The organism is Haloferula rosea, from assembly GCF_016595525.1.
GTDB lineage: Bacteria > Verrucomicrobiota > Verrucomicrobiia > Verrucomicrobiales > Akkermansiaceae > Haloferula > Haloferula rosea.
Genome location: NZ_JAENII010000016.1, coordinates 1 through 85,923, shown reverse-complemented (window position 1 = coordinate 85,923; position 85,923 = coordinate 1). Strand labels below are relative to the sequence as shown.

Below are 85,923 nucleotides of genomic sequence, written 5' to 3'. Positions count from 1 at the left end.
GCATGATGCTCCACAGTTTCCATATCACGGCCACTTTCTCGCGGCCGCGATAGTTGATGCGGTTCAGGCCTTTGGCATGTCTTAGATTGGCAAAGGCGGGTTGCTTCCCATCCGGTTGCCATATCTCTCGCGTGCTTCGGGGTGTCCACCTTGTCCCGCATGGCCTGGCAGTGAGGACGGCTACTTCCCGCGCAGATCGAGGCATTTCATCTCGCGTTCGTCGCGGATGAGGAGTCGTCCTTTCGAGATGACGAGGGGTGCCCAGCGTTTGAGGTCGCGGCGGCGGTGATTGAATGGGTTGGCTTCGGCGAGCTGGTGGTATCCCTCGGGGTCGGGTTTCACGAGGTAGAGTTTTCCGAAGTAGCTGTCGCGGATGATCAGTTTGCCATCGGCGAGAATCATCGAGCCCCGGCCGAACATCGGCTCTGCTCCCGAGTTCCATCGTTTTTCGCCAGAGGTCGTGATGCAGTGGAGGCCGAGCTCGGGCCAGACCTTCTTGTTCTTGAGCGTGGAGTTCTCGTGGGTGAGGAAGTAGATGTGGCCGTCGTGCACGATCGGTGGGCAGATGTGGGCGCCCCATTTCGAGGTTCTTCTGGATGTCGGTTTCTGGTCGCCGTTGAACTTCACCAACTGGGATCCTGCTTCGTAGCCGGCGGTCAGGAAGAGGGTTTGGTCGTCGACGACGACGGGAGCGGGAATGGGCAGGTTGAAGGGGAAGTCCTGGTATCGCCAGAGCACCTTGCCGGTCTTCGGGTCCAGACCGGCCACGCTCGGGGTGTCGTTGCCACTGGGTTTCTCGGGAGTTTTGTTGGAGATGTAGAGGATCTGGTCGCGGCCCTGGAATTCGCGGATGAGTGGCGAGGACAGGCTGCCGAAGAGGCCACCGGCCTTCCACACGAGCTTGCCGGTGTTGATCTCGAGCGCGACCACTGAGGCGTCCTTGGCATTGGTGGCGATGATGACGAGGTCCTCGTGGATCTGGGGATGAACGGCGTAGCCGAAGTGGAGGGGATCGGCGCCGAACTCCTTCACGACATCGACGGTCCACAGGAGGGACAGGTCGCTGCGTTTCCATGCTGCGACGATGCCCATGGGGCCGGTGGCGAAGACATGGGTATCGGTCACGGTCGGGACTCCGCGCGAGCCGGGGAAATTGACGCGGCCGGGGGATTCGACGGCGGCTTCCTGGAGGACCTTGCCGGTTTCGAAGTCGAGGACCCGGAGCACGTCCTTTTCGCTGTCGACGCGATCCATGAAATAGACTTTGCCGTCGACCACGGCGGGTCCGCCGTGACCGGGTTCGACTTCGATGCTCCAGATTTCGGGCGGGCCATCGGCGGGCCAGCTGTCGGCGAGGGGGGTGGGGTCCGGCGAGATGGAGTTCTTGTCCGGGCCGAGGTAATGGGGCCAGTCCGACGGATTGGCGAAGGTGGGCAGGATGGAGGCCGCCGCGAGGCAGAGCGCGAGGGTCCTCGATGCAGGGGTGTGCCATTTCATGGATGTCAATGCGTCGGGATTGCGAGGTGTCTTTCAATCCCGCAGCAGGCTTGATGCGGATTTCCAGTCGGATGACAGGATTCGGGGGTCCGTGCCCGCTGACTTTGGCGAATCGAGGGTTCAGGGCCTCTGCGGCCTAAGTATTTAAGGTTGTCAGATTACCCAATCCTCCTAAATTCCTCTGCCCCGCCCGTCTTGGGTCGGGTTCATTCTCCTCCCTTGTCTCAGATGTTGGTTCCTGCTCATCCTGCCTCGTTCGCTGCATGTTGTTTGTCGCTTTTCCTCCCGACGTGGGCGGTCGCGAGCACGGCAAGCCTTGATTTTGATTCGCTGCAGCATGGTGAGGAGGTGACCAACCAGTTTTTTTCGAGTGCGGGGGTTACGATCTCGGGGGTCGATGACGACAACGCGGGCAACAGCCTGCCGATTGTGGCATTCGACACGGAGATCCCGCAGCCGAATCCCGGCACGCCTACGACTTCGGATCCCGATCTCCAGCGCTTGGGGCTCAACGGGCAGGATTCGGTCCGTGGTTGGAATGGGGGGAACCTCGGTAGCGACTACATCGTGGGCAATGCCCTGATCGTGCAGGAGAACAACAACCAGAATGCCCAGGGCATCTTCACCGACCCTGATGACCGGGCGGCAGGGGGAATCATCGTGATCGATATCGATGCGACCAACTACGACTACCGCTACGTCCAGACCTTGCTTGTGGACTTCGAGGAGACCGGCGTGCCCTTGTTCCGGTTCACGGACATCAACAGCAACGTGGCGACCTACTCTCCGAGTTTGGAGTTCGACACTCCTGACAACAATTTCCTCTATTACACGCCGATCATTGATACCGAGTCGCTGGGGCTCGACTCGAGGCTTTCGAGAATCGAGTTTGAATTCACCAATGCCAGTGGTGCGATCGGTCTGCTGGCCCTGAGTGATGATGCGAGTTTCAACGGCTTCATTCCCGAGCCGTCCTCGGCCCTGTTGATGGTCATGGGGGGACTGGTGGCATTCCGGCGCCGTCGCGATTGAACGGCCGGATTCCGCGGTATGAGGCGCGTGGAGCAGGCGCTTGTTGAGCGGGTCCGGACCGAGCGTCGACAGCCGTTCCGGCGAGGCGGGTTGCTGGATTTCACGTCGGTTCGCCTCACGCAGGATTCCACCGGAGCCCCTTCTTCGGGCGAACTTGTCACCGGGGCATGACCACTTTTGGTGGCACTGGGCGGCCGGATTCGGTATGAAGGCGGGATGATTGCTCCCCCCATTCATGCTTTCGGTTGGTGTGCGCTTCTGATGGTCAGCCCCGTCATTGGACAACTTGAACTGACCTGGAATCTCGATGTTCCGGTCTCAAGTGTCAGTGGTGCTTCGCTCGGTGACCTCGATGGAGATGGTGACCTGGATGCCTGTTTGTCGAATTCCGCCGCCTCCGGCCAGTTGCTCATCAACGATGGGTCCGGAGTCTTCACCCGCAGTGAGATCGGGCCGGAGCTGCCCAGTGGCGGCGCCTCCGCATTCGGAGATGTCGATGGGGATGGCGACGATGATCTGATCTACGCGGCCTACTTCGATCCCTGCAAACTCTACCTGAACGACGGCTACGGTAATCTAACGGACTCGGGGCAGGAGATCGGGCTGTCGACGATTCGTGGGCAGATCATCCTGACGGATCTGGACGGGGATACGGACCTCGACCTGGTGCTGCCTTCGGACAGCAGCAGTCATCGAAACGAAATCTGGCTCAATGATGGAAGCGGGGTGTTTACCGACACCGGGCAGAACCTGGGCGAACTCTTCACGATCTGTGCCGCGGTCGGGGATCTGAATGGAGACACTTATCCGGACCTGATCATGGGCAACAACGGAGCCAACACGGTCTGGCTGAACGACGGCAATGCGGTCTTCACCCAAGGGACGAACCTGCCATTTTCGGCGACGACATTCGGCCTGGAGATTGCCGATCTGGATGGCGATCTCGACCTCGATGTCTTCGTCGCCAATGGCAGCATCTCGGGTCAGGTGAACCATGTGCATCTCAATGACGGGACCGGGGTGTTCACCAATCTGGCGCAGCCGAATTTCAGTGGGGACTACCACACCTCGGTGGTGGTCGCGAACTTTGATGGCGATACCGATCTGGACGTGTTGGTCTCGCGCAACCGCGGTCAGACGAACCAGATCTGGCTCAATGACGGATCGGGGGTGTTCTCGCTTTCGGCCATTCCCGCCGGGGATGGAGGGTCGTTCGGGATCGGGAGAGGCGATGTGGATGGCGACCTCGATGAGGACTACCTTCTCGCTTCCGACTCGATTTCTCCCCGGGTGTTGTTCCGCAAACCGGTGGCCATGGGTGGCCCGCTGGTGCCGTCTCCGCAGGAGCTTTCCGGCACGCAGGCGACGAGTGCCGCGTTCGCCGATCTGGATGGGGACACGGATCTTGATGTCGCGCTCTCGAACATCGCGGGCACGATTACTTTCCTCCTCAATGATGGAAACGGTGAGTTCGATGATCCGGGAGTGGTACTTCCCAACCCCGTGGGGAACAATGCGGACTCGATCCAGATCGGGGACCTGGACGGCGTCAACGGCCCCGACCTTGTCATCTATGCAACGACCTACACGGGTGCTGCGGACAAGCGAGACCGGATCTGGCTGAACGACGGGTCCGGTGGATTCACCGAGTCGGCTCAGGTGCTCGACAGTCATTCGGGAGGCAGCCTGAAGTTGGCGGACGTCGATGGGGTCAATGGGCTCGACATCATCGTGACCAACAACACCGGGTTCGGCTTCGACGGACAGAACAGCATCTATTTCAATGATGGCTCGGGAAACTTCACCCGAGTGGATGCTCTGGGCACCGGGAATCAGACGCATTTCGTGGTCTTCGACGTCGATGGCGACCTGGATCCGGACATCTACGTGGGGGGAAACAACGAGGACGACAAACTCTGGCTCAACAACGGTTCCGGAGTCTTCAGCGATTCGGGTCAAGCGGTGGGAACGGGATCCACCCGGGCGGTGGTCGCCGCGGATTTCAACGGTGATACCTACGTCGATGTTTTCTGCGCGAACGGCACTGGAGGCAATCGGTTGTGGCTGAACGATGTCAATGGAACCCTGACCGACTCGGGGGCGTCCATCGGTCCGAGTTTCGTCCAAACGGCATCCGCCTATGACTACGATGATGATGGCGACCTCGATCTCTGGCTCGGCTATGGGGGGCTGGGTCCGCAGCAGGACACCCTCATGATCAACGATGGGTCCGGATCATTTTCGTTCGGTCCGAACTACGCGGATGTGCCGACGCGGCGGATTCTGGTGGCCGACTTCACGGGGGACGGCACGGAGGATGCGTTTGTGGCCAGCGGGCAGGGGACGCACCAGCTGTGGGCTGCGGACGTCTCGCCGGTGGCGGCCTGGGCGGCGACCTTTGGGTTGCTGGACGAGGACACCTGGCCACTGGCGGACCCCGACGGCGACGGGCTGAAGAATTTCGAGGAGATGGCCTTCAATCTGAATCCGAACGTGGCGGATGCCGGTGTGTTGTCGGACGGAGCGATTGCGGGCGAGCCGCGGATTTTCGTGCAGCAGCCGAACCCGACGACGCGGCGTTTCCGGGCGATCACGATGCGTCGCAAGGCAGCCCCATTCCTGAAATACCGGCTCAAGACTTCGGCGATCGTCGGAGGATTCGTCGAGCCCGGCGGGGTGACCACCTCGGTGACGAACATCAACGCTGACTATGATCGGGTGATCTACACCTTCATTCCGGCCTCGACGATTCCCCGGAACTTCGCGGTCTTCGAAGTCACCTACGACCCGTGACCGGGCAGTCCGTGAACTTTGTCCAGTGGTCGATGATGATTGTGGGAGCGCTGCTGGTGGTGTTCCTCGTCGTCGGGGTGGTCGCGGTGTTGTCTGGTGCGGGCTTTTGATGCGAGCCCATCGTGCAGGTCCCAACCCAGCCGCGGAACGATGGAGAAGAAGTGGCTTTCAAGATCCCTGTGGGGGCTGGGCGCAGCCGATGTTTTGTTCGCGTTGAACACAATCAAGGTTTAGGCCCTTTGTATGAACTCGATGTTTCGGCAGATCCTCCGGTCCCTTTGGGAAGGCCTGTGGTTCGTGCCGGGGCTGATCACGATGGCTTCGTTGGTGGTGGCCCTGGTGATGACGGGTTTGGCCGGCATGGAGTGGTACTCGCCGGATACGGAGCTGGTATTTGATCCGGCTGCTGCAGGCGGGGTGATGACCGCGCTTGCCGCCGGGTCGATCACGGTGGCTGCGGTGGTTTTCTCGATCACGATGGTGGTGCTTTCCTCGGCTTCGGCGCAGTTCGGTCCACGTCTGTTGCCGAACTTCATGCGCAAGACGGGGTCGAAACTGGCGATCGGGGGGTTCGTCGGATCCTTTGCCTATCAGATTGTCGTCGCGGCAGCGCTGGCGACGGGTCGGCACGTGCCGGATGCGGCGGTCTGGTTCGGGGTGATCGGTGGTCTGGCGGCCTTCGTGATTCTGCTGGCATTCATCCACATGGTGTCCCGATTCATCCAGGTTCCCTACATCATCCAGGAGGTCACGTCCGACCTGCATGAGGCATTCGACAGCTTCTGCATGAGCTGCCCGAACTCCCGGGTTGGCGAGACGGTGGCTTCGCCGGTGGACCTGCGGAAAGTCGGGGAGATCCGCTCGAAAGCGGAAGGTTATGTCCAGCTGATCGATACCGATTGCCTGCTTGAGTTTGCCAAGTCGAAGGATCTGCTGATCCGCTGTGAGCACCGCGCTGGAGACTTCGTGTATGAGGGGGACGTTCTGGTGTCGCTGCACGCGACCAGTGATCTGTCGGACGAGTTGCCGACGGGAGCCTTTGCGTTGGGAAGCGAGCGAACCGCGCAGCAGGATGTGGAGTTCGCCATCCGGCAGTTGGTGGAGATCGCCGCGAAGGCGCTGTCTCCGGGAATCAACGACCCCTACACGGCGATCAATGTCATCGAGAGGCTGGGTGGTGCCGTGTCGAGGATCGTTTCCTCCCACCTGCATGCCGGATTGTGGTACGATGAGCATGGTAGATTGCGTCTCGTGATCCCCACGCCGGATTCGATGGGGCTTCTGGACGCGGCGTATCACCCGCTGCGGCAGCATGCGCGTGGAAACGAGTCGGTGATGATCGCCCTGGTGGAGAGTTATCTCCGGCTGGCGGGATGCGATCCGCACCCGGACTTCGCGGTGGCACTGCGGCATCATGCGAAACTGATTGCCGAGGACCTCGAGATGGTGGAGATGAATCCAAAGGACCGCAGCGACTTCCAGGAGCGGCATCAGAAGATCCTCGATCTGCTTGAGCGCGATTGACCCAAGGGGGTGCTGACCGCCGCGTGTGCGGCGGAGGGATGGTGCGGTGCATGCGGGGCGGGCAGGGGACCAGACAAAGGTGGTGCTTCGTCTCGCTTTCATGAATGAACCATGAAAACGATACCTACATTTTCGAACCCCGGCATGCTGTCACTGTGCGCATGCCTTGCCCTGCCCGCGCTGGCCCAGCAGCCTGAGCGAAGTGATCGCGCTCCGGCGGTGGACGTCGAGATCCGCGAGATCAAACCGGGTGATGCACCCGCGCGTCGCGGTGGCGACCGACCGAATCTGGATCGTGTGCCCGATGAGGTCCGCGAGATGATCCGCCCGATGCTGCGCCAGATGCAGGAGGCGACCCGCGAGGAAACCCGCGATGCTGTCCGGCCCCAGTGGCGGATCGGTCTTGGAGCGGGGGCGGTTGAGCCGGTGCTTCGCAAGCATCTCGATCTTCCCAAGGAGGGGGGACTGCAGGTGACCGAGGTCATGCCGGGGAGTCCTGCGGCGAAGGCCGGAATCAAGCCCGGTGACATCTTGCTGGGAGCCGGGGACCGCAAGACTGTGAGTAGCTTGGATGAACTCAAGGAGGCGGTGCAGGCTTCAGGCCGAGCTGGTCAACCCCTCTCCCTCCGGCTCATTCAGGCGGGTAAGCGGAAAGAGGTGAAGGTGACTCCGGACGGTCCACCCGCGATGCGGGAGCAGGCTCGTGAGCGGCAGATGGGCCATCCGGGCGCTGCGGGTGATGCTGCGCCGCGCATCATGATGGAGATGAACCGCCGCTTTGAGCGGATGGAGGCACAGCTGCGCCAGATGCGACAGCAGATTGAACGCCAGCAACGGGTGATCGAGGAGCTGCGCCGGTCGAACGAGCGTGCCCGCGGTAATCGGACGCCACAGGCCGAGACGGATCGCCGATAGATCGGATCCGCTGCGGGATCGACGATTCCATCCGATGGGGAGTGCGCTTCCCATCGGATTTTTTGTGTCCGTGAGGGTGGCGTGTGGTCCGGCCGCGGTGGATTACAGATTGGTGGGATTTTTCTCCTATCCTGATGGCGTGGTTCCCGATGGACTGGCAGGCATCATGACTTGGCTCCTACGACTTCTTGCGATCGCCGCTGCCTTCCTGCTCACCGCCTGCTATCAGGAAGAGCGGACCTACACGCTCAATCCCGACGGTTCCGGCAAGGTCGTGTTTGAGTTCACCATGCCTCTCGATGCGGCGATTTCCTTCGGGAATGACGACAGGAAAATGCCTGAAGAGAAGCTCAAGGATGCGGCACGTGACATTCTGGAGGAGTCGGAGGGGGTCAGTGCCTGGGCGGATGTTTCGTTTGAACTGACGGACGACGAGAAGATCGATTTCAAGGGCACGGCGTACTTCAACGATCTGAACCAGCTGAAGCTCAAGATGGGATCCGTCTCGTCGAGCTTGCTGACTCCCGGGCTCACCCGCGACGGGGATGTGGTGACCCTCACTTGCTCGCAGAGCCAAGATGAGGAGGGCGATGAGGACGAGCAAAAGAAGGGCAAGGAGTGGGACAAGATGACTGCGGAGGAGCAGGAGGCGGAGGTGGCCAAGGCCAAGCAGCAACTGCTGCAGATGAAGGCGATGGCTGCCGGGATGATGGGTGACATGACTTCGAAGGCGACGTTTCATCTTCCTCGGAAACCGAGCAAGAATCAGAACTTCGAGGCACTCTCGGAGACCTCGTATGCGGTTGAGACAAGCGGCGCCAAGATGATGGCGGCCTTTGACAAGCTGATCGAAGATGAGGAGCTGCTGCGCTCGGCGGCGGGGAATGGTCTGGAGATGCAGGGAGACCCTCCGGAAGAGATTTTTGAGGCGATGTTCGGACGTCCGGGGAATCCGACACTCACCTTCTCGGGAGCGGGGGAAGCGGCATTCGACTACAAGTCGGAGGTGAAGGCGGCACAGGAAGCGGCCCCGGCGATGCTGGAGAAGCTCGGTCTGAAGATCATCCCTCCGGCGCCGATTTCGGGTGAAGGGAAATTTGAATCGCTGCGCCTTGCGGGGCTCAGGATTGTGACGCCGAGTCCGGACAACAACGTGCGCCCGTTCAATTGGTCGGAGGGCATCAGCCTTGCCTTCATCGCAAAGCTGCCGGGTGCGGTGATCAGTGCCGATGATGGGAAGGTCACCACATTCACTCTCGAGAATGGCCAGAACCTCCTGCCCAAGAAGGACTGGGATCGGGAGATTCGCTCAGTGGACCTGAGTGAGGATGGTGCGACGGTTGGCTTCGAAGTCAGTTCGGACCAGCTGCCCGATGCGGGAGTGAGCATGATCAAGGAGCTCGCGGGCGAGTTGGTTTTCATGGCGGCTGAGGGATCGGAGCGCACGGATCTCGGCTTCAAGAAGTTGGCTGTGGATGAAGCTGGTGAACATTTTGGAGCCAAGATCGAGAAGCTGGGGGATCACAGCTTTCATGAGGACAAGAAAGAGGTCTCCATCCGTTTCGAGTTCAAGCGCAGCATGGTCAAGGACGTCCACTTCATCGATGCCGATGGGCTACGCCTGGAGAGCCAGCGCAATGGACACTTCTGGTCCGGCGATGGTGGAACGATGACTTTCACGGTCGACAAGGCCCTGGATGAGGCATGCCGCGTTGAGGTCGAGACCTTCACCGGCATCACCAAGCATGTGATTCCTTTCAAGGTGGAGAACATCCCGCTGATGCCATTGCCTTCGGACGGGGAGTAGTCGGTCGGGGTTGTCCGGTTGGGAAAGGTGGATATTTGCACGATGCATCGTGCAGATGTCCGTCTGAGGTCGGCAGTGGAGTGGGAAAATGCACGGAAACACCAGCCTTCCGGGCTGGCATGCATCGGGCTGGAGAAGGGGGAACCATGATTGCGTTCCATGCGGACGATGCGAAGTGGCATCGAAAGCGTGTGGACGGGATTCTTCCACTCCTGAATACCATGAAATTGATCCACTCGACTCCAACCGTGCTCAGCCTGCTTGCCTGCGCTGGCGCAAGCTCCCTTTTCGCTGATACCTATCCCGCTGGGAAAGATGCGGTTCCTGCTGGCCAAGATGCCGTGCCGGTGGGTCAGGACGCCGTGCCGGTGGGTCAGGGTGATGCCCCGGCTGGTCAGGATGCCGTCCCGGCCGGTGCTGGTGATGCGCCTGCTGGTCAGGACGCGGTGCCCGTCGGGCAGGAAAGTGCTCCTGCCGGGCAGGATGCAAAGCCTCTGCAGCCAGTGCGCCGAAGCCCTGCCGACACTTCCGTTGACCCGCAGGCCGAGCTCACCGAAGGAGTCTTTGCGGACCGTTGGGAAGCGGCGCATGGTCGACTCGTGGATGCGGTCAGCGAGCGCACCGAGGCATCTCTGATCAAGGACCAGCTTGACGCCACCAAGGCGTGGTCCGAAGCCGCGTTGAAGGATGCACATGGCAACAGGCCCGACGACCTTTTCACCTCCTCATGGTGGGGTGGTGTCGAGCAGCCGATGGCTTACTCGAAGACACGACCCGCCGAGGATTGGTGGGGTTCGCTGACGTGGGGCGAGTTGACCAGCGAGCTCGGTAAGGGTGCCGTGCCTCCCTTCGCCTACCTTCCCGGCCTGAATCTCACGATGGCGGATGAGATGATGAACCTTTACGGGAAAGCGGTGGCGACCCTGAACGATTATCGTTGGTCGGCGGGCGAGCTCGCCGATGCCGAACCCGACCCGCTTGTCGGCCGTGAAGCGGCGTGGTTCCCGCTCGGCACGTATGTCCTGTCACCGGACACCGGTGAGCACCGTGGGCCCCAGGCCATTCAGCTCGCGCTCGAGAAAAGCGGAACGATCTCCGGAACTTACACCAACTGGCCGCAAGGCCGGGTGCACCCCGTTCGCGGGAACGTCGATCAGGAGACATGGCGTGCGGCATTCAGGATTGAGGGGAACACCCCTGTGGTCGTTGATACCGGGCTCTACAACCTGGGATTACCGAGAACCCGGGTGCTGGTTCATCTTCCCGATGGAAAGACCGAGTCGTGGCTCTTGATCCGGATGGAAGATCCTTCCGCGGATACGACGGAATGATCGGTCTCTGGAGAATCGGTCGCCGGGCCTCCTGCTTGTGCGAACGAAGCTCTAACGCCTCCCGACCGTTGGCAACTGGTCTGCGCGGCTGACGGATACCGCCTTGAAGTGCGTGGCGAGGGTCGTCACGCCGGCGACCTCAAGCTTCAGGTTCTTCTTGGAAAACTCCGTCTTCCCGCCGCTGTTCACCAGCATGTCGGCCCGGCCGAGCAGGCGAAGTCTGCCCGAGCTTTTCGCGGAGTCCCGCAAGTAGGCTTCAAGGTCGGCACGCTTGAGCTTGCTGTCGAAGGTCGCGACGTAGGTGCGCGACACGGTGTGGTCCTTGCCGGTGATTGGGAAGGTGATGCTGGCGCCACCGACCGTGCCCAGCGAGGCCCAGTTGCCGTCGGGCAGGACAATGTCGAGGGAAAAGGATGGATCGTTGAGGACGACTTCCTTCACGCCCGAATTGCGAAGTGTGAGCGTAATGCGCTTCGTTCCATCGGCAGCGCAGTGGAGTGCATCGATGCTTTCGAGCTGGATCCTCTTCTCGATGCCGAAGGGTTTGGCAAGCAGGCGGACGGCGGTGTCGTGAATGCGGACCTGCGCATGGCTGGCGTGCATCAGGATGAGGCCGAGGCCGAAGATGGGGAGGAATGAAGGCATGAGCTGATCGGAACAGTTGGTCGTTGCTGGAGAAACGCAAGATCAAGCGCGCGACAAGATCGACATCATGCCAAAGGGTGGCGCCGGGGAGAAGCGTTTAGAATCTGTCGGCAAATGGAGGGTGAGGATTCGTCTGCTTGGGCTATGCTATTCGGATCCGCCCCACACGATGGCCCGGCGCGGATCGATCAGGGTTGGCCAAGTGGGGCTATCTGGGTCAAATCAAACGCGCATCATGAATCTTCAACTCAGCGGCAAGACCGCATTCGTCACGGGATCGACCAAAGGAATCGGCAAGAGCATCGCAGTCGCTCTGCTCGGCGAGGGCGCCCGGGTGATTGTCAATGGCCGGAGCAAAACCGAAACGCTGGTGGACGAGCTGTCAGAGCGGGGTGAGGTTTTTGCGGTGGAAGGGGATCTGGCGGTGGCCGACGACTGCGAGCGGATCTGCAAGGAGATCGATGCGCTGGGTGGACTGGACATCCTGGTGAACAACATGGGGATTTTCGAACCCAAGCCCTTCGTGGAGATTGGCGACGAGGAATGGAGGAGGTTTTTCGAGGCCAACGTCATGAGTACGGTGCGGCTTTCCCGCCATTTTTTCCCGAAGCTGATGGAGAAGGATTTCGGACGGATCATCAATGTGGCGAGCGAGGCGGGCATCCGTGGACTTGAAAGCATGATCCACTATTCCATGACCAAGGGTGCCCAGGTGGTGATTGGTCGGGGCATGGCGAACCTGACCAAGGGATCAGGCAAGGACATCACGGTGAACTCGGTCCTTCCGGGGCCGACCATGACCGAAGGGGTGCAGGAGTGGTTGGCCGACAGTGCGGAGGTGGAGGGAAAGACCGAGGATGAGTTCGTCGCCGACTTCTTCCGCGAGACCGAGCCGGATTCCCTGCTCCAGCGCTTCATCCGACCAGAGGAGATCTCCAGCGTGGTCACCTTTCTCTGCTCACCGCTTGCCTCGGCGGTCAATGGCGCGAGCATCCGTGCCGAGGGTGGCATGATCAAATCGATCGTCTAACGGAACGGAGGAACGGCATCCGGCATGCCTCGCTGCTTGCGGGGTGTGCGGCAGCCTGTTGGACTTCCTCCATGTTCGGCTTCATTGCCTCACCCTGTGCCCGCTGCACGGAATCCGTCTTTCCTGCCTGGCGTGGTTCGTTCTGCGGGCTCGCCCGCTGTCTCGGGCGTGAGTATGGGAATGCCGCGCGGATGCTGGTCAATCGGGACGCCACTTTCCTTGCCCTCGTGGGCATGTCGCTCGACCGCGCGGAACCCCGCTGGCAGGCGGCCACCTGCTGCAATCCCTTTGCCGCGCCCTTTCCGGTCAGCGACGACCACCCGGCGGTGCAGCACGCGGCCGCGGTCTCCATCTGTGGCTTGGCGGCGAAGCTTGATGACGATACCCGCGACGAAGGTCCTGCGCGCCGGGTCGCGTCGAGGCTGGGTGGATGGTTCACCGGACCGGCCGTCGACCGGGCGGTGGGCTGGTTGAATTCCTCATCGTTTCCAACCCAGACCGTGCTGGACCGTCTCGGGTCGCAGGAGGAATATGAGATGCAGTGCCCGGAGCGCGCGGATGCGCCGACGGCGGAGGCTTTCGGGCGGATCACCGGCCACCTTGCCATGCTTCTCGAGCTCCCTCACGAGCATCAAAGGCTGCATGCGTTGGGCTCCTCGTTGGGCTCGCTGGTCTATTGGCGGGACGCGTGGGATGACCGAGAGGCTGACCGGCGGCGGGGTCGGTTCAATCCCTTCGACCAGCTCGACTCCGGGACGATCCGCTCCCGGATCCAATCGGCGTGGAACGGATTTCGGGATCACCTCGGCAGCTTGTCACTGCAGCGGCATCAGCTCTTGTTTCCCAGCCTGCTGGATACGACCGCTCAGTGTCACGGCTCGTTCTTGGAGCTCAGCCCCGGAGGGGGCAAGAAGCGCAGACGCAAGAAGCGGGACAGCTGTTGGGATCACTGCGATTGCTGTCACGGTTGTGGAGATTGCTGTGACTGCGGGTCCTCGTGCGGACGGAGCGGGGGCAAGTCGAGTGGCTGTGCCGACGCCTGCTGCGACACCGGCCCGGGCGATTCCGGGTGCTGCGATTGCTGCCCGTGTGACGGTTGCTCTTGCAACTGACCCGCAGGTGATTTCCTCCGGTCCACTGGGAGAAGCATCGCGCGTCACGATGATGGATGTGGGAATCGAGAGCTGTAGGAGGCGCGACAAGGCCCTCTGAGCCAGCAGGGGAATCAGTGCAGACAGCCCATGTAAATGCGGGTCTTCTTCACGTATCCGGTGGGAGCCCACTTCTTGAACTGCTGCGTCTGCTTCAGGGCGGCGTCACGGGTTTCATGGATGCCGGCGACGACGATGTAGAAGCCGGGCTTGAACCCCTCGTAGCCATCCGAGCGCTCCACGGAGAGGTAGGGTGTTTCCTTCTCGGATCCTTCCAAAATTGTGGTGTGGTAGCGGCGGGCGACATAGCCACCACGGAAGATCTCGTCGTCATAGTCGTCCGGATAGATCAGCCCGCGCTTCTTGTCATGGACCCTGCCTTCCATGGAAAATGGGATCTTTGTGGCCTTGGAGATCTTTTCCGCATCCTCCCGCGCCGCATCGAAGGACTTGTAGACGGATAGAATCGCGACGTGTCGTTCCGTCTCCTGATCCTCCTGGGCCATGACGTGACCGACCGATGTCGTCACCACCGCCGCCACCATCCAGAGCATCCGCAGTGCACGGGTGATGACGCAGTGGATCGGGTCGGCAGAGGAAGTTGCATGCATTCACAAGATCTAGCAGGACCTGGCTTCGCCGGTAAAGGGAATACAAAAGGATGGCGGAGCATGCGGCTGCGCAAACGGGATGCCTCTTCCGAGAAGGACCCTTTGCCAAGCGGGCGAAAGCAGCGAAAGTGTCGGCTCCCCCGGTCCGTAATACGTTGACCTCACCACAGAAATTGGGGTGGATCCATTCGCCAGAGCCAACTTGTCATGTCATCCGACTCATCAGCCACTTCAGCTCCCAGGACCTGTCGACTCATCTACAAGAGTCAGACATCGTGGGATCTCCTGTCGAACGAGAGCTTGCTTGAACTGGCCGAATCCAGTGCGGTCAGGAACGGAGAGGATGACATCACCGGCCTGCTCGTTCTGTCCGGCGAGGCGTTTCTTCAAGTGCTGGAGGGACCGGTGGATCCAGTCAACGACCTCTATCTGAAAATTTCCAGGGACACCCGGCACGGGAGCCTCAGGTTGTTGACTTACGAACCGATCACCGAGCGGCTGTTCAAGGACTGGGCGATGCATGTCGTGGATCTGCATGACCTTCCCCTGGCCCAGCGCGAGTTCCTGGCCGGCAAGTATCCATCCGGGGAGGATTCCATCGCCATCCCTGATGACGACCGTCTGGCGCTGTCCCTGTTGCTCGACGCCCGGCAGATCACGCTTTCAGAAACCGATCGCGGGGGTGGTTAGGGCCGATCGGGTCGTGGACCGGAGATCTTGTGGCGCCACTCGCGACGGCGAATGCACCTCAGCTCGATTTGGCCAGCGGATCGGCCACCTGATTCCTAAGTTGGGCGGCGGCCTGTTGGCCTGGTCTTACTCATCTTCGCACGCTGCGTTTTCGGATAGGCCTCCAGCAATCGCTCGAATCCTGCATCTCCGAGTCGGTAGCTGAGGGTCTCGCTCATCGCCATGATCTCGCTCAGCTTGAACCACCTCGGAAGGTCCTTCACGGCAGCGTCGATCTCAGGAAGACGCTCGAAGAAACAAACGGCGACACAAGTGAGCAAATCATCCTCTGCCGTTGCCCCCCGTGGTTGTCGGCATGACCAATCGGCATACTCGTAAATCGATCGGATATCGGCCTCCGTGTAGGGATACTCGTAGGCGCGCTTGAAGACATCCCGGAGGTTCGTCCAAAGGCTGTAGGGGCTGTCGACATATTCGAATACTTCTTCACGTTCACCGAACCGGCGACGTGCTTCGACCAACCATGCAGGAGCGATGTTTCCAGAGAGGGTCAAAGGTTCGTTGCTGCGACTTGAGTGAGCATTGTCATTCGCCGTGTTCCGCGTCGGTATCACCCTTGGGGCCATTGGTTCACCGAACACCAAGCTTGAGGCTCTGTGCGTTGACCGTCGCGATTCCCTCCCGCGCAATTAATACGATCTCGTAAGAACGCTCGGTGGAACCGAGGTGGCCCACCATCGTTTGGCTGGGCCAAATCTGTAGGTCGCCGGGTCCATCCGGAGCACTCACCAGGGTCATGTCCAGCGCCAAACGGTTCTTGTCGTCAAGGATCCCAATGACAATGAAATGCTCGTCAAAGTCGATCTCAGGGGCATCTCCGCTGCGATTCAGAGCAGACCAGAGCCTCTGCCATTCTGATTTCTCTTCGATGATCGCGACGCCGGAAGCCGGGCCCGTATCATGTCGCCCTGATGGGGCATGGCCTCGCCATCTTGCGTCAATTCCGATTTCTCTGTCGTGCGCAGTGGCTGCGTGCCGTGTTGATTCATTCCTGATCGCATCGGTTTCCGTGCGGTGATCTGATAGCTTCGCATCCGAGTGTTGCTGATCATCGCTTCCGGAAGCTTTGGGTGGTCTGGCCACCGAGAGTGTGCTCGACATGGCCAGCACCAAGGCAGCCATGAGCAAGACGCAGCCTGTGGCGTTCCACAGAAGTTGTTTATTCCGCACAGCCATTTCTTGCACGAGGTCGATGGTGAGGCGTTCCCGGTAACTGCACCGGAGAGTCTGGGGATAGCCAAACAGCTTTCGAAGCTGGCAGCAAGAAGGTAGCCGAACGCTGCGGGGGCACGTCTTTGACCACTTGTTCCGGCATTTGATCCGACTTTTCGATGACTTGAACCGATCGCAAACCGTAGGCTACTCCGACATCCGCTCCACCCACTTCATGAGTTCGTAGAAATGCAAAATGTAGGCTGGCCCGAAAGTCGAGATCAGACAGGTGAGCACAAAGCATGTTCGGGATGTCCGGCGCCACCTATCCATTTTCGAGCACTTGTGCCATGCCCACGCAGCCAAGGCGATCCAAATCGGGATCTGCACAAAGAACAGCAGCTCCAGCAAACCAACGAGTAGAGCATCGAACCAAGAGATGGACATCGGTGGATGATGCGCAGTGCTTCCGCCGATCGTATCAATGATCGAGCCATAAAGAATCGAATACGTGGTGAGCGGCGCAATGACTGCCCCAAGGGCGAACCAAACCGCTGCGCGGTTCCGTCTCTCAGGAGGTTCAGGATGGCGCGGAGGATTCAATGTTTTTCCGAATGCCCTTGGCGACGCCGTTAGGAACAAGGACGTGGATGGAGGGTGATGACAAATTCAGAGACGGGGCAATGACTCAACTTCACGGTGGGCCGAAGGTAGCATCCGATCCGGTTGTTCGGCATCGAGGATTCTTTCAAGGGCGGTTCGAACAGGGTATCCGGTTCTCCTTTGTTTGGAGCTTGAGAGAGAGCTCATCGTTCTGGCAAGCGATTTGAAGGAGATGAGTCGGTATATCAGGGAGTTGGAGCGGCGGCGGGGAGAAGACTGGATTCGTGTGGTCCAAGGGAAGGGTGGAGTGAGGGAAGGGTGGAGTGAGGGCGGGTGAGCTGCAGCGGCTTGGAAAGCCGCGCTCCCTATTGGCTGGCAACCCTCAGTCCCTGACCCCTTGGTAGGGAATCGACGGACGACGCGGGTGCACGGAAGGGGTGATCAGGAGTGATCTGGGTCGCTCCATTGTGCCGGTGGCGAATCGGGTGCGATCCGGGGCGCGGTTGGGTCGTCGGATTCGCTCGCGGAGGTTTCGGGGGCGGGGTCGCTGCCTGGCTTGCCGAGATCTCCGACGCCGGGAGTGTTGCCGTGGCCGCCGATGGCGTGACCGGTCATCTCGGCAATCTCATCGCGTTCGCCAAGCTTGATTTCTGAGGGCTTGCCTCCCCCTTGCAGGGAGTCGCCCCCGCGTTCGGGGCTTCGTTGAATGGAGAATGTGGGTTCGTACATGGTGTTTGTGGTTGGAGTGTTCGATGCTTTCAATGGATCCCAGTCGCATGGTGCGACAGGGAAAACCCGCGCCCGAATGGGGCGCGGGTCATTGCCTGAGTTCCTGACGGATTCAGGGATCACTCGAGGCGGAGCTCACCTTATTTGTCGGTGAGAACGGTATCGATCATGTGGATCACGCCATTCGAAGTCACGATGTCGGTGATGATCACCTTGGCATCGTCGACCATCACGGCGGCGTCGGTAACCTTGACGTCGATTTTGGTGCTGGCTGACGTGTTGAGGGTGCCGGTGCTGACATCGGCGGCCATCGCTTTGCCATCGACCACGTGGCCAAGCAGGCAGCTACGGAGCGTGGCATGATTGTCTTCGTCCTGAAGCATCTCGAGCTTCTCTTCACCGAGCTTCTCGAAGGCCTTGTTGGTGGGTGCGAAGATGGTGTAGGGGCCCGGCTGGTTCAGCTGCTCTTCAAGATCGGCATCGTCAATCAGATCGGAGAGGGTCTCCAGGGACTCGATGTCATCGATCACGTCGACGAGCTTCTCGTCAGAGTAATCCTGTTGAATGAAGATCACCTTGCCGGCGGCATCCTTTACGGCGTTCGTAGTATCTTCAGCGACTCCTTTGACGGTGTCGACGGCATCTTCAGCAACCTCGGAAAGGTTGACGGGGTCGGTGACGGGCTCCTGGTTGACGAGCTCTTCACCGGAGTTTCCCGGTTTGGGCGTGGCATTGACGGCACTCAGTGGAAGAATGGCGAGTGCGGCGGCGGTGGCGATGATGTCGTTTTTGGTCATGTGTTTCATGGTTGTGTTTTGGTGTGTTGCCGGTCCAAGCGGTGGATGCCGGCAGGTATCCTTATCGCAGTGACCATGCCTGCGCCGGGAATGTGGGGTGAATCTTCGTCAAACGCTTGATATGCAGGGTTTCCGGGGTGTCTGATGGATTTTCGACGGGCGGTGGGGACGGCGGGTTCCTTGCAAAATCCGAGACGCTTGTTGCAGTCTGCACAATCCGGCGTGGCGAGGTGGGGGGTGCGGTTTGTGCGAAGCAGGGAGTGATCAGTGGGAAGGAGAGGGCGGGCCTTTGGGCTGAAGAGTTGGAGAACCGCGAAAGGGGCGGGAAATGAGAGCTCCGCATGCTCTGTTGGTTTTGAGTGGAAAGTAAAAAGTAGAAGGTAGAAAGTGGGAGGAGCCTCCGCTTGCTCCGGGGATGCGCGATGGCGTCACGCGTTCCGGGTTTGGCTCCCTATTCTCTGGCATCGCTTGGCCCCTGACCCCTCAATCCCTGACCCCTTGGATCGGAGTGGGTTGGTGGGTTCGATTCATGGATGGAGTCGTGTGGTCCACGCTTGCTCTGAGGTTGGGTGGTTTGTGAGTGGAAAGGGGGAGGCGGTTTGTTGGGGCAGGTGCAGTTTTCATTGCGGTCGGGGGATGAGGACTGGCAACTTGTGGGGTTCTGCGCTTGGGTTCGGGAATGTGGATGAGGCTTTCATGCATCGCGTTTGTTGGGTTCCTGGTCGCGGCCTGTGCGAGTGTGGCTGGCGAAGGGGGTGCGGATTTCAACGGTCGTGTTCTGGCCTCGATTCAGCGGATGCCGACAGGTGGCGGCTACGACGGGAGTGATGCGACGAAGAACCTGCTGCCGGGTGCTTGTCGGCTGGTGGATGACAAGATCGAGGTGAACGCGGGGCGGGCGAAGCCGAGTTTTTGTTCCGGTGCGACGTATCTGCTGCTTCTTGATGCGCTTGGTTCCGGGTCCAGGGCGCTGCTGCCTGTGACGGACCATCAGGATGGGCATGGTGTCTTTGGCCGATGGAACTCGAATGGGCCGGGTGCCGCGAAGTTGGTCGCGGATCTGAAGGCGGGGAGGAATTTCACTTCATGGGAGGAAGCGAAGCCGGGGGATTTCCTCAAGATCTGGTGGACCGACGAGATTGGTGGTCGGGAACGGGGGCATCTGGTGGTCTATCTCGGGCACGACCCCGACCGGGTGCGTTTCTGGTCGAGCAATCAACCGGGGGGCTACGGGACGAAGTCGGTGCCCCGTGCGGACTGTCGGCGCGTGCTGTTCACTCGGATCACGCGGCCGGAGCGATTTGCGTCTGCGGGGCGTCTCCCTGCCGTGGATCCATGGCTTTCCCGGATGCTCCGGGAGGACTTCACGTGGAATGAGGTGGTGGCGAAATGCCAGGTGGTCGAGTGAGCGCCGGCTTCACGGGAAGCGCCATGCGGTCAGGTGCTTGAGGTCCTTGATCAGGATCACATCTCCGAGGAGGGCGGGAGCGGTCCAGGTCCGGTCTTCGGCGACCTGATAGGTTTTGACGACGTCGTACTGGTCTCCGGTGGACTTGAGGATGCGGCACTGACCGTCGTCGGTGAGGGCGAGGATGTGTCCGGGCAGGGAGAGGAACTGGGCGTTTTCCCCCATCCTCGGATCGCCTTTCCAGATGACTTCTCCGCTTTCGGCATCGAGGCAGAAGAACTGCCCGGTCTTGAAATGGGAGAAGCCGTAGACGCGGCCGTCCTGGACGATGGGACTGCTCATGTCGAGGGATGCCTCGCGGTGTTTCCAGGTCTCCTTGACCTGCCATTCAGCGCCCGTGCGTTGGACCTTCACGGCGAACATGCCGCGGTTCTCGGCTCCGACGATGAAGGTGTCCTCATGGCGCGCGGGTGTGGGAGTGTTCTGATTGTTTCCGCGGTGGGGGAATGAGTGCTTCCACAGCAGCCCGCCATCCTCGAGGGAGATTCCGTAGAGGCCGGAGTGGTTGAGTTCCACCAACTGTCGAACGCCATCGATGGTCTCGATGCGGGGTGACGAGTAGCAGTTGGCTTCTTCGTCGCGGACCCAGATGTCTTTCCCCGTGCGGGTGTCGATGCAGAAGAGGGCGCCATCTTCACAGCTGCCGGTGTGGACGTAGAGTCGACCGTCGTCGACGATGGGGGAGGTGGCGGTGCCCCAGTATGGGTGGGCGACCTCGAAGCGCTCGCGGAAGTCGCGTTTCCAGAGCAGCTCGCCGTCATCCGCCGACCACGCTGCGAGCAGACCGGTGATGCTGAGGGAGAAGACGCGTCCGTCGGCGTAGGTGGGGGTGGACTTGGGTCCCAGTCCGTGGCGTTCGCCGCCGCGGCCGGCTTTGAATGAGATCGGGACGGATTGCTGCCAAATGGATTTCCCGGTGGCGCGCTCGAGGCAGAGCATGACTTCTTTGTCGTCGATTCTGGCGTGCTGGAAGATGCGGTCGCCGATCACGAGTGGCGTGGAGTATCCTTCGCCGACCTCGACGCGCCAGACCTGCTGGAGTGTGTCGGGCCAGGTGGGTGGGAGCTTGGATTCCTGCGCGCGTGCATCCCGGTCGGGCCCGAGCCAGCCGGTCCATGCGGGTTCGCCGGGGGCAGCCGTGGAGAGTGCGGTGGCCATTCCAGCGGAGATCAGGACGAGGCGTGGGAATCCAGTTTTCATATGATGAATGTGGAATCTAATGGGCGATGAAGAATCCGCAAGGGGACATGGTTCGAGCGTTTCGGTTCACGGTCAGGGTGAGATTTCGATTTCTGAGCGAATAGATTCGGTGTAGGTGGCGTCACAGCAAGTGCGCTATGAAATGGATTCCTCTGTGTTGGATTGCCCTGACTGCGGTGGCCTTGGCGGGCCCCGAGTCCGTGTCTGAGCTTCGTCGGCAAGTGGAGGAGCAGGAGCGGCAGATCAAGCAACTGGAAGTGGAGAACTCGAGGCTGCGCTACATGCTCACCGAGGCGCGCTACGACAGTGTGGATCCACTTTACGGGACGAAGGTGTCGGGCCGTCCGGCGGGTGAGGTGGTCGCGGAGTCCCCAAGCCAGCGGCATCATGTCGTGGCCGCGGGCGAAACGCTCTCCAAGATCGCGAAGGAGCGGCGGGCCGACTTCCGGCAATTGGCTGAGCTGAATGGCCTTTCCGAGCCGTTCATCATCCTTCCGGGTCAGCGTCTGAAACTTCCGGATGAGGTGATGAAAGACGAGGAAGCGCCGGCGGTGATGGTGGAAGCCACGCCGAAGTCCAACCAGAGCCACACGGTGAGCGGGGGTGAGAACCTGTATCGGATTTCGCTGCGCTACGGGGTGTCGCTGGACGAGCTGATGGCCGCCAATCCGTCGATCGACCCGCGCAAGCTTCGGATCGGCCAGAAGGTCGAGGTTCCGCGCTCCGGACCGATGCTTGCCGGCGGCAGATAGTGCGGTGGGGGAGCGGGTGAATGATGCGGGACCTGCGGGTGTCCGATCGGGGTCGCTCAGTTGAATCCTTTCAGGAAGTCGATGGCGGGCTGGTCGGTTTCCTCGACCATGGTGTAGCCGCGCTGCAGGAGGCGTTCCTCGATGTCGGGAAGGTGGGCGGCGCCCCATGGGATGTGGACTTCGTCGTAGCCCGGCATTTCCTGATCCATGACCGCCATCAGGTGATCGTTCCGGCTTTTCAGGAGACCGACCATGAACAGGTCGTGCACGTCGAGGGCGGTGACCCCATCGGGCATGGTGAACATCTCGAAGAGTTCGGCTTCATCGATGAAGGTGAGGAGTTTGACGAGGAGGTCCTGATGTTTCTGGGGCAGGTCCGAGATGTCGCTATCGGCATTCAGATAGGTCATGCCTGGAGGAACGATCGGGGCGGCTGCTTCGCTGGATTCGCGTGGGCTTCCTTGGGGCTCGAGGCCAAGCTTGGCGGCGAGCTTGGCATAAGTCTGCCCGGTTCGGAATGACTCGGGGAGGATCTCGTCGCGATCCGAGACTCCTTCCGTCAGGACCAGGTGGCGCTCGGAAGGTGGGGGTGACTGCCGGTAGGCGAGCGTCTGGTAGAACGATGGATCCGCGATATGGACCATGCCGGTGAGACGCACCCTTGAGTCTCCTTTCTCGAAGATGCGTTCCTTCAGGCTGACTCCCTTGATTGATAGGTCGACGTAGGTCCCGGCGAAGTTGTCCAAGCCCTGGAGCACCCCGAGGCCCACGGGGACCAACGAGACCACGCCGAAGATCAGCCAGAAGGCCAGCATGATGAAGAAGTGCTTGAGCTGGAACCATGGTCGCGCGGCGATGCCCGGCCAACTCTTCAGCGAGCCGAAGAGGTAGCCGGCTGCGAGCACGAAGATGAGTGAGCTGATGATCTGGGCCGCCGGGGTATTCCCGATGAGATGGTTCAGGGGCCAGCCGAATCCGACCCGCAGGGTGACGAGGATGGAAGCGGCGATGACGATGCGCTTCGGAAACGCCGAGGTGATGACGGCCGCAAACAGCCAGACACTCACGAACAGGGCGAGGAGGACGCTGCTTGCCGAGCTCTGCAGCAGCATGTCGACCGGGAAGCGCAGGTCGGCCACCAAGGTCCAGGTGGCCAACAACAGGAAAAGGATGGACGTGATCAGGTTCACGGTCCGTGACCGGGTGCGGTCGGCGGGCAGCGGGGGTGGTTCACTCATTGGATCGGTCAAAGAATTCGTGGAGGCGCTGGCCACCTTGCTGAGGCACATTCGGCGGGACCCGGTGGAGGCGCCATTCAAAAATCAGCTGCGGATTCCATCGATGGGCGGGGGGAAGTTGATGAGCCGCTGGGGGAGCCCGGCGTCAGTGCACCTGATGGGCGGTGTACCAGTATCGGGTGGCTGAAAGTGGGCCCAGCTTTTCGTTGGAAAGCTGTTCGGGGAGTTCGATGCCATAGACCCGGTTCGCTCTCGGCTTGTCCTTGAGATGGATGATGAGGGAGTTGCCTTGCTTCTCGACCTTGGCGACGGTTTCAGACGAGCGGTCGACTTTCGGTGACCCGTATCTCGGGCCGTACTGCAGGCTGAAGGATTCGATGCGGTAGTCGTCCGGCTTGAGGACGTCGGTGAGTTCGCCATTGGTTTGGATCTCGAATCCACTGGCAGTGAGCCTGAACTGCTGGACCTGGAGGAAGGGGTGGCCGTTGTAGCGGATCCGGTTGATGCCCTCCTTGCCGGGCCAGCTGAGGTGGGTTTTCCCGACGTAAAGGCTTTTTCCATCCGGCGACCAGACCATGCGGTTGATGCCGCCACCGATTGCCGGGGTGTCGAGGAAGTGCATGATGGCTCCCTGTGGCTGACCGTTGACGGTATCGGGAAGGTAGACCGGCATCCTTGGTTGGTTCATCTCCCCGATGATCAGGGCGCCGGGGTTCTCGATGGGGGCGAAAGATGGGCGAAGGACGCGCATTTCGGTAATCGAGTTTCCGCACTCACCCTGGGGTAGCAGAGCGGCGGCCTTGCGGCGCATGGCATCCAGCGATGCAGGCGGCAGATCGGCGGGCGTGACATCCGGAGGATTCCGGCTCCAAAGGAGGGAGGCCGCGTGACCGTAGAAGGCGCCTTCTTCAATCTTGTGAAGTTTCGAGGCCCCGAGCCAATCCCCCTGGTTGTCCGATACCCATAGTTGGTCGTTCTCGTCCATGAACAGGCCATTGGGGGTTCTGAGGCCGGTGGCATACACCTTGGCCTTCCTCGAGTCGGGCGAGATCTGAAGGATGCATCCCCGGTAGGGCACGCGGGCATACATCCGCGGCACGGCTTGTTTCTTCTCCGTCCAGCTTCCGTGGCTTCCGCCGTAGAGGAACTTGTCCTGAGTGAGGCCGCCGGTGTTGTTCCATTCACCGCGGATGATGGAGCGGACTCCGGAGCCGTTGGAGGCGGTGCCGAGGCTGATGTAGTAGTTTCCTTTGGAGTCCTTGGCCAAACCAAAGGCAAACTCGTGGTAGTTTCCCGAGACGCCCCAGTCGTTGCAGACGACTTGGTGGAGGTCCGCCTTGCCATCCCCATCCTCATCGACGAGCCGGGTCAGCTCCGCCCGCTGGACGACGAGGATGCTTCCATCCTTTTCGGCGTGGATGCCGAGTGGCTCGTGCAGTCCATTGGCAAACTCGGACCAGTGCTGGCTGTCTTCGTCGTAAATGAGGACTTCACCGCGATGAAGGCAGACGGCCAGCTTTCCGTCATGCGTCAGGGTCATGCCGCCGACTTGTGGGTCGACTCCCTGCGGCAGCGGAATGGGTTCGACCGTGTAATGGTCCTGCCAGTCGAAACCGGCAAAGGCCGATGGCGAGCTCGCGAGGAGGGCGATGGAAGTCAGGATGGATTTCATCGGAGGCTCCTATTTCAGTGGGATGGATTGAGTGCCCACCTGAAGGCGGTCGGATGAGAGAATGATGGCATCACGGAATTCCTGATCTCCATCGGAGTAGAGGAAGACCGGCAGTCCGTTCCCATCAATGCGATAGCCGCGATAGACCCTTTCCACCTTGGTCGGGGAGTCGTTGGTGAAGATCGTCTTGCCGACCTTGGCAAGCGAGTTGCCATTGCTCCGCAGGTAGGGCCAGTTGTCGATCTCGCCAAGGGTGACGTAGGCAACACGGCAGCCGACGGTGTCCCAGACGAGGTTGTGTTTCTCCTCGGTGTCGAGGCACACCACGATGGCGGCCGGGCTGGCGTCGGGGACGAAGGTTCTAACAATGCGGGGCCGCTTCGTGGCTTTGAAAGGATCCTCCCTGGGCCGCTTCCGCGGCGGCTTCAGTCCTTTCGTGACTTTCAGGATGTGGGCATGGATCTCGGCCAGCTCGGGTTTCGGAATGTGAGCCATGGATGGCATTTGCGGCATCTCGGGACGCTTCTTTCCCGGGTTGATGCACCACTCGACGAACTCATCCAGTTTCTCCGCGGGATAGGCAGTGCGGATCTCGACGAGTGAAGGTCCGACCTGGACGTCGTTCGGCAGGTGGCACGCCTTGCAGTTGAAGAAGGCCTCGGGCTCCTTCACCTCCTTCGCCGGCAGCTTGGGCGATTCATCTGTCGGGTGGTCCTGCTCTTTGTCGGCACGCAGCGATGAGGCTGACAGCAGGGCGAGCATCAGAGAGACGGGGCGTTTCAAGATCGGCATAGCGAGCATGCGGCCGGATGTCCGCGAGAGCGGGTGGCATACGGCCTGGGGCCGCCCCATCTTGCATGGGCGCGCAAGACCCGTCACCGCTTCCATCGGGAAGAGGCGGCAGATCGCGTTGCCTTGGTTCGTCCGCTGCCGGGCCCGGTTCCCCGGTCCTGGTCTAGCGGTTGAGCTTTGGCGAGACCCAGGCCTTCAGGCCGGGCTGGGCGTGATCGGGTGCGCGGTCTTCCACGACGAGTGGCAGCCGGGAAATCAGCTGGGGATGGAAGGCCGGGCCATGTTCCTTCACGCCCAGTGCGTTCGCCAGATTCTCGGCGAGCTCCTTGTTCCGCGGACTCACGTCATCGTCGGCATATTCGGGTTCGACCTCAAAGAAGAAGATGGGCTTCCCGGTGGAAAGGACTTGGAAGGTTTTCATGCAGGTGTGGGTTTGTTTCTCGCTTCTGTTAGATAGCGGCTCCCATGGAATGAGCCAGATATCACTCCGAGACATAGCCGACTCGGAGCTCCGTTCAATCCTATTCTGGCTGGAGCGGTCCGCTCCGCTCATGGGCGGGGCGCCGATGCGTTACCCGAGCTTCGACAGCACGGCGGAGGCGAGATTGAGGACGAGGAAGAAACCACACATGTCCGTGCAGGTCGTGAGGATGGGTCCCGAAGCAAGTGCGGGATCCACTTTCAGCCGCTTCAGGAAGAGCGGCACCATGCCACCGAGGAGGACCGACAGGATGGTGTTCAGGAACAGCGCGCCGCCGACCACCAGTCCGAGATAGATGTTTCCTTTCCAGACGGCGGCGATCGTTCCGAGCAGGAGGCCGAGGACGAATCCGTTCACGATGCCGAGGATTCCCTCCTTCCAGACGATGCGCAGGAATTCGGTCGGGCGGATCAGGCCGAGTGTGAGTTCGCGGATCGACACCGCGACGGCCTGGTTGCCGGAGCATCCACTCATGTCGGAAACGATGGGCAGGAAGACGGCGAGTGCGATGACGGCTTGGAGCGTGTCTTCGTACATCGCGATCACGCTGGCCGCCACGAGGTTGAGAATGATGTTCGGGCCGAGCCAGGCGAGGCGGCGGCCGCAGCGCGCTACCATCGGCATGGAGCGCAGTTCCTCACCACCGAGGATGCCCTGGGTGTGGAGGAAATCCTCCGTCTGGTGCTCCGAGGTTGCTTCGCGAACGGCCTGCCGGGTGATCACTCCGATCAGTGATCCGTCCTCTTCGACGACCGGAAGGCCGATGTAGTTCTTCTCATCGAAGAGGGTGCGCAGGCTGGAGAAATTGTCGGATGCCTTGACGCAGACCGGGTCGGAGATCATGACCTTGGAGACCGGGGTTTTCCTCGGTGTCAGCACGAGGTCGCGCAGGCGCAGGACGCCGCGGAGTTTCTCACCCTCGCCTGTCACGTAGACATACTGGACATCCATGTCGGCGTAGGACTCGGCGTTCTCCCCGAGGTCGGCGAGGACGTCACCGACCGTCGCGGTTTCAGAAAATGAAGCCAGCCGGGTGCGCATCAGGCCCCCGGCAGTGTCCCACTCATACTCGACCCGGGTGCGGAGTTTCTCGGCTTCGTCCGGGTCATCCAGTTCGGCGAGGACGGCATCGGAGTCCTCCTCGTCCATCTCGCGCAGGAGGTCGGACCCGATCGAGCCGGGGAGCATCTCGACGATGTCGGCGGCGGCCTCGGATGGCAGCTGGTTGAGGATGCTGACGGCCTGGGCTTCGGGCAGGATCTCGAGCATCTCGGCGGCTTCCTGAGGGGGAAGCGAGGAAGTGAGGATGACCTGGGAGCCTTCGGCGAGGTGGGCCATCGCCAGGCGTTGGTCCTCGACACTCAGGTCGGAGAGAAGGGCGGCGGCCCCGGCGTGGTCCTCGGCTTCGAGTTTCTCCGCGAGGATTTCCCATGGGCGCTCATCGACGGGCTGTTCGATTGATTCGACGCTGTCGTCGACGGGGATGTTGACCATGGCGATTCCTACACTTGGTTCGGGGGGAACGCGAAGATTCAATGCTGTGTGTATTCTCCGATCGGCGGTGCCACTTGCCGTCGTGATTCCTTTTGATGGCGAAAGACGTTGTCAGGTGAGTTCATGCTGACGAGCCTTCGTGGTGATGAAGGTCCCAACCTGTTCACGTCGCGGTTTCATGGCTTGCGGCACTCTTGCTGCTGGAGCTGCGGCCAGTCCCGCGGTGGCCGTCGAGGCTGCAAAGGCGAGTCCTGCCCGATTTCGCTACGGGCTGAACATGAGCACGATCCGCGGGCAAGGGTTGGATGCCGCCGGGGAGATCGATGTGGCGATCGAAGCGGGATATGATGCGATCGAGCCGTGGCTGGGAAAGCTCCGGGAGCATGTGGAGCGTGGCGGCAAGCTCGCGGATCTGCGGAAGCGCATCGAGGACGGCGGCCTGACGGTGGAAAGTGCGATCGGTTTCGCGCCGTGGATCGTGGACGATGAGGCGAAGCGTGCCGAGGGTTTCGAGGAAGCGAAGCGGGACATGGATGTGATCGCCCAGCTTGGAGGAACCCGGATTGCGGCGGCACCTGCGGGGGCGCCGCGGGATCGAGGCATCGACCCGATGCGGATTGCCGAGCGCTACCGGCAGCTTCTTGAGCTCGGCGACGAGATGGGCGTGGTCCCGCAGATCGAGATGTGGGGAGGAAACAAGAGCATCGGCCGGGTGAGCACTGCGGTGTTCATCGCCATGGAATCGGGGCACCCGAAGGCGTGCTTCTTGGGAGATGTCTATCACACCTACAAGGGTGGCTCGGCTTTCGAAGCGCTGCTTCAACTGGGGCCGCAGGCCCTGCAGACCTTCCACATGAATGACTATCCGGCGGACCCGCCCCGCGAGACGATCCGCGACGAGCACCGGGTCTATCCGGGTGATGGCATCGCTCCGCTGGACGAGATCCTGCAGGGCTTCCGCCGGGTCGGAGCCAACCCGGTTCTCAACCTCGAGCTCTTCAACCGTTCCTACTGGCAGAAGCCGGCGATCGAGGTGGCCAGAACGGGTCTGGCGAAAATGAAGGCGGCGGTGGCGAAAGCGGGAGTCTGAGAGAACCGAAGATTGGGGTTTCTCTTTCCTCCGTGCGCCACCTTTGCCGTCTGAGACCTACTTCGCGCGCAGGTCGACGCAGATGAGTTTTTCCTGCCCGCGCAGGTAAAGGCGGCCGTTGCTCAGGGCCGGTGGGGTCCAGTATTTGAGGTCGAAGCGCTTGTTGAGATCCGAGCCGAAGACATTGGCTTCCGCGAGAAGTCGGAATCCTTCGGGCGACGGGTCGACGAGTCGCAGCACGCCGTTTTCACCATCCTGAATGATCAACATCCCGTCGGCATGGATCATCCCTCCCCGGCCCATGAAGGGCTCGTTGCCGGTGTTCCACAGTTCCTTACCGTCGAGCGTCCAACAGGTGAGCCCGCCGGTCGCGCGCTTGGACTTCACCTTGTAGTTCGAGTTCTCGTTGGCGAGGAAGTAGAGGTGGTCATCCGCGAGGATGGTTGGATGCACCTGAGACCCCTTTTTCGCGGACCAGAGTTTGCTGAGCTCGTAACCTTTGTCGGTCTTCTCGATCCCCAGCATCATGGAACCGCAGTCGTATCCCCCGGTGGCGAAGATCCGTTTATCGTCGACCTTGGTCACGACGGGGATGGGGATGCGGTTGAAGTAGAGGTCGGTCTGCCAGAGGATCTCGCCATCCGTCGGGCGATAGCTGGTGACCAGGCCTTCCTTGCCGTCCTTGTCGGTGACGGAAACGATGACGACGTGTTTTTCGCCGCCGAACTCCATCACGGTGGGCGAGGAGTGGGAGTCGCCGATGGGGCCACTCTTCCAGATCTCCTCACCGGTCTTCTTGTCGAGCCCGACGATGCCGATCTTTTCTCCGAATGGTGGGACGATGAGCACGTCGCCCTCGACGAGCGCCGGCTGGGCCCATCCCCACTTCGGTGTGGCACCGTCGTAGCGTTCGTCGAGCTTCACGCTCCAAGTCGCCTTGTGGGATTCACGATCGATACGGAAGACGGAGCCGAAGGCATTGATGAAATACACGGCGTCATCTTCGACGGTGGGAACGCTGCGTGAGCCCGGGAAGGGAGGTTCGCCTTCCGCCTCATGTTCGAAGCGCCACTTCTCTTTACCCGTTGCGGCATCGAGGCACAGCAGCAGGTCGGATTCATCGCGCACCCGGTCGACGACATACACTTCGTCGCCCACCACCGCGCAACCGCCGAACCCGACTTCGAGTTCCTTTTCCCACACGACTGGCGGGCCATCGTCAGGGAAAGCCCGCAGCAGGTTGGTTTCGGTGGAAACGCCGTCGCGCGTCGGACCCAGGAAGCGAGGCCAGTCATTCGCAGCGGCGGTGAGCGAAAGGAGGGCGAGGATGGAAAGGAGTCTCATGATGAAAAGCAAACGAAGAGCAAGCGGCGGTGAAAGCAAGGAACTTCGACTCACCGGGGATGACGAGAGGGACAGCTCGTTCTCTGGCAGGCACGCGATCTAACGGGATCTGATGAAGTTCTCCGGCCCGGATTCACGACGATGGAGTTCCTTCGATTTCACCACGTCGCTGCATCAGATTGGCGACTGTCCAGCAGGCTGCGGCCCATGCCGAGCCGACGGCCCAGCCGGCGAGGACATCGGTCGGCCAGTGGACGCCGAGATGGACCCGGCTGACACCTACCGCCAGCGTGGCGACGGTGGCAATGATCAGGATGTAGGCGCGGTGCGAGCGGCGCCGCTGAATGCGCGCAAGGAGGGCTCCGAGCGTGAGATAGGTCACGGCTGCCATCATCGAGTGACCGCTGGGGAAGCTTTTCGTGTAAACATGGGAGCCGTGGGGGACGAGATCGGGGCGGGGCCGGTCGAAGCCGAGTTTGAGCAGGGTGCTGACCACGATTCCGCCACCAATGGCGACGATGAGGAAGGTCATGAGGTGGAACTTTCGGATCAGTGCGAGGTAGCCGACGGCAGCGAGCGATAGGCTGGTGAGGATGGCAGTGCCGCCAAGGCCGGTGATGTCCCGGGTCATTTCATGGACCCATTCCGGACCCCAAGGTTGGCTTGGGTTGTCTGCGGCCCGCATGGCGAGTAGCAGATGGGTGTCCATTGATTGGGTTTCACCTTCCATGACCTGATCCGCAAGCGCGACGAACCCCCACGCGGCGAGCGAGAGCGCCAGAATCATGAGCAGAAGCGGCCGCTCGTTGCGACCGAGGCGGACCATCCAGCGGGTGGATTCGCGCCAGACCGAGTGGGAGAGGGTGGACATCAGTTCGCGGCTGAGGTCAGGGCGTTGAGGGTCGAAAGTCGTTCCGCGATGCGGGTATCGAATTCCGCCATGAATCCGGGCGCCTCCTCCTCGATCGCCCGGGACAGGCGGTCGGGAGCAATCCGATCGTTGCCCTTGAAGAAGCGAAGCAGTCGCCGGTAGGCGTCGCTTGCCGCTTTCAGGTCGAGCCCCTTGGCAACTTCGCGGAAAACCCGCGCCAATTCCTCCGCTCGTTGGCGGGTGAGGGGGCCGGCGTCCGGTGCGATGCCCGGATGGTGGACGAATCGGGCGAGGAAGTAGGTGACCAAGGCCGTCCGCGCGGCGTTCCTGGCCGTCAGCCAGAAGAAGACGCTGCGGAAGATCTTGCGCAAGGGCTTGAAGACGAGCCCGCGGATGGCCCCGCCAATGCGGGAGAAAAGTCCGCGTCCTCCGCCTGCGAGCATCCTTGGAACGCCTCGGTCAAAACGGATCCCGCGCTCGTCGAGGATGCGCTTCACCATGACCCGCCGTTGTCGGTTGATCAGCCATTCATCGACGAAAGGCAGGGGAATCAACTCGAAAGCGCCCGTGCGCGCGCTTGCGATCCGGAATTGGGCCGGCTTTCCCTGACCCGCGTGCTCGGACAGCGTGCTGGAGCGGTTCGCTTTCAAGCTGTGGATGAGATTCTGTTCGAGTGGCAGGCGGATGGACCGTCCGTCCTGAGGCCGAGGCCGCGGGGTGATTTACAGAACGACCAGGAGCGCGTGAATGACGGCGGGAACCCAGAAGAGGAAGACGAGAACGATGTTGAGCACCAGTTGTTTGCCGGCACCGGCCTTGAGGTAGACGGCGAGGGGTGGAAGGAGGATGGAGAGGAGGACGAGAAGTAGTTTGTTCATGGGGATGTCAGTAGGTTCCCCTTCGTTTCGCAAGAAGGATGCCGGGTGAGGCGGTCCGTGGCTGGCAGGCCGCCAATCGCCCTCCCGACCGCTTCCTGATAGGGCCGACCCCACATTCCCGGTGGGGAAAGTGGGGTCGCGCCGAGGGCGGGGAAACCCGCATGGATCGCGCAGAATGCACGGACCCGTATGTGCAAATCGCCAATTTGCAATGGGAGAAGATGGAGCTGGCTCGCGATGAAGCCGACGGCTCCGGGAATCCTGCCCGGGCTGGTTCGAACGATTCGCCGGCCATGCCGATGTCGGGTTTTGGGTTCTCAGGCACGTCCCGTTCGGGTGGCGAAACTAGCCCAATTTCCACATCGACGGATCGCGGGATCTGCGCCATTTTTCCGCCAATGAAATTGATCATGCCGCTTCTTCCGCTCCTGTTTCTGGCCAGCTGCGCCACCAACTCAACCTCTTCCCCTGAGCAACGATTCAAGCAAGCCGACAAGGATGGCAATGGGTCGGTCGAACGCGTCGAGGTGACCAAGTTGATCATCGCCGAGGCCTTCGAGATGTATGACTCCAACAGCGACGGGGTGGTCACCGAGGCCGAGTTCGTCGCCGCAGGCGGAACTGCGGAGAATTTCCGCAAGGTCAATCAATCCGGGAGTGGAAAGGTTACTCTGGCCGAAGCACAGGCCAGCCCGCTGGTATTCAATACCTTCGTCGGCTCCTTCGACGAAGCGGATGCCAACAAGGATGGCAAAGTCACCCTTGCGGAATACCAAAGCTATCTTGAATTGCGGGATGCCGCCGTCCGCTGAGGCAGCCATCGCCGCGACCTCGCCATCCATTTTCGAATTCCCGATCCCACCCTCCATCCATGTCCGGTAAGACCATGAACAAACCGCTTCGATTCCTCATTTCCATCGCCCTCGGCGGTGCCGCCCTATTCCTGAGCTCCTGCACGAACATGAGCACGACCTCCCGTTCGGGCACGGCGTTCTCATTCGACCCACCGGCGAAGAAGCCGACCAACCCTTCCGCAGTGAAGGTGCACATCAGCACCGGTGCGGGTAAACTCTACGTCACGGAAGGAAACAACGTCCTGCTTGCCACGCCCGTAGGCGTCGGAACCAGTGCCACTCCCACCCCGAAGGGCACTCACCGGATCCTTTCCAAGACCCGCCATCGCCGCCGTCAGAGCAATCCGGGAGCCGGCTACCCGATGACCTACTGGATGTCCTTCTACAGGCCTGCGTATGGCATGCACTGGGGTTTCGTGAAGCCCTACCCGTCCACTCACGGTTGTGTGCGCATGCCGCTGAACTCCGCGCGGAAGGTCTTCGACATGGTGCGGGTCGGCACGCCAGTGGTGGTGGCTTCTTCGCAACCTTGGGACAGCACCATCGGAGCCACTCTTCCCCGTCTCGACGACGGACCGCTTCCGAATCCACCGGATTCCTACATGAAGAGCAGCAAGGTCTTTGCGGATCACGAGCAAGGCAAGATGTGGAACTTCAACTGAGCCCGGCTGTCGCTCCATGGCGGTCGTTGACCGCCCCTTGCATGCCGCTCTTCGGAGCGGCATCTTTTATATGGGCCCAGAGGTGCGTCGGAGAGGGTGGGGGGATTCCGAGAGCCTAGCGGATGAAATACCGGAAGATCCTGGAATCATCCGGTGCTTTCCAAAGACGAAGTTGCCGACTCGGAACTGAGGTCCGCAGAGAGCATTGGGTCCCTGACCCTACTCTTCCAGCAGGCACTCGGCCGAGATCAGAAGCACCACGCGGTCTCCGATGGTGGCCCGGCCTTCCAGTGCGGCTTTGCGGATCCTCGGCACCAGCTTGACGATCTCCACCTCGACCTTGACCTCATCTCCGGGGCGGGCGGGGGACTTGAATCGGGCGTTCAGGGAGCGTGCGACAGCTCCCGGTCCGGGAAGCTCGGTGGCAAGAAGGGCGGAAAAGAAGCCGACCAACAGCACCCCGTGGGCGATGACACCGCCAAACCTCGGCTCTGCATAGGCTGGGTCCGTATGCAGGGGATTCTGGTCTCCGGTGACGTCGGCGAAGCCGTTGATCATTTCCGGAGTGATGAGAATGGTGTTGCTGGCTTTCTGGCCGACCGAGAGTTCAGAGAATTTCATGAGTTTCAGGTGGCCGAAGCCAGCGGCCACCCTTGGCTTTGCCATGGAGAATGCAAGCCTGCCTTTGTGTGGAGCCGATGTCGCCCGGGGTCGGTGAGATGGGTTGACGCGCCCGGGCGAGAGGTCAATCTGGCTGGATGCTCAAACCCATCGCAACATCCCTGCCGCTCTTGGCATTCATCGGACTGCTATCTTGCAAGAAGGAGAGCGGGGCAGAGGCTCCGCCGACTGAGCCTGAAGAGCCGGCCGCGGAGGTGGTTCTCACCGACTACACCCCCTTGGAGATTCCCGAAGGTTTCCTCGCGCTCAGTCCGCGCAGCCAGACCGAGGAGGAGATCGACAAGCTGATTGCGGAACAGCTGAAGTTCGTCTCCGTCAGCGGAGGCTTCAATGAGGTGTATGTGCGAATGAGCTACGGACCGGAGCTCAACCTCAACCCCGGGCCGGGTGGGGCGCGACCGACCTACGAAGGCGGCGCGCTGGCCATCGAGGGGGTCGTGCATCTCAAGGATGGCACCACCATCCCGGCGGGTCCTAAGGCGGGCTCAAGTCAGACGTGGCAGGCCGACAAGGGAACCTTCCGCGATTCCCGTGGCCTGAAGATTGATGGGGAAGCCAAGACCCGTGATATCGAAAAGATCGTCGGTGAGGTCACCCTGACCCTGCCGGTCCGTACCCAGTCGATCGAACTGACGAAGGATGGAGCGGCTACGACTGAGATCGCTGATGGGCTCACCCTGCGTCCGAACTGGGAGAATCAGGAGGTGGTTGTCGAGTATGGCGAGAATGAGTACCGCAAGGTGCTCCATGTGGTGGGGATCGATGCAGCCGGCAAGGAGCTGAAGATTGTCGGCCGCGGCGGGCAGCAACGCCTTGATCATCCCGGTGCGGGTCAAACATCCTTCCGCTTCGCGGATACCGGGCCCCTCGAGAGGATCCACGTGTATGCGGCCCCCGCTTTCATCGAGCGGAAGATCCCCTTTGAGATGAAGCCTGAGTGAAATGCGCCTGCCGAGTGACGGGAGGCAGCCAGCATGGGCCTACCGCTCGATGCGGTCATCGACCAGATCCGGTTTGCCGGCTTCCTCCTTCGGAATCCACGATGAGAGTGTTTTGACGACCCCTTGCAGCGCTTCGTCATTCTCGATGCGGGGGATCAGGTTGTCGAACTCATGGGGATCCTTCTGGCGATCGTAGAGTTCCTCACTTCCATCCGCATAGCGCGTGTAGCGGTAGCGGTCGCCGACGATGCTGTGATTGTGGGCGTAAATGGTGGTGATGGCAGGACGATCTTTCTGCGCAGCGGGATTGGCGATCCATGGAATCAGGCTCAGTCCGTCGAGTAGGTTGTCGCTCGGCCGGGCATCCAGCCCGCCGGCTTGGATCAGGGTGGGATAGACATCCAGCAGCTCGGCAGGCCGATTGCATCGGACGCCACGCGGCGTGTCTTCCAGATGTTTGGGAGGCACCACAATGAGCGGCACGCGTGTGGAACGTGTCCACAACGTCTGCTTGGCGATGTGGTTCTTCTCCCCCAAATGCCAGCCGTGATCCGATAGTACGACGATCCACGTATGTTCTGCCATGTCACTTTCGTCGAGAGCATCGATGACTTCACCGAGGGCATCATCCATGGCGGAAGTGCAGGCGAGATAGGCCTGGGTCAGGCTGCGGAGGTTGTCTTCGCTTCTGAGTGACCAATCGGCACATTCCTGAAATGAGACACGGCTGGCGATGCGCTTCGCAATGGCGGGAAGGTCGTCCAGATCGCCTGCGCGTCTGGCTCCAAGCAGGACGTCCTCCTTCTTCGGTGCCTCATCGAACCATTTTCGGGGAGCGAACAAGGGCAGGTGCGGGTTGTAAAAGCCGAGTGCCATGAAGCGGGGCTTGTCCTCCGCTGCGAGAGGCTTGCGGATGTGCTCGGCGGTCCACCTGGCGATCCGCAGGTCGGTGTAGCGCTCCGGGCTTTCCGGGTAGGCGCCGAGGTCCCAGATGCTGTTGGGAGTGATCTTCTTGGGGACGCCGAGTTTCTGCGGTGGAAATGGCCCTTGGTTGGTTTTGAAGCATTCCGTGCCCCCCAGCACCTTGTTCTGACTGGCATGGAGGATCTTCCCGGCAGTGAAAACATGGTAGCCAGCGTCCTCGAAGCGGCGGGTCAACCACGGCAGGTCCTGTCCCGGCACATGCTTCCCATCGGCGTCGTACTTGGGCCCGTTGCCGTAGATGCCTGAAGTCGTGGGCCGCAGGCCGGACATGAAGCTGGTGCGCGATGGTCGACAGATCGGTGCCTGGCAGTGGGCGTTGGTGAACAGCACGCCGCGCTTCGCAAGTCGATCGAGATGGGGTGTGGATGCCTGGGGGTGGCCCTCGCCGGTGAGTTGGCCGCCCTTGGAAGGGGAATCCTTCTCGCTCAGACAACCGACCCAGTCATTGAGGTCGTCGATGGTGATGAGCAGGACATGATCGCGCCGGTCGGCGGCATTGGCGATGATACCGGACAGGACGAGCCAAAGTGGGAGGATGAAGCGGAGCATTTGCTCCCTACCATATTTGATGCCCCATCTGATTCAAATAAATGTGAACCGCAAGTGTGGCAGAGGTGGGATGCTGAAAACTGAGGTTTGACTTCCCAGAATGGCAGTCTGGAGGTGGCACGGTAGTGCGGAGAACTTCACTTTGGAACCGAGCGACTGAAGGTTCAGTCTTCAGTCTTCAGTCTTCAGTCTTCAGTCTTCAGTCTTCGGGCATCGGACCAGTGGATTCCCCGCTGTCGGGTGTTGCATTCTCACCAGCCGCAATCCTCCACAGCGCCTCTCTCATCGCAAGTAATGAAGAGTCATCAATTCCAGTCCACCCCTTGCTGCGCTCCTCCCACTGCTCCTTCATGTCAGAGAGCATCTTGATCTGAGCATCTGTATGAATGGCGAAGCTTCTAGTGAGCAAGTCTGCACTGTTCACGACTGCAATCCAAGATGGTTCCTTGCTTGTCAGCTCCTTCTCGAGCGCTTGAAAAAGCGCATCTGTGACCTCAGTTTTGTCATTCCTCAGTTCGAGGGAAAAGTAGGCCGCCTTCCTCACGGCCGACCGGTCGCTTGAAAGCAAGGCGACGAGAGAGTCTGGATCGTCTGCTGAAGCCAACTCCTTCTTCATCGCGAGGTATTCCTCGATTCGGTTCAAGGTCTCTGATGCCTTGTCGTTGCCAAACTCCGTCCTGGCCTTCGTCAACACTTCGATGGCATCCTCGAATCGACCTGTGACATAGTAGAGTTCTCCAAGATTCGCGAGCAGGTTGCTTTGTAGGGCTCGTTGGGCTGGATCGTTCTTTGCAAGTTCATAACCCTTGTTGTAAACCCCTTCGGCTTGCTTGAAATCGCCATCCACGAAGCAAACCCAGCCGAACGTCGAGAATATCGAATTTTCATCAATCTCGTGGTCGTCCGAAAGGCGCATCGCATACACCTTGCTCAGGGTTTCCTTGCTGGAATCCGTGTTGCCGGCATCATACTCCAGCAAACCCAGGTTGTAGCGCGCCCGATAGTAGTCGGGATGATCACTTATCAAATCCGTCAGCCGCTGCCTGGCTTCGTCAATCCTGCCCTCCAGTCGGTCCGCTCGTGCGACTTCCAATTTCTCGACGGCGTCCTCAGGGATCTCCGGCTGAAACTTGTCCTGTGCCGTTGCCGGAAGCAACAGGACAGAAGTGAGCAAACCTCTGAGCGCTTGCGGGAGCATCCGGTCAGATACCAGCGTCAAGAATTCCACGTTCACTTTCATGATCTCCTGGGGTTTCATTTGGATTCTGCCTCTGCTCCAATCTGTTGATTCGATCTTGGAGCTCCTTTCGTTCTTTCTCCACTTGTTGGAGGGAATACTTGAGTGCTGCGAGAAGACCGGAATCCTGAATGGTGATCACGTGGCCATCCGCCAGCTCGGTGTTGCAGAAGCCATCTGTTTCACTGAAGGCGAGTTCGACTGCTTCGTTGCCTACCGATCGGTGGGACACCTTGATCTCCTCAAGCTTTCCCGGTTTGTGGAGCAGGGCGGAGACACGACCCTTGACCGGTTTTGAACCATCTCCAATCGAGAGCTCGATGATTTTCGCAGTGGAACCCAATACGGCAATGATCAGCGCAAAGATCATGAACCGCTCAATCAATTTCTGACGGTTCCTTTCCTCTTCCCCGACATCCTTGAGGAGGGTGTAAGCGAGATAGGCACATACCGCGGCAAGCCCGATTCCTCCGTATTCGAGGGCAGCGAGAGGATCGAATCCGCCTCCGTCGATATCGGCGGTGAAGAATGACATTCCAGTCACGTTGTCAGCAGAGTGCCTCATGATGATGGGAGTGGGGGTATGAGTGAGATGGTGGATCAATAGGATATGAAGCCACTACGGATTTCCTTCGATATGTAGACTGGACCAGTCGTGATCGTGGGCCTTGAAGAATTTCCGGAACGCTGGGCTTTTCCATCTGCGGCCAAGATACTGGTATCTGCGCCTGACCGATTCGTGGACAAGGTCATCGAGCAGCAGCTTCCTCCAGCGCTTGCCTCTGACCCGGTAGATCCCGGTGGGCTGGGGGTGTTGGGATGCTCCGGGTACATCCTCCAGTGCATCGAGAAGGAAGGACTCAAACCGAAGCCCCCTTGCCGCGGCTTCTTGCGCCATCCACGTCGCTGCAACTTCAGAGAGCCGGTTGTCGTCTTCGTAGCCGCCTCCCACATCACTGTGTACGCCGGCAAACCAAACCTCCTTCAGGTCGATTCCCGGCTTCACATCCCAGCGGGTCACTGGGAAGTCCTTCCGGCATTCGTCGATGGACATGGCGTGTCGGGCACACTGGATGATGCTGCTAGGCGAGGTGTCGTGAAACAGATACTCTTCGTTGTCGAGGAGACCGAAGAAGGTGACAGGGACACCCAGACTCCCTACTGTGTCCCATACTCCCAGAAACTCGATCTCGGGCCGGTCTTTCCAAGCGTAGCGACGTCGCAGTTCGACGGAGGCATGCGCATCGGGGCTGCTGCTCGGTTGACGACGCCTGTAGTGATCATAGGCCGAAGGGATTCGGTCGGCATGTTCCCGCTTGAATATCCCACAATTCCGAATGAATCCGCCAAGTGATCTAACGGTATAGGCGCCACGGCTGAATCCGAAGAAGAAGAGCTGATCGCCGGGTTCGAAATTGTGAACGATGAACCGGTAGCAGTCCATGATGTTCTTATCGATTCCCGCACCCGAGATGCCGCCGCTCATCTTCTTTCGGTCGGCCCCCACACCCCAGTCGTAGAAGACGACCTGATTGGCGCCGTCATTGTCCACAGGTGCGATGGCGCGCGAGAACCGCAGCACGTTTGTCGCTTGTTCGTCGTCGGGCGAGTTCCAAGTCCCGTCAGAACAAATGACAATCCTTTTCATAGGATATCCTATCAAGCAGCATCCAGGCCGCCTGTCGAGGATTTACGAAGACATGACGCAGCGCGTGAGGCGATCCGTTCTTCTACTCACCCTTCGGTCCATGAATTTCCACTAACAGAACAAGTGCTTGAACCCTAGGGTCGAATATGTTGGTTCCATACTGGAACTAACACATACCACGATGATCTACCTCACCCCCGCGCAAATCAACGAATATTACGGCACCCGTATCGGTGGCCTGAAACGAGGACGCTTCAACGCCGAGGACAAGAGCCAGCATTCGGAAACCGGCTTCAAGTATGAGTTCGGATACCACAAGGGCTTCTGTGTCTATGCGATCATCCAGAAAAAATCGGGGAAACGGATCTCACTTGAAGAAGCCGAGGGAATGCGAAGATTGAATGGAAATGGTGAATGGAAGCTCAATACCCCACTAAATCCCGACAAACATGCCGAAAAGCTCAAGGAGCTGTTGGATGACGAGGGTGTGAACCTTGGCTACTTCTATCAACGGACTGAGCAGGACAAGAAGAGTGCCAACTTCATCTGTGTGCATCAGAAGCGTAGACATCAACTGGTCATTTACCACCCGATCTGGAGGCCTGACCTGGATAAGGTCGCTTCAAGTCCGATCTGATGGAGCCTGCCGAGGCTGATGGTCAAACGGGTCGGGTGATGGCGTGGCGTACGGGTTGGCTGAGGACGGGTTCTTCGTTGTGTGCCCCGGGGTGGTTTGTGAGCCTGTAGCGGTTCGGCTTGGTTGGCGCCCGGCATGGAGCATGGTTGGTTCATGAATCCTGCGGAGCAGGATTTCCGGTGAGCAACGAGGGAGCTGGATGGAAATCATGGAGGCACAGACGACTACGACAACGGCTGTGATCACCCTGTGACGGTGACCAAAGGAAAGCCGCGCCCGGAGTGACTCCGGACGCGGCTGGGTTGAGAAGCGAAACCGGGTGGCCGTCCATGGTCGAGACGGGTCCGATATTCTTCAGAGCACCGATCAGTGGGTGGTGGGTCTCATGTCCTTGATCTGTTCTTCCAAGGTGGAAAGACTCCAGTCGCCGGGCGTCTGGCTTGGTGGGTAGTCCTTCATGGTCATGAGGAACTTGGAGGCGACAACCTGCATGGGTGCGAGCAGGTAGACCTTGTCCATGTACCAGTCTTCGTAGGTGTTCGAACCGATCTGAGCCTTCTCGAAGGGGTCCCGACGGAGGTGGTACAGATGCGGCGTGCGGAGCTTGATGAAGGGCTCGCGCCAGATCTGCAGGCGGTTTGCCCGGTTTTCCAGATAGGTGGCTTTCCAGTCATGGACGCGGATGGCGCAGACTTCACCTCCATCGGTGGTGTAGATGAACTCCTTGCGCGGGCAGGCCTTGATGTCGTCGTCGATGGTCTCGAAGGTTCCCGCCTTCTTGAGGTAATCGAGCATGTTGTAGCCATCGATGTAGTTCTTGTAGGTGCGGCCGATGAGGTCGACCCCCTCGCGGAGCTGCTCCTTGATGTCGGGGTTGCCCGCGGCGGCGGCGAAGGTGGGAAGCCAGTCTTCGTGGGAGACGATGCCGTTGACGGTGGCTCCCGCAGGGAACTGGCCGGGCCAGCGGATGTAGCAGGGAACGCGGAAGGCACCTTCCCAGTTGGAGTTCTTCTCACCATGGAAGGGAGTGGTTCCTGCATCCGGCCAGGTGTTGTAGTGCACGCCGTTGTCGGTGGAGTACTGAACGATCGTATTGTCGGCGATGCCGAGTTCATCGATGAGCGCCAGCAGTTCTCCAACGTGCATGTCGTGCTCGACCATTCCGTCGTGGTAGACGTTTCCGGACTTGCCGGCGATGCCGGTGTGCTCGTCCTTGACGTGGGTGCGGAAATGCATGCGGGTGCCGTTCCACCAGCACATCCATGGTTTGCCGGTCTTGTGCTGACGCTGGATGAAGTCCTTGGCGGCGGCGATGGTTTCATCGTCCACGGTTTCCATCCGCTTCCGGGTCAGTGGTCCGGTGTCTTCGATCTTGCCGTCGGCGGTTGACTTGATCACGCCACGGGGGCCGAACTTCTGACGGAAGGTCGAACCGTCGGCGAGCTTCATGTCGGCAGGGTAGTCGCGGTCTTCTGGTTCCTCTTCTGCGTTCAGGTGGTAGAGGTTGCCCATGAATTCATCGAAGCCGTGGTTGGTCGGCAGGTGCTCGTCGCGGTCGCCCTGGTGGTTCTTGCCGAACTGGCCGGTGGCGTAACCCTGGCCCTTGAGGACGGCGGCGAATGTGACGTCGGTCTTCTGCCAACCCTGGGGGGCGGCGGGGAGGCCTACCTTGGTCATACCGGTGCGGACCGGAACGCTGCCATTGAGGAAGGCCGCGCGTCCGGCAGTGCAGGACTGCTGACCGTAATAATCGGTGAAGTAGATGCCTTCGTTCGCGATGCGGTCGATGTTCGGCGTCTTGTAGCCCATCATGCCACGGTTCATGTGGCTGATGTTCCATACGCCGATGTCGTCGCCCCAGATGACGAGAATGTTTGGCTTCTTGTCTTGGGCGGTGGCGGCCGCCGCCAAGGCGACCGAGGCGGCGATCATGAATCGCCGGAGTCTTTGTGTTGGTTTCATGGTTGGTTTGGTTTCAGTTGGGGAAGAGATGTACCGGTTGAGGGAAAATGAGGTGCAAAGTACAAGATCCGGAGACTGGCGTGGCTCCAATTCGAATCAAAGACAATTTTCGGACGATTGGTTCAGTCGAACGGATCTTTCGATTCCTTTGCGGTGACGAGTCGGCCAGATGGGTGGCGGTCGGGATGCCGACTTTGACGGCAAGTGATTCACAACAAGATTGTTGTGAATCGATGGGGGAGCTTTTGGCCGGGTTGTGCGTGAGGAAGGCAAGCTCTTCTTTCCACCCATGCATTCGGGTGCTGTCCCGGGTGGTGCATCGCGAGCTGACACAGGGATTCCCTCATGGACCTGAAACCGGACATCTTTTTGTTAGGACAACTCCTGGCCTGGAGGGTCTGAATCCGGGGCGCAGTGATCGGGAGCATCAAGAAGTGCCCGGGGCGGTCGAACTGAACCGCAATGCCGCTCTTCAGTCCTTCAGACTGTCCTCAAGGAAGGCCCACTGGTCGGCGGCGAGATCGATGACTTTGTCCAGCGCGGTGCCGGCGCCATGGCCAGCGCTTGTGTCGATGCGGATAAGGACCGGTGGCCCGTCCGGCGGCTGACAGGCCTGGAGACGTGCGGCGAACTTGAAACTGTGGGCGGGGACCACGCGGTCGTCATGGTCGGCGGTGGTCACGAGGGTGGCGGGGTAGCGGACGCTGGGCTTCAGGTTGTGATAGGGAGAGATCTTGAGCAGGTTGGCGAACTCCTCGGGGTTCTCCGGATCGCCGTAGTCGCGTTTCCAGGCCCAGCCGATGGTGAACTTGTGGAAGCGCAGCAGGTCCATGACACCGACGGCTGGCAGGCAGGCGCCGAACAGCTCCGGCCGCTGGGTCATGCAGGCACCGACGAGCAGGCCGCCATTGCTTCCACCCTGAATGGCGAGCTTCTTCGGGGATGTGTAGCCGTTTTCGGTCAACCATTCGGCGATCGCGATGAAGTCGTCGTAGCTGTTCTGTTTCTTCAACCGGATGGCGGACTCGTGCCATTCCTTACCGTATTCGCCACCGCCGCGGATGCAGGCGAGCACGAAGACTCCGCCGCGCTCGAGCCAGACGGCACGGCTGACGGAAAAGCCGGGAGTCACGGGGATGTTGAAGCCGCCATAGCCGTAGAGGAGCGTGCGGTGGGAGCCATCGAGCTCGATGCCCTTGCGGTGAACGATGAAGGCCGGCACCTTGGTGCCGTCCTTGCTCGGGATGAATACCTGCTTCGTCACGTAGCCCGAGCCATCGAAGTCGATGTCCGGCTTGCGCCAAAGCTCGCTCTTTCCGGTGGCCAGTTCGTAGCGGTGGATCGCACCGGGGTCGGTGAAGGAGCTGAAGCCGTAGAAGGTATGGGTGTCATCGAGCCGACCGCGGAATCCTCCTGCCGAACCGAGTCCGGGGAGGTCGACGTCGCGGACGTGCTTGCCGTTGAGGTCATGGACGCGGATGACGCTGCGGGCGTCCTTGAGGTAGCTGCAGACGAGGTGACCGCCGACGAGCGAGACTTCGTCCAGGTTCTCGTCGCTCTGGGGAATGATCTCTTCCCAGTGCTCACGGCCCGGGTTCTCGATGTCGATCGCGATGACCCGGTAGCGCGGGGCATCGAGGTTGGTGCGGTAGAAGAATCGACTGCCGACATTCCCAAGGAAGCGGTAGGCGGCATCGGCCTCGTTCAGCAGTTCGACGATGTCCCCATCGGTCTTGTCGCCGAGTTTCTGATAGAATGATCGGTTCTTGGTGGAGGTGCCGTCGGACACATGGATGACAAGGTAGCTGCCGTCATCGGTGACGCCGCCGTAGAATCCCCAGGTGGGATGGTCGACGCGACGGTAGACCAGCCGATCGGCGGATTGAGGGGTGCCGATGCGATGGAACCAGAGCTGATGGTTCTCGTTTCTCCCCGTGAGCTCGGCCTGGTCGTCGGGGGCGTCGTAGCGGCTGTAGTAGAAGCCGGAACCATCCGGCAGCCACGAGATTCCGCTGAACTTCACCCACCGCAGATGATCCTTGAGGTCCTTGCCGGTGGTGACGTCACGGACGCGGATCTCCTTCCAATCGCTACCACCGCGCGAGAGTGCCCAGGCGAGGAGCTTGCCGTCCTTGCTCGGCGTCCAGTCGGCGAGCGAGACCGTACCTTCCTTCGAGAGTGAATTCGGATCGAGCAGCAGTTCGGGTTCACCGCCGAGTGAAGCCGAGGTCATCAGCACGGACTGGTTCTGCAGCCCGGAGTTGTAGGTGAAGAACCAGCGCCCTCCGAACTCGCGTGGGGTGCCGATGCGTTCGAAGTCGAGCAGCCTGGCGGTGCGGTCGTGGATCTCAGCGCGCTGTGGCAGCCCGGAGAGGTAGGCCTGAGTGACCTTGTTCTGGCTTTTCACCCAGGCCTTCGTTTCCTCCGAATGGTCGTCCTCGAGCCAGCGGTAGGGGTCGGCGACTTTGATACCGTGGAGGGTCTCCACGGTTTCATCGATGCGGGTATCGGGGTAGGAAAGGGCGGTGGCGAGGGCAATCAAGGCGGTGGTCATGGACACGGGAGTCTCGCACGGAAACGGGCCGCGTCACGGCTGATGAAGCGGTTTTTCCCAGCGACGGCTTTGTGGGTGAGTTGACGGCTGTCGGTGCGTTGTTGGACCGGGTGGTTGGGGTCGCCTACTGGGATTCCGAGACCACGCGAATCTTATCGAAGAACGACCGTCCGCCTTCGCTCTCCAGACGCACCTTGTAGGCAAAGTTCGCGTCGTCTGGTCCGGTGAAGGTGTCGAAGCTCACCGGGAAGGCGTCGACGAAGGTATTGCCGGGAATGTTGTTTCCGAAGTACTCGATACGCCCCAGCTCGATGCCACTCGTGAGCACCACGGCGGACCGATCATTGCCTGCGGTAAAACCCGAGCGATGACCGATCGCTGCGGTGACCGAGTGGACCCCTTTGTAGGCGATGAAGCTGCCCTTCATTTCGCTGAAGAAGCCCTCCTTGATGCTCAGGTGGTTGTCGCCATCCGCCGCGAATCCAGCGATGTGCTCGAAGGAGGTCGCGGTGAACGGGTCGTCGTCGGGACCCCAGGACGCATTGTTGCTCTGGAAGAAGCCTGCGGGAGTCGTCACGAGGTCGAAGCTCGCATCGTCGATCTGCTGGACGATCTCGGGGTGGAAAACGAGGCGATAGAACTGGCGATCCCCAGTGGCTGGTACGATCAGAGTGACATCTTCGAGACTGGGCGGAATGAGCCCGGAGTTGTTGATGGTGCCCGCCGTCCCTGTCGGTGCCCAGCCATCCGGGTCGAGGGTGGCATTCGATTCCAGGAAGAACCCCGAGGTCGGATCCTTGCTCACGCTCAGCAGCGCGAAACCCGATCCCGGCGTGTGGCTGATCGAATTGATGCCGAAGTCCGGTCGTAGCAGCGCCACGCCATCGACCCAGCCACGGTCCTCGTGATTCGTAACCGAGCCGTCCTTTTGGTAGGTCCAGCGCAGCACGTGCGTGCCGAGTGGGATGTCGATTTCGACGGGTGTCCAGTCGACCAGACCCGAGATCGGCGGCACCACCTCGGTGCCGTCGAGGGTGAAGATCAATCGGTCGAATCCAAGCTCACTACTCACCTTCCAATGGAAGAAGAGCTTCTTCGGCCCCTGCACGGTGGTGGTGAGGGTGGTGCTTTCATTGTCGTCCAGGTCGTCGTGGCTGGTGCTGTCGATGCCACCGTTGCTCTCGTCATAGATGCCGAACCACGGTGCGTCGCCGTAGGTTTCCCAGCGGGCGCTCCAGTGGTCGAGCCCACGTGCGGGGTGGAGTTGTGAAGCGAGAAAGACCCCGGGATCGGAAAGGACGTTGATTTGGTCGATCCAGCCGTTCCCTTCCGCGCCATTCGCAGCGGGGGTGTAGAGGAAGCGTAGCTCCGCAATGCCCGGCGGGATCTCGAGGAAGACCTGCTGCCAAGGAGTTCCTCCGGGGATGGGGTTGATCTTCCGTGGGCCTTCACTCCCGCCCGCGGGAACGAAGGGATCAAGGGGATCCATACGCAGGTCGACGGAGAATTCTCCATCCGCCGAGCCACCGCATTGCCACCAGAAGGATAGCAGGCAAGGTCCGGTTACGGGGTAGCGGATGTCCGCCACATTGGTGTTGCCCGGGAAGCTTCCGGTGGGAATGAAGACGCTACGAATGGACGAGTCATCCGGTTCACCATCCTGCCCGCGGGGGGCGCCATCGGAGGCATCAGCCTGCCACGCGGCTTGCGAAGGGTCGGCGATGACCAGGTCGGAGCTGCTCGTGGGCAGGTTGGCGGCGGTGCGCAGGGTCCCGGGTAGCGGGGTGACGACGAGTGAGTCCACCCGGCCGGCATCGGTTCCGCCATTTGGATTTGACCATGTCCAGCGCACCGGTTGCAGACCTGCGCCCAGCTCGATGCTGTAGCGCCGGAACGCGTTGCCGGTATTGTGGGTGATGAGGCGGGTCAACCCGGGTCCCCATTGCGCAAAAAGGGTGCCATCGCCCGTTTGCACCATCGTGAACTGGACCAGAGCCGGGCCTTCGATGAACGTTTCCATTGCTGAAAACTGCGACCCGCTCACGCCGCCGGCTTTGGCGATGTCACCTGTTGGCACACCGGGTACGACGGTCGGATCAATGGGCTCGATGGTCCACCCTGCTGAAGATGATCCCGGTTCGAGGAAGGCGAAGTCGAAGTTGTCGAGGGCCTCTGCCAGACTGTTGAGGCTGATATTGTCGACGAAACCGGCGTCGTCACCGACGCTCACGGTACTGTCCTTCTCGTAGATCCAGCTGAGAACGTGCTCACCGGCCGGGACGTTATAAGCCACCTGTGTCGTGCCCACTGTGCCCGAAATCGCATCGACCTCCACGGCGTCGTCAAGGAAGCGCAGGAAGTCGAAGCCGCTCTCCGAACTCACCCCCCAGTCGAAGGTCACGGTGACAGGACCCGTGACCGTCGTTTGAAATCCCGCCTTCTGACTGTCGTTGATGTCGAGGCTCACCGCCCGGTCGCCAAAGTTGAAGGACGCATTGTCCTCGAAACCGAACCCGACGTCAGCCGTGGTTGCTTTGATGAAGACCCGTTCCGGAAGGTCCACCGCTTGCGCGACGGAGCCTGTGTCGTCCTCGATGTTGCCTTCCAGCATCAGCGAAAAGACCTGCCTTGGGGTTTCGCCCGGCTGCAGACCAGGTTCGGTGATCTGGCCCTTGTGCTTGATCACCAGTTCATACACCCCGGCTTGCTGAGCGATGAGGTTGCCCGCACCTCCAAGCATTTCCACATTGTCGGTATCGTTGCCTGCGTAGGTTGCGAGATCGGTCGGGCTCGTCGGATCGAGTTCCGGGGCGAGGACGAAGCTGCCGTTCGGGCGACGGATTTCCACATCGAGGTCGTTCACGAGGATCTTGGAACGGTTGTCGATGCCGAATTGCTCGGTACCTTCCGGGTCGGTCCATACCAGCGTGGCCTTCACCGGGCCATCGGCCTGGAACGTCAGCCGAAACTCGGGTTCGTCGGCCGATAGCTCGCCGTCATAAATGTGAAATCCGCCGGGATGGTCCGCGGCCAGATCGATGTGGGCCACTGCCGCCACGGCGTCGATCAATCCCCAACCCGAGGCGTAGTCCGGACCTGTCGATTGCACATCGGTCGCAGTGTGAATCATGAGAGCCTTGAGCGCACTGCTCCGCAGGTAACCATTGGTACGGTTGCGAAAGTGTTCGTGCAGAAGCAGAGCGGTTCCGGTTGCACCGGGTGTGGCCATGCTCGTCCCCGTTTTGACACCCCGATCTTCATCGCCGCTGCTGACAGCCGAAAGCACCTCGTGCCCATTGCCCACGATGTCAGGCTTGATCCGACCATCGTCGGCCGGACCAAAGCTCGAACTGGGCGACATGCTGACAGCCGGAAAGCGGATATCCCCGGTTCCGGGAACGAACAAGACCGCGTCCTGCTGGTTGCCTACCACCATGGCATTCTTGGAAAGCGCGTTGTCGCGAATGGTATCGTATCCACCATCGCCCGCACCGTCGGCCGCGGGGGCTTGCGCATCGGGCCAGGTTCGCTGCACCTCGGTAAAGCCGCCATTGCCATCGGGGACGTTGATGAAGATTGTCGCACCATCCGGCGGAACGTTGCCCCGTTCGTTGCCCGCCGAGAAGAAGGGCAGATAGTAGGGGTTCATCCTGCAGGTGATGTCGCGATCCTCCGCGTTCTCACTGTAGCGACCAAAGTCATCATCTTCGCTGGCGCCAGGAGAACCCGACCAACCCCAGGTCCCCGCGCGTGGCCCGGTCCTTGTGCGGAACCAACCCGCACCGATGCCGTACGAGTGGTTTGATACATAGATCCGCGAAGGCTGATTGGGTGCGGTGGCCCCATTGCTACGCATCTCAGAGTCGTCACCATTCCAGCCAAAAGTGCGCGCCGAGGCCCGCCACGCCATGCCCCGTGTGTCGTCGTTACTTCCGCTGAAGCCATTGCCCAGTATCGTGCCGAGGACGTGCGTGCCGTGGTCCGTAATGTCGTTGGCACTATCAGCGTCGTTGGGGTTGCTGTCGCCATAGACCACCCGCCCCGGGAAGTCATTGAACTCGGTATGGGTCAGCCGCGGTGGCCCCGACTCCCACATCCCCGCGGTCCAACCAAATCCACTCAGGTTGACCGGCCCGCCCGGTGATCCGAATTGGGTGAGTGGCTCGACGTTGTGTGAAATTCGCGCTTCTTCGTTGTCTGTTTCGTAAATGACGGGTTCGCCATTTGCATCGAGGCGCATGATCTCCCAGTCGCCCCCATCGGGCTTTCGTCCCTTCATCTCCCAGCCATTCGCCTTCGCCCACGCCCGTGCTTCCTCTTTTCTGTCCTGTTCCCGTTTGGCGAGCTGTTGGATGGAGCGTTCACGCTGTGCGATTTGGGCGGGGGTGGTCTTCCGCTCGCGTACTCCGCTTGGCAGAAGAGGGCGTGGTTCGGCTGCGGCTGGCGGCTCCGCGGCTCCGGGCCGGGCGTCGATGAATACGGTCGTGTCGTGGGTCCTCGGCTGATCAGGTGCCGATTCCACCATCGGCGGGTCCTGCATTTCTTCTACTGCCACCACCGCTTCAGGCGGGGTGGTCTCTTCCACGGATGCTCCAATGACCTCGCCGTGGGGCCGCTCTTTCTGGCTTGGGTCGCGATCCAACCAAAGGTAGGCTGTCACCAACACCGCGACTCCCGATAAGATCGGAACGAGATTTTTTTGCGATAAGGGGGATTTGCTCATGATTCCGGGTAGCACATAGCCAGCCATATGCTCCGGAAGGAAGGGGAATCCGAGAAATTATGGTTACAGTGCTGCCATGCGACATGGCGAGGAAGGTGAGTCGCGAAGGTAGCCGGTGACTGTCAGGAGTGAGTGACTTTCTGCTTCCAAGGGTCCAAGGGGAAACGTAAACCGACCAAGCTTCCTCGCCTCTATGAAAATCCCCCATTCTCCTTCGCTATCGGTGCTTTTGCTGACAAGTTCCTCTGCTTTTTCCCAAGCGGTCTACAACTACACCGGAATCGAACACAACAACGAGGCATCGCGGTGGAACGTGGCGTCGAACTGGGACGAGGTGGGAAGTCCGGGAGACTTGCTGAATGGGACATCATTCAATGACGACGACGTGCGAATCCGAAACAACCGGGTGTCTAACCACAACGTCAGGCTGCAGGTGGATGCCGGAGAGATTTCCAAGCTGGCGGTTGGTGGGCAGACTGCGACCGGGTCGACCTTGCCGACCGAGTTGCACCTGCGGGAGGACACGGCGGCCCTGAGGGTGGCCGAGTTGGTGACGATCGGCGGGCTCTCGTTCGATGGCGGCAGCGACCTTGCCGGGGCGATCGCGCTGAATCGCGGGAGCTCGACGCTAACCGTGCGCGATGTGGTGAGCGGATCGAACCACGGGGCGAACTTCATTACTGTCACTCCTGACGACCAGACGGCGACGCCGACGGTGTTCATTTCTGGCAACATGGACACCGCCGGGGTGCGGGCCGACGCGACTGATGCTTTTGCAATCGACTACATCGTCAACCGGACCGACGGGTTCGTGCTCAACGGCTCGGCACCGCAGACACTCAACGTCGAGGTCCTGCAAGTGCTGGTCAACGGGAGCCCGTTCGGCAACGCATCCGGTATACCGAACCATGCCGTCACGTATACGCTGGGTGATGGTGATCGGGTGAACGGGTTGTTTTCACAGGTGGCGAAGGTGAACAATAGCTCGCGACACTACGAGGGAACGCTGCGGGTGGTCGGCGGCGCAACTTGTGTCATCCGTGGTGGGGGCGCAATGCAACTCGGAGTGACCGCGAATTCGTCGACGACGAACAACGATACGGCCTCGGCGAAGGGGTCTCTTGAGGTGGGAAACGCTGTTGGGCCTGGTACGGTGATCATCGGAGGACAACTCCAGGTGGGTCGACAGGAGGAAAACAACGGAACCAACACGCAGCTGGCCAGGGGGGCAGTGGTCGTCGACCATCCGGCATCGCGTCTCGCCTGTGACAGTCTCGTTCTGGGCGATGTGGCGGGTGATCCGCTGAATACCAGTGGGCGTTCGGACGGTGTGCTGACGATCGACGATGGAACCGTGACGGTCGGTGTGGCCCAGGTGGATTTCCCCGAGGCGAACATTAACGGGGGGAGCCTATTCATTGCGGGGGCAGCGGTCGATGACACTGACTTCAGTGCGGTTGGGATCGTGAACTTGAACGGCGGCATTCTGCAGGTCACCGGCGGAAACACCGAGGTAGGCCGCGGCGGACAGGGATTCTTCAACATCAACGGTGGACGCTTTGATCAGCTGAGTAGCAATCTTGTGATTGGGCAAAGCACGACGAGCCGGCTTTCCGATGGCACGGTGGTGATGGCGGGAGGCGATGTGAACATCGGCAACTTCGACGGCACCGCGGACTCTGACATCAATATCAATGCCGACGGTGGCACCTTCTTGCAGTTCGCGGGAACCGTGGACGTCGAGAGCGACATCAACATGGCGGAGGACTTCAAGCCGTGCGCCTACCGGATCAGCGGTGGCACGCTGATCGTGGGCGAGAATGTCCTTGCGCGTGGTGGCACCGGTCTGGACGCGCTAGAGGTCAGTGGTGCGGCAGATGTCGTCATTGGTGGAAGGGTGTTCTTCAATAGTACGAACAATCTGTTGAAAATGACCGGAGCCGCCTGCTCGCTGGCGATCCAGGGAATCGGCCAGACCGGTGCCGAAGTGCTCGACCTGGGTAGTGCCACGGCGACTCTCGAGTTTGAGTTCGTGGATGGGTCGGTGTCTCCGGTAAGGGTGGAGGCCGCGGCCGGGAACTTGATCGATCTGCGCAACTGTCAGTTGGCACTCGGCGGCGATCTTCCTGAATCAGGTTCGCACTTGCTGTTGGAGAATGTGAATGGCTGTTATTACCTCGGGAACTTTGCCGGACTCGGGGAGGGGGAAACTGTCGAGCTGGGGGACTATGTGTATGCCATCAGCTATCTCGGTGGGGACGGGGATGACGTCGAACTCACCAAAGTTGGCGACGTCGACTTCGATGGGGATGACATCCCCAAGTGGTATGAGGAAGCGAACGGTCTGAGTGACAACGACGCCGGAGATGCGGCGACCGATCCTGACGGTGACGGAATGGATGCGCTCAGCGAGTACATGTTTGGGACAGCGGAGAATGACCGTGCCAGCACGTTCTTCCTTGAGGTGGCTTCCATCGACGAAACCACCATTACCTTTCGGTTCGGTCCGCGGATGTCCGGCAGGGTTCTGACCTTGCGGGGAATGCCGGGTCTGGCTGGCTATTCGGGCCCTAGCGTGGTCTTCGGTCCCTCAGACCAAAGCATCGCAGTCCAGGAGTTCACTCTTCCCATCACCCACTCCCGGAATTTTTACCGGATCGAAGCCACTCTACCGTAGTCCGCCTCTGGCAATAGGGAACTCGTGGAATCGGGATTCACGGTTCGACGACAAGGCGCACGAGAAATTTGCCATCCTTTCCAGTCTCCGGATCGGTGGCGGGGGAGGTTGGAAACACGGCCGAGCCAACGACGTCGAGTCGGTTGGCGGAGCTGCCGTCGACTTCATGATGAGCGCACCGCGGACTTCTCTGCCTGACCACCACGGACGCCAGATCCCTGTGGACCGGAAAGATCCGAGCCGGGTCTGCGTAGGGAGCGGATGATCCGCATGTGCCTCCTCGCTGTGACATCCATCACGGCCCCGCTTTTCGCCCTGCCACCGGAGACCTACCGGCCGGAGCTCGATTGGTTGATCGATGGTTCGGGATTCAAGGCCCGGGTCGAGCAAGGCGACGGATCGAAGGACGTCACGCTCACGAACGGGTTGGTGCGTCGCGAAGGCATGCTTTGACTGTCAGGAGAGGGTGGCAGTCTGCTTCCAACGATCCATGGTCGGTGTCTTCCTTCTCTTCCCTCTCGTCATCGATGCCGCGCTCTCTGCCGTAGTGCCTGTCGGGACGGAGGCGGAATCTGGCTTCCGTCGAATCTCGATGGATCCCAGCGGTCCCGTTGATGAGACCTGTGGGATGGGAAGAAGGAAAACGCCGGGCCCGAAGAAGCGGGACCGGCGTTGGAATGAGCGGTGTAACCGTTGTGGATCACTCGGTGCCCTCGAGACGACCAAACAGCTGGCCCCCTGCCGACTGGGTTCCATCGCTGATGGTGGCCACGATGTCGATCAGAGCGTCACCGTTGGCGTTCGTGCCTCCGTCCGTTGCCACGAAGCTGACGCTGCCGCTTGGGGTGGACTCGACCAAGGGGTTGGGGGCCCCGATCACACCGGGAACATGAACGCTCAACCACGCCCCGGCCAGGTCCCCGTCATAGGACAGGTTGAGGACCGAAGTGCCGCGTTCTGTAATGGCGAGGCAGCGGAAGGCCATGACCAGGTTGCCGCTGCTATCCTCGCTGACTTCAGGCAGGGAGCCATTGGCATCGTGATCCGGATTGGCCACACCCAGCAGGAAGGCCATGCCGTCCTGCACGCCGTCACCGTTGGTGTCGCCACCGAAGGTCACCGCACCCATGCTGCCGCTGCTCTTCCACTCGTCGAAGGCGGAGACCCCACCACTGACGAGGTCGATCTGGCCGGCCACGCTGGTATCGAGGCTGTAGCTGAAGCCTGCCGGCAGCGTGCCGAGGGTCGGCGTCCCGGTGCGGAAGCCGTTGTATTCGATCAAGCGATAACGCCCGGCCGTCATCCCGCGGTTGACGATGTCGATCACCGCGCCGGTGAGATCGACGTCGCCATCGACCACCAGCTTGGTGGTGTCCCAGTTCGTAGGTCCCGAGTCCGGCAGGCCGAACTCAAGGTGGCCGTTGACGTCGAGACTTCCCGTCGTGGTGAAGCTCTGTCCGTCGTGCATGGCCAGCTTGCCGTGGATCGCGATCAGCGACGCCAACTGCGGGATGGATGCCATCCCGCGCAGCACCACCTCGGTGCCTGGAGCGAGTTGAGTGATCGTGGTGCCCGGCAGGTCGATCACCGCCGGTGCCGTATCACCAAGCACTTCCCAGCGCCCGCCGCTCAGCGTGCCCCCGGCATAGTTGGTGAGCTGGGTGTCGGCGCTCAAGATCTGGAGCGTACCGCCGTTCGCTGCCCGGAACACTCCGGCGTTGGTCTTTGGGTGGGTGTAGAGGCTCAGGCTGCCGACATTCGCCTCCAGCGTGCCCTGGTTGACCAGCGCGCAGATCAGGCGGCTTTCGCCGAGAAGGGTCGTCGCTGCCGTGGTGAGGGTCTGGTCCGGTCCCACCGTCAGGACATCTCCGGGATCCGTCGAGTCGAGGTAGCAGTCGTCGTAAGTATTGAACACCACCTGTCCGCTGCCCAGCAGGCTCACCGGGCCGTCGGCCCGCAGGGTCGCGATGCTGCCACCGTCATCGTTGATTTCGATCCGCCCGTTGTTGGTCACCGTGCCGGACAGGTTCAGGACCCGGCTGGTGCCGATCGTTGCGGTGACGCCGGCTCCGAGGCTGAGGTCTCCGAGCGTGTCGGTGCCGGTGAGCGGGATGATCGCTCCATCACCGTCGATCGCGCCGCCGGTGATTGTGCCATTGTAGAGGTGAAGGATCCCGGCGGCATCGAGGCTGATCACCCCGCCACTGTTGTCCACGCTGGTTCCCTCGACGCGGAGGTTGCCGCCGTCGAGCGTGTGAATCAGGCCGTTGTTGGTCTTCGCATGGCTGTCGAGCTGCAGCCCGCCGCCGTCCACCGTGATCGTGCCCTGGTTGTCGCAGGCCGTCAGGATCCGGCTGTGGCTCGCTCCCGCGAGCGTCGAAGGGTCGGCCACCAGTTCTTGGTCCGGGCCGATCGTCAGCACGTCGGTCGGGTCGGCTGAGTCCAGCCAGTTGTCATCGTTGCTCTCGAGCCGGACCTGGCCGCTGCCGAGCAGGCTCACATCGCCATCAATGTTCAGGTAGGCGATGCTGCTGGAGAGGTCGGTCACATGGATGATGCCATCGTTCTGGACCGTGCCGACCAGGGTCAGCGTCTCACTGCCATCGATCTCGAGATCTCCGTCGAGCGTGATGGTTTCGACGCTGCCATCAAGCATGGCGGTGGAGATCACATGGTAGGTTCCCCGATCCTCGCCCACGCGTGTGGCGGTGAGCGATCCACCACTTACGGTGGCGCTGGAGAGCTCCACCGTGCTCAGGTGATCGGCGAAAAGGGTGGCGCCCCGGTTGTCGATCGTCGTGTTGTAGATCCGGAGGTTTCCGCCATTGATCGCCTCGATCCGGTGGTGGTTGCGTTTCGGGTTGGTCAGCAGCTGCAGGCCTCCACCATCCGCGCGGATCGTGCCGTGGTTGATCGTCTCGGCCACCAACCGGCTCCAATCCACCCGGCTGTCGGTGCTCGTGGTCAGGAGCTGGCTGGATCCGACTGTAAGGACGTGCGCCGGATCCAGTCCCTCGATGTAGTTGTCCTCGGTGGAGTTGAACACCACGCGGCCATCGCCACTGAGCGTCACGTCTCCGTCGAGCCGGAGGTAGGTGATGCCGCTCGCAAGATCGGCGAGGTTGATGACACCCCGGTTCTCGAGGTTGCCGCGCACGGTGAGGGTGTCGCCGGTGCCCAGTTCCATGGTGCTGTCGAAGATCACCGGTGCGGCCGAGGAATCGATGATGTTGCCCGTCGCGCCCACCACCGAGAAGCTGCCGTCTCCGTCGAGGGTTCCGCCTGTTAGGGTGGCATTCTGGATTTCCACCATGCTGCCGGTTTCAGCCGTGATGGTGCCGTTGGTGTTGTCCACCGAGGTATTGTAGATCCTCACCTTGCCTCCGTTCAGGGCGCTGATCTGGCTGTTGTTGGTCTTGAGGTGGGTGTCGAGCTGCAGGCCGCCGCCGTCTGCGTGGATAGTGCCCTCGTTCACCGTCTTCGCGACCAGGCGGCTGTAGATGGGGCTGGTCCCGGCGATTGTGCGCAGGGTCTGGTTGGTGCCGATGGTCAAGAGATCAGCCGGGTCCACCGAGTCGATGAGGTTGTCGTTCGGCGAGTTGAAGACGACCTCGCCGGTGCCCGTCAGAACGACGTCTCCGTCGATTCTCAGGTAGCTGGTCCCCGCGCTCGGATCGGTGATGTTGATGCGACCGGTGTTCTGCACGCCGCCGCGCAGCACCAGAATGCCGTAGCTTCCCAGGTCCGCAGTTCCGCTGAACTGCAGCGGGCTGCCCGACCCGTCGAAGGTCGAAGTGGTGTTGATCACTTCGAAGCTACCGGATCCGTTGAGGACCCCACCCGTGATCGTCGAGGCATTGAGATCCACGATGCTGCCGGGGCCCGCCGTGAGTTGGCCACTGACATTGTTCAATTGAGTCGAGGAGAACCGCAGGGTTCCCCCGTTCGTTGCCTGCATCAGCCCATGGTTGGTTTTCGGATGGGTGTCCAGCGTGAGCCCCCCGGTGTCGGCGCTGATCGTGCCCTGGTTGTCGATGGACGCGATGATCCGGTTGTCCCACGGATCCGCATCGGCGCTGGTTTTCCAGTGCTGGGACGGGCCGATCGTCAGCACGTCGGTCACGTTCGATGAGATGATCCGGTTGTCGTTTTGCGAGTTGAAGATCACCTCACCTGCTCCCAGCACGCTGGCGTTGCCAATGACCTCGATCTCCGAGTAACCGGAGCCGGGATCCTGGATCCAGATGGTGCTCGTGTTGTTGAGGGTCCCCTGAAGCTGCAGCTTGCCATAGCTGTTGATTTCGAGTTTTCCCACGAGGTTCACGGGGAAGGTCGTCCCGTCGAAGATCGAAGGGGTGCCACTGATGTCGAACACCCCGTCGCCATTGAGGACTCCTCCCGTGACCGTCGCACTGTTCAGGTCGATGGTGCTCAGGTCACCGGCGGTGATCGTCCCGAGGGTGTTGTTGATGTTGATCGACTGGACGAGCAGGGTGCCTCCGTTGGTGGCCTGCAGCGTGCCCTGATTGGTCTTCGGGTTGGTATCGAGTCTGAGGAGGCCCTGATCGGCGGTGATCGTTCCGTGGTTGTCGATGGCGGCGATGATCCGGCTGTCGATGTCGGTGTCGGCACTGGTCGTCCACTGTTGCTCCGGACCGATGGTCAGGACGTCGCCGGGGTTCACCGAGATCACCCGGTTGTCATTCGGTCCGTTGAAGATCACCTGCCCGGCACCCTGAAGGTTCACATCCCCGCTGATCTCGATTTCGGAGTATCCGGAGCCGGGATCCTGGAGCCAGATCGTGCTGGCATGGTTGATGCCGCCCTTCATCTGCACCTTTCCATAGCTGTTGACCTCGACGGTGCCATTCACCGCCACGGGATCGCTTGTGCCGTCGAAGACCGACGCCCAACCGGACACGTCGAATGTCCCGGCTCCGTTCAGCGTCCCCCCGGCGAGCGTCATCGCGTCGAAGTCGACGATGCTCCCGGGCCCCGCCGTGATCGTGCCCCCGGCGTTGTTGACCGTCGTCGAGGTGAACAACAGCGTGCCGCCGTTGATCGCCTGCATCGTGCCGTTGTTGGTCTTGGTGTTGTAGAACAGTTTGAGGTCGCCCTGGTCGGCGCTGATCGTGCCTTGGTTGTCGATCGAACATTGAATCCAGCTATCGATCGAGGTGGTGTTGGCCAGCGTGCGGATCACTTGCGCGTTTCCGATGGTCAGCACGTCGGCAGCGTTCACCGAGCTGATCTGGTTATTGAATTCCGACCCGAAGATCACCTCCCCGGTTCCATTCAGGGTCACGTTGCCGTCGATCTTCAGCACCGCTGAGCCAGGGCCCAGGTCGGCGATCGTGATGGTTCCGTTGTTGGTGATCGACTGATGTGCCTCGATCGTCGAGGAGCCGTAGAGCGGCAGGTTGATGCCGGAGGTGATCTCCAGGGTGCCCACCGAGAAATAGCCGTCGACGTCGATCTCCGGCCCGCTGTTGATCAGGACTTCCGCCGTCGGGCTGTTGGGGAAACTTGCCACGTTCCAGTTGCTCGGCTCGACCACGACACCCGACACGCCATTGCAGGAGCCGATCGCCAAATCTTGGCTCCATCGGGTGTTGTTCGGCCAGTAGCTTGCACCGCCGGGATCGCTGCCATTGCAGTCACCGTAGAATCGACCGTCGGCCTTGTGTTCCCAGATGTGGGTCTGGGCGAATGCGCTTCCAAGTGGGAGAAGCGCGCAGAGGGGAATGCGTACGCTTTTCATTGCACTATGCATATTTTGCTATTTCGGGGAACTCCACTTGGCACGAGTTGCCGCAGACTCCGCATATCTTATCAAATATTCACCTTTTCGCCCTTTGCGCCCGATCGCCCCATGCAGCGCGACCGAGAAGGTGCGAACGAACGACTAACAAGCAGCAGTGTTCTCAAGCCGCGCTCACAGCGCGCCATCAATGCCTCTCGCCCAACCAGCGACGCTTGAAGAACGGGACTGGCCCTTCGCGGACCTGCATTGGAGCCAGAACCCTGCGACCCGGAAAGATCCCGGGCGGGTCTGCGTAGGGAGCGGATGATCCGCATGTGCCTCCTCGCTGTGACATCCATCACGGCCCCGCTTTTCGCCCTGCCACCGGAGACCTATCGACCCGAGGTCGATTGGTTGGTCGATGGGTCGGGATTCAAGGCCCGGGTCGAGCAAGGCGACGGATCGAAGGACGTCACGCTTACGAACGGGTTGGTGCGACGAGTGTTCCGCGTCGATCCGGGCTTCGCGACGATTGGCTTCGACAACCTCGCGACCGGGGAGTCGATCATCCGCGCGATCCGTCCGGATGCACGTGTCGTGATCGATGGCCGCGAACACGTGATCGGCGGCATGAAGGGGCAGCCGAACCATGCGTTTTTCACCGACGAGCACCTCGCGGCGATGAGTTTTGATCCCTTGGCCATGCGTCTGGTGGGGATGGAGGAAGGCAAGCCGGTGGCGCGCTTTGCGTGGAAGAAGGTGCGGCACCATGCACCGGATGCCGAATGGCCGACGCCGGGTGTGAGTCTGCGCTTCGACTTCGAGCCCTCGGCGGTAGCGGCCGGTGGCGGCGATGCGAGCGCTGGGAGGGAACTGCTGTGGGAGGATCGGTTTGAGAAGCTGGATCCGGCATGGAAGATCCTTCGATCGTCGGTCGGGGAGCGGGTGGGTTTTGAGAATGAGGGGAAGGCGGGAGAGATTTTTGCTCCAAGCAACGTGCATTGTTTCGCGGAGCGGGCCGTGTCGAAGGATGCCGGCCTGATCGAGGTGCGGATCCATCCTGGAACCGACGATGGGACGAGCTGGGGCCCGGGCATGGCGCTGGTATTCGGGAAGCAGGTCGTGGATGTGAACCTGCGGCCCGGCGATCGTGGCGAGCACGGACCGTTCGAGCTGCGGGTGGGCGGTCGTGAACGGTTGGCGAGTGTGGAGGAGCTCGCCGCGGAGGATGGCGGCCTGTCGGTCGAGCAGGCTTATCGACTGCGGGTGAGGATCGGCGTGGAGAAGCTGCATTGGGAGGTGGCCGTCGATCGGGAAGGGGCGCGTTGGCATTCGTTGTTCGAGGTGGCGCGGGGGAACTGGGGTGAAGTCGTCGCGATGCGGGTCGGCAAGACCGACCGCTCCGGCGGGGCGGGCGACCAGACCGACCTGGGGGGGGAGTGGGGACGCTGCCGCGTGGAGCAGGTGAGCGTCTTCGGCCCGGTCGATCCGTTGAAGTTGCCGGAGCAGGCTGACTCACCGCTGCGGGTTTCGCTTCACTACGAACTCTACGACGGCATTCCGCTGCTGGTGAAATGGCTGACGGTGGAGAACCGAGGTGACCGCGAGATCGAAATAGAGCGCTTCACCGCGGAAACGCTGGCCTTGGTTGAGCACAGCAACCACGTCGAGACACGCGAGGGAGTGCCGCTGCCCCAGCCTCGTGGGCTGCACGTGGAGACTGATATGGCATTCGGCGGTTTCAACCATGAGCAGGCGAACCGACATGCCGTGCACTATCGCCCGGACCCCGAGTTCAAGACGCAGGTGAACTACGCACTCAAGCAACCGTGCCTGCTGGTCGTCGAGCCGACCCGTGGCCCGGCGCAAGCGGTGGAGCCGGGAGCTTCGTTCGAGTCGTTCCGGGTGTTCGAGCTGGCCATGGACAGCACCCAGCGCGAGCGGCGCGCGCTGGCCGTGCGAAAGATGTATCGCACGGTCGCTCCATGGGTGACCTAGAATCCGCTGATGCACCACATGCGCACCGCGGAGCCCGAGTTGGTGCGTAGCGCGATTGACCAGGCGGCGGAGGTCGGGTTCGAAATGGTGATCCTGTCTTTTGGTTCCGGCTTCAACGCGGAAAACAATGATCCCGCTTACCTCGCGCAGTGGAAGGAGATCAACGATCATGCCCGGTCGAAGGGGATCGAGCTCGGCTGCTATTCGCTCTACTCGTCGCGGAGCATCGGCGGCGGGAATTCGATCGTCTCTCCGGAAGGTGAACGGCCGGCCCACGGCAACTGCCCGGCGATCACCAGCGAGTGGGGACAGGAGTATCTGAAGAAACTCTATGGCTTGTTCGAGACAACCGGCTTCACGATCTTCGAACACGACGGACCGTATCCGGGAGATGTGGATGTCACCGCCCGGCCGCCGCTGCAAAAGGGCGTGGACGATTCACGCTGGGTGCACTGGAAGATATGGTCCGATTTCTACAAGTGGCTGCGCGGTCGCGGGGTGTATCTGAACGCCCCGGACTACTACTACTTGTCTGGTAGCAACAAGTGTGGGATGGGTTATCGGGAAACCAACTGGTCGTTGCCCCGTGCGCAGCAGTTGATCCACACCCGACAGAACATCCATGACGGCAGCTGGATGAAAACACCGTCGATGGGATGGATGTTCGTGCCGCTCAGCCATTACCATGGGGGAGGTGCTGCGGCGACGATCGAGCCACTCGACCAGCACATCGATCACTACGAGCGGATGATCCTGAGCAACCTCGCGATGGGAGTGCAAGCATGCTATCGCGGGCCGCGGCTCTTTGATACGCCACGGGTGCGGGACATGATGAAGAAACATGTCGCATGGTTCAAAGCGCACCGCGACATTCTGGAAAGTGACATGATCCACCTGCGGCGTGCCGACGGTCGTGGGCTCGATGGGATGCTCCATGTGAACCCGGGTTTGAAGGAGAAGGCGATGCTGGTGGTTTTCAATCCAACAGAAAAGGATCTGGAAGAGGAGTGGGTGATCCCGCTGCACTACTCCGGGTTGGAAGGGAAAGCGGAGGTTTCGGTGAATGGCGGAGAGTCGATCGAGATTCAGCTCGATGGGATGAAGCGGGGGCGGTTGAAGCTAGAGGTGCCCGCGGGCGGGTTCTTGTGGGCGGCATTCAAAGAGTAGGGCGGAGCGTGGGCCCGTGGCCAACTCGTTCGATTCAGAGTGCAGAGGGTGAGGTCTGTGTCGACCAAACTGTTATGCCCTGAAAGTCGCCGCGGATTGGGTCAGGAACGGCAGTTCCTTCGAATGATTGCAAAATGCCACCGGCCCCATCGCAAGTTCCCTTCGACGATCGGTTCCCTAGAGGATGGTTTCACTCCGACTGCACCCTTGATGCTGTCATTTCGACTGCTTCACGATTGCCATCTGGAGAACATTGCCTATTTAGGGTATTGTGAAGTTGTTTGTTTTACTCCCCCTGCTGACGCTATCGCACCACTTGAACGCCGAAACCATCGTTCCGTTCGAGGAGGATTTTGAGTTCATTGCTCCTGGTGACCCGTATTACACGGGTTGGGATGATGCCAATTGGGAGCCCGGCCTTCCTGGTCCAGCCAGCGATGTGTTTCTCGCCCCGGTCTCGGATGAGTTCGGCCAGGAGTTCGAGTTATACGTCGAGCTTCAGAGCTCCGTGACCATCGCCAATTTCGAGATGGATTTTGGGGTCGATCTGACCACTTCCAACAATACTTTCACGGTCACTGGAAGCACCACAGGGTTTGGCTTCATCAGTGTCAACGGCAACGGCAAAGCAACGCTTGGCACTCTCGATGGCTTTGATTCCGCCACCGGAAATCTCACAGCGCAGTCTCCCGCCTACCTGGTCGACAGTGCATTCACTCCGGGCACCGCCATCCTTGAGTTCCGGAATGCTGATATCCGGATCAACGGAGCTGGGTTCAATCTCTTCGGACCCAATTCCATCGTTCGTGATCAGAACACCGGCCTCAATGCTTTCCGGAATCTGGAACGGAATGAGAGTTTCTTTGTCCTCGATGCCGGTTACACCCTTTCGGTTCCTGGCAATTTCACCAATGCGAACGGTGCCAGTATCTTCCTTGCGGCGAACCCCTCACCGATTGCGCCTGTCTTGAATGTTGCCGGGAACCTCATCAATGACGGGGTCATCCAAATGAATGGCAACACCGTCCTGAATGTCAGCGGCGGCTACAGTGGGACGGGAACCATCGAACTTTCCGGTTCCAACAACCAGATTTCCTGCGCTGGTGCCCTCGCCTTGGGTTCCGTGACCCGAGAGATATCTCCCGAAGAAACGGTGACTTTCCAGTCCGATGTCACCAATACCGGCGATCTCAATGCCCAAGGAAATGGTGGCCTCTATGATATCTCGGGGAGCTTTACCCAGACGGGTGGAAATCTGAATACCGGCATCTCGGAAACCGACACCTTCGTCCTTCGTGCCATGACTCAATTTTACGATGGTGGCGCGAGTGTCACCGGAAACGGGCGACTTGAAACCACCGGGGGCATCACGGCAGCCAATGGTCGAATCTTCCCGGGACTCTCTCCTGGTCGGCTCACCATGACCGGAAACTTCAACTTCCTCGCTCCTTCGATCCTCGGAATCGAGATCGGAGGAAGGAATCCCGGCACGGAATACGATGTGCTCGCTCAATCCACGGGAGATACAGGAATCACCCTCGGAGGCTCTCTGGAACTCACGATCATCGATGACTTCGATTGCGAGCTCACCAACTCGGACACCTTTGAGGTCGTCACCAGTGACCTGCCGATCCAAGGCAGTTTTTCGAACGTGGTGAGTGGAGCACGTCTCGCCACCACCGATGGTCTGGGCAGCTTTCTTGTGAGCTATGGCCCGGGCTCGTCATCTCCGAATACGGTCACCCTCTCGGATTTCGTGGCGAACCCAGTCGCGCAAATTTCGTTCACGGACTGGGCTCTGGCAGAGTCACTCCCTACCGGGAACGATGGCCCCTTTGACGATGCCAACGGCAACGGAATCGCCAATGTCTTCGAATATCTCGGGGGCTCAGCCAGAGGGGTATCCTTGAAGCTCGATGTGAGCCCGACCGACGGATCGATTTCCGCTTCAGCGGGTTTCGCCAAGTTTGCTGACAACGAATTTGCGGTGACGCTCGAGCAATCGACGGATCTCTCCCCATCATCATGGACAGTCGTCGAGAACTTCAACCTATCCGGCACCACCGCCTCAAAGAACATTCGCTCGGTCACCTTGCCGGGCGGAAACCCGCGAGCTTTCCTTCGGCTCAGGATTGACGAGGTTGCGGAGTAACAATGGTCGCTCCGAAACACGGCTAGTTGAATCATCCCTGGGATCCTTTCGGATCCGGGGTCTCAGTTGAAAGGCTCGATCGTATCAGTGCGGCACTCTCGCTGGATCTGGACCACTGCACCTTCGCTCTGAACCAAGGGACCAACGGTGAGGTCGGCTTTGCCAACCGGATGCGAGCCAATGTCAGCGGCAGCCTGTTTTCCGAGAACATCAACGGTTCCGGGCTATCGTTGAACGGTCTTGCGACCCGGCATGCGGATGATCCGGACGGCTACCTCCGGGAATCGATTCTCGAACCAGGCAAGGTGGTGACGCAGGGATTCGAGGCGGCAATGCCGTCGTTCGCAGGAGTGATTCCCGCGCAGGAACTGGAGGATCTGGTGGCCTATCTGAAGCAGCTTCGCTGAGGGGTGATATTTCGGAATGGTCCCGGCCCTGCATGGGTGCGACTGCTTGTGAGCAGGGTGCATTGCCTTCTACGATCTGGGAAAAACCAAGCCAAGATGACCGGCAGGCAGCCGGAGAGCCGGGGTAAGGCAGAATGTTTTCTTCACATGATGACCACCGTGCCGCGTCCGGCTTTCACTCTTGAAAGCTCTTGAAATCAGTCTGGATTTCTCTCATCCGGCATTGACCTCTTTGCTTGCCATCAGAAAAGCGAGGAACGGCTCAGATCGTCGCCGCCCTTGCTCCGTGGGACGGTCCTTGGTCATACTCCCATCTGTCACTCCGTGCATTCGATGTTGGAGTGGATATGACTTCTTTCGCTTGATGAATGCTCTCAGTAAGCTCTCGGTCCTTGGTGTGGCGCTGCTGCCGTTCGTCTCCAGCTTTTGCATGGCAAAAGTGCTGGATGCCATTGAGTTCGGAGACGAACAGAGTGGGGTGGCGCATGGTCTTGAGGCGACCAACAGCCAAGTGATCAGTGGTCGGCAAGGGCTTCCGGCGCAGCAGTTGCTTCCGCCTTCGACCGCAGGATGGAGGGGAGGAAGGCTGAGCTTCCGCATGGCGGTGAATCCGGAAGGGCAGAACTACTTCACCGCCATCTTCTGGGGGGGTGACCATACCGGTGAGCACAGTCGTCTTATGCTCTTCATCGACGGCAAACAGGTCGGCCAGCGGCACCTCGGGGAAGTCGATCAGCTGGACACGATGTACGAGTATCCCCGCTACCCGGGGGGCTTCCTCTATAAGACCCTACCGCTGCCGATGAACATGACGAGGGGGAAGGGTCGGGTCGAATTGGCGATCGAAGCGCAGGGTCCGATCTGGGGTTATGGTGACACCGCCGAACGCTTCCAACGAAACATGACGAAGCCCTCCCGGGGGATCTACGGCGGATTCGTGCATGACCACCCGTGCTTCGAGATTCCCGCTGGCGACGCCACGGGACACGTGGAGGAGACCTTTCCCGTACGCCCGACACCGGGACCGGAGGCCTTCGACAAGGTCAGGGAGCGGCTGAACGGTGAGGTCGACAAGTTGCTGCGCTCGAAGGGAACGATGAGCCATGATGCCATTCGTTTCTTCGCCCGGGCCTGTCTGGAGCCGTGGTGCGACGCTTATCACTCGAAGCCGGTCCTCGAACGCATCGTCGAGGCAATCGATGAACACTACCGGATCTTCGAGGCGGACCCACAGTCCGTGGAGAAGGAGTGGCACGGATATGGGCCGCTCGCCGATGGTGTGCGGGTCCTTGAAGGGCCGCTGAGGGGCTTCCTCAATGAGGAGATCGAAGGCACTGAGGTGACCCGGCGGGAAGGGTGGGCGGAGATGTTCATGGCTTCGCGCGATCGCAAGGTGACCCAGAGACGGGCGTATACGAACCAGTCGATGATCGTCGACATGAACATCTACCGCTGCAACCGGGCGGTGAAGGCGCTGAGCCCGATGGCAGCGTGGCCGGAGGACAAGGCGTTGCGCCTGCTGCATGAGTCCGCTGGTGTCGAACCGTGGAGCGGAAGCTGGGACGCCGACCTCACTCCCTCCTGGAAGCTGGGGAAGGAGCACATGCTTTTCACCGCCCAGGGACTCACCAAGGAGCTCGGCTACGTCGGCCACTACGGTGAGATCGTGATCGGGATGATGCTCGAGGCCTACGACTCAACCCGCCCGAGTCCGGACAGGCCCGGCGATCCGCGACTCAAGGCCCAGTTGATCAAGATGGCTCGGGCGAGGGGAGTGTTCCGCTATCCGCTCCCGGATGCCGACGGCTACCGAAGCATGCATATCGAGACTGTCATCGGCTGGCGGGATTGGTACTATCCCGGGGGGACCACCTACGAGCAAATGGCCACTGAGGCACCGATGGATGTCGCGGCTGCCACGCTCGATCCGGTGCTGGTCGGCTACAGCCAGCAGATGATCGAGGAGAACCAGTTCTTCGCATCGATTGGGAAGCGGGTGAAGTTGCGCGGATGGTCGCCGATGACCCGCCTGCTTGGAGCACAAAGGAGCTATGAGAAGATCAAGGCCCAACCGCCTCAGAAGAACCGGCTGCCGATGGCGTGGGACCAACCCGACTTCGTGTTCGCGGATCCCGAAATTGGCGTGGTGGCACTGAAAAACGGACGGGAGATTCTTTACGTCTCCCTCTATTGGCGCGCCCGTTATGCCATCAACAATCTCGCACGTGTGCATTACCTGACCCCGAGCACCGAACGCGATGCCACGGTGAAGATCGAAACCCGTTTCAAGGACAGCGGGTTGTTTTTCACCCTCCCGGACCAGACGAATGAACCCTTCAGCCGTAGGCACGAAGGCTTCTATCAATCGCAGGGCATGACGCTTGCGGTGGCGGGAGAGAAACAACCGATCGCGAAGGTGCCGGCCGATCAGCTCGACTACTCACCGGGAAAGGAGAACCCGTATGCCGGAAAGGGCGATTTCTACCTCATGCACTATGGCCCCTATGTGATCGCCATGAACTGCACCAGGGATGAGGTTTTTCAGTTCTCCGTGCCGGAGGAGTTCCGCGGAGTGAGGGATCTTGTTTCCGGGAAAACCTCACAGTCTTCGTCGATCGCGATCCGGCCGTGGCAAACAGTGGTGCTTTATCGGAAGCCCTGAGGCTCGGAGCGGTGCGGCCGCCAGCTGTAGCCCCGTGCTTGAAAATGGGCTGCTCCTTCCGGGCTCCTCCACGGACGTGTCTTTCGGGACTGATCTGGAACCCAGTTTGCCAAGTGGCGGACGATCAAGGACGGGAGAGTGGCGCCCGTGAACGCATCATCTGCCGCAGGATCCCAGTCACCGCCGGCGAAGCAGCAATCCCGCCAATCCGAGACATCCGAGCAGTGCGGTTGACGGCTCTGGCACGACCAGAAACTCTGAGGGGCTGAGGGTCGTATTGGTGAGGCGAACTTCATCGACCCAGCCGTCGAGGTTCCGCCGAAAGACGCTGGTGGATCCGGCGAAGTTCCCGGAACCGACGAGAAAGGGTGCGTCGCCATGAAGGACGCTGCCGCCGAGGCCGCCGATCACATCCTCGACCCGTCCATCCACGTACAGGGTGGCGACGGTCCCGCTGAAGGTGAGTGCGACATGGTGCCAGGCATTGTCATTGATTGCAGCATTGCTGGTCAGGGAGATGCCCCCGGTGCTCAGGGCGATGGTGGCACGGACCGCACCGGGCTGCAGGTTCGATCCCGCAGAGGAGGACTGGTCGACACTGATCCCGTAGGAGGAGAGGAACGAACCACTGCTCGTGGATCGAAGCTTGTGGGCGATGTACTGGCTGTTGGGCCCGACCGTGCCGACGGTGTTGGTATACTGGGTGGGGACCCTCACGAAGGCTTCAAGCGTGAAGGTCTGCAGTTCGAATGCCGCGTTGTGGGAAACGGAGACGTAATCAAAATCCGCCGTCGCATTCAGGGCGCTGGATCCCGCGTCATCGCTCGCCGCGACGTTGGAGTCGAAGGCGAGCGCACCGTTGCCCGCGCCGTCGAGGCCATTGCCACTGGAGTCCGTGTAGTCGTTTTCGAAGCGATAGTGGGCTACGGTGCCGCCATGGAGCGACGCGTTGCCTAGCAGGAGGAGGAATATTGCACACCGCATACCCCAGAGAATGAGAAGGAACGAACGGGATGGGTCAATGCCTTAGCGCGACTACGACCCCCGGTCCGATCGACTTCTGGCGACAGCGTGTCCTCAGACCGGCTCCGGAGGAGCTACGGTGAGATAGCCGGATCGATCCTGCCGGATGGCGCCGTCCTTCATCAGCGCGATCACGACGTTCAGGCTGTCAGCGAGTGTGGCGCCCGAGAGATCCGAAATTTCTTCCGGTGTCGGAAATGGATCGCCGGGACGCATGCGCCCGCTCCGCACCGCGGCCTTGGCCGCGAGAACCAGTTCGTCAGTCGTGGCGCGACGTGAGTGCTGAATGCGCCGAAACATCGGGCTCCGATTGATGAAGCCTCGGGTGATGGAGAGTCGCCGTGAGGCGTGGATGAAGCAATGGGTCATGTTCGAGATGTGGTTGATACATGTGGGCTTTTGCTTCGGAGCGAGGATTGCGAAGAATCCCTGACCGCCCTTTGATTTCGGCCGGGAAGAACAATTCGCAAGCGACAATTGATGGAATGGTCTGAGAAAATCACCCACGGATGACTCCCCGGTCGACCGGGACCTCCGGATGGCCCTGTCGGGTCGGGGCCCAAGGAAGATCGAGCAAATGTCTCCGAATGCCGGGGAAACGGGATTCCCTTCCTTGAGAGTTTCGCGAAGGATTCCTGAAGGCCGCAACGGGGGAGCACCGTGTGTCTTCAAGCGTCTTGCCAACTACCCCACCATCAACGCCATGCGCTGCGAAGAGGGACTCTGCATGGCTGCCTTCCTGATGGGTTTGGTCGGAGTTGATCTTCGGGGCCCATGGTTTCTGGAACTGGCCAAACGAGGACGATGGGTTTCCGGTCCGGGTGACTTGAACCCTTGAATTTCGAAAACCGTCCCCTTTGTGGGTCGACTTCACGGGGCAGGATGGGAGACGACAACGCGGAGGAAACGCCGGGAATGATCACCGATGAGTTCGGTATCATCGATGGTGATCGGGGAGTCACTTGAGGACGGGGAAATCGTTCGGACGGAACTCCAGTTACCTGCCGAGAGATCAGCGCTGGCTTCGAGATGGTAGAGGCGTCCCGCTTTGCCCTCGAGGTGGATACGGCAGAAGGCGCTGGGCCCGCTTCCATGCGTGGTGAGATGGATCTTCAGGGAGTCGCTGGCATCGTCCGGATGATGCCCTGCGATCATTTCCTCAAGATCGGTTTGGCCGTCGCCGTCGGAGTCGATGCTGCTCTCGTCGTCTGCATAGGGATTGCGACCGTAAAGGTTCTCGACCTTGTCGAGTGCACCGTCGTTGTCGGAATCGGGATCTTCGAGGTTGAAGAGTCCGTCACCATCCGGGTCGGCGGTGCCTTCGGTGGCGTCGGGAATACCGTCCTGATCCATGTCACCATCGCTGGAGCGGATCCAGTCGATCTCGACCGTGGCGGATGCCTTGTTGATGGGGTCGAAGCGTAGACTGCTGATCGTTTCGTCGTTCCATTCGGAGTGTCCGGCATGGTCGAGGGTGACCAACTGCCAGGTGTCGGAAGGACTATAGCTTTGTGAGATAATTCGTGATTCGCTGAAGTTCGGGGCACCAAGGCGAGCCCAGTAGCACTGGAGGCTACCTGATTTGCTGGAGCGCATCTTGACGTGAATCGCGGGGACGGAGCTGCCGGGGAAGTGGAATCCATCCTGCCAGAAGTAGCCGTCACCACCGGTGGTGACCGTGGTCAGAAATCCGCCGTTTGCCTGAAGGTTTGATAGTTGAGTATTGTGATTGGAGAATCCTTCGAGGTCGGTCTCGAATTCGAAGCCGAGATCGATGGGGTGGTAGGGATCGCGTCCCCGGGCAAGCTCCCAATCATCTCGTTTGTTGTCGCCATCGGAGTCGGTGTCCTCCTCGTTGTTGAGTCCGTCGCCGTCGAGGTCGCCGGGAGGTTCATCGACGTTGAGAATGCCGTCGTTATCGAGGTCGGGGGAAAATGAAACGCTGTAAGGAGCGGAGGACGAGTGGATCAACTCGATCTGGAGCAGCTCGATGGTTTGAGGAAGGGACGACCCGAGGGAACTCCAATCGCTTTCGCGGCAGCGAATGACGAGCCCCACGACTTCGTCGAGCGAACCGGGGGGAGCGATCGATCCGAGGCGGATGTTGTCGCTGTCAGTGGGATCAAAAACACCGATGGAAAACTCGCCTTCACTTTGGTCGACGACGAGGATCTCTGAACGGGGGCCGCTAAACGAAAGGTTCATGGCGTCGTAGTCGGCCCAGATCTGGCGGGGAAAATTCAGTCGATACTCAGCGACTTCATCGAGCCCGTCGCCGTCGCTGGTGACGGTCCACGCGATTCGGTCGTCGGTGGCGTCGAACGGACCAGTGCCCGGGCCAGAGCTGGTGGCGATGACGGGGGAGACGGTCAGTCCATCGGGAGAAGTGGCGGAGCCGCGGTTGTCGACGCCCATCTCGAAGTCGGCAAGGGTCACGCGGTCGGTGCGGCCGGAGGAATTGGCCCCGCCGGAGAATTGGCAGAGGCGGATGCTGGAGCTGCGCGAGCTGAAGTCGTTTCCAAATTGAGGGTTGTAGCCGCCATTGTCGCCGATGAGCTTTACATGGAGGGTGTTGTCGCGGAACCAGAACTTCTCGGTGGTTGATGATTCGAGGTCGCTGAGGCTGGAGGCGGTGGGAAGGGGGGTGGAGAAATTGTTCCGATAGACGTAGGTGTGAGCGGGCATGTTCGGAAAGACCGCGATGAGTTCGTCGCCGTCGTCGACGAAACGGAGATTCACATCGATGCGATTGGCGATTTCCAGATACTGGAAGCGGTAGTTGAGGGGAGAGTTCACGATGACCGCGTTCTGACTGTACCAGTCGTAGGTCTGTTGGTTGTAGGCGGCGGGTCCGTCGGAGCGGTGGGCATAGATGGGCGTGCCGGAATACTGAGGCCACCTGTTGTCGAGGCGGAGGAGGCCGTAGTGTTCGTTAGGGCAGAGCCAGGCCCCCCATTCCGGGACGAGGGTCGCGGAGGCTTCCCGGTTGAAGTCCTCGGTGAGACGACCGGAGTAGTTGTCCGGGATGTCCGGGGTGAGGCGGGTGCCGGGTGTGCCGGTGATGCTGCCATCGCGGTCGATAAGACCGGAACTCCACATGTAGTCCCGCCACGCGGCGGGCGTGAAGTCGACCTTGTTGGCAAAGGAGATGGCGGGGTCGAAGGTGATGCCTTCGGCGAAGTGGACGGTGCTCTTCTGGGCGGCACCGTTGGTTTGGAGGGCGGGGTCGATGTCGTCGAAGCCGGCAAAGTGGACGTTCACGATACCGCAGGGGCCGTCATAGATACTGTGGCCCCGCATCTGGGTGCGGCGGGAGGGAAGCGGGAGTGAGTAGCCGTAGGAGAGTTCGGTAGCCGTCTGGGGATTGCCGATGTTGGCGCTGCGACCGACGATCAGGGAATCGTGGAGGACCTGGTTGTAGGCGAAGAAGGTCGAGCGGCCGTTGTCGGCAAGGGCGCAGTCGTAGAGGTTGATGGAATCGGCGCGGAACCAGAGGCAGCGGTCGCGACACTTGAAGCCGGTGAAATCGCGGATCTCGGGGATGACGATCGGGGAGCCTCCGTTGAATGGATCGCTACGAGGTCTGTAGTGGCCGCTGCTGAGTTCGTGGGTGGTGGCGTCGATGCCGCCGTCGATGGCAAAGCTGGAGAAGCTGTTGGAATGACTCCGGTTTCCCGTGAAGGTCCCCATGGGCATTCTACCGGGTCTCATCGCGGGGCCAGAGTAGCTGCCGACCGGTGCGTCGAGGATCACCATCCAGAAGCCGGATCCTTCGGAACCCGCCGCCGCGTTGTCGATGAAATGGTTGCTGGGGTTCGTGATCCAGAAGGTGGAGGGCAGTTTGACGAAGTCGCCATCGATGGCGAGGTCGTGGGGCCGGACTTCTTCGCCGGGAGTGGGTTTGCGCGTGAGGATGCCGAGGTTGCGGCGGAACATGTTTCCGACTTCGCCTCCGTCCTCGAGAAAGAATCCATGTCCGATGTGATCGTAGCCGACATTCCCTTCGATGAGGGCGTTGTCGGTATTGTGCACCGTGACGACGCGATTGAAGGAACGATGAATGCCACAGTTCTTGAGGTACTGCCCCGCCACATTTCCGGCGTTGTGCCAGTGGAAGGGATAGCGGGCGAGGATGGACTTCTGACCAAGGCGGTAGAGCTCGACACTGTCGAAGTACACTTCGGATCCGGGCATGGCCATGAGGTGTCCTCCGAAGCCGTCGCTTTCTGAAGCAGCATTTCCCTGGATGAGGATGTTGCGGGAAAGCAGTCCGACCTCGGCGCGTTCGTCGAGAGTGTGGAGGTCGGTGCCATCGTCGTAGTGCTGGAGGGTGCCCCAGTGCATGTAGGAAAGGCCACTGCTGAAGTTGATGGTGAGTCCGTCCGGATCCACCGAGGTGATGGTTCGCTTTTCAGCCTGATGAGCATCGAAATCCGTGGATGCGATGATGATCTCGTCGCCGGTGCTCCAGTCCACAGGCTCCTTCAATGTGATGTCGGTTGCTCCGGCTTCGGCGGTGGCACCAAGCTGGGTCCAGCTCAGTTTTTCGATGCCGTGGACGTCTGCTCGGCCTCCCGGCATGATGCCGAAGAACTTCCCGCCCATCGCGCCGACGGATTCGCTGGAGAGCCCCGTGAGGGTGAGGGTGAAGTCCTCGAGATGAGGGCTGGCAGCTGTGCCGCACTGAAAGAGGCCGCCGACCATCACCCAGTCGGAGTCGAGTGTGAGATTCTGGCTGTCGATCAAAAGGGCACCGTTGACCGTGAGACTTCGGACGGTGGAGGTTTGATCGAAGAGAACGAAGGATCCGGCTGGGATGGTGACATCGTCGCCGGGCCCGGGAACGGAGCCACTGATCCATGTGGAAGGACTGGACCAGAGGAGAGGGTTGCCGAGATGTTCCAGCTGGAGGTCATCGATGAAGGCGGTGTTGTCTCCACCCAGGGGATTGAGTCCTTCGAGGCGGATGGTGTGTGGACCACCAGTGACCGTGAAGGTGCTTGTCACCATGTCGGCGTAGTTGGTGTCCTTCGGGGTATGCTGCGAAATCTCCTGTCCGTCGAGGAGGACGCGAAAGGTTTGCCCGGCCTGGTTGACATTGGCGCGTTGGGCTGCCTTCAGGTGGAGGCGGAAGGTGCCCGGCCCGAAGGTGAAGGTTTGTTCGACGAAATTTCCGGTGCCATCCTGAAGAAACAGAACCTGCTGTCCTTCCGGCGCGATCGGGTTGCCGGAAGTGAAAGCGCTGTTGTCCCTGGAGATGCCGGTGGAGCCACTGAAGGACCACGCGGCCCCATCCGGTTGGTACGCGAATGTGCCCGGCGAAAGGGCGGGGAACTCGAATCCGCCTTCGGAAATGCTGCTCAGACTTCCACCACTTGGCTGCGATTCTTGGTCGACTGCGGCCAGCGGCATCGCAGTCACGCCAATGATCACGAAGGTGATTCGATGAAGGGTCATGTGAGGAAGGGGCAGAAATGACGACCTCTGCGCCGTGAAGATAGTCCCAACCCAAACGTAAGAAACGTTTCGTCGTTATCAATGATATTCGCATGGTGGGTGCCGGATAGGGAAGAAGCTGCGTCACGCCGGGAGCACTGGCGGACTTGAGCGTCGGGCCAACGCCGTGTTTGAGGCAGTGACTCCTCCAAATGGAACCGACCCTTCCGTCGGGGTGGAAAGTGGCTGCTCGCCGAGGAAGCGCTGGAAGAAGTGGATGTCGGGGGATCACTGCTGCACCACCCTCATCTCCAGGATCGAACCCGGAAGGATGGAGGCTTCGATGCGCAAACCCATGGCGTCTGCACAAGCCTGCGCCAGAGCGAGACCCAACCCGGAATGTTCGCTTTCCCCACGAACCTGATCCGCCCGCCAGAAGCGATCGAAGAGATGAGGCACGGCCTCTTCATCAAGCTGGCTCGCTGAATTCCGGACGGAGAGGACGGCTTCTTCACTCGCTCGCCCCTCGGATACGACAACTTCGCTGTTCTTGTCCGCGTAGTTGGCAGCGTTGCCCAGCAAGTTACCCAGCAGATGAATCCACCATGCGCGATCCCCCTCGAGGGTTTGCTCCATGGCGGTCTCCACTCGAATGGTCACACCGCGATTCGCCGCGAGGCCGGCATGGTCCGACCAGCACTCTTCAATCAATGGATGAAGTGGAAAGCTCGTGCCGGTTCGCTGCGGGGATTCCCTCTCGATCCGTGCCAGCTGGAGCATCGATTGGACCACGGATTCCATGCGCTCCACAGAGGCCATGATATCCTTCCACGCATCCGGACCGCCCTCGTCCGGCCACTTGACCGCCGTCTCCGCGATCATCTTGGCCTCCGCGATCGGCGTGCGCATCTCGTGCGCTAGATCCGCACTGAATCGCTGCTCGCGAGTGAAACTGGTCTCCATTCTTACCAGCAGCTCGTTGAGCCGCCGCACGATCGGCTGAAGCTCGAGAGGAAGCCCCCGTTCGTCGAAGCGATCACGGAGCGAAGCGACGTCGATTTTCTCCGTTTCGTCGGCGATCCGGCGCAGCGGAGCGAGCCCGTCCTTCACCACGAAGCGTACCCAGAACCACGCCAGGGCGGCACTGCCCAATCCCGTCAGGGCCATCATCCACAAAAGACGAGCCAGCTTTTCGTTCACTTCATCGAGAGGCCTTGCCACGCTGACGAACTGCCCCCCGCGTCCCATCCCGAACTGATGGCTCGTGCACATGGCCCTGGTGCCGTCCTCCAGCGTGATGACCTCGGAGCGTCCTTCATCGATTCTCGGTAGATCGTTGGAAAGGGATGGAGAACGTGAACTTTCATCTCCTGTTGCCTGCCAGATCTGCCAATAGACACCCGGCCCGAGCACTTCCATCAATTGCTGTGCGGACGGCATCGGCGGACCGCCGCGACCCGGGCCGCCGCGACCGGGCCCGCCGCCGCCCCCCATGCTTCCTGTCGATCGGACCTGCCGACAGAGCGTTTGCAGTTCCGATTCCAATCCGGCCATCAGCCCGGCACGATACGACCAGTACACGCTGGCACCCGCGCCAAGCCAAAGCAGGGCGAGGCCCGCGAGGAACCATCCCGTCAAACGTCTGCGGATTGATTTCATGATGGCTCCTCAAACAGATATCCCTGACCGCGCCGGGTGTGGATCAGCGGGGTTCCGCTCCCGGCTGCGCCAAGCTTCCGACGCAGTTGATACACGGTGGCATCCACCACATTGCTCATCGGTGGGGAAAGCTCATCGTAGAGATGGGTTTCCATTTCGGTGCGGCTCATGACCTTCCCGGGTTGAAATGCGAGCACCTCGAGCAGGCGGTATTCCCGTGCTGTTAGGTCAAGCGGGTGCCCACCGCGAGTCGCCCGTTTCCGATCCGTATCCACCTCCAGGTCCCCGACCCTCAAGACGGTGGAAGGATGGTCGAAATGGCGTCGGCACATCACATCCACGCGGGCAAGCAGCTCTTCCAGGGCGAAGGGTTTCCCCAGATAGTCATCCGCCCCGCTCCGCAGTCCGGCCACGCGGTCTTCCACGGTGTTGCGAGCCGTCAGCAAGAGCACCGGGGTGCGGTTCTCTTCCTTGCGGAGGGTTGCCAGCACTTCCAGCCCGTCGAGCTTGGGCAGCATCAGATCCAGCACCACCGCGTCGTAGCTGAACTCCCTCGCCCGCCACAGCCCGTCCTCGCCGTTGTCCGCCTCATCGACGACATACCCGGTGCGGCGCAGTGCTTTCACCACGGCTGCACGGAGTCGGGCGGAATCTTCGACAACGAGAACACGCATAGGTCATTGGATTCCCGCAGTCTCTACGGGCGGCTTCAAGAGGATTTTTGTCACGGGCTGACGGGTGTGGAGGAACGAAGGCGGAAGAAATGGCGACGAGCCAACGGTGACCCAAGGGTGAATGGACTGCTTGTCAGACCGGTGGCGAGTTCATCCCAGGATTCCAAGGTCCCGGAATCCTCGAGGAGAAAGACATCTCCGCCCACCCCCACATCCCAGCTGAGTTCGGTCGCGTCCTCGGAAATGCGGAGCGGTGGAGCCGAGGCAGCCGTCGGCACCAGTGTCACCTGGAAGACCCTGCCGGATGATCCGGTGTTTCCTCCGTTCCCGGCATCCGCCACGAGTCCGCCATGGATGTGGCCGATCACCGTCGGTTCATCCAATTCTGACAGATCTAGTACTTTCCGGGCGATCTGCTTCAGGTTCTCCGCCGGGAAGAACTCCGCATTGGCCCCGAAGCGGATTTCGAGATCATTGCTCGTGATCAGCGGAAACCGTGTTGGAAGCCAGTGTTGGGTGAACGACCCATCCGCCCGCCTCACCACCAACGAGCATTGATTGGTGAACGGCGCCTGGTCATCACGAATGAAGGTGCCCGTTGCCAGATCGCGCTCAAGCACGGTGATTCCCCCGAAGAGCAGGATATGACTTTCACCCGTGACCCGATCGAAGAGGGATGCCTTCGCACAGTGATAGATCTGAAAGGCCTGCTGCAGTGACGCTGGGGCCAGTGGATCATCCATGCTTACCACGCCGCCTGCCTCGATCAGCACAGGCACGGTCCAGACCCCGTTGTCCGGCGTGAAGACCCCCGAAAGCGCCACCACTTTCTCCTCGAACAGCCCGGGACCGACACGCTCTACGATCGGCACCACGTTCAGGTCCCGGCGTCGGTAGGCATCGGCAGGGCCTGTCGGGACCTTCGACCCGGCAGGGATCACCGGCTGGCCGGAGGCATCGAGAGTCATGGTGAAGCGCCTGACTTGTCGCGTGTAAACGCCATTGAAGTTCGGGCGGTAGCGACCGTTGTAGTTCTGGCCGAAAACGAGTTGGTATTCATCTCCGATTTTCTCCAGCGAACCACCGGTGACCTGAAAGTAGGCATCCGCGGTTTGTTTGATGTGATCGCTGGCGAGACTCGTCTCTGTCCCGGCAGCTTGCTTTACCCAGCCCACCAAACCCGGGAGATCGATCGCGCTCAGTGTATCGTAGGTGCGGTGGTCGGCCACAGACCGCTTGTATCCATAGCCACCCACGATCACGAGGGTTTCGCCGTCCTGATGGAACTGGGAGTTCACACAGGAAAGACTGTCGACCTGATCCTGGCTCAAGCCACTGGCAGCCGAAGTCTCCAAGGACTTGTGCCACGATTGATGGGTTGCCGGGTTGATCACCCAGACCTCACGGTTTTCGTAGAGTGGATCGAATGCGTTCATCCCCGTCATGCCGTGCAGGCCATTGGTACGCCCTGCCAGAAGCACCCACTCACCATTCCACTCCGCCGCCGCGACCGAGTGCAAACTGGGTTGAGCTGCTGGTGCGAGCGAGATCTCTTGAATGTCGACCGTGTAGGGAATCGTTCCGCCCACATGAGGCTCATCAAGCGCCGTCGTTTGGTGCTGGCCGAGTGCCGTTCCGACCGAGACAGCAAGGGCGAGGGTGAAAGGAGGCAGGCGGTTTGTCTTCATCGTTTCAGGAGTTGGCTCTTACCGCGGGCCAAACCAGGCATCCACCGGTCCAGCCCATGGGGACTTCGTGTGCCTCCATCCAATCAGCGTGAACATGACGGGATGATGATGGCCCCCTCGATTGGGTCGTGGGATCCAGCGTCCCCGAATGGTCATCGAAGCCAACTTTTTCCCGCCCGTCATCTTGGCGACATCTTCGCCCGGGTAGAAAGAGGCCGAGCTTCAGAAACGCTCATCCACAACCATGAAAACCAAGACACTGATGATTGCCCTGGCGCTGAGCACCGTTGCCTCCGCTGCCGATTCGTCCCAACTCGTCCGCCTCTACGAAGAAGAGGTGCTTGCTCACGACCTCTACGTTGCCCTTGCCGAGAAGCACCCGGACATCCGCCCATTGCAGAACATCCCCCATTCCGAAGCCTACCATCGCGAAGTCATGGCCGAGATCCTCAAGGCCGAAGGGATCGCGATTCCCACCCCCGCCAAGAACCGACGCTTCGTCACCAAGGGCCTCGACAAAACCTACCGCCAGTGGCTGAAGGAAGGCAGCAAGTCGGAGGTCGATGCCTGCCGGGTCGGGGTTCGACTCGAGGACCACGACATCGCCGACCTGAGGCAGGCGCAGACCGCCTTCCCCGAGCACAAGGAGGCTCTCGCCAGCCTTGAAGCCGCCTCTAACAACCACCTGCGGGCATTTCACCGGAACCTCACGAGCCGCGGCGGGGAATACACCGCGGAGGCCCTGCCAGCGGAAGACCTCACCAAGATTCTCAACTCCCCGCAAGAGTGCGGTGGTTGCGATGAAAACTGTGGAAAGGGCGGCCCAGGCAACGCCAAAGCGGGCAAGGGTCAGGGCTGTGGCAAGGGCTGTCAGGGCGGAGCGGCCGGCGCGGGCCGGGGGCAGGGAAACGGGCGGGGAAAAGGTCCGGGTAACGGCCAAGGGCGTCAACGAGGCCAGGGACGGGGTCCCGGAGGCCCGGGCAGAGCGAACCGCTGATCGGTTGCCGATTCCAACCAACAGCGCCTCGCCGGCAGTCCTGCGGCGAGGCGTTTTCCGTCACCCATGGAGCGCTACTCGACCGCGGGCACCTCAATCCGCCATATGCCACGCAGGTCATTGAGCGAGTAGCCCTTCGCCTGATCTTCCGGGTAGAGTGCTTTCAGGACTCCGCGGGTTGCCTCATCCAAATCATCGGCGCCACCGTGGCACTTCAGGCAGACGGGGTTGCTGAGCACGATCGGCAACCTCACCACCGCGGAACCATCATCGCTGTGGACGAGTTGTGGTTTCGGATGGCTCTTCATCGCCTCCATGGCAGCCAGGTCATCGCCGTCGGCTCGCTGCGCCGGGTTGCGGGGCCGGTCGCTCAGCCGAACCATTTTCACGCCGTGTTCAGCGGCGACCTCCGCGGTCAAGCCTTCCGCCATGGAGGAGCAGACCGGGATCGCATGCACCGGACCACCCTCGGCCATCGCCTTTCCGAGTTCCGCCGAAAGGCGTTCGAAAGCTGCCGCTGCCGAAGCCTTCGCCATATGGAGAACCTCGGCGTCGGATCGAACCACCGGAGCTTCCTCCCGCGAACAGGAAGCCAGGAGCACCCCCATCAACAAGCATCTCTTCTTCATCCCCACGAAGCATGACGGCATTGGCGCACCCCGGACAGAAACTTTCCGTCGAAACCCGGGTCGACAAGAAAGTCGGTCACGCCTTCTCAGGGATCAGCCAGCCATGCACGCCCATCGTCTCCGATCCGACCTCATCGAGTGGTGACTGACCCGACCACGGCCCCAGACCTCACCGATTCAGCGCCGATCTCTTGAAGAATCACGATTGCTGGCTTCTAGGAAGGGTCGATTTCGAGTAATCCAGCGACTCACCCACCCCTACAAGCTGCATGATCTTGACCCATTGGGTACGTCCCATCCTGCCCGGATTCCTGGCTCTCGCCATCTTTTCCACCACGACTCGTGCTCAGAACGAGGACACCTCCGACCAGCCCGTCGCCACCAAAAAGATCGGCAAGTCCAAAGGGAAGAACCAAGACGAGAAGGCGGCCACTCTGGAGAACCAACAAGCACCGCTCACAGCCGCGGACTATGGTCAGTGGGAAAAACTCGGGACCCAGAAACTCTCGCCCAACGGCAAATGGCTTGCCTGTGAGATTCGGCGAGTCGATGAAGAACGGTCCCTCCACCTTTACCACCTCAAAGGGAAGAACAAGGAAGCTTCGGCCAGCTACAAGTACGGAGAGAGGCCTGTTTTCTCCAAGGACAGCGCTTGGTTTGCAGTGACGATTGGCAAATCGCCCGCCGAGTTGAAGAAGCTCAAGGAAGCGGGAGACAAGGCCCCTGCTCCTGCCGGGAAGACCATGAAATTGAGACGGCTCAGTGATGGCGAGACCCGTTCACTGGAACACATCGGCGCCTTTTCATTCAGTGCCGACAGCCGCTTCGCGGCCATGGAGGTCGTTCCCGAATCCGAAAGCAAAACCGGCAAGGTCCTCGTCGTCCGCGACCTCGAAACCGGTCATGACACCACCTTTGGCAACGTCGTCCACCATGCTTGGAGTACGGAAGGTGCCCTACTCGCCATGGTGATCGACTCCCCTTCGATCAGCAACGCCCTCCAGGTCTACGACCCTGCTGATGGCAAACTACGAACCTTGGAGACCAGCGAGGAAGAGTACGCCGAACTCCTTTGGCGGAAGGATGCCATGGATCTCGCCGTGATGCGGGAAATGAAGCACGAAGAGAAGGAAGACGTCTCCCATGTCCTCCTCGCGTGGCGACACCTCGACAGACGAAAACCTCTCGCCTTCCGCTACGAGCATGCGAATGAGAAATCGTTTCCCGAGAAGATGTACATCTCAAGAGGTGGGCTGAGTTGGTCCGAAGATGGCAAGGCCCTCTACTGCGAACTCAAGGAATGGGAGAAGCGGCCGGCAACTGAAAAGACAAGCCCTGCCAGTCAGGGAGAGAAAGACAAGGAAGCCGCCGATAAGAAGTCAGCTCCAGAACCCGAGACCAAGAAGAAGGAGGATGCCAAGAAGAAGCCCTCCGGCAAAAAGGGGAAAAAGCAGGCCGCTTCGTCCCCCAAGCCGGCCCAGAAGGAGTCAGCGGCAAAGCCACTCCGGGAGACTCTTGAGAAAGACTCGAACGTTGAAGTCTGGCACTCGAAGGACCTGGAGATCATGCCGCAGCAGAAGAAAAATGCGGCGAAACTCAAGAACCCGGAGCGCTCCGCCGTGTGGTGGTTGGACAAGGGGAAGCTCATTCAAGTCACCAATGAGCTAACCGAGCAGACCAGCATCCTGCGCAGTGGCACGCACGCCACCGGAAGAGACTACACGCCGCACGAACAAGCCGCCATGTTTGGCCCCCGTCTCTATGATCTCTACCTGATCGATACCGCTACCGGGAAACGCAAGTGCATTGAAGAGCAGCTCAAATATCAATTGAGCTCGAGCCCGAATGGTCGCTACCTCCTGTTTCTCAAGGGAGGGCACGTCTGGTCTCATGACGTCAAATTGGGGAAGGCCACCAACCTCACCGAGCATCTTGAAACGTACTTCACCAATCAGGAAGACGACACACTCACCGAACAGAAGCGCCCTTACGGAAATGCCGTCTGGCTCCACGATTCCTCGGCATTTCTCCTGTACGACCGCTTCGACATCTGGAAGCTCACTCCCGACGGATCGAATGCCGTGAAGCTCACCCATGGTGCGGAGGACATGATTCGCCACCGCCTCTCCCAGGCGAGCTTCCACGAGGATGATGAAGGGGCCATCCATCCGAAGAATCAGCTCTACGTCGCCCTGTATGGCGAGAGAACCAAGAAGTCAGGATACGCTCGCATGCGCCTCGACCCGAAGCCCGGGAAGGGTGCCAAACTGGAGCGCCTGCTATGGGAAGACCGCGCCATCAGCAGCCTGACCAGGGCCGAAGAAGCCAATACCTACATCTTCACCAAGGAAGCCAGCGACGTATCGCCCGACTTGTTTGTGAGCAACGGAAATCTGCGCAAGGCCCGGAAACTTACCGATACCAACTCTTTCCAAGGCGACTACCATTGGGGTCACTCGGAATTGGTGGACTTCACCAACAAGAACGGCGTGGCCCTCCAAGGAATGCTCACCTACCCGGCGAACTATCAAGAGGGCAAGCAGTATCCGATGGTCGTCTACATCTATGAGGAGCGCTCGCAGAATCTCCACCGTTACTTCGTGCCCAGCGAGAAGCACCCCTACAACCCAACGGTTTACTCGGCAGAGGGCTATTTCGTGTTCCAGCCCGACATTGTTTACCGTCCGCAGGAGCCGGGAGTTTCCGCCGTCGAATGCGTCGTCCCTGCCGTGAAGGAGGTCATCAAGACCGGCATGATCGACGAGGACCGGATCGGCCTCATTGGCCATTCCTGGGGCGCCTATCAAACCACCTTCATCGTCACCCAAACCGACCTCTTCGCAGCAGGCATCGCCGGCGCTCCCTTGACCAATATGATGAGCATGGCGGCCAGCGTTTACTGGAACAGTGGACAACCCAACGCCCGGATCTTTTCCGAATCGCAAGGACGCATGGACAGGCCCTTCTGGCGCCACGTCGACAACTACGTGCGCAATTCACCCATTCACGGTCTGGATAGCTTGGAAACCCCGCTCCTCATGGCCTTCGGAGACAAGGACGGCGCCGTCGATTGGGGGCAGGGCGTGCAGATGTACAATGCAGCCCGCTGGGCAGGAAAAGACGATGTCGTGATGCTCGTTTACCCCGGTGAAAACCATGGACTGCGCAAGGACGAGAACATGGTCGACTACCACTACCGTGTTCTGGAGTGGTTCGGACATTATCTCAAGGAACAGAAAGCACCCAAGTGGATCACAGAAGGGAAATCCTATCTGGACCGACAAAAGGAGCTCGAGGAGAAGAAGGAAGAAGCGGATCAGAAAAAGACGCCAGCCCAGTCCACAGACGAAGCGAATGCTGCTGATCAAAAGGAAGCCAAACCTTCCAAGCCTAACAAGAAGGACAACCGAAGGCGCCGTAAGAAGGATCTTGAAAAGTGAAGGGAGTCAGTGACAGGGAGCAGCCCAGACTTGCGGACGTTCGTGAAGAGGCTGTCAGGCACGCCCATCGTCTCCGATCCGATCTCATCGAGTTAAGACTGACCCAACCGCGGCCCAAGCCCTCACCGAGGAATGCTTGAAAAACGGGGTCGACCACTGAGTTCCCCCTGAGACGACCGCCGCCGCCAAGCTTCTAATGGTCGAAATATAGGACTACCCCCTCCGACGCGAGAGAGTTTGAAATAACTGCCTCCCGAGGGGGTGATCAATCTCGAAATGCATACTCATAGAAGTAGTCCATCCCCATTTTTGTCTTGTAGTCATCGAGAAGATGATAGGTCCTTTTCCAGATGACGAATTCCTTGTAGACCCAAGACGCTTCAATCCTGATAATTGGTCTCCAGCCTTGCCAGCTAAAGTAGATTTTGATCCTTGGGAGATGAAGCCCCCATGTTTTCTTCCTCACATGTTCGTTGGTCAGACTCTGGAACACCGAGTTGAGAGCCCCGATTGAATAGACGTTGGAATCAGTCACCACCGAACTTTCTTCGAAGTTGCCACAGCCATCAGCGGTGGCCGCGTAATCATTCCCGTTCGTGTATACCATATTTACGTTGTCGAAGTGATTGCCGGTTGTCTGAATCACCGAGTAATGGTTTGGCCAGTTCTGCACCGGAGTTAGGATCGATTCCACGCTTTGACTTTGCAGCATGCCGGTTTGACTATAATAAGGAACAACAGCATAGTGCTTCTTGCCACTGAATAGGCCATCCCTTCTTTCGGCACCTAGTGCGGTCCTCTTGAACACTCTCGGCACCCCCATATCTATCAGAAGATGACTCTTCTGCGCCCTGAACATGGGAGCTGCGTGCCTGCTGCCACTCTGGCTGGCCACCGATAACACTCCGTCGTCAAAGCTGGGAACGATGAATTTGCCTGGCCAAGTCATCAGGGAGCCTTCTTCCAATCCGGGAAATCCGCTCGACAGAGTCAAGGTGGGTTTGTCTCCCTGACCGTAGTAGCGTTCCGCCCACTGCCTTGAATTGCTCGGTGCCAAGTCGATGAGGATTGATCCGAAAAGTGGCCCGAGGTTTTCGATGTTCTGCAAATCTGATTTCAGCCACTGCCTCAGGATCTTTCCTCTCACCGTATTTGGGCCGGGTATTCCTGCATTGGCGGCCAGACCCAAGGCGAATGGAGCCATCGGACTACCCTGATAGGCGGAGTTGAGGCCCACCTGGCCGTCCACCTTTTCGATGATTTCGTAGGCTTTGCCATAGGTCTCTCGTTCCGGACTGGTGGGTCCCCTGCTGGCCTCAGCGATTCCGAACATTGTGCTTGCGACCAAGCCTCCGGTGGAGTGCGTCACAATGATGATTCCGTTCTCTCCGAAACACTTTTTGTCACTCATCCCGGCCTTCCAGACTACGCCCTGATTGGAACCTTGGATCGCCTCGCTGATCTGGGTGAGGACCGCGTGGACGGCGAAGGGCAATCTCTGGTTGGCTGAATATGTGGCGATCAAATAAGAGTTGCTCGGGCTGGTAGTGGATCCGAGCCCCCTTGTGATGTGCTGTGACCAGTATCCCTCCGCTTCTTCGTAGAACTCCCCCCCTCGGAAGAAGGATTCACGGTCCAGCGGCCACTTCCCCTGGAAGGTTGGAGTCGGCTTCAGGTTTCCCTGCAGAGCCTTCATTTGCAGACCATGGATGTAGACGATATCCCTTCCACCGAACGGTTTGGATGGATCCAGCTTTGGTTCGTGTCCCTGATCACAGGCCTTATTTACCTCGTGAACGATTGGCTCAAGCTCGGATGTGTCCGTGTTGAATTGCACACCGAGCTTCCGATCCATGTCTGTGGTTTCCTGATTCAGCGCATCGAGCTCGCGCTGATCATACTCTCCCTTGATTTGATCGATTTCCGCTTGGGGAACCTCACCTCCCACAGAGAAGCAGCCGCCGCCCTCGTTTTCTAGGGTGGTAAGCCAGTCCAGCGAACCTAGGTCAGCATTTGGGTAGAGGTCCCTCACACTTCCATTGTTCTCATCGGTAAGCGTTTCAACTGGTGGTCCGGGTTGCTGCCCGCCGGTGCTAAGGTATTCGTCGGGAATCACATACTGCCCGTCAGTGACTTCGATCTCGCTTTCGGTTACACACTCCCCGTGGTCGATTTTGTGGAGGCAGATGCGATCCAGATCTACAGTTGCGTATTGGATTTCACCGGCAGGAGTGCTGGCATCTCCGGAAAAGACAGCAATCGCAATGCTCTGGAAGGCCTTGGGCGCCCTCCATGAGTGAAGCTCAATTTTCGTCCATTCGTTCATGACTGGTAGATTTCCGCTTCTTCCGATAATCTGAGTGTCTGGCCCCGGCTCTAGGCTCGTCAGTGTTCCATTGTAGGCGATGACCATCAGTCGCGGCATGCCGCCGACATTCTTTTGGGTCCTGACCGAACACTGGAAGTGATAGTGTGCATTCTGCTCCAGTGCTTGTGGAAGCCTATGAATGATGACGTCGGATTGATCGCGGACGACTTTCAGGGAACAGTAGCCGGGATCATCATGCCCTTGCGATGTTTTGAAACTCGGGCTTCCCTGGAAGGCCGCCCAACCGTTCTGCGTGGTAAAAGTGTTTTGCTTCACCAGATTGCCGTGACACGAATGAAGGCCCTCTGAATCTGGGTCTCCAATTTCGTAGGTTGTGACTACGAACCGGTTCCAGGACGACTGGAGCAGATTGCCCCGGCGCCAAGCAACACTCCACATGTATGCCTTGTTGTTTTCCAGTGTTAGGTCAGGAAATGTCGCACTATGATTTAGAGCGTTCGCTTTGGTAAGGGTCTTCTGATAAACTACCTGATTGTTGTTCAACGCCTCCTGCAGGCTGTTGCTCCCCTCAATACTCAGAATCGTGAGGGTAAATTGGGAACTTTGGCCTTGGATTTGTGGACCCCGAACTGACCACGAAAATTCCGGACTTAGACTCTGCAAGACCTGTTGGTCTGTTGGAACCTTGGCGTTGACGCCTATATTCAGGATCGGCTTGGCTGGAACTGGCTTGGCTGGAACTGGCTTGGCTGGAACTGGCTTGGCTGGAACTGGCTTGGCTGGAACTGGCCTGGCTGGAACTGGCCTGGCTGGAACTGGTTTGGCTGGAACTGGTTTGGCTGGAACTGGTTTGGCTGGGACTGGCCTGGCTGGAACCGGTTTGGCTGGAATCGGCTTGGCTGGAATCGGCTTGGCTGGAATCGGCTTGGCTGGAATCGGCTTGGCTGGAATCGGCTTGGCTGGAACCGGCTTTGTTAGTTCGACAACCCCTTTTTCTGGCTTCCCACTATCCTCTTGAGCTGAGGTTGATAGGGTAAGTGATAGAGAACCGATAATTAGGATGAGAAGGATCTTCATTTAATGAAGACACCAGACGGCAAGTTTCATTCAAGGATATTCGGATCTATCCCCGATTGCACAGTGGATATGAACCGAGTGCATGAGTAACGAGTTGACCGGGAACACAGGTGGCCCATTGGAATGGGCGCATGAAATAGGTCGGTCCCGTTTGGAGCTGAATTTGAAGGCTTTTCGGTAGTTTGGCCGGTTAGAAAACTCCATGAATTCATGGAGGCTTTTCGTCTTCATTCGGTAGCTCGAGGTTCGCTTCGATCCAGTCGAAAGTTGATTTGTATTTAGCTAGCCAGTTTTAGGAGCAAGACCATTCGATGCGCTCGTCTTCGAGGTTTTCCGGCGTCATGACGAAACGCTCTCGTGCAAATATCAAAGGGGTTTATCTCGAAGGAGTTGGTCTCGTTTTTCGAGCACAAGAACTGAGGAGAAGTAACGTTGGCTAACGTGGAGGTGATCAGGCTGGTTGCCTACTTCCCCTTCAGCATCTCCAGGTTGGCTTCGGCGAAGGCTTGGCCCATGAGGGCGAAGGTTTTGGCGCAGCCGAGGTAGTGGTAGCCGGCGTTGGAGGCGCCGCGTTTCCAGATGGCTGCTTCCTTCTCGCTGATCAGGTCGGCCTCGAATTTCTTGAGGTATTCCTTTTGCGCCGCGGCGTCCATGGAGCCGTCGGCGTTGGGGGTGTTCTTGTTTTTCACGCGGAGCAGGTGGGCCATCTGCTTTACCTTGCCGCGTTTTTGGTCGATGGCGGCGAGCTCCGCCGACCAGAAGGGGGCGGTTTCGATGGCGGCCACGTTGCCCTTGAACTCCGGCAAGGACGCGGGTGCGGCCATCGCCTTGCGGAAGGCAAGCGTGCCGGCGTTCGCCTCAACGCCGCCCACACCGAGCACGCCGATGACGAAGGGCATCTGGGGAGCGTCGAGGTCCTTGCGGACGTCGCGGATGAAGGTGGCCATCAGATCACTGTAGCTTGAGTAGTCGCGGGTGCCGTCGGGCCCGTTGGGGTAGGTGCCGCCGTCGACGAGGTCGTTGAATCCCTGGAACCAGACGAAGCCGGAGATCTCATAGCCATCGGCGGGATCGTAGGTCGGGCAG

61 protein-coding genes are annotated in these 85,923 nt (G+C 60.2%); 26 read left to right on the top strand and 35 right to left on the bottom strand.

The genetic code is table 11. The annotated features are described in order from the left end of the window. Window positions 1–180: 180 nt before the first annotated feature. A complete protein-coding gene (locus JIN81_RS17065; protein WP_200282768.1) occupies window positions 181–1,497 on the bottom strand; it encodes an outer membrane protein assembly factor BamB family protein in 1,317 nt (438 codons plus the stop codon). 228 nt (window positions 1,498–1,725) lie between these two features. Between JIN81_RS17065 and JIN81_RS17060 the strand changes: the two genes are divergently transcribed. The 6 genes from JIN81_RS17060 (at window position 1,726) to JIN81_RS17035 (ending at window position 10,899) form a co-directional block, all read left to right on the top strand. Continuing rightward, window positions 1,726–2,529, top strand: coding sequence for a PEP-CTERM sorting domain-containing protein (locus tag JIN81_RS17060; RefSeq protein ID WP_200282765.1), 804 nt, complete (start codon window positions 1,726–1,728; stop codon window positions 2,527–2,529). Between the two features lie 216 nt (window positions 2,530–2,745). Continuing rightward, window positions 2,746–5,322, top strand: a complete 2,577-nt coding sequence (locus JIN81_RS17055) for an FG-GAP repeat domain-containing protein (protein ID WP_200282762.1) — start codon at window positions 2,746–2,748, stop codon at window positions 5,320–5,322. Between the two features lie 243 nt (window positions 5,323–5,565). Next, a complete protein-coding gene (locus tag JIN81_RS17050) occupies window positions 5,566–6,846 on the top strand; it encodes a DUF2254 domain-containing protein (RefSeq protein ID WP_234045181.1) in 1,281 nt (426 codons plus the stop codon). A 111-nt stretch (window positions 6,847–6,957) separates the two neighbouring features. Next, window positions 6,958–7,761: a S1C family serine protease gene (locus tag JIN81_RS17045; RefSeq protein ID WP_200282756.1), complete on the top strand. Its 804-nt coding sequence runs from the start codon at window positions 6,958–6,960 to the stop codon at window positions 7,759–7,761. 166 nt (window positions 7,762–7,927) lie between these two features. Then, window positions 7,928–9,568, top strand: a complete 1,641-nt coding sequence (locus tag JIN81_RS17040; RefSeq protein ID WP_200282753.1) for a hypothetical protein — start codon at window positions 7,928–7,930, stop codon at window positions 9,566–9,568. Between the two features lie 221 nt (window positions 9,569–9,789). Next, window positions 9,790–10,899, top strand: a complete 1,110-nt coding sequence (locus JIN81_RS17035) for a hypothetical protein (RefSeq protein ID WP_200282750.1) — start codon at window positions 9,790–9,792, stop codon at window positions 10,897–10,899. 51 nt (window positions 10,900–10,950) lie between these two features. On the opposite strand, the gene JIN81_RS17030 is transcribed toward JIN81_RS17035, so the two are convergent. Then, window positions 10,951–11,544, bottom strand: coding sequence for a hypothetical protein (locus tag JIN81_RS17030; RefSeq protein ID WP_200282747.1), 594 nt, complete (start codon window positions 11,542–11,544; stop codon window positions 10,951–10,953). A 235-nt stretch (window positions 11,545–11,779) separates the two neighbouring features. Here JIN81_RS17030 and JIN81_RS17025 point away from each other — a divergent pair, with 235 nt between their 5' ends. Further along, window positions 11,780–12,574, top strand: a complete 795-nt coding sequence (locus JIN81_RS17025) for an SDR family NAD(P)-dependent oxidoreductase (RefSeq protein ID WP_200282745.1) — start codon at window positions 11,780–11,782, stop codon at window positions 12,572–12,574. Window positions 12,575–12,645: 71 nt separating this feature from the next. Next, entirely contained in the window at window positions 12,646–13,686 is a 1,041-nt protein-coding gene (locus JIN81_RS17020) for a DUF5685 family protein (protein WP_200282743.1), read from the top strand. Window positions 13,687–13,799: 113 nt separating this feature from the next. Here the strand turns inward: JIN81_RS17020 and JIN81_RS17015 are convergent, their stop codons facing one another. Further along, the gene (locus tag JIN81_RS17015; RefSeq protein ID WP_200282741.1) at window positions 13,800–14,336 is read right to left on the bottom strand and encodes a hypothetical protein; all 537 of its coding nucleotides are present in this window, start codon (window positions 14,334–14,336) and stop codon (window positions 13,800–13,802) included. 207 nt (window positions 14,337–14,543) lie between these two features. On the opposite strand from JIN81_RS17015, the gene JIN81_RS17010 reads away from it, so the two are divergent. Next, the gene (locus JIN81_RS17010; RefSeq protein ID WP_200282739.1) at window positions 14,544–15,026 is read left to right on the top strand and encodes a BLUF domain-containing protein; all 483 of its coding nucleotides are present in this window, start codon (window positions 14,544–14,546) and stop codon (window positions 15,024–15,026) included. Window positions 15,027–15,121: 95 nt separating this feature from the next. On the opposite strand, the gene JIN81_RS17005 is transcribed toward JIN81_RS17010, so the two are convergent. The 4 genes from JIN81_RS17005 to JIN81_RS16990 all read right to left on the bottom strand — a co-directional run bounded on the left by JIN81_RS17005 (window position 15,122) and on the right by JIN81_RS16990 (window position 18,376). Beyond that, window positions 15,122–15,580, bottom strand: coding sequence for a hypothetical protein (locus JIN81_RS17005; protein ID WP_200282737.1), 459 nt, complete (start codon window positions 15,578–15,580; stop codon window positions 15,122–15,124). A 76-nt stretch (window positions 15,581–15,656) separates the two neighbouring features. Continuing rightward, window positions 15,657–16,208 carry a hypothetical protein gene (locus JIN81_RS17000; RefSeq protein ID WP_234045179.1) on the bottom strand — a complete coding sequence of 184 codons (552 nt, stop codon included), beginning with the start codon at window positions 16,206–16,208 and terminating at the stop codon, window positions 15,657–15,659. A 1,074-nt stretch (window positions 16,209–17,282) separates the two neighbouring features. After that, window positions 17,283–17,570, bottom strand: coding sequence for a hypothetical protein (locus JIN81_RS16995; protein ID WP_200282732.1), 288 nt, complete (start codon window positions 17,568–17,570; stop codon window positions 17,283–17,285). A 140-nt stretch (window positions 17,571–17,710) separates the two neighbouring features. Next, a complete protein-coding gene (locus JIN81_RS16990; protein WP_200282729.1) occupies window positions 17,711–18,376 on the bottom strand; it encodes a fasciclin domain-containing protein in 666 nt (221 codons plus the stop codon). Between the two features lie 676 nt (window positions 18,377–19,052). On the opposite strand from JIN81_RS16990, the gene JIN81_RS16985 reads away from it, so the two are divergent. Then, on the top strand, window positions 19,053–19,775 hold the full coding sequence (locus JIN81_RS16985) for a hypothetical protein (RefSeq protein WP_200282726.1): 723 nt from the start codon (window positions 19,053–19,055) through the stop codon (window positions 19,773–19,775). Between the two features lie 9 nt (window positions 19,776–19,784). Here the strand turns inward: JIN81_RS16985 and JIN81_RS16980 are convergent, their stop codons facing one another. After that, window positions 19,785–21,035, bottom strand: coding sequence for a PQQ-binding-like beta-propeller repeat protein (locus JIN81_RS16980; protein ID WP_200282723.1), 1,251 nt, complete (start codon window positions 21,033–21,035; stop codon window positions 19,785–19,787). A 137-nt stretch (window positions 21,036–21,172) separates the two neighbouring features. Between JIN81_RS16980 and JIN81_RS16975 the strand changes: the two genes are divergently transcribed. Continuing rightward, window positions 21,173–21,787 (top strand): LysM peptidoglycan-binding domain-containing protein, encoded by a 615-nt coding sequence (locus JIN81_RS16975; RefSeq protein WP_234045170.1) that lies wholly within the window; start codon window positions 21,173–21,175, stop codon window positions 21,785–21,787. 56 nt (window positions 21,788–21,843) lie between these two features. Here JIN81_RS16975 and JIN81_RS16970 read toward each other — a convergent pair whose 3' ends face one another. The 5 genes from JIN81_RS16970 to mgtE form a co-directional block, all read right to left on the bottom strand. Further along, a complete protein-coding gene (locus JIN81_RS16970) occupies window positions 21,844–23,025 on the bottom strand; it encodes a hypothetical protein (RefSeq protein WP_200282718.1) in 1,182 nt (393 codons plus the stop codon). 145 nt (window positions 23,026–23,170) lie between these two features. Continuing rightward, on the bottom strand, window positions 23,171–24,697 hold the full coding sequence (locus JIN81_RS16965) for a hypothetical protein (RefSeq protein WP_200282716.1): 1,527 nt from the start codon (window positions 24,695–24,697) through the stop codon (window positions 23,171–23,173). Between the two features lie 9 nt (window positions 24,698–24,706). Continuing rightward, complete coding sequence (locus JIN81_RS16960) at window positions 24,707–25,480, bottom strand: c-type cytochrome (protein WP_200282714.1); 774 nt, start codon at window positions 25,478–25,480, stop codon at window positions 24,707–24,709. Window positions 25,481–25,652: 172 nt separating this feature from the next. Beyond that, on the bottom strand, window positions 25,653–25,910 hold the full coding sequence (locus JIN81_RS16955) for a hypothetical protein (protein ID WP_200282711.1): 258 nt from the start codon (window positions 25,908–25,910) through the stop codon (window positions 25,653–25,655). A 150-nt stretch (window positions 25,911–26,060) separates the two neighbouring features. Further along, window positions 26,061–27,464: a magnesium transporter gene (mgtE, locus tag JIN81_RS16950; RefSeq protein WP_200282709.1), complete on the bottom strand. Its 1,404-nt coding sequence runs from the start codon at window positions 27,462–27,464 to the stop codon at window positions 26,061–26,063. A 277-nt stretch (window positions 27,465–27,741) separates the two neighbouring features. Here mgtE and JIN81_RS16945 point away from each other — a divergent pair, with 277 nt between their 5' ends. Then, window positions 27,742–28,554, top strand: a complete 813-nt coding sequence (locus JIN81_RS16945) for a sugar phosphate isomerase/epimerase family protein (RefSeq protein WP_200282706.1) — start codon at window positions 27,742–27,744, stop codon at window positions 28,552–28,554. A gap of 57 nt (window positions 28,555–28,611) precedes the next feature. Here JIN81_RS16945 and JIN81_RS16940 read toward each other — a convergent pair whose 3' ends face one another. The 4 genes from JIN81_RS16940 to JIN81_RS16925 form a co-directional block, all read right to left on the bottom strand. Beyond that, window positions 28,612–29,898 (bottom strand): outer membrane protein assembly factor BamB family protein, encoded by a 1,287-nt coding sequence (locus JIN81_RS16940; RefSeq protein ID WP_200282703.1) that lies wholly within the window; start codon window positions 29,896–29,898, stop codon window positions 28,612–28,614. Window positions 29,899–30,031: 133 nt separating this feature from the next. Further along, window positions 30,032–30,769, bottom strand: a complete 738-nt coding sequence (locus JIN81_RS16935) for a phosphatase PAP2 family protein (RefSeq protein ID WP_200282700.1) — start codon at window positions 30,767–30,769, stop codon at window positions 30,032–30,034. Beyond that, the gene (locus tag JIN81_RS16930) at window positions 30,769–31,419 is read right to left on the bottom strand and encodes a hypothetical protein (protein WP_200282696.1); all 651 of its coding nucleotides are present in this window, start codon (window positions 31,417–31,419) and stop codon (window positions 30,769–30,771) included. The genes JIN81_RS16935 and JIN81_RS16930 overlap by 1 nt, the downstream gene beginning before the upstream one ends. A 72-nt stretch (window positions 31,420–31,491) precedes the next feature. Continuing rightward, complete coding sequence (locus tag JIN81_RS16925; protein WP_200282692.1) at window positions 31,492–31,647, bottom strand: YqaE/Pmp3 family membrane protein; 156 nt, start codon at window positions 31,645–31,647, stop codon at window positions 31,492–31,494. Window positions 31,648–32,057: 410 nt separating this feature from the next. Between JIN81_RS16925 and JIN81_RS16920 the strand changes: the two genes are divergently transcribed. After that, window positions 32,058–32,459 carry an EF-hand domain-containing protein gene (locus JIN81_RS16920; protein ID WP_234045168.1) on the top strand — a complete coding sequence of 134 codons (402 nt, stop codon included), beginning with the start codon at window positions 32,058–32,060 and terminating at the stop codon, window positions 32,457–32,459. Between the two features lie 59 nt (window positions 32,460–32,518). Then, window positions 32,519–33,163, top strand: a complete 645-nt coding sequence (locus tag JIN81_RS16915; RefSeq protein ID WP_200282686.1) for a L,D-transpeptidase — start codon at window positions 32,519–32,521, stop codon at window positions 33,161–33,163. Window positions 33,164–33,382: 219 nt separating this feature from the next. Here JIN81_RS16915 and JIN81_RS16910 read toward each other — a convergent pair whose 3' ends face one another. Continuing rightward, the gene (locus JIN81_RS16910) at window positions 33,383–33,784 is read right to left on the bottom strand and encodes a MaoC family dehydratase (RefSeq protein WP_200282684.1); all 402 of its coding nucleotides are present in this window, start codon (window positions 33,782–33,784) and stop codon (window positions 33,383–33,385) included. 137 nt (window positions 33,785–33,921) lie between these two features. On the opposite strand from JIN81_RS16910, the gene JIN81_RS16905 reads away from it, so the two are divergent. Then, window positions 33,922–34,785: a hypothetical protein gene (locus tag JIN81_RS16905; RefSeq protein WP_200282681.1), complete on the top strand. Its 864-nt coding sequence runs from the start codon at window positions 33,922–33,924 to the stop codon at window positions 34,783–34,785. Between the two features lie 39 nt (window positions 34,786–34,824). On the opposite strand, the gene JIN81_RS16900 is transcribed toward JIN81_RS16905, so the two are convergent. From JIN81_RS16900 to JIN81_RS16885, 4 genes are all read right to left on the bottom strand, one after another. After that, complete coding sequence (locus tag JIN81_RS16900; RefSeq protein ID WP_200282678.1) at window positions 34,825–36,318, bottom strand: sulfatase; 1,494 nt, start codon at window positions 36,316–36,318, stop codon at window positions 34,825–34,827. Between the two features lie 199 nt (window positions 36,319–36,517). After that, the gene (locus JIN81_RS16895; RefSeq protein ID WP_200282675.1) at window positions 36,518–37,576 is read right to left on the bottom strand and encodes a tetratricopeptide repeat protein; all 1,059 of its coding nucleotides are present in this window, start codon (window positions 37,574–37,576) and stop codon (window positions 36,518–36,520) included. Further along, window positions 37,521–38,120 (bottom strand): hypothetical protein, encoded by a 600-nt coding sequence (locus tag JIN81_RS16890; protein WP_200282672.1) that lies wholly within the window; start codon window positions 38,118–38,120, stop codon window positions 37,521–37,523. Before JIN81_RS16890 ends, JIN81_RS16895 begins: the two co-directional genes overlap by 56 nt. Before the next feature lie 54 nt (window positions 38,121–38,174). Next, window positions 38,175–39,203, bottom strand: a complete 1,029-nt coding sequence (locus tag JIN81_RS16885) for a DUF2235 domain-containing protein (RefSeq protein ID WP_200282669.1) — start codon at window positions 39,201–39,203, stop codon at window positions 38,175–38,177. Window positions 39,204–39,384: 181 nt separating this feature from the next. On the opposite strand from JIN81_RS16885, the gene JIN81_RS16880 reads away from it, so the two are divergent. Further along, entirely contained in the window at window positions 39,385–39,840 is a 456-nt protein-coding gene (locus JIN81_RS16880) for a hypothetical protein (RefSeq protein WP_200282666.1), read from the top strand. 366 nt (window positions 39,841–40,206) lie between these two features. Here JIN81_RS16880 and JIN81_RS16875 read toward each other — a convergent pair whose 3' ends face one another. From JIN81_RS16875 to JIN81_RS16865, 3 genes are all read right to left on the bottom strand, one after another. Then, a complete protein-coding gene (locus JIN81_RS16875; protein ID WP_343217944.1) occupies window positions 40,207–41,772 on the bottom strand; it encodes an arylsulfatase in 1,566 nt (521 codons plus the stop codon). A gap of 502 nt (window positions 41,773–42,274) precedes the next feature. Continuing rightward, window positions 42,275–44,356 carry a prolyl oligopeptidase family serine peptidase gene (locus JIN81_RS16870; RefSeq protein ID WP_200282661.1) on the bottom strand — a complete coding sequence of 694 codons (2,082 nt, stop codon included), beginning with the start codon at window positions 44,354–44,356 and terminating at the stop codon, window positions 42,275–42,277. A gap of 124 nt (window positions 44,357–44,480) precedes the next feature. Then, window positions 44,481–48,941 carry a S8 family serine peptidase gene (locus tag JIN81_RS16865; RefSeq protein ID WP_325100905.1) on the bottom strand — a complete coding sequence of 1,487 codons (4,461 nt, stop codon included), beginning with the start codon at window positions 48,939–48,941 and terminating at the stop codon, window positions 44,481–44,483. Between the two features lie 331 nt (window positions 48,942–49,272). On the opposite strand from JIN81_RS16865, the gene JIN81_RS16860 reads away from it, so the two are divergent. Next, on the top strand, window positions 49,273–51,756 hold the full coding sequence (locus JIN81_RS16860) for an autotransporter outer membrane beta-barrel domain-containing protein (protein WP_200282656.1): 2,484 nt from the start codon (window positions 49,273–49,275) through the stop codon (window positions 51,754–51,756). A gap of 270 nt (window positions 51,757–52,026) precedes the next feature. After that, a complete protein-coding gene (locus JIN81_RS16855; protein WP_200282653.1) occupies window positions 52,027–52,209 on the top strand; it encodes a hypothetical protein in 183 nt (60 codons plus the stop codon). Window positions 52,210–52,456: 247 nt separating this feature from the next. On the opposite strand, the gene JIN81_RS16850 is transcribed toward JIN81_RS16855, so the two are convergent. Further along, window positions 52,457–57,517: a beta strand repeat-containing protein gene (locus JIN81_RS16850; protein WP_200282650.1), complete on the bottom strand. Its 5,061-nt coding sequence runs from the start codon at window positions 57,515–57,517 to the stop codon at window positions 52,457–52,459. Window positions 57,518–57,832: 315 nt separating this feature from the next. Here JIN81_RS16850 and JIN81_RS16845 point away from each other — a divergent pair, with 315 nt between their 5' ends. From JIN81_RS16845 to JIN81_RS16825, 5 genes are all read left to right on the top strand, one after another. Continuing rightward, complete coding sequence (locus JIN81_RS16845) at window positions 57,833–59,497, top strand: hypothetical protein (protein ID WP_234045156.1); 1,665 nt, start codon at window positions 57,833–57,835, stop codon at window positions 59,495–59,497. Between the two features lie 18 nt (window positions 59,498–59,515). Next, a complete protein-coding gene (locus JIN81_RS16840) occupies window positions 59,516–60,664 on the top strand; it encodes a hypothetical protein (protein ID WP_200282643.1) in 1,149 nt (382 codons plus the stop codon). A gap of 316 nt (window positions 60,665–60,980) precedes the next feature. Further along, window positions 60,981–62,816 (top strand): hypothetical protein, encoded by a 1,836-nt coding sequence (locus tag JIN81_RS16835; RefSeq protein ID WP_200282640.1) that lies wholly within the window; start codon window positions 60,981–60,983, stop codon window positions 62,814–62,816. A 26-nt stretch (window positions 62,817–62,842) separates the two neighbouring features. Beyond that, complete coding sequence (locus JIN81_RS16830; protein WP_200282637.1) at window positions 62,843–63,223, top strand: cytochrome c; 381 nt, start codon at window positions 62,843–62,845, stop codon at window positions 63,221–63,223. A gap of 364 nt (window positions 63,224–63,587) precedes the next feature. Next, the gene (locus JIN81_RS16825; protein WP_200282634.1) at window positions 63,588–65,885 is read left to right on the top strand and encodes a hypothetical protein; all 2,298 of its coding nucleotides are present in this window, start codon (window positions 63,588–63,590) and stop codon (window positions 65,883–65,885) included. Between the two features lie 177 nt (window positions 65,886–66,062). Here the strand turns inward: JIN81_RS16825 and JIN81_RS16820 are convergent, their stop codons facing one another. The 6 genes from JIN81_RS16820 to JIN81_RS16795 form a co-directional block, all read right to left on the bottom strand. Next, entirely contained in the window at window positions 66,063–66,869 is an 807-nt protein-coding gene (locus tag JIN81_RS16820; protein WP_200282771.1) for a LamG domain-containing protein, read from the bottom strand. Between the two features lie 93 nt (window positions 66,870–66,962). Next, a complete protein-coding gene (locus JIN81_RS16815) occupies window positions 66,963–67,208 on the bottom strand; it encodes a hypothetical protein (protein WP_200282631.1) in 246 nt (81 codons plus the stop codon). 570 nt (window positions 67,209–67,778) lie between these two features. Continuing rightward, window positions 67,779–72,365, bottom strand: a complete 4,587-nt coding sequence (locus tag JIN81_RS16810; RefSeq protein ID WP_200282629.1) for a G8 domain-containing protein — start codon at window positions 72,363–72,365, stop codon at window positions 67,779–67,781. Between the two features lie 267 nt (window positions 72,366–72,632). Next, complete coding sequence (locus JIN81_RS16805; RefSeq protein ID WP_200282626.1) at window positions 72,633–74,003, bottom strand: ATP-binding protein; 1,371 nt, start codon at window positions 74,001–74,003, stop codon at window positions 72,633–72,635. Next, window positions 74,000–74,677 (bottom strand): response regulator transcription factor, encoded by a 678-nt coding sequence (locus tag JIN81_RS16800; RefSeq protein ID WP_200282623.1) that lies wholly within the window; start codon window positions 74,675–74,677, stop codon window positions 74,000–74,002. The genes JIN81_RS16805 and JIN81_RS16800 overlap by 4 nt, the downstream gene beginning before the upstream one ends. Before the next feature lie 50 nt (window positions 74,678–74,727). Further along, on the bottom strand, window positions 74,728–76,365 hold the full coding sequence (locus JIN81_RS16795; protein WP_200282620.1) for a hypothetical protein: 1,638 nt from the start codon (window positions 76,363–76,365) through the stop codon (window positions 74,728–74,730). Window positions 76,366–76,609: 244 nt separating this feature from the next. Here JIN81_RS16795 and JIN81_RS16790 point away from each other — a divergent pair, with 244 nt between their 5' ends. After that, a complete protein-coding gene (locus tag JIN81_RS16790; protein ID WP_200282617.1) occupies window positions 76,610–77,362 on the top strand; it encodes a DUF2202 domain-containing protein in 753 nt (250 codons plus the stop codon). Between the two features lie 74 nt (window positions 77,363–77,436). Here JIN81_RS16790 and JIN81_RS16785 read toward each other — a convergent pair whose 3' ends face one another. Continuing rightward, window positions 77,437–77,991 (bottom strand): Tll0287-like domain-containing protein, encoded by a 555-nt coding sequence (locus JIN81_RS16785; protein WP_200282613.1) that lies wholly within the window; start codon window positions 77,989–77,991, stop codon window positions 77,437–77,439. 11 nt (window positions 77,992–78,002) lie between these two features. Here JIN81_RS16785 and JIN81_RS16780 point away from each other — a divergent pair, with 11 nt between their 5' ends. Together JIN81_RS16780 and JIN81_RS16775 are read left to right on the top strand one after the other, a co-directional pair. Then, the gene (locus JIN81_RS16780; RefSeq protein ID WP_200282610.1) at window positions 78,003–78,140 is read left to right on the top strand and encodes a hypothetical protein; all 138 of its coding nucleotides are present in this window, start codon (window positions 78,003–78,005) and stop codon (window positions 78,138–78,140) included. 126 nt (window positions 78,141–78,266) lie between these two features. Further along, a complete protein-coding gene (locus tag JIN81_RS16775; protein WP_234045147.1) occupies window positions 78,267–81,431 on the top strand; it encodes a S9 family peptidase in 3,165 nt (1,054 codons plus the stop codon). Window positions 81,432–81,696: 265 nt separating this feature from the next. On the opposite strand, the gene JIN81_RS16770 is transcribed toward JIN81_RS16775, so the two are convergent. Next, the gene (locus JIN81_RS16770; RefSeq protein WP_200282603.1) at window positions 81,697–84,837 is read right to left on the bottom strand and encodes a hypothetical protein; all 3,141 of its coding nucleotides are present in this window, start codon (window positions 84,835–84,837) and stop codon (window positions 81,697–81,699) included. A 464-nt stretch (window positions 84,838–85,301) separates the two neighbouring features. Further along, window positions 85,302–85,923: sialate O-acetylesterase (locus tag JIN81_RS16765; protein ID WP_234045138.1), on the bottom strand; the 622-nt coding region annotated here is incomplete at its 5' end.

What these genes read in the sequence shown, in the direction of transcription:
- JIN81_RS17065 (WP_200282768.1), bottom strand. Translation starts at nt 1,497, where the DNA reads ATGAAATGGCACACCCCTGCATCGAGGACCCTCGCGCTCTGCCTCGCG.
- JIN81_RS16915 (WP_200282686.1), top strand. Translation starts at nt 32,519, where the DNA reads ATGTCCGGTAAGACCATGAACAAACCGCTTCGATTCCTCATTTCCATC.
- JIN81_RS16875 (WP_343217944.1), bottom strand. Translation starts at nt 41,772, where the DNA reads ATGATCGCCGCCTCGGTCGCCTTGGCGGCGGCCGCCACCGCCCAAGAC.
- JIN81_RS16790 (WP_200282617.1), top strand. Translation starts at nt 76,610, where the DNA reads ATGAAAACCAAGACACTGATGATTGCCCTGGCGCTGAGCACCGTTGCC.
- JIN81_RS17060 (WP_200282765.1), top strand. Translation starts at nt 1,726, where the DNA reads ATGTTGGTTCCTGCTCATCCTGCCTCGTTCGCTGCATGTTGTTTGTCG.
- JIN81_RS16810 (WP_200282629.1), bottom strand. Translation starts at nt 72,365, where the DNA reads ATGACCCTTCATCGAATCACCTTCGTGATCATTGGCGTGACTGCGATG.
- JIN81_RS16800 (WP_200282623.1), bottom strand. Translation starts at nt 74,677, where the DNA reads ATGCGTGTTCTCGTTGTCGAAGATTCCGCCCGACTCCGTGCAGCCGTG.
- JIN81_RS16905 (WP_200282681.1), top strand. Translation starts at nt 33,922, where the DNA reads ATGCTCAAACCCATCGCAACATCCCTGCCGCTCTTGGCATTCATCGGA.
- JIN81_RS16900 (WP_200282678.1), bottom strand. Translation starts at nt 36,318, where the DNA reads ATGCTCCGCTTCATCCTCCCACTTTGGCTCGTCCTGTCCGGTATCATC.
- JIN81_RS16770 (WP_200282603.1), bottom strand. Translation starts at nt 84,837, where the DNA reads ATGAAGATCCTTCTCATCCTAATTATCGGTTCTCTATCACTTACCCTA.
- JIN81_RS17010 (WP_200282739.1), top strand. Translation starts at nt 14,544, where the DNA reads ATGTCATCCGACTCATCAGCCACTTCAGCTCCCAGGACCTGTCGACTC.
- JIN81_RS16955 (WP_200282711.1), bottom strand. Translation starts at nt 25,910, where the DNA reads ATGAAAACCTTCCAAGTCCTTTCCACCGGGAAGCCCATCTTCTTCTTT.
- JIN81_RS16910 (WP_200282684.1), bottom strand. Translation starts at nt 33,784, where the DNA reads ATGAAATTCTCTGAACTCTCGGTCGGCCAGAAAGCCAGCAACACCATT.
- JIN81_RS16980 (WP_200282723.1), bottom strand. Translation starts at nt 21,035, where the DNA reads ATGAAAACTGGATTCCCACGCCTCGTCCTGATCTCCGCTGGAATGGCC.
- JIN81_RS16855 (WP_200282653.1), top strand. Translation starts at nt 52,027, where the DNA reads ATGTGCCTCCTCGCTGTGACATCCATCACGGCCCCGCTTTTCGCCCTG.
- JIN81_RS16825 (WP_200282634.1), top strand. Translation starts at nt 63,588, where the DNA reads ATGAATGCTCTCAGTAAGCTCTCGGTCCTTGGTGTGGCGCTGCTGCCG.
- JIN81_RS17040 (WP_200282753.1), top strand. Translation starts at nt 7,928, where the DNA reads ATGACTTGGCTCCTACGACTTCTTGCGATCGCCGCTGCCTTCCTGCTC.
- JIN81_RS16785 (WP_200282613.1), bottom strand. Translation starts at nt 77,991, where the DNA reads ATGAAGAAGAGATGCTTGTTGATGGGGGTGCTCCTGGCTTCCTGTTCG.
- JIN81_RS16860 (WP_200282656.1), top strand. Translation starts at nt 49,273, where the DNA reads ATGAAAATCCCCCATTCTCCTTCGCTATCGGTGCTTTTGCTGACAAGT.
- JIN81_RS16895 (WP_200282675.1), bottom strand. Translation starts at nt 37,576, where the DNA reads ATGAAACCCCAGGAGATCATGAAAGTGAACGTGGAATTCTTGACGCTG.
- JIN81_RS17035 (WP_200282750.1), top strand. Translation starts at nt 9,790, where the DNA reads ATGAAATTGATCCACTCGACTCCAACCGTGCTCAGCCTGCTTGCCTGC.
- JIN81_RS16840 (WP_200282643.1), top strand. Translation starts at nt 59,516, where the DNA reads ATGCGCACCGCGGAGCCCGAGTTGGTGCGTAGCGCGATTGACCAGGCG.
- JIN81_RS16805 (WP_200282626.1), bottom strand. Translation starts at nt 74,003, where the DNA reads ATGAAATCAATCCGCAGACGTTTGACGGGATGGTTCCTCGCGGGCCTC.
- JIN81_RS17050 (WP_234045181.1), top strand. Translation starts at nt 5,566, where the DNA reads ATGAACTCGATGTTTCGGCAGATCCTCCGGTCCCTTTGGGAAGGCCTG.
- JIN81_RS17015 (WP_200282741.1), bottom strand. Translation starts at nt 14,336, where the DNA reads ATGCATGCAACTTCCTCTGCCGACCCGATCCACTGCGTCATCACCCGT.
- JIN81_RS16945 (WP_200282706.1), top strand. Translation starts at nt 27,742, where the DNA reads ATGAGCACGATCCGCGGGCAAGGGTTGGATGCCGCCGGGGAGATCGAT.
- JIN81_RS16990 (WP_200282729.1), bottom strand. Translation starts at nt 18,376, where the DNA reads ATGAAACACATGACCAAAAACGACATCATCGCCACCGCCGCCGCACTC.
- JIN81_RS17055 (WP_200282762.1), top strand. Translation starts at nt 2,746, where the DNA reads ATGATTGCTCCCCCCATTCATGCTTTCGGTTGGTGTGCGCTTCTGATG.
- JIN81_RS16820 (WP_200282771.1), bottom strand. Translation starts at nt 66,869, where the DNA reads ATGCGGTGTGCAATATTCCTCCTCCTGCTAGGCAACGCGTCGCTCCAT.
- JIN81_RS16940 (WP_200282703.1), bottom strand. Translation starts at nt 29,898, where the DNA reads ATGAGACTCCTTTCCATCCTCGCCCTCCTTTCGCTCACCGCCGCTGCG.
- mgtE (WP_200282709.1), bottom strand. Translation starts at nt 27,464, where the DNA reads ATGGTCAACATCCCCGTCGACGACAGCGTCGAATCAATCGAACAGCCC.
- JIN81_RS17030 (WP_200282747.1), bottom strand. Translation starts at nt 11,544, where the DNA reads ATGCCTTCATTCCTCCCCATCTTCGGCCTCGGCCTCATCCTGATGCAC.
- JIN81_RS17000 (WP_234045179.1), bottom strand. Translation starts at nt 16,208, where the DNA reads ATGGCTGCCTTGGTGCTGGCCATGTCGAGCACACTCTCGGTGGCCAGA.
- JIN81_RS16985 (WP_200282726.1), top strand. Translation starts at nt 19,053, where the DNA reads ATGAGGCTTTCATGCATCGCGTTTGTTGGGTTCCTGGTCGCGGCCTGT.
- JIN81_RS16975 (WP_234045170.1), top strand. Translation starts at nt 21,173, where the DNA reads ATGAAATGGATTCCTCTGTGTTGGATTGCCCTGACTGCGGTGGCCTTG.
- JIN81_RS16815 (WP_200282631.1), bottom strand. Translation starts at nt 67,208, where the DNA reads ATGTTTCGGCGCATTCAGCACTCACGTCGCGCCACGACTGACGAACTG.
- JIN81_RS16925 (WP_200282692.1), bottom strand. Translation starts at nt 31,647, where the DNA reads ATGAACAAACTACTTCTCGTCCTCCTCTCCATCCTCCTTCCACCCCTC.
- JIN81_RS16935 (WP_200282700.1), bottom strand. Translation starts at nt 30,769, where the DNA reads ATGTCCACCCTCTCCCACTCGGTCTGGCGCGAATCCACCCGCTGGATG.
- JIN81_RS16780 (WP_200282610.1), top strand. Translation starts at nt 78,003, where the DNA reads ATGACGGCATTGGCGCACCCCGGACAGAAACTTTCCGTCGAAACCCGG.
- JIN81_RS16870 (WP_200282661.1), bottom strand. Translation starts at nt 44,356, where the DNA reads ATGACCACCGCCTTGATTGCCCTCGCCACCGCCCTTTCCTACCCCGAT.
- JIN81_RS16850 (WP_200282650.1), bottom strand. Translation starts at nt 57,517, where the DNA reads ATGAAAAGCGTACGCATTCCCCTCTGCGCGCTTCTCCCACTTGGAAGC.
- JIN81_RS16890 (WP_200282672.1), bottom strand. Translation starts at nt 38,120, where the DNA reads ATGAGGCACTCTGCTGACAACGTGACTGGAATGTCATTCTTCACCGCC.
- JIN81_RS16795 (WP_200282620.1), bottom strand. Translation starts at nt 76,365, where the DNA reads ATGAAGACAAACCGCCTGCCTCCTTTCACCCTCGCCCTTGCTGTCTCG.
- JIN81_RS16965 (WP_200282716.1), bottom strand. Translation starts at nt 24,697, where the DNA reads ATGAAATCCATCCTGACTTCCATCGCCCTCCTCGCGAGCTCGCCATCG.
- JIN81_RS16920 (WP_234045168.1), top strand. Translation starts at nt 32,058, where the DNA reads ATGCCGCTTCTTCCGCTCCTGTTTCTGGCCAGCTGCGCCACCAACTCA.
- JIN81_RS17025 (WP_200282745.1), top strand. Translation starts at nt 11,780, where the DNA reads ATGAATCTTCAACTCAGCGGCAAGACCGCATTCGTCACGGGATCGACC.
- JIN81_RS16995 (WP_200282732.1), bottom strand. Translation starts at nt 17,570, where the DNA reads ATGTACGAACCCACATTCTCCATTCAACGAAGCCCCGAACGCGGGGGC.
- JIN81_RS16970 (WP_200282718.1), bottom strand. Translation starts at nt 23,025, where the DNA reads ATGAGTGAACCACCCCCGCTGCCCGCCGACCGCACCCGGTCACGGACC.
- JIN81_RS17045 (WP_200282756.1), top strand. Translation starts at nt 6,958, where the DNA reads ATGAAAACGATACCTACATTTTCGAACCCCGGCATGCTGTCACTGTGC.
- JIN81_RS16845 (WP_234045156.1), top strand. Translation starts at nt 57,833, where the DNA reads ATGTGCCTCCTCGCTGTGACATCCATCACGGCCCCGCTTTTCGCCCTG.
- JIN81_RS17020 (WP_200282743.1), top strand. Translation starts at nt 12,646, where the DNA reads ATGTTCGGCTTCATTGCCTCACCCTGTGCCCGCTGCACGGAATCCGTC.
- JIN81_RS16880 (WP_200282666.1), top strand. Translation starts at nt 39,385, where the DNA reads ATGATCTACCTCACCCCCGCGCAAATCAACGAATATTACGGCACCCGT.
- JIN81_RS16885 (WP_200282669.1), bottom strand. Translation starts at nt 39,203, where the DNA reads ATGAAAAGGATTGTCATTTGTTCTGACGGGACTTGGAACTCGCCCGAC.